This is a genomic window from Arthrobacter sp. Sr24 (assembly GCF_054511175.1).
This window is the reverse complement of sequence record NZ_JBTNDB010000018.1, coordinates 1-83,389: the sequence shown is the minus strand read 5'-3', so window position 1 is coordinate 83,389 and position 83,389 is coordinate 1. Positions and strand designations below refer to the sequence as shown.

General features: G+C 59.4%; 66 protein-coding genes and 2 pseudogenes. 25 read left to right on the top strand and 43 right to left on the bottom strand.

Translation table 11 applies throughout. The annotated features are described in order from the left end of the window. Nucleotides 1-113: 113 nt before the first annotated feature. Both ACX80D_RS12490 and istB read left to right on the top strand, forming a co-directional pair. Nucleotides 114-1,156 (top strand): annotated as a pseudogene (locus tag ACX80D_RS12490) (transposase); the annotation flags it as partial. Further along, entirely contained in the window at nt 1,153-1,932 is a 780-nt protein-coding gene (gene istB / locus ACX80D_RS12485; RefSeq protein WP_459323012.1) for an IS21-like element helper ATPase IstB, read from the top strand. The pseudogene ACX80D_RS12490 and the gene istB, both read left to right, overlap by 4 nt. A 513-nt stretch (nt 1,933-2,445) precedes the next feature. On the opposite strand, the gene ACX80D_RS12480 is transcribed toward istB, so the two are convergent. The 3 genes from ACX80D_RS12480 to ACX80D_RS12470 form a co-directional block, all read right to left on the bottom strand. Continuing rightward, nucleotides 2,446-2,724, bottom strand: coding sequence for a hypothetical protein (locus ACX80D_RS12480; RefSeq protein WP_459323011.1), 279 nt, complete (start codon nt 2,722-2,724; stop codon nt 2,446-2,448). A gap of 281 nt (nt 2,725-3,005) precedes the next feature. Next, complete coding sequence (locus tag ACX80D_RS12475; RefSeq protein ID WP_459323009.1) at nt 3,006-4,211, bottom strand: thiolase family protein; 1,206 nt, start codon at nt 4,209-4,211, stop codon at nt 3,006-3,008. A gap of 37 nt (nt 4,212-4,248) precedes the next feature. Next, complete coding sequence (locus ACX80D_RS12470) at nt 4,249-5,757, bottom strand: class I adenylate-forming enzyme family protein (protein ID WP_459323007.1); 1,509 nt, start codon at nt 5,755-5,757, stop codon at nt 4,249-4,251. 94 nt (nt 5,758-5,851) lie between these two features. Between ACX80D_RS12470 and ypfJ the strand changes: the two genes are divergently transcribed. Next, a complete protein-coding gene (ypfJ, locus tag ACX80D_RS12465; protein WP_459323005.1) occupies nt 5,852-6,757 on the top strand; it encodes a KPN_02809 family neutral zinc metallopeptidase in 906 nt (301 codons plus the stop codon). A gap of 164 nt (nt 6,758-6,921) precedes the next feature. Here the strand turns inward: ypfJ and ACX80D_RS12460 are convergent, their stop codons facing one another. The 6 genes from ACX80D_RS12460 to ACX80D_RS12435 are packed head-to-tail and all read right to left on the bottom strand — an operon-like array spanning nt 6,922 to nt 12,020. Continuing rightward, nucleotides 6,922-7,272 carry a metal-sulfur cluster assembly factor gene (locus ACX80D_RS12460; RefSeq protein WP_459323004.1) on the bottom strand — a complete coding sequence of 117 codons (351 nt, stop codon included), beginning with the start codon at nt 7,270-7,272 and terminating at the stop codon, nt 6,922-6,924. A gap of 19 nt (nt 7,273-7,291) precedes the next feature. Beyond that, nucleotides 7,292-8,059, bottom strand: coding sequence for a Fe-S cluster assembly ATPase SufC (gene sufC, locus ACX80D_RS12455; protein ID WP_459323003.1), 768 nt, complete (start codon nt 8,057-8,059; stop codon nt 7,292-7,294). Between the two features lie 42 nt (nt 8,060-8,101). Continuing rightward, nucleotides 8,102-8,458 (bottom strand): non-heme iron oxygenase ferredoxin subunit, encoded by a 357-nt coding sequence (locus tag ACX80D_RS12450; protein WP_459323001.1) that lies wholly within the window; start codon nt 8,456-8,458, stop codon nt 8,102-8,104. Next, nucleotides 8,455-9,771 (bottom strand): Fe-S cluster assembly protein SufD, encoded by a 1,317-nt coding sequence (sufD, locus tag ACX80D_RS12445; protein WP_459323000.1) that lies wholly within the window; start codon nt 9,769-9,771, stop codon nt 8,455-8,457. The genes ACX80D_RS12450 and sufD overlap by 4 nt, the downstream gene beginning before the upstream one ends. Beyond that, the gene (gene sufB, locus ACX80D_RS12440; RefSeq protein ID WP_459322998.1) at nt 9,772-11,247 is read right to left on the bottom strand and encodes a Fe-S cluster assembly protein SufB; all 1,476 of its coding nucleotides are present in this window, start codon (nt 11,245-11,247) and stop codon (nt 9,772-9,774) included. Continuing rightward, nucleotides 11,247-12,020: a helix-turn-helix transcriptional regulator gene (locus tag ACX80D_RS12435; protein WP_459322997.1), complete on the bottom strand. Its 774-nt coding sequence runs from the start codon at nt 12,018-12,020 to the stop codon at nt 11,247-11,249. Before ACX80D_RS12435 ends, sufB begins: the two co-directional genes overlap by 1 nt. Before the next feature lie 260 nt (nt 12,021-12,280). On the opposite strand from ACX80D_RS12435, the gene ACX80D_RS12430 reads away from it, so the two are divergent. Genes ACX80D_RS12430 through ACX80D_RS12420 form a run of 3 tightly spaced genes read left to right on the top strand, consistent with a single transcriptional unit; the run spans nt 12,281 to nt 15,056 of the window. Further along, entirely contained in the window at nt 12,281-13,288 is a 1,008-nt protein-coding gene (locus ACX80D_RS12430) for an ABC transporter ATP-binding protein (RefSeq protein WP_459322995.1), read from the top strand. Beyond that, nucleotides 13,285-14,055, top strand: coding sequence for an ABC transporter permease (locus ACX80D_RS12425; protein WP_459322993.1), 771 nt, complete (start codon nt 13,285-13,287; stop codon nt 14,053-14,055). The genes ACX80D_RS12430 and ACX80D_RS12425 overlap by 4 nt, the downstream gene beginning before the upstream one ends. After that, nucleotides 14,046-15,056 (top strand): COX15/CtaA family protein, encoded by a 1,011-nt coding sequence (locus ACX80D_RS12420; protein WP_459322991.1) that lies wholly within the window; start codon nt 14,046-14,048, stop codon nt 15,054-15,056. Before ACX80D_RS12425 ends, ACX80D_RS12420 begins: the two co-directional genes overlap by 10 nt. A gap of 522 nt (nt 15,057-15,578) precedes the next feature. Here ACX80D_RS12420 and ACX80D_RS12415 read toward each other — a convergent pair. Then, complete coding sequence (locus ACX80D_RS12415) at nt 15,579-16,550, bottom strand: heme o synthase (RefSeq protein ID WP_459323016.1); 972 nt, start codon at nt 16,548-16,550, stop codon at nt 15,579-15,581. 421 nt (nt 16,551-16,971) lie between these two features. Here ACX80D_RS12415 and tkt point away from each other — a divergent pair, with 421 nt between their 5' ends. From tkt to pgl, 6 genes are all read left to right on the top strand, one after another. After that, complete coding sequence (gene tkt, locus ACX80D_RS12410; protein ID WP_459322990.1) at nt 16,972-19,098, top strand: transketolase; 2,127 nt, start codon at nt 16,972-16,974, stop codon at nt 19,096-19,098. A gap of 130 nt (nt 19,099-19,228) precedes the next feature. After that, complete coding sequence (tal, locus tag ACX80D_RS12405; protein ID WP_459322989.1) at nt 19,229-20,350, top strand: transaldolase; 1,122 nt, start codon at nt 19,229-19,231, stop codon at nt 20,348-20,350. A gap of 4 nt (nt 20,351-20,354) precedes the next feature. Further along, a complete protein-coding gene (locus ACX80D_RS12400; RefSeq protein ID WP_459322988.1) occupies nt 20,355-21,992 on the top strand; it encodes a glucose-6-phosphate isomerase in 1,638 nt (545 codons plus the stop codon). Between the two features lie 16 nt (nt 21,993-22,008). Continuing rightward, nucleotides 22,009-23,553, top strand: a complete 1,545-nt coding sequence (zwf, locus tag ACX80D_RS12395; protein ID WP_459322986.1) for a glucose-6-phosphate dehydrogenase — start codon at nt 22,009-22,011, stop codon at nt 23,551-23,553. Beyond that, the gene (locus ACX80D_RS12390; protein WP_459322984.1) at nt 23,550-24,491 is read left to right on the top strand and encodes a glucose-6-phosphate dehydrogenase assembly protein OpcA; all 942 of its coding nucleotides are present in this window, start codon (nt 23,550-23,552) and stop codon (nt 24,489-24,491) included. Before zwf ends, ACX80D_RS12390 begins: the two co-directional genes overlap by 4 nt. Continuing rightward, nucleotides 24,488-25,297, top strand: coding sequence for a 6-phosphogluconolactonase (gene pgl / locus ACX80D_RS12385; RefSeq protein ID WP_459322983.1), 810 nt, complete (start codon nt 24,488-24,490; stop codon nt 25,295-25,297). Before ACX80D_RS12390 ends, pgl begins: the two co-directional genes overlap by 4 nt. A 131-nt stretch (nt 25,298-25,428) precedes the next feature. On the opposite strand, the gene secG is transcribed toward pgl, so the two are convergent. The 20 genes and pseudogenes from secG to acs all read right to left on the bottom strand — a co-directional run bounded on the left by secG (nt 25,429) and on the right by acs (nt 49,759). Next, nucleotides 25,429-25,701, bottom strand: a complete 273-nt coding sequence (secG, locus tag ACX80D_RS12380; RefSeq protein WP_459322981.1) for a preprotein translocase subunit SecG — start codon at nt 25,699-25,701, stop codon at nt 25,429-25,431. Between the two features lie 123 nt (nt 25,702-25,824). Further along, nucleotides 25,825-26,640: a triose-phosphate isomerase gene (tpiA, locus tag ACX80D_RS12375; RefSeq protein WP_459322980.1), complete on the bottom strand. Its 816-nt coding sequence runs from the start codon at nt 26,638-26,640 to the stop codon at nt 25,825-25,827. A gap of 111 nt (nt 26,641-26,751) precedes the next feature. Then, nucleotides 26,752-27,990: a phosphoglycerate kinase gene (locus tag ACX80D_RS12370; protein ID WP_459322978.1), complete on the bottom strand. Its 1,239-nt coding sequence runs from the start codon at nt 27,988-27,990 to the stop codon at nt 26,752-26,754. Between the two features lie 13 nt (nt 27,991-28,003). After that, complete coding sequence (gene gap / locus ACX80D_RS12365; RefSeq protein ID WP_459322977.1) at nt 28,004-29,011, bottom strand: type I glyceraldehyde-3-phosphate dehydrogenase; 1,008 nt, start codon at nt 29,009-29,011, stop codon at nt 28,004-28,006. 240 nt (nt 29,012-29,251) lie between these two features. Then, the gene (locus ACX80D_RS12360; protein ID WP_459322975.1) at nt 29,252-29,875 is read right to left on the bottom strand and encodes a superoxide dismutase; all 624 of its coding nucleotides are present in this window, start codon (nt 29,873-29,875) and stop codon (nt 29,252-29,254) included. Between the two features lie 108 nt (nt 29,876-29,983). After that, nucleotides 29,984-30,964, bottom strand: coding sequence for a DNA-binding protein WhiA (gene whiA / locus ACX80D_RS12355; RefSeq protein ID WP_363839529.1), 981 nt, complete (start codon nt 30,962-30,964; stop codon nt 29,984-29,986). 22 nt (nt 30,965-30,986) lie between these two features. After that, a complete protein-coding gene (locus ACX80D_RS12350; protein ID WP_459323014.1) occupies nt 30,987-31,991 on the bottom strand; it encodes a gluconeogenesis factor YvcK family protein in 1,005 nt (334 codons plus the stop codon). Then, nucleotides 31,988-32,911, bottom strand: coding sequence for an RNase adapter RapZ (gene rapZ, locus ACX80D_RS12345; protein ID WP_459322973.1), 924 nt, complete (start codon nt 32,909-32,911; stop codon nt 31,988-31,990). Before rapZ ends, ACX80D_RS12350 begins: the two co-directional genes overlap by 4 nt. Nucleotides 32,912-33,016: 105 nt before the next feature. Beyond that, nucleotides 33,017-33,409: pseudogene (locus ACX80D_RS12340) on the bottom strand (type I methionyl aminopeptidase); the annotation flags it as partial. Nucleotides 33,410-33,468: 59 nt separating this feature from the next. Then, entirely contained in the window at nt 33,469-35,469 is a 2,001-nt protein-coding gene (gene uvrC, locus ACX80D_RS12335) for an excinuclease ABC subunit UvrC (protein ID WP_459322972.1), read from the bottom strand. 2 nt (nt 35,470-35,471) lie between these two features. After that, on the bottom strand, nt 35,472-36,140 hold the full coding sequence (locus ACX80D_RS12330) for a lysophospholipid acyltransferase family protein (protein ID WP_459322970.1): 669 nt from the start codon (nt 36,138-36,140) through the stop codon (nt 35,472-35,474). Further along, on the bottom strand, nt 36,127-36,927 hold the full coding sequence (locus ACX80D_RS12325; protein WP_459322969.1) for an HAD hydrolase-like protein: 801 nt from the start codon (nt 36,925-36,927) through the stop codon (nt 36,127-36,129). The genes ACX80D_RS12330 and ACX80D_RS12325 overlap by 14 nt, the downstream gene beginning before the upstream one ends. A gap of 102 nt (nt 36,928-37,029) precedes the next feature. Continuing rightward, nucleotides 37,030-39,909 (bottom strand): excinuclease ABC subunit UvrA, encoded by a 2,880-nt coding sequence (uvrA, locus tag ACX80D_RS12320; RefSeq protein ID WP_459322968.1) that lies wholly within the window; start codon nt 39,907-39,909, stop codon nt 37,030-37,032. A 134-nt stretch (nt 39,910-40,043) separates the two neighbouring features. Continuing rightward, entirely contained in the window at nt 40,044-40,433 is a 390-nt protein-coding gene (locus ACX80D_RS12315; protein ID WP_459322967.1) for a GntR family transcriptional regulator, read from the bottom strand. Continuing rightward, complete coding sequence (locus ACX80D_RS12310) at nt 40,430-42,364, bottom strand: ABC transporter ATP-binding protein (protein WP_459322966.1); 1,935 nt, start codon at nt 42,362-42,364, stop codon at nt 40,430-40,432. Before ACX80D_RS12310 ends, ACX80D_RS12315 begins: the two co-directional genes overlap by 4 nt. Then, nucleotides 42,361-44,172 (bottom strand): ABC transporter ATP-binding protein, encoded by a 1,812-nt coding sequence (locus tag ACX80D_RS12305; RefSeq protein WP_459322965.1) that lies wholly within the window; start codon nt 44,170-44,172, stop codon nt 42,361-42,363. The genes ACX80D_RS12310 and ACX80D_RS12305 overlap by 4 nt, the downstream gene beginning before the upstream one ends. 577 nt (nt 44,173-44,749) lie before the next feature. Beyond that, nucleotides 44,750-45,253: a CoA-binding protein gene (locus ACX80D_RS12300; RefSeq protein ID WP_459322964.1), complete on the bottom strand. Its 504-nt coding sequence runs from the start codon at nt 45,251-45,253 to the stop codon at nt 44,750-44,752. Further along, on the bottom strand, nt 45,250-46,635 hold the full coding sequence (locus ACX80D_RS12295; protein ID WP_459322963.1) for an O-acetylhomoserine aminocarboxypropyltransferase/cysteine synthase family protein: 1,386 nt from the start codon (nt 46,633-46,635) through the stop codon (nt 45,250-45,252). The genes ACX80D_RS12300 and ACX80D_RS12295 overlap by 4 nt, the downstream gene beginning before the upstream one ends. Then, nucleotides 46,635-47,813 carry a dimethylsulfone monooxygenase SfnG gene (gene sfnG, locus ACX80D_RS12290; protein WP_459322962.1) on the bottom strand — a complete coding sequence of 393 codons (1,179 nt, stop codon included), beginning with the start codon at nt 47,811-47,813 and terminating at the stop codon, nt 46,635-46,637. The genes ACX80D_RS12295 and sfnG overlap by 1 nt, the downstream gene beginning before the upstream one ends. Further along, nucleotides 47,810-49,759: an acetate--CoA ligase gene (acs, locus tag ACX80D_RS12285; protein WP_459322960.1), complete on the bottom strand. Its 1,950-nt coding sequence runs from the start codon at nt 49,757-49,759 to the stop codon at nt 47,810-47,812. Before acs ends, sfnG begins: the two co-directional genes overlap by 4 nt. 268 nt (nt 49,760-50,027) lie before the next feature. On the opposite strand from acs, the gene ACX80D_RS12280 reads away from it, so the two are divergent. Continuing rightward, a complete protein-coding gene (locus ACX80D_RS12280; protein ID WP_459322958.1) occupies nt 50,028-50,600 on the top strand; it encodes a flavin reductase family protein in 573 nt (190 codons plus the stop codon). Nucleotides 50,601-50,651: 51 nt separating this feature from the next. Continuing rightward, the gene (locus ACX80D_RS12275; RefSeq protein WP_459322957.1) at nt 50,652-51,767 is read left to right on the top strand and encodes an FAD-dependent oxidoreductase; all 1,116 of its coding nucleotides are present in this window, start codon (nt 50,652-50,654) and stop codon (nt 51,765-51,767) included. A gap of 114 nt (nt 51,768-51,881) precedes the next feature. Here the strand turns inward: ACX80D_RS12275 and arfA are convergent, their stop codons facing one another. From arfA to ACX80D_RS12240, 7 genes are all read right to left on the bottom strand, one after another. Beyond that, entirely contained in the window at nt 51,882-53,420 is a 1,539-nt protein-coding gene (arfA, locus tag ACX80D_RS12270) for an arabinosylfuranosidase ArfA (protein ID WP_459322956.1), read from the bottom strand. Nucleotides 53,421-53,466: 46 nt separating this feature from the next. Then, complete coding sequence (locus tag ACX80D_RS12265) at nt 53,467-54,369, bottom strand: carbohydrate ABC transporter permease (RefSeq protein WP_459322954.1); 903 nt, start codon at nt 54,367-54,369, stop codon at nt 53,467-53,469. 3 nt (nt 54,370-54,372) lie between these two features. Then, nucleotides 54,373-55,311, bottom strand: a complete 939-nt coding sequence (locus ACX80D_RS12260) for a carbohydrate ABC transporter permease (protein WP_459322952.1) — start codon at nt 55,309-55,311, stop codon at nt 54,373-54,375. A gap of 99 nt (nt 55,312-55,410) precedes the next feature. Next, the gene (locus ACX80D_RS12255) at nt 55,411-56,733 is read right to left on the bottom strand and encodes an extracellular solute-binding protein (RefSeq protein WP_459322951.1); all 1,323 of its coding nucleotides are present in this window, start codon (nt 56,731-56,733) and stop codon (nt 55,411-55,413) included. A gap of 526 nt (nt 56,734-57,259) precedes the next feature. Further along, nucleotides 57,260-58,264 (bottom strand): LacI family DNA-binding transcriptional regulator, encoded by a 1,005-nt coding sequence (locus tag ACX80D_RS12250; protein ID WP_459322950.1) that lies wholly within the window; start codon nt 58,262-58,264, stop codon nt 57,260-57,262. A 232-nt stretch (nt 58,265-58,496) separates the two neighbouring features. Then, nucleotides 58,497-59,195: a PIG-L deacetylase family protein gene (locus tag ACX80D_RS12245; protein WP_459322949.1), complete on the bottom strand. Its 699-nt coding sequence runs from the start codon at nt 59,193-59,195 to the stop codon at nt 58,497-58,499. Beyond that, entirely contained in the window at nt 59,192-60,025 is an 834-nt protein-coding gene (locus ACX80D_RS12240) for a trans-aconitate 2-methyltransferase (protein ID WP_459322948.1), read from the bottom strand. The genes ACX80D_RS12245 and ACX80D_RS12240 overlap by 4 nt, the downstream gene beginning before the upstream one ends. Before the next feature lie 61 nt (nt 60,026-60,086). Here ACX80D_RS12240 and ACX80D_RS12235 point away from each other — a divergent pair, with 61 nt between their 5' ends. The 4 genes from ACX80D_RS12235 (at nt 60,087) to ACX80D_RS12220 (ending at nt 66,380) form a co-directional block, all read left to right on the top strand. Continuing rightward, nucleotides 60,087-62,630 (top strand): DEAD/DEAH box helicase, encoded by a 2,544-nt coding sequence (locus ACX80D_RS12235; RefSeq protein WP_459322947.1) that lies wholly within the window; start codon nt 60,087-60,089, stop codon nt 62,628-62,630. Nucleotides 62,631-62,652: 22 nt separating this feature from the next. Further along, complete coding sequence (locus ACX80D_RS12230) at nt 62,653-63,186, top strand: GNAT family N-acetyltransferase (protein WP_459322946.1); 534 nt, start codon at nt 62,653-62,655, stop codon at nt 63,184-63,186. Beyond that, on the top strand, nt 63,183-64,496 hold the full coding sequence (locus ACX80D_RS12225; RefSeq protein ID WP_459322945.1) for an alpha/beta fold hydrolase: 1,314 nt from the start codon (nt 63,183-63,185) through the stop codon (nt 64,494-64,496). The genes ACX80D_RS12230 and ACX80D_RS12225 overlap by 4 nt, the downstream gene beginning before the upstream one ends. 348 nt (nt 64,497-64,844) lie before the next feature. After that, nucleotides 64,845-66,380 (top strand): stealth family protein, encoded by a 1,536-nt coding sequence (locus ACX80D_RS12220; protein ID WP_459323013.1) that lies wholly within the window; start codon nt 64,845-64,847, stop codon nt 66,378-66,380. A 33-nt stretch (nt 66,381-66,413) separates the two neighbouring features. Here the strand turns inward: ACX80D_RS12220 and ACX80D_RS12215 are convergent, their stop codons facing one another. Next, nucleotides 66,414-67,355 (bottom strand): phosphodiesterase, encoded by a 942-nt coding sequence (locus tag ACX80D_RS12215; protein WP_459322944.1) that lies wholly within the window; start codon nt 67,353-67,355, stop codon nt 66,414-66,416. Nucleotides 67,356-67,840: 485 nt separating this feature from the next. Here ACX80D_RS12215 and glgX point away from each other — a divergent pair, with 485 nt between their 5' ends. The 3 genes from glgX to treZ all read left to right on the top strand — a co-directional run bounded on the left by glgX (nt 67,841) and on the right by treZ (nt 74,252). Next, the gene (gene glgX / locus ACX80D_RS12210; protein ID WP_459322943.1) at nt 67,841-70,051 is read left to right on the top strand and encodes a glycogen debranching protein GlgX; all 2,211 of its coding nucleotides are present in this window, start codon (nt 67,841-67,843) and stop codon (nt 70,049-70,051) included. After that, nucleotides 70,048-72,378 carry a malto-oligosyltrehalose synthase gene (treY, locus tag ACX80D_RS12205; RefSeq protein WP_459322942.1) on the top strand — a complete coding sequence of 777 codons (2,331 nt, stop codon included), beginning with the start codon at nt 70,048-70,050 and terminating at the stop codon, nt 72,376-72,378. Before glgX ends, treY begins: the two co-directional genes overlap by 4 nt. Nucleotides 72,379-72,458: 80 nt before the next feature. Further along, nucleotides 72,459-74,252: a malto-oligosyltrehalose trehalohydrolase gene (treZ, locus tag ACX80D_RS12200; protein ID WP_459322940.1), complete on the top strand. Its 1,794-nt coding sequence runs from the start codon at nt 72,459-72,461 to the stop codon at nt 74,250-74,252. Here the strand turns inward: treZ and ACX80D_RS12195 are convergent. After that, a complete protein-coding gene (locus tag ACX80D_RS12195; protein ID WP_459322939.1) occupies nt 74,236-74,361 on the bottom strand; it encodes a hypothetical protein in 126 nt (41 codons plus the stop codon). The two genes, treZ and ACX80D_RS12195, sit on opposite strands and share 17 nt — an antisense overlap. A 42-nt stretch (nt 74,362-74,403) precedes the next feature. Beyond that, the gene (locus ACX80D_RS12190; protein ID WP_459322937.1) at nt 74,404-75,660 is read right to left on the bottom strand and encodes a phospholipase D-like domain-containing protein; all 1,257 of its coding nucleotides are present in this window, start codon (nt 75,658-75,660) and stop codon (nt 74,404-74,406) included. 349 nt (nt 75,661-76,009) lie between these two features. Here ACX80D_RS12190 and ACX80D_RS12185 point away from each other — a divergent pair, with 349 nt between their 5' ends. The 3 genes from ACX80D_RS12185 (at nt 76,010) to ACX80D_RS12175 (ending at nt 79,360) form a co-directional block, all read left to right on the top strand. Beyond that, nucleotides 76,010-77,641: an NAD(P)/FAD-dependent oxidoreductase gene (locus ACX80D_RS12185; RefSeq protein WP_459322936.1), complete on the top strand. Its 1,632-nt coding sequence runs from the start codon at nt 76,010-76,012 to the stop codon at nt 77,639-77,641. 72 nt (nt 77,642-77,713) lie between these two features. Beyond that, a complete protein-coding gene (locus ACX80D_RS12180; protein ID WP_459322934.1) occupies nt 77,714-78,583 on the top strand; it encodes an aldo/keto reductase in 870 nt (289 codons plus the stop codon). Between the two features lie 75 nt (nt 78,584-78,658). After that, complete coding sequence (locus ACX80D_RS12175; protein ID WP_459322932.1) at nt 78,659-79,360, top strand: type 1 glutamine amidotransferase domain-containing protein; 702 nt, start codon at nt 78,659-78,661, stop codon at nt 79,358-79,360. On the opposite strand, the gene ACX80D_RS12170 is transcribed toward ACX80D_RS12175, so the two are convergent. From ACX80D_RS12170 to ACX80D_RS12160, 3 genes are all read right to left on the bottom strand, one after another. Continuing rightward, nucleotides 79,341-79,610 (bottom strand): hypothetical protein, encoded by a 270-nt coding sequence (locus ACX80D_RS12170; RefSeq protein WP_459322931.1) that lies wholly within the window; start codon nt 79,608-79,610, stop codon nt 79,341-79,343. The genes ACX80D_RS12175 and ACX80D_RS12170 overlap by 20 nt on opposite strands. Nucleotides 79,611-80,030: 420 nt before the next feature. Next, a complete protein-coding gene (locus ACX80D_RS12165) occupies nt 80,031-80,933 on the bottom strand; it encodes a hypothetical protein (protein ID WP_459322929.1) in 903 nt (300 codons plus the stop codon). Then, nucleotides 80,930-81,625, bottom strand: a complete 696-nt coding sequence (locus tag ACX80D_RS12160) for a helix-turn-helix domain-containing protein (RefSeq protein WP_459322927.1) — start codon at nt 81,623-81,625, stop codon at nt 80,930-80,932. The genes ACX80D_RS12165 and ACX80D_RS12160 overlap by 4 nt, the downstream gene beginning before the upstream one ends. A 689-nt stretch (nt 81,626-82,314) precedes the next feature. On the opposite strand from ACX80D_RS12160, the gene ACX80D_RS12155 reads away from it, so the two are divergent. Next, nucleotides 82,315-83,193 (top strand): hypothetical protein, encoded by an 879-nt coding sequence (locus ACX80D_RS12155; protein WP_459322926.1) that lies wholly within the window; start codon nt 82,315-82,317, stop codon nt 83,191-83,193. Nucleotides 83,194-83,389 lie beyond the last annotated feature (196 nt).

Genomic DNA, 83,389 nt, shown 5'->3' with positions numbered 1-83,389 from the left:
CACCTCAGCGCCACGAAAACCTGTTACCCCGGCACCACCCTGATCCTGCGCTACAAAATCAAAAACAGCGACTGACCCCACATCGATTACCTCACCATGTCAAGAGCCCTGGGGACAGGACAGCACCGAGTGTGTTCGCTGCCCTTGATCGATCCTTTAGGCTCATCGTGGGTGCCCCGACGTCTGTCCTGACCGATAACGAAAAGACCGTGACAGTGTCTCACGTGGCCGGGGTACCGGTGCGGAACTTGCAGACTGTTGATTTCGCCCGCTACTACGGGGTGACGGTGTTGACTTGTCAGCCAGCGGATCCTGCTTCCAAGGGTGGGGTGGAGAACGCGGTCAAGGTCGCTAAGGCTGACATCGTGCCTAAAGATACGAACCTGCGCGAGGAATACGCCTCTTTTGCCGAGGTTGAAAAGGCTTGTGCGGAATTCATGGCGCACATAAATGCCCGTGAACACCGGGCAACGAAACGTAAACCCGCAGCGATGCTTGCTGAGGAGGTTCTGCGTCTGCATCGGATACCCGATGCTGCCCATACGGTCTCTTTTGGCCTGTCTCGCACGGTGCCGCCGAATACGCCTATGGTCACGTTCAATAACGCCATGTACTCCGTCCCGTCGCACTTATTGGGGCAGAAAGTGTTCGTCCGTTCCCACGGCACTGGCCCGGATGAGAAAGTCATCGTCGTTCACCAGGCCCAGCCGGTTCGGTGGAAGTCGCCCGCCATGGGCGGGCACGGCCCGGGAGCCCGGCGATCAATGATGAGCATTTCCCTGGATATGTGGAGAAGATCCCTGGAGATTACACGCCTAGGGCACGCACCGGGGCCGAAGCCGAGTTCCTAGCGATCGGTAGCGGCGCTGTGACCTGGCTGAAAGAAGCCGCAGCCATCGGAACCGCCCGCATGAACCAGAAAATGGCTGAGGCAGTGTCTTTGGCGAAGATCGCCGGCGTCATAGACGTTGACCGGGCCCTGGGCACCGCGGCGATCCATGGCCGGTTCGCCCACGGGGATCTTTCCTCGATCCTGCAAGCAGGCAGGGCCAGCACCGCCACCCACTCGGCCAGCGAGGAAGCATCTCTGACGCAGGGCACCAGCGCTTGGGCCGCCCACACCACCACAACCATCGTTAGCGAGGAACAGCAGTGAACCCGTTCAACACCACAGCACCGGCACTGCCAGCAGACCTTGAAGCAATGATGCGTTCTTTGAAGATGCCCCACGCCCGCGCTCTCGCACCAGAACTCATCGCCACCGCCCGAGCTCAACGATGGGAGCCATCCGAGGTGATCAAGGCGCTCTTCACTGAGGAAATACGGGGCAGGGCCGCCTCGATGCTCGCCACCCGTCGCAAAGCTGCAGGGTTCCCGACCGGGAAGACCTTCGATGGCTGGGACCCGGCCGCTTCCTCGATCCCAGCCCCTACCCAACAAGCCTTGCGGACGTTGGAATGGATTAGGCGCGGGGAAAACCTCGTTCTCTGCGGACCCTCCGGCACCGGGAAAACATTCTTCCTCGAAGCCCTCGGCCAGCAAGCCGTCGAAGAAGGGCTACGAGTGGCTTGGTTCCGTCTCGAGGACATAGGCCAGCTCATCCGCGCCCATCGCACCGATGACAGCGTCACCAGAGCCATCACCCGAGTGCTACGCGCTGATTTGGTCGTGGTCGATGATATTGGGCTGTTACCTGTAGGGACCGATGCCGCCGAGGGACTCTACCGGGTCGTAGATGCGGCCTACGAGAAACGTTCCATCGCTATCTCCTCCAACCTGCACCCAGCCGGCTTCGACGAACTCATGCCTAAAACGCTGGCCACCGCGACCGTGGACCGGCTGCTACACCATGCTCATGTCTGCCAGACCAGCGGGGACTCCGTCAGACTGACACAGGCACTTGCAGGAAAAGGAGTGTCCCAACTGAGCTAAAAACCCGATCCATATGGCCAGCCACAAATCTACATCTGCGGGCAGATCTCATGGCCATACCCGGGCACTTTTGCTGGCCACCAGCGGGCAGATAACCTGGCCGCTGGTGGGCAGAAACTCATGGCCCTTGACAGTTGGCGGGATCTATATGCATACCGTATTAGTTCTGACCCTGCTTGGGGTGCTCCTTGGAGTACCTGAAACCCTCTACGCGCGCAAGCGCCCGCGGGCGAAAGGCACAGCGTTTGCTTCCAGATAGTCTCGAACTGGGCATGAGTAATGGATGCCTAGGTTAGGACCGGGATAACGTCACGGTGGATGAACCGACAAGATCGGCCATGGCTGCTTCGACTCTTTCATGTCTGGGCGGGACAAAGCGTGCAGAGTGTGGCGAATTTCCGCCGATCCATACGACCTGAGCACGCAGTCGACCGGCGATTTCGGGATGGGTCGCTTCCAGCAACACCCTGTGCATGGACAAGACATTATCTACGCTGATGTTCTCTGATAGAGCTAAGGTGCCCGCATCGCGGTGACATTGGAAGCAATCAGCGATGCGTTGGAGCTAGAGTGATCTCCAAGTTGAGCAAGCACAATTTTCTTAGTACCAGCGGTGAGGTTCTCAATTTCCGAGCTGGCAGCAGACTCGCTGCGCAGCAAGAGTGCGGCGAAGGGTGCCGCATCGTCACCTAGATCGCGGTCGAAGCGGACCATGCCGATAATTGCCTCTTCGGCAAGGGCTGCTACGGAATTGCTGATGAGTGGTTGGCAGCGGGCAATCGAAGGGACCACGGCAGCTTAGTATGGTCCGCGGGCCATCAGTCGTTGGCGTCTGGACGTGCTGGCATCCAAGACATGGTCCCATTGAACTTCTTTCAACGCTATGGCCGGCCACGGGTGATGAGCTCTGCCAGTTGATGTGGACGGTTGATTCATCTTGGCCTCCTTGTTGGAACCCACCAGCGCTGTTTTCCCAAAAATATCCGAGTCTGGGAAAACAGGTGCATTGTTTTCCCAGGGTCACCTGCAGCTAAGTCTTGTGGCGGTCGAACAATCCTAGGATCAAGTCCCACTTACAGCTCCAGCGCAACAAAGTGGGCGGCCAGCCCAATGCCCCCAGCCACACTGATCATGGCGAAAGCATCGTGGCCAGCAGCTACGTCAATGCCACCCTCCAACGTCTGGCGCTGAACTTGGGCGAGCAACCTCGTCACCAGCACAGCCCCGGAGGCGCCGTACGGGTGCCCCAACGCCAGCGCACCGCCGTCGTGGTTAAACAAAGCAGGATCAAGGCCCAAGATATCCGCCACAGCAAGCACTTGTGAGGCAAAAGCCTCGTTGAACTCGATGAGGGAATCCGCCAACTGGTCCAGGTGCATTTTAGTGCGGGCAAGCAACAATTCCATGGCGTGCGCTGCCCCCACTCCAAGAAGATTCGGATTGTTGCCAGCAACAGCACTGTCGCGAAAGGCCAGCACCGTTCCCGCTTCATCACCCAGATTCTGTGCCAGCGCCCTAGCCCGCGTCAGTGAGGTGACCACCGCCAACGCCGCACCATCGCTGAAGGGACATGAATTGCCAGCCGTCACGGTGCCACCCGGAACAAACGCGGGAGGGAAGCGTGCCATCAGGCTAGCGGTCAGCTTGGCCCGCGGACCTTGGTCATCACTGAGGCCGGCGAAGGTCACCAATTCCGAGGTGAATGCTCCGTTGTGCTGGGCGCTCACAGCTTTTTCATGGCTGGCCCGGGCGTAATCGTCCTGCCGAGCGCGCGTGATGCCATAATGGCGTGCCACGTTTTCAGCGGCAACCCCTGCGTCGGGATCCCCCGTTTCCAAGGGAGCGAATTGTGCCCGGTCAAAGAACTCCAGAGAACCATCGGCGGCCTTGTACGCCCGCGCGGGAGCGGTGCTGATGCTCTCCACTCCCCCGGCCAGGTAGAGATCACCGGCCCCAGCTTGGACCAGACGTGCGGCCAGAATGATGGCTTCCAGCCCCGATCCACACTGCCGATCCACACTCAGCCCTGGCACCCGGTCCGGCAAGCCAGCCGTCAACGCGGCAAGCCGTGCAACATTGCCGCCTCCCCCGGTGGCATTGCCCACGATGACGTCGTCGATCTCTGCCGGATTGATGCCCGAGGCCGCGACTAGATGCTCGATGACGGCGGCAGCCAGCTCATGCGCCCTGTAATTCTTATAGGCACCGCCTGCCTTCGCGGTGGGCAGCCGCTTGGCCATGAACACCACCGCGGTAGTGTCAGGGTTGCCGCTTTGCATTTGTGTACCTGCGTCTGTGGCTGTGGCATTTGGATGTTTAGGATCGGCGTTGGGCACGGGGGTCGGCCTCCACAATCCACTGGGTCAGCAGGGCTCTGCTAATTTTTCCGCTCCCCGTCAGAGGAAGTTCGCTCAGTTCGTAGTATTGCGAAGGCCGGTGGCTAGCTGGCAGATCTGCTGCGGCGGCTCGCATGAGTGTCAGAGCTTCGGTGCTCCTGCCGCTGAAGTGCGATCCCGAATTCTGAGCCACATTGTGGGTGGCCGAGTGAAACGCTGCAATGACTCGATGACCCCGCACCGGATCGGGCAGTCCGGCAACGATGACATCCTGCTCCGTGCCGGTATTGCTACCGGTCCTAGCGTTACTACTATTCCCGCTGTTCCTGCGGAGTGCCTGTTCGACGGCGTGCGGGTAAACGTTGGCGCCGGAGCACAGGATCATATCGCTTGCACGGCCCGCCAAATGGAGCTTGCCCTGCTGATCGAGGCTGCCTTGGTCACGCACCGTGTACCAGCCATCGATACCATTCGCCGAGAAGGCCAGTCCATCATCACCCCACGCGTAACCGCTGCACACATAGGGACTCTTGACGCAGACATTACCCAGTACCCCGGTGTCCACTTCCCTACCGTCTCCGTCCCGGATACTGAGCAGCACGCCGGGAAAGGCGAGGCCAACGCCGTCGGACTCTTCAAAAACAGAGCCGGGCTCCAGAGTTGCGGCGGCGACGAAACCCAATTCTGCGGCCCCGTAATACTGGTGGATCACGGCGTTAGGCGCCCACAACAGGACAAGCGCAGCCGTGGCAGCGGACAGCGCCGAACCAGCGCAGACCACACTGCTAATACCCGGGGCCAACTGGCCGGTTGCCATGCCGCGGCGGGCCAGCAGCTCCAGAACAGTGGGGACTAGCACGAGCCGATTTACAGAGCACGATGCCATGGCCGCCAGCGCCGCATCAGGGCTGAAATCTGGGAGTGCAACAAAGGTGCCACCGGCAAAAATAGACTCACCGAGCGCATAGAGATTCATGCTCGCGGCCATCGGGCCCGGAGCCAAGGTGACGGTCTCGGCAGTAAGCGCGAAATAGTCAGTACTGCTCTCAAAGGATTCACGCCAGGAAGTCGCACTGCGAGTGAAAGCCTTGGGCAGCCCACTAGTGCCAGAGGAAAGCCCCAGCAGAAACGGCGGATCGGTGAGGTCCTGCGTCGCGGCCCAACTTTGAGCGGCTCCCGACAGTTGTGTGCGCAGCTCCTGGGGCCAGCTCGCATCCACCACCATGGCCGTTTTGTGCTGGAGCAGGGCGGCGCAAAATTGGGCTGCCAAGTCCACACTTGGGGGTGCGTCAATGACAGCTACCGGGCTTCGTCTGGACCCAGCCTCCCCCATCGAGGCACCGTCACTGACCCAGGACTTGGCGATGGTTTCAGGCAAATTAGCGGCCGCCAGCAGGCCCGCGTAATCAAGGTGCTGGGCACCAACAATCACGGCGGGCCGTGACCCGGCGGCCTTGGCCCAGTGCTGGAGTTTCTCTATGAACGGCATTGTCTTCATCGTAGAGGAGAATCACATACACAGAAACGTGCCCGTTACATAGCGCCCTACGCTAGAGTCCCGGCAGTGGCGGTACCCTATAGCCATGACTTTCAATGAGGGTGCGCGGCTTGATCCGTCGCAAGCAGAAGACCGTAGAGGCCGTGGCAGTATGGGCCGCGGCGGCAAGATGGGGCTAGGAATCGGTGGCGGGATCGTGGTACTCATTGGCGCCATGCTGGGCATCGATCCACAACTGCTTGGTTCCATTTTGGGAGACACCGGCAACCAACCTGCCATTGAGCAGTCGGGCGGCTCGGCACTGGAGAACTGCCAAACGGGAGCGGACGCCAATGCCCGGCTGGACTGCCGCATCCTTGGTACGGCCAACTCGCTCAATAGTTTCTGGCCCGGTTACCTCAGTGACTACGGAGTAAAGTACTCAGTCCCGAAGACCGTGGTCTTTACCGGCAGCGTTGACACTGCCTGTGGGGCTGCCACCTCAGCCGTTGGCCCGTTTTACTGCCCAGGAGACAACAAGGCCTACTTTGACCCCGACTTCTTTGCACAATTGGAAACCCAGTTCGGTTCCTCCGGTGGTCCGCTAGCCCAAGAGTATGTGGTGGCCCACGAGTTTGGCCACCATGTGCAAAACCTCACCGGAACCATCGGCAAAGCTCAACAAGACCCCAAGGGAGCACAATCAGCGGCAGTTCGCACCGAGCTGCAGGCCGACTGCTATGCGGGAATCTGGATGCGGCACGCTTCCAGTCAGCCAGCGCCTGGAAGCGACCAGCCCTTCTTGAAGGAGCTGCAGCAAAAGGACCTCAATGATGCGCTGTCTGCGGCATCATCCGTAGGTGACGATAGGATCCAAAAAGCCGCCACGGGCCGCACTAACCCCGAATCGTGGAGCCATGGCTCGAGCGAACAGCGCCAACAGTGGCTGTACAAGGGCTATCAAAGTGCCGATCTGGCCGCGTGCGACACGTTCTCGGTACCCACGGTCTAAAGGAACTCCTGGGTCTTGACAAGCTCGACCAGCGGTAGAGCCGGAATAGACGGAAAATAAACAAGCGCCGCGGTTCCCGGAGCGGGGATGGATTTCAAGGTCGCTCAACGACCGAAGAAATCTTACTGCCCGCGAGGGAACCGAGGCGCTTGTCTCATCAGAGACTAGATGTTGAAGCCGAGGGCACGCATCTGGTCGCGACCGTCGTCTGTGATCCGCTCGGGACCCCACGGCGGCATCCACACCCAGTTGATGCGCCATTCGTCAACGATCGGGCCCAGTGAGTTTTCCACCTGCTCCTCGATGACGTCCTGCAGAGGACAGGCTGCCGTGGTGAGTGTCATGTCCAACAACAGGGCACCGTCCTCGCCGTAGCGCATGCCGTACAGCAGACCCAGATCGACGATGTTGACGCCAAGTTCCGGGTCAATGACGTCCTTGAGAGCTTCCTCAACGTCTTCGAGATCAGTTTGGCCTGCCACAAGGGCTGGGCTTGATTCGCTGATGTCAGTCATGATTCCTTCCTAGCGTTGCTTAGGCCGTGGCCGACTCGGCTACCAGGTAGCGGTCGTAGCCTTCTTCTTCCAAGCGGTCGGCGAGTTCCGGGCCGCCCTGTTCAGCAATGGCACCGTCAACGAACACGTGCACAAACTGCGGTTTGATGTAGCGCAGAATGCGAGTGTAGTGGGTGATCAGTACTGTGCCCAAGCCGCCGGCGTCGATGGCACGGTTGACACCTTCGGAAACAACCTTCAACGCGTCAACGTCAAGGCCCGAGTCGGTCTCATCCAGGATGGCGAACTTGGGACGCAGCAGCTCCAACTGGAGGATCTCATGGCGCTTCTTCTCGCCACCGGAGAAACCTTCGTTTACGTTACGCTCTGCGAACTCCGGCTCGATGCGCAGTTGCGCCATGGCAGCCTTGACGTCCTTGGTCCAGGTACGCAGCTTGGGGGCTTCGCCGTCGATCGCGGTCTTGGCGGTGCGCAAGAAGTTGGTCATGGTGACACCGGGGATTTCTACCGGGTACTGCATGGCCAAGAACAGGCCTGCGCGGGCACGCTGATCAACGGTCATCTCCAAGACGTCTTCGCCGTCGAGGGTGATGGATCCGCTGTCAACGGTGTAGCGCGGGTGACCGGCAATGGTGGCAGCCAGGGTGGACTTGCCCGAGCCGTTAGGGCCCATGATGGCGTGGGTCTCACCGGTGTTGATGGTCAAGCTAACACCCTTGAGGATGGGCTTGATGCCCTGCTCCGTCTCGATGCTGACGTGTAGGTCCTTGATTTCCAGAGTAGACATACTCTATTTTCTCCTAAAAAAGTTTGTGTGCGGGCCGCGGCGCTACTGCGCGCTGACACCGTTAAGAATGTTGGTGACGTCCACATAGACGTCGCTGCCGTGAACGCTCAAGGCAAAGACGGGCACGGGTTCGAATGCGGGCAATGTCAGCGGTTGGCCTGACTTCAGGTCAAAGGAGCTGCCATGTGCCCAGCATTCGATGGTGCCATCCTCCACGTCGCCCTCGCTGAGGGAGATTTCTGCGTGAGAGCAGGTATCTCCGATAGCGTGAAGCTCCCCGTAGGAATCCCTGACAATGGCGATGGGGTAATCATCAACCTCAACGAGTAAGGATGATTTCACCTGTACGTCGTCGGCTTGGCAGACAATGACTCCGGCGGGCGTGGAGGAATCAATCACTGTGGGGTCGCCGCCAATTCGCGTTCCACGGACTCGCGCAGACGCTCTTCGAGGGCAGGTACCTGGATGTGCTGGATGACCTCGTTCAGGAAGCCACGCACCACCAGACGGCGGGCAACGCTTTCTTCAATACCGCGTGCCTGCAGGTAGAACAGCTGCTCATCATCGAAGCGGCCAGTGGCGCTTGCGTGCCCGGCCCCTTCAATCATGCCTGTCTCAATTTCCAGGTTCGGCACCGAATCGGCGCGTGCTCCCTGAGTCAGGATGAGGTTGCGGTTCAGCTCGTAGGTGTCAGTACCTTCAGCCTGCTTCCGGATCAGCACATCGCCAATCCAAACGGCGTGAGCGTTTTCGCCCTGCAGTGCACCCTTGTAGGTGACGCGGGACTTGCAATTCTTCGTGGAGTGATCCACGAACAAGCGCTGCTCTAGGTGCTGACCGGCATCGGCGAAGTACAGGCCATACATTTCAACTTCAGCACCCGTGCCGCCGTAACGCGCGGCCGGGGTGGTACGCAGCAAATCGCCACCGAGGTTGATGACAACATGCTTGACCTTGGCGTCTCGGCCCACCTTGATGTGCTGGGCGCTGGCGTGCACAGCGTCATCATTCCAGTCCTGGATGCTGACAACGGTCAAGTTGGCACCATCTTCAACGAGGATTTCGACGTTTTCGCTCAACACGGCGGTGCCGCGGTGATCCAAGACAACAACGCCCGTGGCGAACTTCTTGGCAATGACGACGACGTGCGCGGCTGCGGGGGCATCGCCCTGACCGGTGAGGGTCAAGGTGGTGAGGTTGTCAGCGTTGCCAGCGAATTCTGCCGGCAAGGTGACCACAGTAGCTTCGGTGAAGCTGGCCCATGCCCCGGCGGCCACACGGTCTTCGGGGATACCTGCGGAACCGATGCGTGCGTCGTCGCGACCCACGGTCTCAACGGTGACGCCGTCGGGCGCGGAGACCTCAACCAACGGTGCAGGACCGTTGAGCTCTACGCCCTTGATGCCAACGCGGTCTAGTCCGCGCAGACGCTTCAGGGGGGTGAAGCGCCATTCTTCTTCACGGCCGGTGATGGCCGGGAAGTCGGCAAGGTTGTAGGAGGTCAAGCGGCCGGCGCGTGAGCTGTCCGGGACGCCAACTCCGCCACCGTGGCTGTCGCCTCCGTGGCTATGGGCCTTTGCAGCGCTGCCGCCAAGGGGACCTGACTCTGGGTTGATCTCGGAGAGGCTTTCGCCTTCTTCGGTCATGCCCTTGATGAAGCCCTGTGACCAGACCTTTGAATCTGTTGCGTGTTCTTGCGTGAGCTCGGTCATTTAGCCGACGGCCCCTTCCATCTGCAGTTCGATCAGGCGGTTCAATTCGAGCGCGTATTCCATGGGCAATTCCTTGGCGATGGGCTCGATGAAGCCACGCACAATCATGGCCATGGCCTCGTCCTCGGGCATGCCACGGGACTGCAGGTAGAACAGCTGCTCTTCGCTGACCTTAGAAACTGTGGCCTCGTGGCCCATGGAGACATCGTCTTCACGAACGTCAACGTAGGGGTAGGTGTCCGAGCGGGAAATGTTGTCCACCAGCAGGGCGTCACAGCGGACTGTGTTCGCCGAGTGCGTAGCACCCTCACGGATCTGTACCAGGCCTCGGTAAGCGGCACGTCCACCACCACGGGCAACGGACTTGGAGATGATGGAGGACTGCGTGTTGGGCGCAATGTGAACCATCTTCGAACCAGTGTCCTGGTGCTGACCTTCGCCGGCAAAAGCAACCGAGAGGGTTTCACCCTTGGCGTGCTCGCCCACGAGGTAAACGGCCGGGTACTTCATGGTGACCTTGGAACCGATGTTGCCATCGACCCACTCCATGGTGGCGCCTTCGTGTGCAATGGCACGCTTGGTGACCAGGTTGTACACGTTGTTGGACCAGTTCTGGATGGTGGTGTAACGAACGCGGGCGTTCTTCTTGACCACAATTTCCACAACAGCCGAGTGCAATGAATCTGAGGTGTAGATCGGAGCCGTGCAACCCTCGATGTAGTGCACGTAGCTGCCTTCATCGGCAATGATGAGCGTGCGCTCAAACTGGCCCATGTTTTCGGTGTTAATACGGAAGTAGGCCTGCAACGGGATTTCCACGTGGACGCCCTTGGGGACGTAGACGAAGGATCCACCGGACCAGACGGCCGTGTTCAAGGAAGCGAACTTGTTATCGCCCACCGGGATCATGGTGCCGAAATATTCCTGGAAGATCTCCGGGTATTCGCGCATGGCGGTGTCGGTGTCTGTGAAGATGACACCCTGCTCTTCCAAGTCCTCGCGGATCTGGTGGTAGACAACCTCGGACTCGTACTGGGCGGTGACGCCACCGACCAGACGGTTACGCTCAGCTTCGGGGATACCGAGCTTCTCGTACGTGTTGCGAATGTCCTCGGGGAGTTCTTCCCAGGATCCGGCTTGCTTCTCCGTGGAACGCACAAAGTACTTGATGTTATCGAAGTCGATGCCGGAGAGGTCTGCACCCCAGGTGGGCATGGGCTTGCGGTCAAAGTACTTCAGGCCCTTCAGGCGCATGTCCAGCATCCACTGGGGCTCGCCCTTCTTGGCAGAGATGTCCCGAACGACCTCTTCGCTCAGACCACGGCGGGCATTGTCGCTGGCCGTGTTTTTATCTGACCAGCCGAAGGCATAGTTGCCTAGGCCCTCCAGCTCGGGGTTCCTCTCGAGGATGTCGTGGTTGGTGGCGTCTGCCACGTCACCATTGGCGCTAACATCCTGCGCTAATTGATCCGTCATCACGGCCTTTCTTGCTGATGGTTGGAAATTGAGTCCACGGGGCTTGCTGTGTTGGTCTGCGCCGTTGCCAGCTTGCGGACCACCGCCCGCCCTGTTGGTACATGTGTGGTGCACACGTGCCCGCCACTTGCCATGGTGGAGAGCCTGCGCACGTCGACGCCAATCAACCGGGAAAAAACCTCGGTCTCGGCATCGCAGAATTGGGGAAAGGAACTGGCAAGTTCCTGGATGGGACAGTGCCCTTGGCACAACTGCTCAGCTGCCATGGGTGTTCCACTGTTGAGTGAATTGGAGGTCGCAACAAAGTTGTCGGCGTTCAGCGCTTGGGCCAAGGCTTTGGAGCGGGCAGCTACATTCTCGCCTGCGGCGTCCACCACAGGCTGGTATTTGGCTTCCATCCGGGCAAATCGGCGCTGTGCGAACTCCACAACTCCTGACTCTCCGCGGATCTGGGAAATTTCAGTGAGCGCCTGCGTAGCGATCTGCAGGTAATCGTCACCGATTTCAGTCTGGCCACGTCGGGACACCACATATCTACGGGCCGGACGCCCCGCGCCACTTTTGGCGTTGCTGACCAGCTTGACTTCAATGAGTCCCTCTTTGGTCAAGGTGTCAAGGTGTCGGCGCACAGCTGCCGGCGTCAGCCCTAGCAGCACACCTAACTGGGCGGCGCTGATCGGGCCTTGCTCCAAAACGGCCGTCAAGACTCGGTCTCGGGTACGTTCATCAGGCTCGACGCCGGTCACCGGCACGGACGTTATTTGCTGACTCATTAACACCTCCACACAGTCAAAAATAGGCACAACATTAGACAACACAAGTATGTCGTAATTGCGGGCGGCACGCCACTAAGGCGAGCCTACCCACAGATCCACTGACTGATGAGTCCACTTACCGGCGTCCGGCGAGACCGCAGAAAATCATCAGGACCAGTGCTCTCGAGAGGTGCTGTGCCCCACTTAGAGAGCACCACAGCGTCTTCTCGATGGCCGAACGCGGCAGAACTCCCACTTGCTTCGCGTACAATGGCCGCGTGACAAAGACACTTTCCCCTGCTCTGGAGATCTCCGAGCTCATCAAGGACGTGGGGCCCCTTCCGGCATTGGATGGCCGGATGAAACGCGTTGTTTCCAATATTAGTCTCACGGCCCACTTTGGTCAGGTAACTGCACTTTTGGGAGCCAATGGTGCCGGTAAAACCACCACCATTGAATGCGCCCAAGGCCTACAATCGCGCACCGGCGGCCGTATCTCCCTCCTAGGCCAGGACCCGGAAAAGGCCGACGCCGGTTTGCGCGCCAGGGTGGGTGTCATGCTGCAAGACGGCGGCCTGCCCCCAGCTGCCCGACCCATCGCACTGCTCCGACATGTTGCTGGTCTTTATCAAAACCCGCTTTCAGTGGACGCTCTAGTGGCGCGCCTGGGCATCAATGAGTTTTCCGACACAAATATCCGTCGCCTCTCCGGTGGTCAAAAGCAACGTGTGGCATTGGCTGCAAGTCTTTTGGGCAACCCAGAAGTGCTGTTCCTGGATGAGCCCAGCGCTGGCTTGGATCCCCAGTCGCGGATCATGGTTTTTGAACTGATCCGGGAATTACGCGACGCCGGCAAGGCAATCGTCCTGACAACCCATCTACTCGATGACGCCCAACGACTCGCTGACTACGTCTACATCGTGGACAAGGGCGCATCAGTAGCCCAAGGCACTGTGCAAGAGCTTCTAGAGACCTCCACCGCTGCCATGGAACACCGGACCATGACGTTTGAAGCAGCACCTGCACTGGATGTGTCAACGCTGCTGCGCCCAGGACTTGACTGCAGCGAAACTCGCCCCGGTAGCTATGTCCTGACGGGTCCCTTGGAGCCGGCCGACCTCACCCGCTTTGGTTCTTGGTGTGAACGCATGCACGTTATGCCCACCTCCGTTCACCTGGCCTCCAAATCACTAGAGGATGTGTTCTTGGCAATTTCCGACGGCGGCGCCGAGACGGCTACCCCGACTAAGGTCAGCAGCACCTCACAGATCTTGGGGAAGTCATGAGCACCCTATTCAGCAATGCCGCACCAACACAGCCAGCAACGCTCAGCCGACGAATCCTCAACCAGGGCAAGTATGAAGCCGCAACCATGCTGCGCAACGGCGAGCAGTTGGTGCTCATGGTGGTCATGCCGCTACTGGGATTGATTGCCCTCGTGGCCACTCCCCTCCTCGATGACATGGGCCACTCGCGTGTGGCCATTGCAACTCCTGGAATCCTTGCTCTTTGTGCACTTTCGACGGCGTTCACTGGTCAAGGTATCGCCACCGGCTTCGACCGGCGGTACGGGGTGCTGCGCTTTATGTCCACCACGCCGCTGGGCAAGGGTGGACTGATTGCTGGCAAGGTCATTGCAGTTCTGGTTGCCTTGGCGTTGCAAGTAGTGCTGATCTCCACTGTGGCCGCGTTCATGGGCTGGCGCCCGCCGATTGGTGGTGTGCTCATAGGTGTTCCCCTGCTGATTTTGGGTGCTGCAGCTTTCACGGCCATCGGCCTGCTCATTGCGGGAACCGTTCGGCCAGAAGCAACATTGGCGATCACTAACCTTGGCTGGATCCTCTTTGCCGCGGTGGGTGGAATCGTTCTGCCCGCCGGAAAGTTCTCTAGTTCCCTCGAGGGCTTTGTTCAGTGGCTGCCGTCAGGGGCGCTAGGAAACTTGATGCGCGCGGCACTCTTGGAAAGCCGTCTCGATGTATGGGGTCTGGTTATTTTGCTGGCGTGGGGTGTGGCTGCCGCCATTGCCGCCGTCAAATGGTTCAAATGGAATTGAAAGGCGTCACTGAAGTGAGTCAAAGCAGCACCGCAACAGCCCTGCGCAACTTTGCCGAAAAGTTGCCCTCCTCTATCACTCCCGCGATTCGGCGTTTGAGCGTGGCCTCCCTGATTGGTCAGGGAGTCCTGATTGTCTCAGGCGGCGTGGTTCGGGTGACTGGTTCTGGGCTGGGTTGCCCGACCTGGCCCAAGTGCACTGAGGACTCCCTCACCAACACCGCCGAAATGGGCATTCATGGTGTCATCGAGTTCGTCAACCGGACCCTGACGTTTGCCTTGGCTGCCATCGCGCTGGTCTTGCTGGTGATGTTGTGGAATCTGCGTAAGGAAAGAAAGGACTTGTTCTGGCTAGCCTTCGGTCTCCTGGCTGCCATTCCAGCTCAAGCTGTCATTGGTGGCATCACGGTCCTGACCGGTTTGAACCCTTATGTAGTGAGCTTGCACTTCTTGGTTTCGGCCGCATTAGTGGTGGTCTCCATGCTGTTGGTCAATAGGACGTACGGCCGTACAGGTCTGACGGGTCCCAATGATGTTCAACGCGCACGTCCCTTGATCCGTCAGCTGAGTATCATCGCCGCTGTGACGAGCTACCTCGCCGTGGTGCTCGGCACCCTGGTCACAGGCTCTGGACCACACTCGGGCGATTCTACCTCCCCTCGCATGGAACTAGATGGCTACTTCGTCACCCGCCTACACGTGGTCCCGGTGTACGTTCTCGTGGCGGCGTCCTTACTTTTGGTCATCTTGCTGTGGCGCAACGGCAGCGGCACCGGCACCGGCACCGGCACCGGCACCATCGTACGTAACGCAGCTTCGTTCCTCTTCGTAGCAGTGCTTTTCCAAGGCTTCATTGGTTACTGGCAGTATTTCACCGGCATCCCAATCCTGCTGGTGATAGTGCACATGCTCGGCGCATCGCTCATGCTGACGGTGGCCACCAACATGATCGATGTCGCATTGAACCGCGGCAAGGACCACCCAGCGGCCGTTAGTCGCTAAGCCGTTATCCAGTAGCCTGCCGTCCCGACCGGCCGCACCGGCAACTTCCGCGCCCGTCTCCCACATCCGCCCCCGATCTACGGGCCGCGGATGTGGGGGCCGGGCGCGTTTTTGTTGGTGCTGGGCACTACCGGCAGCGACCAACCAGGGCCGAATGTACAGATAACGTACGCTTTCAGGCCGACAACCGCTGCGAGCGTACGTTATGTGCGCACTCGAGGGCACGATCAGCCTGAATAGAACGGATTGGGCCGCGGATATTGGGGCCGGGCGCGTTTTTGTTGGTGCCGGGCACTACCGGCACCGACCAACCAGGGCCGAATGTGCAGATAACGTACGCTTTCAGGCCGACAACCGCTGGGAGCGTACGTTATGTGCGCACTCGAGGGCACGATCAAGAGGGCACGATCAGCCTGAATAGAACGGACAGGGCCGCCAGAGCTCAACGCTCGGGCTTAACCAACAGCGGCCGGCGCCTTCCGCGGGGAAGGTGCCGGCCGGCGTCGTACTTTAGTGCCTTGATCAGCCCATCAATGCGGAGCCAACAAAGGGATCCACGGCCAATGAGAGGAATACCAGCGTCAGGTAGCTGATGGAAACATGAAAAACCTTCATGGCGTTCTTCTTGGTAACCAGGTCCTTCTTGGAGTTGTTGTAGAGAACGTGAGCCTCATACAAGAACCAAGCGCCGGATGCCGCAGCTACCACGGTGTAAACGATCCCGGCTCCGCCAAGGGGAATCATGAGCAACGAGCAAGCCACCATGGCCCACGTGTACAGGACCACCTGAACGGCAACCGTGCGTGAACCTGCCACGGCACCGAGCATGGGCACGTTGACGGCGTTGTAGTCGTCGCTGTAGCGCATGGACAGCGGCCAGTAGTGTGGCGGCGTCCAGAGGAAGATGACCATGAAGAGGATGATGGCTGGCCACTGCACGCTGTTAGTGACAGCTGCCCATGCGATCAGGACCGGGAAGCAGCCGGCGGCGCCGCCCCAGACAATGTTCTGCGAGGTGCGGCGCTTGAGGATGATGGAGTACACCACCACATAGACAAATATTGCCCCGATGCCGAGCATTCCTGTGAGCGGATTCACACTCCAGAGCAGCGCAACAGCAAGGACTGTCAGGACCCAGGAGAAAATCAGAGCCTCGCGTGGAGTGATGACGCCGGTCACCAACGGGCGCTTCGAGGTGCGGTTCATGATCTTGTCGATGTCGCGGTCAATGTAGCAGTTGAAGGAACCCGCAGCGCCAGCGGCCAGCGCTCCGCCCACCATTGTGGCGAACATGAGCCACAGGCTAGGCACGCCGCCCTGTCCGGAAAAACCTTGGGCGTAAAACATGGTGGGCAAGGTGGTGACCAAGAGAAGCTCTATAACCCGGGGCTTTGTCAGCGCCACGTAACCTTTGGCTTTGTCCGAAAAACTCACCGGAGCTTTGGCCGAAGCCCCAGTTAGCGGCGTATGTGTCGCACTCACGTGTAATGTCACCATGTTTTCATTGTTGTAGCTGTGCCGCTTGCATCCGGGCTGGCAATGATTGCTCCGGATGCCTGCCTTACGCCAGCGCTGGGCCAGCGTTCGGGCGCGACACAAGCGCGTTAAGCCTCTAGATATCATAGCCGCTTTCAGCATGGAAGGACGAAAACTGCCGTTGTCAAGATTGCCTCCAACTATTCGCAACATGTGAAAACTAATCACGTTCCGAGTGCGACATCGTGTAACTTTAGAAGCACCCAACGGCGTGGAAATTTACTGGTGTCCAGCACCCGTGGGACTAAGCTTGCAATTGCTGAAAGTACCACCGCAGGGCGTACCAGCCACTGTTTGCCGGCAAAAGCTACACATTCTCGGCTGCACCTGGGTTGTCCGCACCTGCACTATTTATGCACATAACGAGAGGGACCTGTCAGTGTCACATCAGGATTTGCCAACGTTCACCTGGACCGCCAACGACAAGCGAGCGGTCGATACAGCTCGCATTTTGGCCGCTGACGCCGTCGAGAAGGTCGGCAACGGCCACCCCGGAACAGCTATGTCGCTGGCCCCGGCAGCATACTTGCTGTTCCAGAAGGTCATGCGCATTGACCCGAAGAACCCGGACTGGATTGGCCGCGACCGCTTCATCCTCTCCCCCGGCCACACCTCGCTGACACTGTACGTGCAGCTGTTCCTCTCCGGTTACGGCCTGGAACTTTCCGATCTTGAAGCTCTGCGCACTTGGGGTTCATTGACCCCGGGCCACCCCGAATACAAGCACACTGCCGGTGTGGAAATCACCACCGGTCCGCTGGGCCAGGGCCTGGCATCGGCTGTTGGCTTCGCGTACTCACAACGCCGTATGCGCGGCATGCTCGATCCCGAAGCAGCTCCGGGCACCAGCCCGTTCGATCACACTGTCTGGGTTATTGCCTCTGACGGCGATCTCCAGGAAGGCGTCACCAGCGAGGCTTCCAGCCTGGCCGGCCACCAGGAGCTCGGCAACATGGTTGTGGTCTACGACTCCAACCACATCTCCATTGAAGATGACACCAACATCGCCTACTCCGAAGACGTGCTCAAGCGTTACGAGGCGTACGGCTGGCACGTACAGCGCGTTGACTGGACCAAGACGGGCGAATACGTCGAAGACGTCGCCGAACTCCACGCAGCACTGGCGGCCGCCAAGGCTGAGACCAGCAAGCCTTCGCTGATCTCCCTGCGCACCATCATTGGCTTCCCGGCTCCCCAGAAGCAGAACACTGGTGCCATCCACGGCTCTGCTCTGGGCGCAGCTGAAGTTGCTGCCGTCAAGGAAGTTCTGGGCTTTGACCCCGAGAAGAGCTTCGAGGTGGAGCCGGCCGTTCTGGATCACGCCCGCCAGCTGGTAGAACGTGGTGCCGCTGCTCACGAAGAGTGGAACACCTCTTTCAACGCCTGGGCTGCTGCCAACCCGGAAAACGCTGCATTGCTCGAGCGCATCCAGAAGAAGGAACTGCCGGCTGGCTGGGAAGAAAACCTCCCCGTCTTCGAAGGCGGCAAGGATGTCTCCACCCGCGTAGCATCCGGCAAGGTGCTGAACTCCATCGGCGCCGTTCTGCCTGAACTCTGGGGCGGTTCTTGCGACCTCGCCGGATCCAACAACACCACACTTGAAGGCACCGGATCGTTCGTGCCTGCTTCTAAGCAGACCGAAACCTGGTCAGGTGGCCCCTACGGCCGTGTCCTGCACTTCGGTATCCGCGAGCACGCCGCCGCCTCCATTGTGAACGGCATCCACCTCAGTGGCCCCACCCGCGCCTTCTCCGGCACGTTCTTGATCTTCAGCGACTACCAGCGCCCGGCCATCCGCCTCTCGGCACTGATGGGCGTACCGTCCATCTATGTCTGGACTCACGACTCCATCGGCTTGGGCGAAGACGGTCCCACGCACCAGCCGGTCGAGCAGCTCTCGAGCCTGCGCGCCATTCCGGGCTTGGACGTTGTTCGCCCCGGTGACTCCAACGAGGTTGCTGCTTCGTGGAAGAAGATCCTGGAAACCACTGATAACCCGGCCGGTATTGTGCTGACACGTCAGAACATCCCGACCTACAACCGTGGTGCAGGAGCTGCTACCGCTACCGAGTTCGCTTCGGCTGATTTGGTTGCCAATGGTGGCTACGTCTTGGCAGAGGCCGTGTCCGACGGCGCAGTGGTCACCCCCGCTGTCATCCTGATCGCCACCGGCTCCGAGGTTCATCTGGCCGTTGAGGCCCGCGAAGCTCTCGCTGCCGAAGGCATCGCCGCCCGCGTTGTGTCCATGCCGTGTGTTGAGTGGTTCAACGCTCAGAGCCCGGAATACCGCGAATCGGTATTACCTGCTGGTATCAAGGCTCGCGTTTCAGTTGAAGCCGGATTGGCTCTGGGCTGGCGCGAGTTCGTTGGAGATGCAGGCCGTTCCATTTCGCTGGAGCACTTCGGCGCTTCCGCTGACTACAAGATCCTGTTCGAGAAGTTCGGCATCACCACAGAGGCAGTTACAGCAGCAGCCAAGGACTCCATCGCTACGGTGAACTCCTAAGCGTTCCTCTCACACCTCAGTAGACCCAAAGGCTGGCGCCCTGCAACGCTCGGCGCTGGCCTTTGGGACTACAACACCTTCCCTGCAACGCTATTTCGTGCAGGGCCTTAATCCACAAGGAAGTAGCACCATGACTAACTCAACACCCACCGCCGCACTCTCAGCCGCTGGAGTTTCCATCTGGCTTGACGATCTTTCGCGCAACCGAATCAGCAGCGGCAACCTCTCCACACTCATCGCAGAGAAGAACGTTGTTGGCGTCACTACAAACCCCAGCATTTTCGAAGCCGCCATCACCAAGAGCGATGACTACAAGGCGGAGCTGAAGAAGTTCTCGGCCGCTGGCATCAACGCAGAGGATGCTGTTTTTGAACTCACCACAGCAGATGTTGCTGACGGTTGCGATATCTTCGCTCCCATCTATGACGCTACCGCCGGTGTTGATGGCCGTGTCTCCATTGAAGTTGACCCCCGCAAGGCTTGGGACACAGCAGGTACCTTCGAAGAGGCCAAGCGCCTCTACGCCAAGGTGAACAAGAAGAACGTTCTGATCAAGATCCCGGCAACGCTTGAAGGCATCGAAGCCATCACCTCTACCCTGGGTGAAGGCATCAGCGTCAACGTCACGTTGATCTTCTCCCTGGAGCGCTACCGCGCCGTCATGAACGCCTTCCTTAGCGGCCTGGAGCTCGCTAAGGCCAACGGTCACAACCTAGCCGAGATCCACTCAGTAGCCTCGTTCTTCGTTTCCCGCGTTGACTTGGAGATTGACAACCGTTTGGACGCCATTGGTACCGAAGAAGCTGCTGCACTGAAGGGCAAGGCTGGTCTGGCTAACGCTCGCCTTGCCTACCAGGCTTTCGAAGAGGTCTTCTCCTCCGAGCGTTGGGCTGTTCTGGCCGAAGCTGGCGCACTTCCCCAGCGTCCACTGTGGGCCTCCACCGGCGTCAAGAACCCGGCCTACCCGGACACCTTGTACGTAACCGAATTGGTTGCCGCCCACGTGGTAAACACCATGCCGGAGAAGACCCTGGATGCAACGTTCGATCACGGCGTGGTCACCGGTGACACCATCACCGGCGGTTACGAAGAAGCCAACGAGCTCTTGAACACGCTCGAGGGTCTGGGCATCTCCTACAACGACGTTGTGGGAGTTTTGGAAACCGAAGGCTTGGATAAGTTTGTTGCTAGCTGGAAGGATCTCCTCAACCACGTTCAGGACGCTCTCGACGCTGCTGGCGCGGAAGGCTGATCCCATGACATCACTGGCATTTGCCGCCACCGGGGCCGCTAAGGCCGCCGGTGAGGCTCAGTTGTTGACGCTGGTGGCCGATCAGGTCGCCTCACGCATCTTTGCCAAAGACGCCACACTCTGGGGTGCCGAAGCAGAAGCCGAGTCCGCTATCCGACTCGGCTGGGTTGAGGCTCCTGAGGTCTCGGCCCCCTTGGTTGCACAGATCACCGCCTTGCGCGATGAACTCCGCGCCGAAGGCATCAACCACATTGTGTTGTGCGGCATGGGTGGCTCATCATTGGCCCCCGAGGTCATCACGGCAACTGCCGGTGTTGAGCTCAGCGTATTGGACAGCACCGATCCTGATCAGGTGCGGGCAGCTGTCGGCGACCGACTGGCAACCACCGCCATTGTGGTCTCCTCCAAGTCCGGTTCCACGTTGGAAACGGATTCCCAGCGCCGCATCTTTGAACACGAGTTCACGGCTGCGGGCATCGACGCCAAGTCACGGATCATCATCGTCACCGATCCAGGCTCCCCCCTGGACGGTGCTGCTCGTGAAGCCGGCTACCGCAAGGTCTTCAACGCAGACCCCAACGTGGGTGGGCGCTACTCCGGCCTGACCGCATTTGGTCTGGTTCCCTCAGGACTGGCCGGTGTGGATATTGCTGCACTGCTGGATTCTGCCGAGGAAGCCGGTGAGATGCTGCGCGATGACGACGTAGACAACGTTGGTCTGCGCCTCGCCGCGGCTCTCGGTGGCACGTCGCCGCTGCGTGACAAAATCGTCATCGTCGATGAGGGTTCGGGCATTGTGGGCTTCGCCGATTGGGCCGAACAGCTCATCGCCGAATCCACGGGCAAGCTTGGCACCGGTGTTCTGCCGGTCGTGGCCGATCCCAACTCTCCCGAGGTGACCAGCGGTGCTGCTGACGTTCTGGTGGTGCGGCTGGTAGCCGGGGACTCCGACGTCGAACTTCGTGAGAACGAGGTCAGCATTGCTGGCGAACTGGGCGCGCAGATGATGGTGTGGGAGTTTGCCACCGCCGTCGCCGGGCGCCTCCTGGGCATCAACCCCTTTGATCAGCCTGATGTTGAGGCGGCCAAGGTGGCTGCTCGCGGCCTGCTGGATGCCACCCCGGAGACCACTGCTGCACTGTTCACGGACGGTGCTGTGGAGGTGCGCACTGCCAATAACGACGCCGGATGGCTGGCTGGGGCACAGACCCTTCCCCAGGCGCTGGCTGCTTTGGCAGGGACACTGGGTGCCGATGGCTACCTGAGCCTTCAGGTTTATCTGGACCGCTTGGCTCACGCGCCGCTGGAGTCCATACGCAATGAACTTGCCGCGTACACATCCCGCCCAGTCACCTTTGGTTGGGGACCGCGGTTCCTGCACTCAACCGGCCAGTTCCACAAGGGCGGCCCTGCCGTCGGCGTGTTCTTGCAGGTAACAGGTGCCGCTACTGCTGATGTAGCCATTCCGGACCGTCCCTTCAGCTTCGGCGAGCTCATTGCGGCTCAGGCCGCAGGCGACGCTGCCGTGTTGGCAGATCATGGACGGCCCGTGTTGCGCCTGCATCTGACTGATGTGGCTGCTGGTGTGACACAACTAAAAAATGCGGTTGCCGAACTCGCTGGCCGCCACCTCGACGCATAGGGCTCACTCTTTCAAGATGCCATTCTCTGCCACAACACCTAATGAAAACCCGCTCCGGGACAGTCGCGATCGGCGACTGTCCCGGGTCGCGGGACCGTCATCGCTGGTACTCTTCGGGGTCACCGGCGATTTGTCACGTAAAAAGCTGATGCCAGCTGTCTACGACCTGGCTAACCGCGGTTTGTTGCCGCCGAGTTTTGCCTTGGTTGGTTTTGGCCGCCGTTCTTGGTCAGACGCCGAGTTTGCAGCGCAGGTGAGGGAGTCCGTTGAGGCCCATTGCCGGACACCATTTGATGAAACTGTCTGGAGCCAGCTCAGCGAAGGAATTCGCTTTGTGCAGGGTGAGTTTGATGAGGACGCCGCCTTTGAACGCCTCAAGGCCACCCTTTCTGAGCTGGATGAAACTCGTGGCACGCGCGGCAACCACGCCTTCTACCTTTCCATCCCTCCCAAGGCCTTCGAACTGGTATGCCGGCAGCTTTCCCAGCACGGCCTTGCGCAGGGACCCTCTGATACCTGGCGCAGGGTTGTCATTGAGAAGCCGTTCGGGCACAACCTCAAGTCAGCCCGCGCTCTGAACGACATTGTGGAATCCGTCTTCCCGGCAGATGCCGTGTTCCGGATTGACCACTATCTGGGCAAGGAAACTGTTCAGAACATTCTTGCTTTACGTTTTGCCAACCAGCTCTTTGAGCCACTGTGGAACGCCAACTATGTTGACCACGTTCAAATCACCATGGCTGAAGACATTGGTACCGGAGGACGTGCAGGTTATTACGACGGCGTGGGTGCAGCTCGCGATGTTATCCAAAACCACTTGCTGCAGCTGCTGGCCTTGACGGCCATGGAGGAGCCCATTTCCTTCAACGCGGATCATCTGCGGGCTGAGAAGGAAAAAGTTCTTGCTGCTGTGAAGCTGCCCGAGGATCTTTCGGCACACTCTGCACGCGGCCAGTTCGCCGGTGGCTGGCAGGGCGGCGAGCAGGTCTTGGGTTATCTGGAAGAGGAAGGCATTCCCGCCGATTCAACGACAGAGACCTTTGCAGCGATTCGTCTGGACATCAACACCCGCCGTTGGGCGGGAGCTCCGTTCTACCTGCGCGCTGGCAAGCGTCTGGGGCGTCGTGTCACCGAAATTGCGGTCGTCTTTAAGCGCGCGCCGAATCTGTTGTTCACCGATCATGCAGAGGATGATTTCGGTCAAAACGCCGTGGTCATCCGGGTTCAGCCTGATGAGGGTGTAACCATTCGTTTCGGCTCCAAGGTTCCTGGCACTCAGATGGAAGTCCGGGATGTCACGATGGACTTTGGCTATGGCCATGCGTTCACCGAGTCCAGCCCTGAGGCGTATGAGCGTTTAATTCTTGATGTGTTGCTAGGTGAACCGCCGTTGTTCCCGCGCCACGAAGAAGTTGAACTTTCTTGGAAGATTCTGGATCCCTTCGAGGAATACTGGGCCGCTGAAGGCATTCAGCCCGAAGCCTATGAACCAGGCAGCTGGGGCCCGTCCTCCGCTGATGAACTCTTGAAGCGAGATGGAAGGACGTGGCGCCGGCCATGATTGTAGAACTCCCAGATACAACTACCTCCAAGATCACCAAGATGATCGTAAAGATGCGTGAGCAAGGCGGCGTGGTCGCCTTGGGCCGGGTTTTGACGCTCGTGGTCATCACCAAAGCTGGCCGTGAAGAGGAAGCCATCGAGGCTGCGAATTTGGCCAGCCGTGAGCATCCCTGTCGCATCATCGTTCTGGCAGCAGGATCACCAGCTGATCCCACCTGCTTGAATGCTGAGATTCGGGTGGGGGGCGACGCCGGCGCTTCAGAGGTGATTGTGCTGCGCGGTTCAGGTGAACTTGCTGCGGAAAGCGAATCTATCATCTCGGCACTGCTCTTGCCCGACGCTCCGATCGTCGCCTGGTGGCATACCGATGCTCCTGATTCACCGAGCAAATCTTCGCTAGGCCGGATCGCACACCGGCGCATCACGGATTCTGCCAATACTGCAGACCCCCGCGAGGCGCTCGCTCACATTGCCACGACCTACGCTGACGGTGATACGGATCTGGCGTGGACACGTTTGACCAACTGGCGTGTGCAATTGGCAGCGGCTCTGGATCAATCAGACAGCTCGGATCCCATCACAGGTCTGCAGGTAGAGGGTGCCAGCGACTCCCCCAGCACACTGCTGCTGGCCGCGTGGTTACACCGAGCCTTGGATGTCCCCATCACGGTCACCGAGGATCCCCGCGGAACCGGTATCCGCACGGTTGTCATTGAACGTAAAAAGGGAAATGTGCAATTGATCCGTCCGGGCGCTTTGGAGGCAACTCTGAGCCAACCCGGGCAGCCGGACCAGAAGATTTCCTTGCCGCGCCGTTCTTTGCAGGACTGTTTGGCAGAAGAATTGCGTCGACTGGATCCGGACTTGGTCTTTGGTGAAGTTGTCACCTTGGGCCTGAGCAAGATGTTGGCTGAAGAGAAGGTAGTGAAGGCATGACCAGGAACGTCCGCGTCACCGAGCACCCGTCCTTTGATGTGCTGGCTGCCACCACGGCAGCTAGACTCATCACCAGATTGCTGGATGTTCAAAGCGAACGCGGTGAGGCTACCGTGGTACTCACCGGCGGCAGTGTTGGCATCGCCACCTTGCGTGAAATTGCTGCGTCTCCTGCGCATTTGGCGGTTGACTGGAGCAAGGTGAACTTTTGGTTTGGTGATGAGAGGTTCGTTGAGGCTGATTCGCCCGACCGTAACTATGGTCAGGCTGCCGAGGCCCTCCTTAATCAAATTCCAGTCGATCCGGCCCGTGTTCATATCATGGCCGCCTCTGACACAGTTGCCGACCTCGACGAGGCTGTATCGCAGTATGCTGCCGAATTGGCGGCTGCGGCTCAGGCCGAATGGCGTAACAATGATGATGCCGACCATGCCCTAGCAGCTCCTGTGGTCCCCCGTTTTGACGTGCTGCTGTTGGGTCTGGGACCGGATGCGCACATTGCATCCTTGTTCCCGGACATGGCTGGCATTCGTACCAAGGGTGTGCCGGTGGTTGGCGTGCGCAACTCTCCCAAGCCGCCGCCCACCCGGGTTTCCTTGACATTGGAAACCATTAACTCCGCCCAGGAAATTTGGATTGTGGCGGCAGGTGCGGACAAGGCTGCCGCTGTGGGCCTCGGCCTGGCCGGCGCCAATGCAGGTCAGGTACCGGCTTCCGGCGCCTGCGGCAAGCAGAAGACGCTGTGGCTTCTTGATCAGGCGGCCGCTGCGAAGGTGCCCGGATTGCTCACACACCGAGACTCCTAGCAGTCTCAGGCTAAGCACCGTGAGACTGGCAGCGATAGTTTAGCCGCTCCAGGCGCTAAGCATTATCGAACAAAAAAGGTCCCCTCCGGCACATCGCCGGAGGGGACCTCTTTAGTTACTGCTAGCGGGAACTAAACGCCAATGTTCCCGTAGGACATGATCAGGCCTAGGCCAATGATGACGATGCCCCAGACAATGCCCAAGACCACGGTGAAGCGGTTCAGGTTACGCTCTGCCACACCGGAGGAACCCAAGTTTGAGCTCATGCCACCGCCGAACATATCGGACAGACCGCCGCCACGGCCCTTGTGAAGCAAGATCAACAGGGTCAGCAGCAAGCTGGTGACACCCAAGACGATCTGCAGGGCAATTTGTAGAGCTTCCACGTGTGGCCTTTCGAACATGGTGATGATGAATCAAGTAGTTGGTGAAGTAGGAGATTTGCGCATCACTGCGCAGGAGAGCCTAGGTCCGCGATCAAGTCTAACCGTGTCCGCCCACACATGGCGAATGGACACGGTTAGTAGCTACTTGGTGACGAGGTGGTTTTCAAAACGTGCGATGTTGGCGAATTCGCCGGCGTCCAAGCTGGCCCCGCCAACTAGAACACCATCAACGTCACGCTCAGCCATGATGGCACCCACGTTATTGGCCTTGACCGAGCCGCCGTAGAGCAGACGGGTCTTGGCGGCCGTCTCAGCATCGAAGAGTTCTACGAGCTCGGCGCGGATGGCGGCACACATTTCCTGTGCATCTTCCGGTCCTGCAACCTCGCCAGTTCCAATGGCCCAGACGGGCTCGTAAGCAATCACGAGCTGTGCGGCCTGCTCGGCGGTAAGGCCGGCGACTCCACCGCGTACCTGTGAAAGCGTGTGTTCTACGTGGGTCCCAGCCTTACGGACTTCAAGGCCTTCTCCTGCACACAGCACGGGGGTCACTTCATTGCGGAAAGCAGCCTTGACCTTGGCATTGAGCAAGTCATCGCTCTCAGCATGGATTTCGCGGCGTTCGCTGTGCCCAACCAAGACGTAGGCGCAGCCAAGCTTGTTCAAGAAGGCGCCGGAGATGTCACCGGTGTAGGCCCCTGAATCCTTATCGGAGAGGTCCTGTCCGCCGTAGACCAGCTTGAGCTTGTCGCCCTGAACCAAGGTCTGGACACCGCGCAGGTCGGTGAAGGGAGGGAAGACTGCAACTTCCACTCGGTCAAAATCGTGGCGGGCGTCGGACAGGGTCCAGGCCAGCTTCTGCAGGAGGGTGATGCCCTGGACGTGGTCCATGTTCATCTTCCAGTTACCTGCGATCAGCGGCGTCCGGTCAAAATTGCCGTTCGTTGAAGTAGTCATCGCTTCTCTCGTTTCTTGCGTTACTTAGAGTAAAACTTTTTTCACAACAGTGCCGATAGGGAAATCGGCAAAAAGTGGCGGCGGGGAGACCCCGCCGCCACTGTGGTTCTTTTAGCGGTCTAGTGCGCTCAGGCCCGGGAGTTCCTTACCTTCAAGGAATTCCAGGCTGGCGCCGCCACCGGTAGAGATATGACCAAACGCGTCATCAGCAAACCCCAATGACCGAACGGCCGACGCGGAGTCGCCACCGCCAACCACGTTGAAGCCACCCTTGGACGTGTTAGCAGCAAGGGCACCAGCGACTGCCAGAGTTCCACCAGCGAACGCCGGGAACTCAAAGACACCCATCGGGCCATTCCAGAACACAGTCTTGGCATCGGAGATCGCTGCCGCGAACGCTGCACCGGAGTCTGGGCCAATATCCAAGCCCAGTCCGGCTGCACCAAACGTGCTGCTTTCAATGGATTGTGCAGCAACTACTTCATGTGCCGCATCTGCGGAAAAACCTGCAGCTACAACCACGTCGGTGGGCAACACGAACGTGGTGCCGGCAGCTTCTGCACGGGCCAGGTAATCCTGAACAACGGGGATCTGGTCAACTTCCAGCAAGGAAGAACCTACCTTGTGGCCCTGGGCAGCGAGGAAGGTGAACAACATGCCGCCGCCGACCAAGATGGAGTCGGCCTTGCCAATCAGGTTGTCAATGACAGCCAACTTGTCCGAAACCTTGGACCCACCCAGAACAACCACATATGGTCGCTCGGACTCGGTGGTCAGCTTACGCAGAACCTCCAATTCCGTGCGCACCAGATCGCCTTGGTAAGACGGGAGCACTTTGGCAATGTCATAGACACTGGCGTGCTTGCGGTGAACGGCACCAAAGGCATCGTCCACATAAGCGCCATTAGTTCCGGTCAAGGAGGCGAGCTCAGCAGCGAAAGCCGCACGTTCGCCGTCGTCCTTGGAAGTTTCGCGAGCATCGAAGCGCACGTTTTCCAGGACCAGAACCGAGCCGTCAGCCAAGTCGACCGCTGCCGCCTGGGCAGCAGGACCGGTGGTGTCGGCAGCCAAGGTGGCGTTGAGTTCCGGTGCCAGTTCGGCCAAGCGTGCCACGGCAGGAGCCAAGGAGTACTTGGCTTCGGCGGCACCCTTGGGTCGGCCCAAGTGGGCGCTGACCAGAACACGGGCACCGGCGTTGGCCAGTGCCGTGATGACAGGGATTGACGCCTTGATGCGTCCATCGTCACTGACGTTAGAGCCGTCGAGCGGCACGTTCAGGTCACTTCTGACCAGTACGTACCGCCCGCGGACACCTTCATCGATGAGTTCGTTGAGGGTGTGAAGAGTCATTCGCGTTTTTACCTTAGAGCTTGGAAGCTACGAGTTCGGTCAAGTCGACCAGGCGGTTGGAGTAGCCCCACTCGTTGTCGTACCAGGAAACAACCTTGACCTGGTTGCCGATGACCTTGGTCAGGCCCGAGTCAAAGATGGACGACGCCGGGTCGCCAACGATGTCCGAGGACACGATCGGGTCTTCCGTGTACGTCAGGTAGCCGGCGAGCTTGCCTTCAGCAGCGGCAGCCTTGTAAGCAGCGTTGACTTCTTCAACGGTGACCTCGCGGCTCACAGTTGCGGTCAAATCCGTTGCTGAGCCTGTGGGAACGGGTACGCGGATGGCGTAACCATCGAGCTTGCCCTTGAGCTCCGGCAGAACCAGGCCAATAGCCTTGGCGGCACCCGTGGAAGTCGGGATCATGTTGATGGCTGCACCACGTGCACGGCGGAGGTCGCTGTGCGGGCCGTCCTGCAGGTTCTGATCTGCTGTGTAAGCGTGGATGGTGGTCATCAGGCCACGCTCCAGACCGAAGTTGTCGTTCAGGACCTTGGCTAGCGGGCCCAGGCAGTTGGTGGTGCACGATGCGTTGGAGATGATGTGGTGGGTAGCCGGGTCGTACAGCTCGTCGTTGACACCCAAAACAATGGTGATGTCTTCATCGGATGCCGGAGCGGAGATGAGGACCTTCTTGGCGCCTGCATCAATGTGCTTCTGTGCAGCAGCAGCCTTGGTGAAGAAACCGGTGGATTCGATGACGATGTCTACGCCCAACTCGCCCCAAGGCAGGTTGGCGGGATCGCGCTCAGCCAAAACGGTGATGGTCTTGCCATCAACAACGAGGTGGCCGTCGACGACCTCAACGGAAACGGACAGGCGGCCGTTGACGGAGTCGTACTTGAGCAGGTGGGCCAGCGCTTCGGGGCTGGTGAGGTCGTTGACTGCAACGATCTCAATGTCTGCACCCTGAGCCAAAGCGGCGCGGAAGTAGTTGCGGCCAATGCGGCCGAACCCGTTAATACCAATACGAGTAGTCACTGTTTTTCTCTCCTTCGGTGCTCTATTGAACACACGTAGCCAGGCTGAAGGTCACCTTCAGCCAATGTTTCCCGCACGCCGTTGGGCAGAGATTTCTTACTGATGCGCAGGGTTAGATGCGCACCGTGATCTATATTACGTTCTATGGTGCCCGTCCCGTTAATCATACGGGACGGGCGTCCATATATTGGTCATGCCCTCAGGCCGTTGAACGGCTCGACACTGACCGGGTGGAGCGGGTTACGGCAGGATCAGGCCAGTCGCGTTCTTGCGGGCAGCCTCAAAGCGCTTGGCTACATCGGCCCAGTTCACAATGTTCCAGAATGCCTTGACGTAGTCAGCCTTGACGTTGACGTAGTCCAGGTAGAAGGCGTGCTCCCACATATCCAGCATCAACAGCGGTGTGGTAGCAACGGGGACGTTGCCCTGCTGATCGAAGAGCTGCTCGATGATCATGTTGCCGCCGAGGCCTTCGAAGGACAGCAGTGCCCAACCGGAGCCCTGGATGCCCATGGCTGCTGCGGTGAAGTGTGCGCGGAACGCATCGAAGGAGCCAAAGGCATCATCGATTGCAGCGGCCAGCTCGCCCTCGGGCTTGTCGCCACCCTCGGGTGAGAGGTTGTTCCAGAAGATCGAGTGGTTGGTGTGGCCACCGAGGTGGAACGCCAAGTCCTTGGAGAACTTGTTGACGTTGGCGAAGTTGTTGCTTTCGCGTGCTTCGGCAAGCTGCTCCAGAGCCTGGTTCGCGCCGGCGACGTATGCCGCGTGGTGCTTGCTGTGGTGCAGTTCCATGATGCGGGCGGAAATATTTGGTTCCAAAGCAGCGTAGTCATAGCTGAGTTCTGGAAGTGAGTACTGAGTCACGGTTCCTCCATTGCGATTCTTCGAAAGTGTTGCCGTCGAAAACGACCGGCCGGGTAAAGGCGCCCACAATGGGCCGCGCTTCATCTCTACTCTTCCATACTAAAGCTCTCAGCCATCGAGCATGTCGAAGGTGACATTAGACTCAGTGCCGGGGATACCTAAATCCTTCGCCTTTTTATCGGCCATGGCCAGTAAACGGCGGATGCGTCCGGCGATCGCGTCCTTGGTTAACGGTGGATCTGCCAAACGTCCCAGTTCATCCAGACTGGCCTGTTTATGGGCCACGCGAAGTTCCCCGGCGTACTTGAGATGATCGGGAACGTCATCGCCTAAAATTTCCAGGGCGCGTTCCACCCTGGCGCCTGCGGCAACCGCGGCCTGTGCTGAGCGACGCAGATTAGCATCGTCAAAGTTCGCTAGACGGTTGGCCGTTGCCCGGACTTCCTTGCGCATGCGCCGTTCCTCCCACACGAGGAACGTGTCATGGGCGCCCATACGGACCAGTAGCGCACCGATGGTGTCGCCGTCACGAATGACTACGCGGTCAATCCCACGGACATCGCGCGCCTTGGCTGCAATGTCCAATCGACGGGCGGCACCTACCAGGGCCAGAGCCGCTTCCGGACCGGGGCAGGTGATCTCCAACGACGAGGACCTACCAGGTTCCGTCAGAGAACCGTGGGCCAGAAAGGCCCCACGCCATACGGCCTCAGCATCGGCCGTGGAACCATTGACGACGGCGGACGGCAGCCCGCGCACGGGCCGTCCCCGGCCGTCGAGGAGACCACTTTGGCGGGCTAAAGCCTCACCGTCACGCACCACACGCACCACATAGCGGCTGCCACGGCGCAGTCCCCCGCCAGAGACCACCACTATCTCGCTTTGATGCCCGTACATTTCAGCAATGGCCTGACGTAGGCGCCGTGCAGTTGCTGCCGTGTCAACTTCGGCCTCAATGACGATCTTGCCGGCGATGATGTGCAGGCCTCCGGCAAACCGGAGCAACGCTGAGACCTCAGCCTTGCGCACCGATGACTTTTTTACGTCAAGCCGTGACAATTCCTCTTTGACCGCAGCGGTTAACGCCATGGTTCACCTCCACTGTTCACGTTCATTTTTGACCACCAAAGATATCCCGGTAGGCCGCTGCCAACCGCAACGGGTCATGAACCGCATCGCCTACCGAGCTTCCCACCTTACCGAACACAACCTCTGCACCAATCATTGCCGCTGCTTCCTTAAACTGCGCGGCATCACCAATAGAGCTTGGATCTGCTAGGACCACATCGACGGTGAATTCTGGCGCATATCGGGAGATGACGCGCAAATGATCGGCCGCATCCATCCCGGTTGCTTCCAGATCGTTGATGTCTAGGTTCATGGTGATGAGCCTCTTGGCCTTAGTGGTGCACAGCGCCTGACGCATTTCGGGCAGGAGCAGGTGCGGCAGCACGGAGGTGTACCAGGACCCTGGCCCCAAGACCACCCAGTCGGCACCGTGAATTGCCGTGACAGCTTCGGGGCAAGCCGGGGCATCCTCTGGAAGCAGCCGCACGTTTTCCACCTCACCGGCCTTGGCGAGGTGGGACTGTCCGCGGATGATGGTTCCGGGCGTACCGTTCATGCGCACTTGGCCCTCAATAGTGAGCGGGACACTCGCCATGGGCAGTACTTCCCCGCGCGCACCGAGCAGAGCACCGGCCCATCGCAGCCCCGCCACCGGGTCTCCGAGCAATTCCCACAAGGTGACAATGAGCAGGTTCCCCAGCGCATGGTTGTCGAGGGAGCCGGTTGCGCCTTCACGGGAGGTGAAACGGTGCTGCATGACATCACGCCAAGTGCGTCCCCAGTCGGTGTCATCGCACAGAGCAGACAGCGCCATCCGTAAATCTCCGGGCGGCAGGACACCCAACTCTTCGCGGAGACGGCCGGAGGAACCGCCGTCGTCCGCTACGGTCACCACTGCGGTGACATTCCCGGTCACCAAACGCAGCGCTGAGAGCGACGCTGCCAGACCGTGACCGCCACCCAGAGCCGCAATTTTGACGCCGGAATCCGGGACCGGCAGTTTGCTGGCGGACGGAATGATCGGCAAAATCCCCGTGTACACCGCTATTCCCGACCCAGATCGCGGTGGCGGATGCTGGTGGTTACACGCGGGAGTTGGCTCAGGCGTTTAGCGAGCTCAATCGCGACGGCCACCGAGCGGTGCTTGCCCCCGGTGCAGCCCACGGCAATGGTGGCGTAGTGCTTGTTCTCGCGGCGGTAACCATCAAAAACCGGCTCCAACATGTGCACATACCGGTCCACGAAATCGTTGGCGCCGTTGTCATTGAGGACAAAGTTGCTCACCACCTCGTCTTCTCCGGTGAAGGGGCGCAGTTGCGGAATCCAGTGCGGGTTGGGGATGAAGCGGACATCGGCAACGTAGTTCGCGTCGACCGGCAGGCCGTATTTGAAGCCGAAGCTCATGATGGTCAGGCTCAGGACCACGGGACCCGATTCGGAGAAAAGCTCTGTTACGGCGGTGCCCAGCTGGTGCACGTTCATGACGGAGGTGTCCAGGATCATTTCGGCCTGATCCTTCATCTCGGCCAGTAGGAGGCGCTCAGCGGCGATGCCATCGGTGATGCGCCCATCCTCCTGCAAAGGATGCGGGCGTCGACCCTGTTCGAAGCGACGGACCAATGTGTCGTCGCTGGCGTCAAGGAACAGGACCCGGTAGGAGACACCGGAGGCGGAAAGCGCGTTGAGGGATTCCCTGATATCGGCAAAGAGAGCCTTGCCGCGAACATCGACCACGACGGCCAACTTGGGCAGCGCAGCGGGCATACGCGAGACCAGCTCCGCCAGCGCAGCCAGCATTTGGGGAGGCAGGTTTTCAATGACGAACCAGCCGTGGTCTTCAAGCGCATTGGCGGCCGTACTACGCCCGGCACCGGACATGCCGGTGACCACGAGAAGTTCAGATTCGACGGGCTTGACTTGGGTCAGCTCACCGTCTGTGGCGGCAGTTGGTTCTTGCTGTTGGGTCATTGATCTTCCCTGTCGGTAGTTGTCGTGCACATGAATCATGCAGCAGCTGCTGAGCTAAGCCTACTGGGCGCGGGACCCGATTTTTAGCGGAGCGAAAATTGCCGAGGCCAGAAGTAGGCCGGGGCGCAGCCTATAGTCGCGTCCAGGCTCACCGACGTTGGTATGTGCGGTTCTTGATGCATGGTTGTGCCAATGCCATGAGAGATATCACCAATTTTCGCTCCGGGGATCGCTGCGAGGTCGAGGGTGAGTAGGTCCCCGCCTTTGAGAGCGTAACCGTGAGGCATACCGTGCAGCACAGCGTCGTTGACGGATGTGCAAATACAGTGACCGGGGGGCCCGTCACAAAACCTAGGGTCATAGTCGACAGAGCACATGGTCGACGTAGCACGCGATGGCACCTGCATCAGCAATCTTCTCAGCTGCCCACTGATCGATTTCTAGTAGGTTTGTGCCAACTTTGGCCCGCTCTTTCAAACTTTTCAGGACCGAGCCAATAAATCCTAGCTCTCTTTGGCACGCGGCTTATCAGCCCTTCGAGAGCTGGCCCACCACCCCTACTCCAGGATTTCACCCGTGGTCATATTGACCGTTGGTGCTGGCGGCTGTTGTTGCTCCTGTGTATTCAAGGTGTCATAAATAGCTTGGGCGAGGACGGGCCCAATACCCTTGGTCTCCCCCAACTCCTCTAAAGTCGCGGCCCGGACCTTCTTCAAGGAACCAAAATGGGCCAGCAGATTTTTCTGTTTGGCAGCACCCATCCCCGGAACCGTATCCAGGATCGAAGCGGTCATGGCCTTTCCGCGCTTGGCTCGGTGGAAGCTAATGGCGAAGCGGTGCGCCTCGTCGCGGATGCGCTGGAGCAGGTACAGCCCTTCCGAGGAGCGCGGGAGGATCACCGGGAAATCACTCTCAGGGATCCAGACCTCTTCGAGTCTCTTGGCGAGTCCGACGACGGCCACATCAGTGATCCCCAGATCCGCCAGTGCGCGCGAGGCAGCGTTGACCTGAGGAATGCCGCCGTCGACCACCACCAAGTTTGGCGGGTAAGCGAACTTGGACTTGGTCGTCTCAGCAAGAGTTTCTTCTCCGTCAACGGCCAGCGCACGTTCGGTTCCAAGCTCACCGCTAGCACCAACGCTCTGGGCACGCAGCTCTTTCTCGGCCAAGTAGTTGCGGAAGCGGCGGGTGATGACGTCATACATCGAAGCAGTGTCATCGATAGCGGCCTCACCCGTGATGGCAAATTTGCGGTACTCGCTCTTCTTGGTTAACCCGTCTTCAACCACTACCATGGAGGCCACCACATTGGTGCCCTGGACGTGGGAGATGTCGTAGCACTCGATACGCAACAGCGGCATCGGTAAGTCAAGCGCTTCTTGCAGCTCCTGCAGGGCCAGCGAGCGGGTGGTGAGATCGCCGGCACGGCGCGACTTGTGCAAGATCATGGCCTGACGAGCGTTGGCCTGGACGGTGTCCATCAGCGCGGCCTTTTCACCGCGTTGGGGCACCTTGATGGAGACCTTGCCCTGGCGCAACGTCCCCAACCAAACAGACAGCTCTTCATGGTTGCTCGGCAACTCAGGGACAAGAATGTTCCGCGGGATGGAGTCTTGCTCCGAGTCCTCGCTACCGTACACCTGCTGCATGAGGTGCTCCCAGAGCTCGGCGTCAGTGGCGTCCTCTACCTTCTCCACGATCCAACCACGCTGCCCACGAATTCGCCCGCCGCGGACGTAAAAGACCTGCACGGCAGCTTCGAGGTCATCTTGTTCGACGGCGAAGATGTCTGCGTTGGTGTCTTCAGTCAGCACTACGGCATTGCGCTCAAAGACCTTCTTTAAGGCAATGATGTCATCGCGGAGCCGTGCGGCCTGCTCGTAATCGAGTTCAGCCACGGCAGCAGTCATCTTCTTTTCCAACGTGCCGATGAAGCGTTTGGCCTCGCCGCCCATGAAGTCGCAGAAATCCTGGGCCAGGTCCTTGTGTTCCTCAACGCTGATGCGGCCCACGCAGGGTGCGGCACACTTGTCGATGTAGCCGAGCAGGCAGGGACGCCCACTGCGTTCGGCGCGCCGCAGCACCCCAACGCTACAGCTGCGCACAGGGAAGACACGCAGCAGCGTGTCCATGGTTTCACGAATGGCTCCTGCGGTGTACGGCCCGAAATAGCGGGTGCCCTTGCGCCGCTCGCCACGCATGACCTGTACCCGCGGGTACTTCTCGCTCATGGAGACAGCAAGGTACGGGTAGGTTTTATCATCCCGGAACGCCAAGTTGTAGCGCGGGGTAAATTCCTTGATCCACGTGTATTCCAGCTGCAGGGCTTCGAGTTCACTGCCGACGATGGTCCACTGCACGCTCGCGGCGTGGTGGACCATGGCGTGGGTTTTGGGCAGCAGCGTGGCCGGATTGGCGAAGTAGGAATTCAGACGCGAGCGAAGGTTTTTAGCCTTGCCCACATAAATGATGCGCCCATGCTCATCACGGAACCGGTACACGCCGGGATCTGTAGGAATTTCGCCCGGTTTCGGCCGGTAAGAGGAGGGGTTGGCCATGGTTATTCGACGACGGGGCTCTGGTTGTATTTGCTGCTACGTTCCTGAGCGCTGAGCTCGGCAATGGCGTCCATAATGGTGTCCGTGACCAGGCGACGAGCCGGCAGCGAGTGGTCCGGACCGGTTTTATCGAAGTACAGCGGCTTGCCAAAGCGCAGCGTAAACCGCGCAGGTCGGAAGCCTTTGCTCCCGGCGGGCTGTAGTTTTTCGGTTCCGATGATACCCACGGGCACCACGGGAGCGCCGGTGGTCAGCGCCAGCCAACCCACACCGGTGCGGCCACGGTACAAAATGCCGTCGCGGGAACGCGTGCCTTCGGGGTAGATGCCCACGCCTTCATTGCGGCCCAAAATATCCAGCAACGTCTTGAGTGCCTGCACGCTCGCCGCCTGTTCACCGCGTTCCACGGGAATGGAATTCACGGACTCGAAGAACGATTTCATGAGCTTGCCCTTGACACCCTTCCCCGTGAAATACTCCGCCTTCGCAAAGAAGGAAACGGGCCGCGGAGTTAGCGCCTGAACAATCACGGAGTCGAAGAAGGAAAGGTGGTTGGGCGCAACAATGAACGGCCCGTCCGTGGGCACATTCTCCAGCCCCTCAACGGTGGGCCGGCAGACGGTGGCAATGGTCCCGCGGGTCAGCATGCGCGTTGCGTCATACAGCGCCATGTCCGGCCTCCCCTGCTGCTGTTTCGATTCCCATACCAGCGGAATTTCCCGCAAGTACGGCGGCCAATTCCTGTGTTGAATTCACGACGGCGGTAGCTCCTGCCGCGGCCAACTCACCTTCGGCAGCAAATCCCCAAGACACCCCGATGCACCCGAGTCCATTGCTCGCAGCACCGTTGACATCTTGGTACCGATCCCCCACCATAACGGCGGTGAGCTTGGCGCCGGGGCTGGCAACGAGCGCGGCCATAGCGCAGGTTTGGGCCAATGCCGCAGCAATAATCTCGGTCTTGCCGGGGCGGTAGTCAGCATCGCCGGGCTTGAGTGTTTCATCGGCGTGGGAGCCGCAAATGGTGTGAAACAAGGTGTCGATGCCGTGGTGGGCCAGCAGTTTCTTGGCAAGCGGTTCGGGCTTTTGCGTGGCGACGCCGAGGTACACGCCACTGCCCTTCAGCTCCTCCAACAACTCACGGACACCCGGGTAAACCTTCGACATCGCCATGCCGTGTTCGGTGTACCAGGCACGGTAGGCGGCGATGACAGCATCCACCTGAGCTTCGGGAACGCCGGCGATGTTGACCAGTGCGTCAGCCAACTTGGGCCCGATCATCGTATTCAGCACGCTGGCCTCCGGAACGGGCAGCCCCAAGGAACGTAGTGCGTATTCCACGCCGCCGGTAATGCCACCGGCCGGGTCAACGAGCGTCCCGTCGAGGTCGAAGAGAAGCACCCAAGGCAGGCTGTCGCGTTTTTTGCCCGCAGTCATGGCAGGAATCACTGTAGTCACGTCCATCAGTTTCTCACGGGCCAGACCTCACCACGCCCATCCATGCAGTAAGTGGCATACATGAGATGGGCGTAGCGGCGGAGCTGGCGGGAGCGCTTGGGGTCACAACACTTCGCGCAGGAACGTGGCCGTGTGGCTTTCCGTGTTCTTGGCGAGCTTCTCCGGAGTGCCGGTGGCCACCACGCGTCCGCCGCCGGTGCCGCCGTCGGGCCCTAGATCCACGATCCAGTCCGCGCTCTTGATGACATCGAGGTTGTGTTCAATGACAATGACTGTATTGCCCTTGTCCACGAGTCCCTGCAGCACCAGCAGTAGCTTGCGAATGTCCTCAAAGTGCAGGCCTGTGGTGGGCTCATCGAGGACGTAGATGCTGCGGCCGTTGGAGCGCTTCTGCAATTCTGCAGCGAGCTTGACGCGCTGCGCCTCGCCGCCGGAGAGCGTGGTGGAGGCTTGCCCCAGGCGAACGTAACCAAGTCCGACGTCGACCAGCGTGCGCAGGTGCCGGGCAATGGGGGTGAAGGCGGCGAAGAAATCGGCACCTTCTTCAATGGGCATGTTCAAGACGTCGGCAATGGACTTGCCCTTGTAATGCACTTCAAGGGTTTCGCGGTTGTAACGGGCACCGTGGCAAACCTCGCAGGGGACATAGACGTCCGGCAGGAAGTTCATCTCGATCTTCAGTGTGCCGTCACCGGTGCACGCTTCGCAGCGCCCACCCTTGACGTTGAAGGAGAAGCGGCCCGGCTGGTAGCCGCGCATCTTGGACTCGTTGGTCTCAGCGAAGAGCTTACGAATGTTGTCAAAAACGCCCGTGTAGGTGGCCGGGTTGGAGCGCGGGGTGCGGCCGATGGGGCTCTGGTCAACGTGCACCACCTTGTCCAGGTGCTCCAGACCGTCGATCCGCAGGTGGCGCCCGGCAACCTGCTTGGCGCCGTTGAGCTTATTGGCCAACACCTTGTACAGGATCTCGTTGACCAGCGTTGACTTACCGGAGCCGCTGACGCCAGTGACGGCAGTCAGCACACCCAAGGGGAATTTCACGTCAATGTTGAGCAAGTTATTTTCGCGCGCGCCCACCACAGCCAGTTCCCGCGACTTGTCATACTTGCGGCGCTTGGCCGGCAACGCAATGGACTTACGGCCGGAGAGGTAATCACCGGTCAACGAGCGAGTGTTCGCCAACAGATCCGGCAAGGAACCGGAGTGGACTACCTCGCCGCCGTGCTCACCGGCGCCGGGACCAATGTCAACAATCCAGTCGGCTTCTTTAATGGTGTCCTCATCGTGCTCCACCACAATGAGCGTGTTGCCGAGGTCTCGCAGACGCGTCAGGGTGCCAATGAGACGGCGGTTATCGCGTTGGTGCAAACCAATAGAGGGCTCATCGAGCACGTACAGCACACCCACCAAGCCAGAACCGATCTGGGTGGCCAGACGGATACGCTGCGCCTCACCACCGGAGAGCGTGGCGGAGGCGCGTTCCAGATTCAGGTATTCCAAGCCAACATCAAGCAGGAACTTCAGGCGGGCCTGAATCTCCTTCAGGACCTGGCTGGCGATCTGCGCTTCGCGTCCTGTCAAGACCAGGTTGGAGAGGAAGTCAAAGCAGTCGCGCATGGATAGGGCGCAGACTTCGGCGATGGATCTGCCATTGATCAATACCGAGAGGGAGGCCGGGTTCAGCCGCGCACCACCGCAGGCGGGGCACGGAATCTGGCGCATGTACTCTTCGTAGCGGTCACGGGCGGAATCGGATTCCGTCTCTCCATGCTTGCGGTGAATGTACTGAATGGCACCTTCAAAGCCGGTGCTGTATTTGCGTTCACGGCCAAAGCGGTTCTTGTACTGCACCACGACCTTGTGGTCCTTGCCGTACAAGATGGCAGTGCGTGAATCGGTGTCCAACTTATTCCACGGGGTCTCCATCTTGAAGTCCAGCTCCGTGGACAGACCCTCAAGGAGCCTGTTCCAGTACTCGGTGGTGGCGGTCCCCAGCGACCACGGCGCAATGGCGCCTTCGCGCAAGGACAGGAACGGGTTGGGAACAACTAGTTCCTCATCAACTTCCAGCTTGGTGCCAATACCGCTACAGGCGCTGCAGGCCCCGAAGGGGTTGTTGAAGGAGAAAGAACGCGGTTCAATCTCATCGATGGCCAGAGGGTGCTCGTTGGGGCAGGCCAGGTTCTCGGAGAAGGAGCGGATGCGCCCGGCGTCATCAGATTCTAGGTCCACGAGTTCCACCAGCACCCGGCCATCGGCCAAGCCCAAAGCGGTTTCCACGGAGTCGGTGAGGCGCTGTTGAATGCCATCCTTGACTACCAAACGGTCCACCACCACCTCGATGGTGTGCTTGAAGGTCTTCTTCAGCTTGGGCGGATCGCTGAGCTGAACTTGCTCACCATCTACCTTGGCGCGTGAGTAACCCTTGGCCGTGAGCTCCTTGAACAGCTCAACGAACTCGCCCTTGCGGTCACGCACCACGGGTGCCAGGACCTGGAAGCGAGTGCCTTCAGGCATCTCCAGCAGCTGGTCCACAATTTGCTGCGGGGTCTGCTTGGCAATGGGCTCACCACACACGGGACAGTGCGCCGTGCCCACACGAGCCCAGAGCAGGCGCATGTAATCGTAAATCTCGGTGATGGTGCCCACCGTGGAACGCGGGTTCTTCGACGTCGACTTTTGATCGATGGACACAGCTGGCGACAGACCCTCAATGAAGTCAACATCCGGTTTGTCCACCTGGCCCAAGAACTGCCGCGCGTAGGCGGAGAGCGATTCCACGTAGCGGCGCTGACCTTCGGCAAAAATAGTGTCGAAGGCGAGCGAGGACTTGCCTGAGCCGGACAGTCCTGTGAAGACGATCATGGAGTCGCGGGGCAGGTCAAGGTCAACATTGCGCAGATTATTTTCCCGGGCACCCTTGACAATCAGGCGTGACAGATCCGGGCGGGCGTCATTCACAGGTGTTGCTGGCTGGGCCATTATTTCCTTCGCATAGCAGTCCGCGGCAAAGCCGCTGCACGTGGCGAGCGTCCGCCACGCAAGAGTTCCTACATCAGTATAATCGAAAGTTCGTTCGAACGCCGGTCCACAGGCCGGCTCCCACGGTCGTCGAACTAGCCGTTGTTTCGTTCTAGAGCGGCGGAGACAATGCGCAGAGCCTGCGCTCGCGGCATCCCCAATTCACGCACGACGGCGGCAAAAGAGTCCGCGGCCGCAGCTACCTGAGCGGCGATCTTGTCACCGCCGGAAGCAATGGCCGTGCCGCTGCGTCCTGCTGTGATCACAATGCCGGCCTGCTCCAATTCCCGGTAGGCACGGGCCACAGTGTTAGCCGCCACCCCTAGATCCGTGGCCAGAGCCCGGACCGAGGGCAGTTTAGTCCCCACGGCCAACTCCCCTGAGGAGGCCAAGTCCAGAATCCGCAGCCGCACCTGCTCAAACGGTGGCACCGTCGATTCCAGGTCCAATCGCCACCTGCGCATCAATACATCCATGGAGTTCATGCTCGGCTCACCTCTTCCACCATTGGATCGCCAAATTGGCTCATATACAGATCGTAATAGAAACCTCTGCTAGCGAGCAGCACCTCGTGGCTGCCCTGCTCAACAATGCGACCACTATCCATCACCAGTATGAGGTCAGCGTCGCGAATAGTGGAGAGTCTGTGAGCAATAACAAAGCTGGTCCGGTTTGCGCGCAGTTTGTTCATGGCCGTACGGATCATGACTTCGGTGCGGGTATCGACGCTACTGGTGGCCTCATCCAGAATCAGAATGCCCGGATTGGCGATCCAGGCCCTGGCAATAGTCATGAGCTGACGTTGCCCCTGACTCAGCCCGCCGCCGTCGTCCGTCAGGACCGTGTCATAACCATCCGGGAGCGAACGGACAAAGTGATCCACATGTGTTGCCACGGCCGCGTCCACTATTTCCTCCTCGGTGGCACCCAGCTTGCCGTACGCCAGGTTCTCCCTGATGGTCCCACCGAACAGCCACGCATCCTGAAGGACCATGCCGAACTGGCTGCGGAGGTCATCGCGGGTGAGGTGGGCGGTGTTGACGCCATCCACCGTGATGGTGCCCGAATCAATCTCGTAGAAGCGCATGAGCAGGTTCACCAAGGTGGTCTTTCCTGCACCGGTGGGACCCACAATGGCCACAGTCTCCCCCGGTTCGGCTACCAGAGAAAGATCCTTGATGAGCGGCTCCCCCGGCTTGTAGCCAAAGTTGACGTGGTCAAAGATCACCCGGCCCGCAGGTGGGGCTAGTTTGGCGGCAGGGATGTGATCAGGTGTCTGCTCGGTGGCGTCGAGTAGTTCAAAGACACGCTCAGCGGACGCTACCCCGGATTGGAGCAAGTTGATCATGCTGGCAATCTGAGCCATGGGCTGGCTGAACTGCCGCGAGTACTGAATGAACGCCTGAACGCTACCAATGGTCAGAGCACCCTGGGCCACTTGAATACCGCCAAGCACCGCCACCACCACGTAGTTGAGGTTGGAGATGAAGTTGGTGCTGGGCATGATGATGCCGGAGATGAACTGTGCCTTGGCGCTTGATTCGTACAGGGAATCGTTGGAGAGGCGGAACTTCTCAATGGCTTGCTTCTGCTGGCCAAAGGCCTTGATGATCTCGTGGCCCGTGAACATTTCCTCCACATGACCGTTGAGATCGCCAGTGCTGCGCCATTGAGCCGCAAACTCCACCTGCGAGCGCTTAGCGATCATGATGGTGATGACGGCGATGATGGGAACTGTCACGAGGGAGATGCCGGCCAGTAGGGGCGAGATGGAGAACATCATGCCGAGTACTCCGCATACTGTCAGGAGTGCAATGAGGATCTGCGTGAGTGTCTGGTTCAGGGTTTGGGAGAAGTTGTCAATGTCATTGGTGACACGTGAAAGAACGTCGCCGCGGGATTCTTGCTGGAAGTGAGACATGGGTAGGCGGTCCAGCTTTGCCTCAATGTCTCGGCGCAGTCGGTACATGGCTCGCTGGACAATACCTGTGGTGACGAAGCCTTGACCCCAGTTGAAGAAGAAGGCCGCGACATACAGGCTCAGGACAATCATGAGAACCTGACCGAGGGCGGCTAGGTCCATACCTTGGCCGGGCACCACGTTCATGGCGTTGAGCATGTCCGCCAGTTGTCCCTGCCCCTTGGCCTGTAGCTCAGCCACAGCTTGGGCCTTGGTGGTGCCAGCCGGGAATTGGCTGAGCATCTTGCCCACCACACCGTCGAAGATGATGTCGGTGGCGTTACCGAGGATCTTCGGAGCAACCACTGACAGTCCTACCGAGATGGCTGCCATGATCACCACCAGGGTGATGCGGAGCTTGTCCGGGGCCATGAGACCTAGGATTCGTTTCAGACTGGGACCGAAGGCCATTGCTTTTTGGGGTGGGCCGCCACGGCCTCCTCGCATCATGCTCATGAGAGGCCCCCTTCACGGGTGGTGCCGCTAGTGGTTGTCGTGGTGGAGCCAGCGCCGCTGTCCAATGCGTCTGTGCCGGGTTCATCATCTGCCCCCAGCTGGGAGTTGACGATCTCCTGGTATGTGGGGCTGCTTTCGAGTAACTGCTCGTGTGTGCCCTGAGCTACCAAGCGCCCTTCATCCAAAACAAGGATGTTGTCCGCATCCCGAATGGTGCCTACCCGTTGGGCCACCACCAATACCGCCGCATCGCGAGTGACCGGTTTCAGGGCAGCCCTGAGCTTAGCGTCCGTTGCGTAGTCCAGTGCGGAGAAGCTGTCATCGAAAAGGTACACAGAGGGTGAGGCTGCAATTGCCCGGGCAATACACAGCCGTTGGCGCTGTCCACCGGAGACGTTGGAGCCGCCCTGTTCTATAGTGGCCTCTAAGCCTTCGGGCATGTCCCGGACAAAGTCTGCGGCCTGCGCTGTTTCAAGTGCGTGCCATAGCTGCTCATCGGTAGCCTCGGGGTTACCCATGCGGATATTGCTCGCCACCGTACCGGTGAACAAGTACGCCTTTTGCGGTACCAGCCCAATAGAGCCACGCAACGCTTCCAAGGTGACATCCTTGATGTTGAACCCGCCCAACTCGATGCCACCCTCGGTGGCATCCAGAAGCCTTGGTATGAGGTTCACCAGCGTGGACTTGCCGCTACCGGTGGAGCCGATGATCGCCGTCGTACTTCCTGGGGAGGCGGTGAAGCTGACTCCGGAGAGGACAGGGGCCTGGGCGCCGGGGTAAGTGAAGCTGGCATTCGTGACGTTGAGGCGGCCATCGAGGCGGCTGATGTTCACGGCGTCGGGGCCATCCACCACGCTGGCTTCGGTATCCAGGACTTCGGTGATGCGTTCGGCGCTGACGGCCGCGCGCGGGATCATCATGAACATTAACATGGCCATCATGACGGACATGAGGATTTGCATGATGTAGCTGAGGAACGCGGTGAGGGCGCCAATCTGCATGTCGCCGGCGTCAATGCGCTGCCCGCCGAACCAGAGAACGCCCACGCTGGTGACGTTGACCACGAAGAAGATGGTGGGGAACATGAGCGCCATGAGCCGCCCTGTCCGTAACTGGGAGGAGGTGAGTGCGCCGTTGGCGGTGGCGAAGCGGTCGGCCTCGTAATCGCGGCGGCCAAAGGCGCGGATGACGCTGATGCCGGTGATTTGTTCGCGCAGGACCCCGTTGATGTCATCGAGTTGGCGCTGGACTTTGCGGAAGGTGGGAACCAGGACCCGCACGATCAAACCGATGGCGATGAGCAGCACGGGCAAGATCACCAGCAACAGCCCGGAGAGTGGAACGTCCTGGGACATGGCCAGCACAATACCGCCGACACACATGATGGGCGCCGTCACCATCATGGTGAAGGACATCAGCGTCAGCATCTGTACCTGCTGGACATCATTGGTGGTGCGGGTGATTAGGGACGGGGCGCCAATGATGCCGACTTCTTGGGAGGAAAACGTCTCCACCTTCTCGAAGAGGTCTCGGCGGATCTGCCGTCCCACGCCCATGGCAAGCTTGGCACTCAAATAGGTGGCTGCGATGGCGCACACCACCTGGCCGGCGGTAATGAGCAGCATCCACAGGCCCAGATTCATAATGACGTCGATCTGGCCCGTGACCACGCCGTCGTCAATGATGTCGGCGTTGAGCGTGGGCAGATACAAGGTGGCGAGGGTGGAGAGGAATTGCAGCACCACAATCGCAATCAATGACGCCTTATGCGGCGCCAGATTGCGGGCAATCAAGCGAAACAGCACCTATCCTCCTGATGGTCTCGGCGAGCATGTTCATAGTCCAGCTATCAAGCTACTCCTTGCCGAGGGAATGTCAGTTATCTGGTGCCTGTGAGTTTGCCGTGACTGGGGAGTTTGGCGGGCGGGGCGGGGCTCGTCGGTGCGAGGCGGGGGCGTTTACGGGGGCCGTGGGGCGCTCGCAGAGGGCGAGACACCGTGTCCCCCATCGACCCGTCACGTAATGACGCTTTCCCCGGTCTAAGCGTCATTACCTGACGGGTGGATATTCGGTGGGGCGGGATGTATCTACCTCGAGCCACTACTTGACTCCGTTTCCCGCAATCAGGAGAAGCTAGCTGCTCGAGTGTGCAGTTGATGAACGCTTCCGGCCACTTTCAAACCGAAACCGTACAAGAAATGCGCACTCGAGGGCAGATCGGAACCGTTCCCGCGGCCCGGGACGGCCCCGACGTAAATAGGACGGCGCTCGCGGGATAGGACGGCCGTATAAGACCATCCCATCGCGCAAGCGCCATCCCTTTTACGGTACTAATCCAATGATCAGACAACCCGGTGACCGGACGAAGACTAACGCAATACCTTAGGCGACTACCTGCCGCTTGGAGGAAATGACTCCGGTATCGAAGCCAGCAAGGTGCAGACCGCCGTGGAAGCGGGCGTGTTCAATCTTCACGCAGCGGTCCATGACCACTTCCAGCCCCGCAGCTTCAGCCTTTGCGGCAACTTCCTCGTGCCAGGATCCCAGCTGCAGCCAGAGCGACTTCGCCCCCACGGCAATAGCCTCGTCCAAGACGGTGGGCAGGTCATCATGGCGGCGGAAAACCTCCACCATGTCAGGAACCTCAGGCAGATCAGCCAATGACTTGTACACGGGCTGACCTAAGATCTCCGTGGCCACCGGGTTCACGAAATAGACACGATAGCTACTGGAGGAGAGCAGGTAGGTAGCTACGAAGTAGCTGGCACGGGACGGCTTATCCGAAGCGCCCACAATGGCAATGGATTTGGTCTTGCGCAGAAGCGCCAAGCGTTCGGGTGCTGAGGGCCCAACCCACGTACGTTCTGGAGTGGTACCGGTACTCATGCGTTTGCTCCGATCGTGCAGGATGGTGCGGCGGCAGAGTCCGCGACGCCGGAGGAGTCAGCATCGCGAGAAGCCTCAGCAGCACTACTCGCGATGAACTCTTGGGCTATGGTCAGTGCTTGATCCAGGTCCCATAAGATGTCCTCGACGTCTTCCAGACCAATGGAAATGCGTATCAAGTCTTCGGGAACTCCGGCCGCCTCAAGCTGCTCAGCGGAGAGCTGCTGGTGGGTGGTGGATCCAGGGTGCAACACCAAGGTGCGGGAATCGCCAATGTTGGCCAAGTGGCTGGCCAGCTGCAGGGAGTCGATGAACTTCTTCCCGGCAGCACGTCCCCCGCGGACACCAAAAGCGAAGACGGAGCCAACACCCTTGGGTAAGTAATGCTGCCCACGCTCAAAGTGCGGGTGGCTGGGCAATCCGGCGAACTGAACCCAAGAGACGCGCTCGTCGGCTTCCAACCAGCGCGCCACGGCATCAGCGTTGCGCAAGTGCTCATCCATGCGCTGCGGCAACGTCTCAACGCCCTGCAATAACTGGAAAGCCGACTGGGCCGAAAGCGAGGGTCCAATGTCGCGCAACTGCTCGGAGCGCAGCTTGGTCAGGAAACCATACTCGCCAAAATTGCCCCACCAGGACACGTTGCCATAGGAGGCTACGGGCTCGGTCATGGACGGGAACTTGCCGTTGCCCCAGTTGAAACGGCCGGATTCCACCACCACACCACCCAAAGTGGTTCCGTGCCCACCAAGGAACTTGGTTGCCGAGTGGATCACAATATCGGCACCGAACTCGATGGGTCGGATCAGGTACGGGGTGCTCAACGTAGCATCAACCACCAGTGGCACTCCGGCTGCGTGTGCTACCTCGGCCAGTCCTTCAAGATCGGCGATGTCGCCAGAAGGATTGGCCACGATCTCCGTGTACACGGCCTTGGTGTTTTCCTTGATCGCTGCCGCAAAATCAGCCGGATCTGAGGAATCCACGAACGTGGTCTCCACCCCGAAGCGGCGCAGCGTCACATCGAGTTGCGTGATGGTGCCGCCGTACAGCTTGGAGGAGGCCACAATGTGGTCGCCCGCCCCTGCCAGCGCTGCGAAGGTGATGAATTCCGCCGCCATGCCCGACGACGTTGCAACAGCACCGATGCCACCCTCCAGAGAAGCAATGCGCTCCTCAAAGGCTGCCACCGTCGGGTTACCAATACGTGAGTAAATGTTGCCGTACTTTTGCAGCGCAAAGAGGTTGGCGGCGTCGTCGGTGTCCTTGAACACGAACGAGGTGGTCTGGTAGATCGGCACTGCGCGGGCGCCATGCTCGGAATCGGGCGTGCCGCCAGCGTGCAGGGCACGGGTGCGGAAACCGAAAGAATGCTCAGTCATTAGACGCTTACCTTGTCAAAGTTGGTGATGGGCAGCAAGGAGGTGTCCAGCTCGGTGCCGTGCTTGCGGGCCAGGTCTGCTTCGAGTTCACGCACAATGGGCATGACGTCGCGGCCAAATGCGGCCGTCTCTTCCTGGAAATGTAGGTAAGCGGTCAGCAGCAAGTTCACGCCGCGCTTCTTGTACTCCACGATGCGGGTAGCGATCTGCTCGGGGGTGCCGATCAGTTCGGTCTTGAAGCCGTCGTTGTACTGGATGAGATCCTCGTAGGAGGAATCTGCCCACATGCCCTTGCCATCCTTGGTGGAGGCTCCGGCTTCCTTGACGGCGGCGGCGAATCCTTCCACAGCGGGGCGGTGCGCCTTCGCGACAATCTCGCGCAGGGTCTCGCGAGCTTCCTTCTCGGTGTCGCGGGCGATGACGAAGCCATTGAGGCCAAAGCGTGGCTTGCGGCCAGCCTCGGCAGCTGCGGCCAATACGCCGTTCACATTTTCGCTATAACCCTCCAACGTGCGGCCGTTGGAGAAGTACCAGTCAGCTGTGCGGCCAGCTGCAGCCTGGGCAGCGGTGGAGTTTCCGCCGAAGAAGATCTCCGGGTGCGGGCGGCCAGGCACGTCAACGGGCGCCGGGTTCAGTGTGAAGTTATTGATGTTGTAGTACTTGCCGGCCTGCGAGTATTCCTTTTCGGTCCAGAGCCCGCGCAGTACACGGATGAACTCTTCGGTGCGCACATAACGTTCGTCATGCTCCAGCCAGTCGAGACCGAAGTTCACGAACTCGTCCTTGAGCCAGCCGGAGACAATGTTGACGGCAGCGCGGCCATTGGAGAGGTGATCGGCGGTGATGATGAACTTGGCCAGCACACCGGGGTGCCACATGCCCGGGTGGACTGCAGCGATGACCTTCAAGCGTTCCGTCGCACCAAGTAGCGCCAGGGAGAAGCTCGTTGCTTCATGCTGCTGGTCTGCACCGTAGGAAGCGGCGTAGCGGGTCTGCGTCAGCGCGTATTCGAAGCCGCTGTTCTCAGCGATTTGAGCCAGCTTCTTGTTGTAGTCAAAGCTCCAATCGGTGCGCTGCTCAATGGTGCTCACCACGAGTCCACCGGAAACGTTGGGCACCCAATAAGCAAATTTGAGCGGGGTGGCGAGGTCTGCAATGTTTTCTGGGGCGATACTCATGAGTGATCCTTCTTTTTGTACTGGGTAACGGCGACAATAATTCCGGCCATTGATTCTTCGTTTTGGAGCGAGGTGGTGTCGCCCAGAGGCGTCCCCTCAAACATTTGGGTCAGCAGCCGGCGCATGATCTTCCCAGAACGGGTCTTGGGAACATCGGGAACCACGACGACGGCGCTTGGCTTGGCGATGGGCCCAATCTTGTGTGCCACGTGGGCACGCAGTTGATTCTGGACTTCCGCGGCAGAGTGACTTTCGCTGTCCGCCAGGACGACGAAGGCCACCACAGCATGCCCGGTCAAGGCATCCGTCACCGGGGTGACACCAGCTTCGATGACGTTGGGGTGAGTGACCAGTGCCGATTCAATCTCGATCGTGGAGAGTCTGTGTCCGGAGATGTTGATGACGTCATCAATGCGTCCCAAGATCCAGATATGACCCTCAGCGTCATACTTGGCACCGTCGCCTGCCAGGAAATAGCCCTGCTTGGCGAACTTGCGCCAGTAGGAATCTAGGTAGCGCTGGGGGTTTCCCCACACGGTCCGAGCCATTGCCGGGCCAATCCCGTCCACCACAATCAGACCCTGGACATCGCGCTCAACGTCAGTTCCGGCGTCGTCCACGATACGAACGCTCACACCCGGCATGGCACGCGAGGCGCAACCCGGTTTGAAATCGGTATCGCCGGGGCGCGGGGACAGAATCGTGGCGCCAGTTTCGGACTGCCACCAGGTATCCACCATGGGCAGCGTGCCGCCGCCGAGTTCATCGCGCAGCCAGTTCCAGGCTTGCGGGTTGACGGCTTCGCCAACGGTTCCGAGCAAGCGCAGGGAGGAGAGATCGTGGTGGGCCGGGACGCCGTCGGGGAACCAGCCCATGAGTGAGCGGACCAGCGTGGGTGCCGTGTAGTAGCTGGTGACACCGTAGCGTTCGATGATCTCAAAGTGGCGGCCGGGGTGCGGGGTGTTCGGGGTGCCTTCGAAGATGACCTGGGTGACGCCGTTGGAGAGCGGTCCGTAAATTTCGTAGGTGTGCGCCGTGACCCAGGCAAGATCGGCCGTGCACCAGTGAACATCGTTCTCGCGCAAGGCAGGATCAGGGTTGCTAAAGAGCAATTCGTGGCTGTAGGAGGCCTGAGTGAGGTAGCCGCCGGTGGTGTGCACCAGGCCCTTGGGCTGGCCGGTGGTGCCGGAGGTGTACATGATGAACAGCGGCGTTTCGGCGTCAAAGTAGTCGGCGGTGTGCTCCGTGCTGGCTGCACCGAGCGCGTCATGCCACCAAATGTCTCGGCCCTCGGTCCATTCAATGTCGGAGCCCGTGCGGCGCACCACCAGAACATGTTCGATCGAGTTTTCCCCGGCCACTGCGGCATCCGCGTTCGCCTTGACGGGAACAGCCTTGCCGCGGCGGAATTGGCCGTCGGTGGTGACAAGCAGTTTGGCGCCGGTGTCCTCGACACGGAACTGCAATGCTTCAGCGGAAAAGCCGCCAAAGACGAGTGAGTGGACGGCACCAATCCGGGCCACTGCCAATGTGATGATGACGGTTTCGGCGATGACGGGCAGGTAAATGACCACACGGTCGCCCTCGCCAATGCCCAAGGCCTCAAGCGCGTTAGCGGCTTGGCACACCTGATCTTGGAGTTCCTTGTACGTAATGGCGCGCCGATCCCCGGGCTCACCTTCGCAGAACAGGGCCACTTTGTTGCCGTTGCCAGCATCTACGTGCCTGTCCACGCAGTTGACCGCTGCGTTGAGCTTGCCACCTGAGAACCACTCGATCTTCGGAACCTGAAGATCGCCGGTGACGGCGTTCATAGCAGCGTCAAAGCTATGGTCGGTGTGCCAAGGCTCCGCCCAATCAAGCCGTTTGGCTTGCTCAGCCCAAAAATTCACCCTGCTGGACTCTTCGGCCGTCCGCGTGGAGGGGGCAAAACTGGTGGTACTCATCAAAAAACTCCATCAATCCTGGTGGTCGCATCCGCAGCCCCACTGAGCCAGGTCTTTTGACCGCAAGAAATATTTCTTCACAACTAGACCCCATAAGTACGTCTCGTACCAAATTATCGGGTAATAAATGGTCACTATCTGGAATGAATGCAGTAAAGCGACGCATTTCCTCCCCTCGAATCGTCCATAAGTTCGTTGAGGTGATACTTTTTCATCTATGACAGCAGCCGCAGTCCAGGCCGATTCTGGCCGCAGTGAAGGAGAGTCCATGTCGCAGTCCACCGTTTTCGCAGAGCCACAGCCGGTCACTCATCCCGGTTTTTCTGACATGCTCAGTGCCGACGATTTCAAAGCTGCGTTCCGGAACCATCCCGCCGGTGTTGCCGTGATCACTGCAGATATTGGGCAGGGACCTGTTGGGCTAACAGCAACCTCCGTCATTTCTGTTTCCGCCAACCCGCCACTTGTGGTCTTTTCCTTGTCGTCTGCATCATCGTCCACTCCGACGGTTAAGCAGGCCGAGACTGTTGTCATCCACCTTTTGGGTGCTGATCAGATTGACTTGGCCAAGAACTTCGCCACCAGCGGCATTGATCGCTTTGCTGATACCTCCATCTGGTCACGCCTCGTCACGGGAGAACCAGTTCTTCCCTCCGCCAACGCCTGGATGCGTGGACGGATTGTCAATCAAATGGATGCCGGCGATTCAACGGTGGTTGCCGTGCAGATTCTGCAGGTGAACCTGCCCGGAGAATCCAGCCGCACAGCAGAGCAAGCCCGTCCGCTGGTTTACCACGACCGCACCTGGCATTCCCTCAGCGAAACTTCGGTAGTGAAGTAGCCCCGTAGCCCAAACTGCGGCAAAACCCTGTCCGGCCTTAAAGTAAAACCCATGAGTATTCAGACAGATGTGGTTGTTATTGGCGCGGGCGCCATGGGTTGTGCAGCAGCACTCGCCGTTGCACGGAGCGGAAAATCCGTGGTCGTGTTGGAGCAGTTCCCGCAGGGGCACACGCTCGGGGCTTCCCACGGAACCACCCGCAACTTCAACACCGCCTACCAGCAGCCGGAGTATCTTCAGCTGGTAAGCGAGGCCCACCGGCTGTGGGATGAGCTAGCGGATGAAACCGGTGTGCAGCTGCTGGATCTAGTGGGACTCGTCAACCACGGACATGACAATGCTCTAGAAATGACGTGGCGGGCGCAGCAGCAAGCCGGCATCAAAAGCTCGTTCATAGCGCCGCAAGAAGCCATGGAGCGTTGGGCGGGTATGCGTTTTCGCGGAAAAGTCCTTTATGTGCCGGAGGCCGGCAGGGTGCGCGCAGCCGATGCACTGACTGCGTTACAAACCGCCGCCCAGTCTCGCGGAGCGCAATTCCTATATGAGCAACCCGTCCGTGCCGTGTCGGTGCTCGGCGATGACCTCGTATCCATCTCTACCGACAGCACTGACTACCGGGCCGCCCGCGTCATTGTGACTGCCGGCGCATGGACTCAAAAACTCTTGGGCGGACTCCTCCCTCTCCCCCGCCTTGTGGTGACGCAGGAACAACCAGCACACTTCCAGGCTGCCAGTGATGGCCTGGAATGGCCCAGCTTCAATCACAACCCTGAGCCCGGGGTGCCAGAAGACGACTTTTGGTACAGCCCCACGTACGGGATGCTGACCCCAGGGGAAGGCCTCAAAGTTGGTTGGCATGGCGTGGGGGCCGTTGTTGATCCGGATGCCCGTGACTTCACAGCGGAGACACACCAGATGGATGCACTCCGACGCTATGTGCGGCAGTGGTTCCCCGGGTTGGACCCCGAGCAGTTCGCTCCGATCAGCTGCACGTACACCTCAACCGATTCGGGAGACTTCCTCCTTGATCGGTTCGGCCCGGTCGTGGTTGGCGCAGGGTTTTCCGGACACGGCTTCAAGTTCACCCCGGCCATTGGCCGTATTCTCGCCGATCTCGCTGATGGCATAGCGGCCCCTGCTCTCTTTCGAGGTTCTCGTTCCGTTTGAGCCTCGCCACAGATGAACGGTATTAAAGGAGAGGGCACCCACTGCTGATAAAAGTGGGCGCCCTCAAGGGTGCGGTCGGGGATTCTCCCGAAAGATTGCTTGGTGTGAAGCCGCCTAGTTCTTGGTGACTTCCAGCTCAACTACCGCCCACGAAAGCGCCGGCAGACTTAGTCGAAGTTCAGCGCCAGCTGCCTTGACACCGGCCAACGCCGTCATGCCGATGCGATCTTGCCCGTCGACACTGTTTTTGGTGAAGCGATCCGCACCCTCGGGCGCTTCCAGCACCTCAGCCCTGGTGATCCTGCCAGCGTCGAAGCCACGCAGCGCCACCTCTACCTCTGCGGCTTCCTCGAGCCCGCGGTTGGCAAAGAAGAGTGCCACCCGTCCGTTCTCCTCATCCCACGTAGCACTGACATCCACCAGATCCGCATCGCCAAACTTTGCCGTTTCAACTTTGTCGGAGTCGACCTGAGTGCGGAGGATCTGTCCTTTGGCGAGTTCCGCCATGCGCGAGAACGGGTAGAAGATGCTCTGGCGCCAAGCATCTCCGTTGGGCTCTGCGAGAATCGGGGCAATGACGTTGACCAGCTGTGCCTGGTTGGCGATTTTGACCCTGTCGCCATGCCGGAGCAGCGAGTTCAAAAGCGTACCGACGACGACGGCGTCGGTCACGTTGTATTTGTCCTCGATGACCCGGGGGTGTTCGCGCCACCCTGAAGCGTTGACACGGTGCGGCTGGTCTTCGGTGTCCAGTCCGCTCTGGTACCAGACGTTCCATTCGTCGAAGGAAAGGTTAATGCTCTTCTTGTGCTTGCCCTTGGCCTTGACCGAGTCAGCGGTGGCGACCACAGACTCAATGAAGTAGTCCATGTCAACGGCACTGGCCAGGAAACTGGCCGCATCGCCGTCGTGCTCCTGGTAGTAGGCGTGCAGCGAGACGTAATCAACCTCGTCATAGGCATGAGTCAAAACGGTCTGCTCCCAGGAGCCGAACGTGGGCATGGCCGAACTAGAACTGCCACAGGCCACCAGCTCGATGCTCGGATCCACCAGGCGCATGGCTTTGCCGGCCTCCTGGGCCAGACGGCCATACTCCTCGGCCGTCTTATGACCGATCTGCCACGGGCCATCCATCTCGTTTCCGAGGCACCAGAGTTTGATATCGAAGGGGTCCTTATGACCGTTCTTGGCGCGCAGGTCAGAAAGGTAGGTGCCGCCAGGATGGTTGGCGTACTCAACGATCTCCCGGGCGGCATTCACGCCCCGGGTGCCAAGGTTGATGGCCTCCATGATCTCGGTGCCAGCTTTGCGTGACCAGTCCACAAACTCGTGGAGACCAAAAGCGTTAGTTTCCAGGGTGTGCCAGGCCCCATCGAGGCGGCGCGGGCGGTTGGCCACCGGGCCGATCCCGTCTTCCCAGTTGTAGCCCGAGACGAAGTTTCCGCCGGGATACCGGATAACGGTGGCGCCGAGTTCCTTGGTCAGGGCAAGGACGTCCTTGCGGAAGCCCTGATCGTCGGCCTGTGCGTGGCCTGGTTCGTAGATGCCGGTGTACACGCAACGGCCCATGTGTTCGACAAAGGAGCCAAAGAGGCGGTGCGGTACTTCTGAGATGGTGAATTCGCGGTCAATACTGATCCGTGCACGGGACATGGTGCGTTTCTCCTATAGGGGTAGTGGTGATGAGGTGTGGGGAAATTTAGGTGCCGGCTAAGCCGGTGGTGGAAATGCCCTTGATGATCTGGCGTTGAAAGAAGAGGAACACCACGATCAGAGGCAGGGCGGCCAACAGCGCGGACGCCATGTTCTGGGCATATTGGATGCCATAGGCGCTCTTGATGGTTTGCAAACCTACTGGCAGAGTCAGCATGGAGCTTTCGTTGGTGACGATGAAGGGCCAGAGGAAGTTGTTCCAAGCGCCGATGAAGACAAAGATGGCGACGGCGGCCAGAATGGGCCGCGAGAGCGGCAGGACCACCTGCCAGAAGATGCGGATCCTGCCAGCACCGTCAACGAGTGCGGCATCTTCCAGCTCACGGGGAATCTGGTCAAAGAATTTCTTGAGCACAAACACCATGGCCGGGGCGATGACCTGCGGGAGAATGATCCCCCAATAGGTGTCGATCATGCGGAAAGAGACCATCTGGTAGAACAAGGGGATGATCAGCACCGGTGGCGGAACGATGAGCGAGGCTACGATGATGGTCATCATGACTTTGCGGCCCTTGAAGTCGATGCGAGAGAGCGCATACGCCGCCAGCGTTGAGATGGCCAAGGTAATGATGGTGATGGCCGCCGCGGTAAAGAGCGAATTCAACGTCCACTGCGGAATGTCTCCACCTTGCAGTACCTTCTTGAAGGCGTCCAAGGTGAATCCCGAAGCAGGCACCAAGGTTATGGGCGTGGCGGCCGCTTCCGTCTCAGACTTGAGCGCTGTGATGGTGGCCCAAGCGAAAGGGACCAGCCAGGTCACTGCAAGGATAGCGACGATCACGGTGGCCAGAATGCGTCCAGGCTGGCGACGCTTCTTGCGGCGTCGAGGCTCCGGAGAGTGGGCGCCTGTTGCCGCTTTACTAGTGTGGGTAAGTGTCGAAACAGCCATGGGTTATGCGCTCCTCTTACGGGTCACAAAGAACTGTGAAATCGAAACGATGACAATGATGATGAAGAAGATGTAGGAGATCGCAGCCGAATAGCCAAGCCGGTAACCGGTGAATCCGGTCTCGAAGATGTACTGAACAATGCTTCGGGTGGATCCCGCCGGGCCACCGGCCGTCATCTGGTACACCTGATCAAAGATTTTCAGTGACGCGAGCACCTGCAGGATGACGATCATGAGCGTGGTGCCCTTGATCTGCGGCAAGGTGATGGAGAAGAATTGCCGCCATCCGCCTGCTCCGTCCAATTGTGCGGCTTCGAAGTGAGCCTGCGGGATGTTGCCCATGGCCGCCAGGTACAGCAGGAAGTTGAAGCCCACAGTCCACCAGAGCGTGGCAATAACGATTGACCACATCGCCACATCAGGGTTGTTCAGCCAGTCAATGGGGGCAATTCCAATCCTTCCTAGAAGCTCGTTGATCAGGCCTAGCTGCGGGTTGTACATCCAGACAAAGAACAGGGACACGACGGTCGAGGCCAAGAGGTATGGGGCAAAGAAGGCCAGACGCCAGAGCCATTGGGCCGGTAATCCCATGTTGACCAGGGCTGCCATGGCCAAAGCCACGAGGACCAGGGGGATAGTGCTGATGACCGTGAAGTAGAGGGTGTTGCCCATGGAATGCCACATATCGGAGTCCATCAGGGCCTCCGTATAGTTGGCCAGGCCAACAAAGTTAGTATTTGCTCCCGTGAGTGATCTGCCGGTGAAGCTCATGTAAAGCCCGTAGATCAAAGGCCACAGGAGGAAAACTGCGAAGAACGCCAAAAATGGCGCCATGAACGACCAGCCGTGCCGGCGGTCTCTGCGCACTCTGGCGGCGTAATTGTTTTCCAGCGGCTGTTGAGCCGATCTATCGGTAGTACTCGAAACGGTGGTCGTGCTCATTGCCTTGGCTCCCTTGCCGCAAAAATGAATCTCCCAAAGATGACTTGCCTTGCTTTTTTGCTAAATCGTGACGTACTGCACGTCATTGAACTAGAGTGCCTAAACCGGATTGGGTCTTGACAATAGAGTGTCTATTCGCTTAACGAATCCATCCCAGCCATCTTTGGCTTGGGTGCGGCCGAGCAGGACGTTCTGGATATTCTCGGCGAAGTAATTCTGAAAGTCTGATCCCGACCCGGTGAACCAAGCCCGCGGGTCATAGTTGATAGTGTCCGCCGCACCGGCGTAGTGCGCCTGCGGCAGGAGCGCCTTGTACTCAGCGGAGTTGACCACCGGCAGAAAGCCCGGAATGTGGCCAGCCTTGGCCCAATTGAGTGAGCCCTTCAAGAGGTGTGCCACGAAGGAGTACACCAACTCCCGTCTGCGCGGATCGAGATTGAGTTGGTTCGGCAGCACAAAGGCATGTGAATCAGCAAAGGCCGCTGGCGTTCCAAACAGTGTGGGAATCGGCATAGCATCTAAAGGAACTTTCGCCGTCTGCATGGTGGGCAATTCCCAGACACCACTCATGAAAAGTCCCGACTGCTGCCCGGCAAACTCTGCAATGGCGGTTCCGCCGTCGCCGCTAGAAGTTGCAATGGTGTCATCGAGAAGTGAATGCATATATTCCAAAACATCGATGGCCACGTCGCGATCAACCCCGGTCTTCTGGCCCTGAACAAGTTCCATAGAAGCCCCATGCTGCTTATAGAGCGTGTAGAACAAGCGCCACATCTGAGCACCATCGCCTAGGTAGCCATAGGAGAGGCCGTGCTTTCCGGTCACCTTCGCCATCTCCTTGGCCATTTCCTTGAACCCAGCGGCGCTATCAATGGTGACAAGCTGCCCGTTGTTTCCGAGATATCCGGCCTTCTTGGCTACCTCAGTGTTGTACATCAGGATGAAGGGGTGTGAGTCGAGCGCAATGGAGAACAACTTCCCATCCTGCAGGCTGTTCTCCCAGATACGGGGGGCGAAGTCCTGTTTTGTCACGCCGTACTTGGCGAGCGTGTCAAGGTCCCACGGATCCAGCAGGCCCCCAGGCGCATAGCCCGCCACGCGGGTGGCGTGCATGATTGCCAGCTCGGGCGGTCTGCCGCCGGCTGAGGCCATGGAGAGTTTGGTGTAATACGGGGCTCCCCACGCTAGGACGGTTCCGGTGACGTTGTAGTCCTGCTGAGATGCATTGGCGGCCTCAATCATGGTCTGCATCTTGATGCCATCACCACCGGAGAGCAGGTGCCAAAATCTCAGCTGCTCCCTTTCGGCAGCGCTTGCGGAACCTCCGCAGGCCGAAAGTAGTCCACCGACGCCGATGGCCGACAATGCCAGTCCCCCACCGCGCAGCAATTGCCGCCGTGACACGTTCTTGAGTTGATTCATCGCTCACTCCTTTGGATGCGATTACAGTGCAAAACCAAATTTGAGCAGTTGCACCCCGGTTGGTGGTGCCACTAAATCCCGTCATGATTTTGTGATCTGATGACGAGATTACATCGTTGTAATGTGACGCACAAGACATTTTTGTTAGCGCGCACAATATTTCTTTTTTGGACGGAGTGGGGACGACAGTGCAGACACGGCCAGAGAAGACCAGAGAAGACCAGGGAGGCTCAAGCTAGGCACAGGGACCTCCAGGCGAGGAGCACAAAGTACAGGACACAAGGAGATCCGACGTCAGACTGACGCCTATCCAGGAAAGTGAACCCGGCATAGTTACTGGCGTCAGGACAGCCACTCGTTTGGATCATGAGCCGTACTTTCGACACCATCCAAGAGGGTTCCCGCCACCACTTTCAGCCCGTCGACCAGCACACACTGATACTTGAGATCTTGCGGGACGGTTCGCAGATAGATCGCTCCAGCGGGTCAATGCCTTCCGGGCATTCCCATGAAAACTGCCGGCGGGCTAGTCGGGGCCCGTACTTGCCCGCGAAACCAAGACGTACGGCAGTACGACATCCACGGGGGCTTGCTGCCGATCATCGATCCGCCTCATCAACAGCCTGAGGACTTCCTTAGCCAGGGCCCGTTTGTCGAACGAGATCGTGGTGAGTGCAGGGACGGCGAACCGAGCAGGGTCAATATCATCGAATCCCGCAACAAGAACATCCTCTGGCACGCGATGACCCTCCTCAGCCAAAACACTGAGCGCTCCGATAGCCAAGGAATCGGTAAAGCAGAAGATGGATTCTGGAACTTGATTGTCTTGCAGAAAGTGCCGCAAAGCCCTTGCACTGCCGCCGGGTGTCCAATCATCACAGGGAATTTCCAAGGTCGAGTCATGAGCAATACCAAGTTCGGTCAACGCTTGACGATAACCCTGTGTTCGAATACTGGCGGTATCTGCACGCCGTTTATCGGTGGCACCGAGAATGGCAATACGACGCCGGCCTCCCTTCGCCAGCTCTAGGGTCATCTCCCGCGCTGCAGCGAGGTTATCGAGTCCAACGTGGTCCACGAGCCGTTGCACCACCTCACCAATCATGACCAGGGGCGGCAAGTTTTCCGCAACGCCTATGGACGTGTCATCGAGAGCGATCGGGTTGAGGATCAGACCATCAATGAGCCGGGTCCGGGCTCTGGAGATGAGGTCAATCTCGCGTTGCTGATCGTGCCCAGTCTCTTCGAGTTGGACACTCCAGCCGAGTTCATGAGCCACCTCCACAATATGGTGGGTCACTTCTGCTGAATAGGGTGTGCCCAGATCTGGAAGCGCCAAAGCGATCACGCCTGAACGACCATTGCGCAGCCCTCGGGCCGAAAGATTTGGAATATAGTCAAGCTCAGCGATGGCACTTTCGACCTTTGCCCGGGTGCTCTCACTGACCGGAACCAGACCATTCACTACATTTGAGACCGTTTTGGGAGACACTCCCGCACGGGCGGCAACATCCTTGACCGTGGCCCGCATAAATCCGCCTCCTTGGCACTTCACTCTTCGCCGATCGATAGCCTGATTCAATCACCTCAGCTGATATCCACCATCACATTACCCCGAGCCCGTTCATGATGTGCTCGGGCAGCTGCCCGCTAGATCCAGAGAAGACCGAGCCAGGAGGACTGCTGCGCCGCTACTGCCGTGGTGGAGGGAACTGGTGCCCCCACTGCCACAACAACCCCAAACCTGACTAGATAGCACAGATTCAGCCGTACAGCTCAAACCCGACGACGCCGCCGGCCGTCACCATCTCAGTTTGCTTGCGGGCCTGATCTGCTACAGGTGCATCGCTGAGGGCTCGGAGGTATTCGCGGTGTTCAGCCAAGGACGCTATGGCCTTCTCGATGCTGGCGGCCGATACTTTTTGGGCGTGGGTGGCCCGTGGAGAACTGATGGCAACCCACCGTACTTTGTGGCGCATCAAACCTTCCTCCGCCAGCTCGGGGAAGATCCACTCATTGTCTGCGTCGCCCACAGCATCCAGTACGGCACGGCCTACAGCCCGGTGGTCGGCGGAATTCCAAAGTCCAGGACCCCACTCATCCCGGTGGTTCAGTGTGAGCACCACGTCAGGGCGTGCACGGCGGATCTCCCGCGCGAAGTCTCGACGCAACGCCAACCCCTCCTCAATCCGTCCGTCTGGATGATCGAGAAATACCAAGTCCGTGACGCCCACCCGGGCACAAGCATTTTGCTGTTCCATGGACCTCAGCGGACCCGATTCCCCTGGCGCTAGGCCCGCAATTCCGGCCTCACCGCGAGTAGCCAGAACGTAACTGACGTCTTTGCCCTCCGCCGTCCATTGCGCCACCGCAGCCCCCATCCCGTATTCCGGGTCATCCGGGTGTGCAACCAACACCAGCGCCCGCTGCCAGTCCTGCGGAAACTGTTCTAGCTCACTCATTGCTTCTCTCCCACCATGAAAATTCGCCGGAACTCAAAGTTGGTGCCATGCTCTCCGCGTGGATATGCCTCATCCACCAACGAGGCATACTGACCCTCAAACTCGGCAGCTTCGCTAGGAGATAGAGTCCCCAAAACGGGTCTCAGTGCCGTCCCTCGAACCCACTCAAGGACAGGGTTTTCGCCCTGTAGAAGTTGGCTGTACGTTGTCTCCCACACGTCAACCAAGGCCCCGCCACTGAGAAACAGATCCTGATAGACGGCAGGTTCCGCCACCGCATCTTCATGCTGCAGGACTCCACTAAGCTGCTTTCGCCACCGCGAACTTTGGGCCAGTTCTCGCATTAACACGTGCGACGGCGCCCCAAAGTTTCCGGGGACCTGCACTCCCAGCCACGCACCAGGGTGCATGGTAACCAACCAGCCAGCCATGAGTTCGCGATGCCCCGGCACCCATTGCAGGGCAGCGTTAGAAACAACCACATCAGTGTCCGGATCCGGCACCCAACGGGCTATGTCGCCTTGGACAAAAGCCAGCCCCGGCGTGGGGCGGGGGCCGCTGGCCAAGGAGGCGCCGCCGTCGTCCGCGGGCGCCATGAGCCCCTGCGCCTGCGCCACCATGGCGGGGGAACTGTCCAGACCCAGCACAGAGGCTTGCGGCCAGCGCTGCGCCAAGGTGGCCGTGAGATTGCCCGGCCCGCAGCCAAGATCGACCACCCGCGCCGGCGCCGTAGCCCCAATCCGGGAGATCAGATCGAAGAAGGGCCTGTCGCGGAAATCACCAAACTTAAGGTACTGAGTTGGTTCCCACACAAATGGTTGATCCGTCATGGCGTTATCCTGCCACAGCCTGTCCCCCGCCGCACACGAGAACGCCTAAGCTGGGATGACCATGAATCTTCTTGAACAGCTTGCCACCCTGAATCCGCAGACCTCCACCGACGACGACGTACTGGACGCGTTTTTGGAGTGGACTTTAGACCGGGGGTTGGAGCTGTACCCCGCTCAGGAAGAGGCCGCGCTGGAGTTGGTTAGCGGTAACAACGTGATTTTGTCGACGCCCACGGGTTCTGGGAAGTCAATGGTGGCCATTGCCGCGCACTTCAACGCCATGGCCCGCGGTGCCGCCAGCTACTACACGGCTCCCATTAAGGCGCTGGTCTCTGAGAAGTTCTTCGCTCTGTGCGAGATCTTTGGTGCCGAGAACGTTGGCATGATCACCGGTGATTCCTCCGTGAACCAGGACGCGCCGATCATCTGCTGCACGGCCGAGATCTTGGCGAATATTGCGCTGCGCGAGGGCGAAGATGCCGATGTGGGCGTGGTCATCATGGACGAGTTCCACTACTACTCAGACCCGCAGCGCGGTTGGGCGTGGCAGTTGCCGTTGTTGGAACTGCCGCAGTCGCAATTCCTGCTCATGAGCGCCACCTTGGGCGATGTCAGCCGTTTTGAAACAGAACTCACCGAACTGACCAACCGCGAGACCACCACCGTTTCCTCGGGCGAGCGTCCTATCCCGCTGCATTACTACTACGTGCAGACCGGCGTCCACGAGACTCTCGAGGAACTACTCGCCACCAAGCAGGTCCCTGTTTATGTTGTTCACTTCAGCCAGGCCGAGGCCATCGACCGCGCCCAGACGCTCATGAGCATTAACGTGTGCACTCGTGAAGAGAAGGACAAGATCGCCGATCTCATAGCCGGCTTCCGCTTCTCCGCAGGCTTCGGCAAAACCCTGAACCGCTTGGTCCGCCACGGCATTGGCGTCCACCACGCTGGCATGCTGCCCAAGTACCGCCGTCTCGTGGAGCAGCTGGCCCAAGCTGGTCTGATGAAGGTCATCTGCGGCACCGACACCCTGGGCGTGGGCATTAACGTCCCCATCCGCACCGTACTTCTCACCGCCTTGAGCAAGTACGACGGCGTCCGCACTCGCGTTTTGCAGGTGCGTGAGTTCCAACAGATCGCGGGCCGCGCAGGCCGCGCCGGCTATGACACCGCCGGCACCGTCATTGTCCAGGCCCCCGATCACGTCATTGAGAACACCAAGGCCATGGCGAAGGCCGTTGCCAAGTTCGGCGACGATCAGAAGAAGCTGCGCCAAGTGGTTAAGAAGAAGCCGCAGCAGGGTTTTGTCAGCTGGGGTGAGCCCACATTCACACGTCTGGCCGAATCCGTGCCGGAGCCGCTGACCTCCAGCTTCACCATCACGCACGCCATGCTGCTGAACTTGCTGGAACGCCCCGGTGATCCGTTCCAAGCGGCCAAGGCGTTGCTCACCGACAACCACGAATCACCGTCCAAGCAGCGAGTGCTGATGCGCAAGGCCATCGGCATGTATCGCGAACTCCTTGGCGCCGGGGTGGTAGAGCGCATCCCCGAGGATGAACTTGAATCAGATGGCCGCACGGTGCGCCTCACCGTGCACCTGCAGATGAACTTCGCCCTCAACCAGCCACTCTCCCCCTTCGCTTTGGCTGCCCTGGACTTGCTGGATCAGGAATCGCCCAGCTACGCCCTAGATGTCATTTCCGTCATTGAGTCCACGCTGGAGAAGCCGCGCCAAATCCTCTCGGCCCAACTCAAGCGTGAGCGCACCGAGCGGGTCGCAGCCATGAAGAGTGAGGGCATCGAGTACGACGAGCGCATGGCCATCCTCGACGAGGTTACCTACCCCATGCCGCTTTCGGAGCTGCTTTTTGGCGCTTTTGATGTCTACCGCAAGGCATCTCCGTGGATGGGCGACTTCGAGCTGAGCCCGAAATCGATCATTCGCGACATGTATGAACGCGCCATGAACTTCGGCGAATACGTCCAGTACTATTCGCTGGCCCGGTCCGAGGGCATCGTACTGCGCTACCTCACGGACGCCTACAAGGCCCTGCGCCAGACCGTCCCGCAGGATGCGCTGCGCGAAGATCTCGAGGACATCATCTCCTGGCTGGGCGAGCTGGTCCGCCAGGTTGACTCCAGCCTCTTGGATGAGTGGGAGAAGATGACCAGCGGCGATTCTACCGATGGAGCCACGCTGGCGGAAACCGCACTGCCGCCTGCCCCGCCGAACCTGACAGATAACGCCCGTGCCTTTAGGGTCATGGTCCGCAACGAGATGTTCCGCCGCGTGGAACTCGCTGCCGATGATGACTATGAGACCTTGGGGAAGCTCGACGGCGAACACGGCTGGGATGCGGACCGCTGGGCCGACGCTCTCGATGAGTACTGGGACGAACACGAGTACCTTGAGTCCGGCCCGGCCGCCCGCGGACCCGCGTTGTTACACATCGCCCCATCCGCCGAAACCTGGGAAGTGCGCCAAACCATTGTTGACCCGGCAGGCAACCACGATTGGTTTATGAATGCCACAGTGGATCTGGACGCATCGAATGAGGCAGGTGCCGCCGTCGTACTCTTCAAGGGATTCAGCCGGATGTAGAGGCGCGCGATAAGCTCAAGGCATGACTTTGCTTCGCACTGCTGTGCCCTCAGATGTCCCCGCAATCCTTGGCATGATCCATGATCTGGCTGTCTATGAGAAAGAGCCAGACGCCGTGAAGAACACGCCTGAGATGCTCCACGCCAGCTTGTTTGGCGAGAATCCGCAGGTGTTTGCGCACGTGGTGGACTCCCCCGTTGCCGGCGAGCCCATTGTGGGTTTTGCGCTGTGGTTCCTGAACTATTCAACGTGGGAGGGCACGCACGGGATCCATCTCGAGGACCTGTATGTGCGGCCCGAGGCGCGTGGCGGCGGATACGGAAAGATGCTCCTCAAGCACCTTGCGCAGATCACGGTTGAACGTGGGTACGCGCGCATGGAGTGGAGCGTGCTGGACTGGAATGAGCCGTCCATCAACTTCTATAAGTCGTTCGGGGCGGCCCCCATGGACGGGTGGTCGGTGTTCCGTTTGGACGGTGAGGCGCTGGCTGACTTTGGCGCTCCGGCGTCCGCTGGCGTTTCCGCTTCAGTCGAAACCGCTGGGGCCCACTCATGAGCGATTCCTTTACTGTCCTGTCCGAAATGGCCAGCTCCGAGGCGTACACCATCCGCGGCGTGCGCATGCGCGATCATTTCTTCACGGTTCCGTTGGATCATGCTCAGCCTGAAGGTCCCACTATCGAGGTGTTTGCGCGCGAACTCAGTGATGCTCGCATTGAAGCCGACGACCTTCCCTGGTTGCTGTTCTTGCAGGGAGGACCGGGCGGTCGAGGCAGCCGCCCCGCCGGTTTGAACGGCTGGCTCGCCGAGGCCACCCGGCATTTCCGCGTGCTGATGCTCGACCAGCGCGGCACCGGACTGTCCACGCCCGCCACACGCCAAACCCTGCCACTCGAGGGCGATGTGGCGGCTCAGGCTGACTACCTCTCGCATTTTAGAGCCACGGATATTGTGGCCGATGCCGAGCTCATCCGAGCCACATTGGGCTCCGTACCGTGGACTATTTTTGGCCAAAGCTATGGCGGCTTTTGCGCCTTGACGTACCTCTCCTTCGCACCGTTGGGCGTCCGTGAGGCGCTCATCACCGGCGGTCTGGGACCGCTGACGGGCCCGGCGGATCAAGTTTATGAGGCAACGTTCGGCCGGCTGCGGACCCGCAACGCCGAGTACTTTGCCAAATACCCGGAAGACCGCGAACTGCTGACCCGCATCATGCGGCACACCGCCGAAGTCCAGGAGCTGTTGCCCACGGGTGAGCGTCTCACACCCGAGCGTGTGCAAATGTTAGGCAGCTATCTGGGCGGCAATACCCGCTTTGATGCCCTGCACTTCGTGCTTGAGGATGCGTTCACGCCCGCTGTCGACGGCGTCCGGCTCTCGGACACGTTCTTGAGCACCGTCTCGGCCTATGTGAGCCGTGCAGCGAATCCGTTGTACGCGCTGATGCATGAGTCCATTTATGTGCAGGACTCCCCCAGTAACTGGGCGGCCGCCCGTGTGCTTGCTGCGAATCCGGACTTCCTGCCCGATGCGCCGGAGCCGCTACTCACCGGTGAAGCCATCTTCCCGTGGTACTTCGAACAGGACCCGGCGCTAGTCCCCTTGAAGGAGCTGGCAGATGCGCTGGCCGTCCGTACCGAGGGTTGGGGGCCGCTGTACAACGTTGCACAATTGGCCAAGAACACCGTGCCCGTAGCCGCCGCCGTCTATAGCGACGATATTTTCGTGGATCGCGAGATCTCCATGGCCACCGCCGCAGCCGTCAACTGTCTCCAGGTCTGGGAAACCGCCGACTTCCACCACGACGGTATTGCCGACGACGGTGAAGGGATCTTCGCCAGGCTCCTAGGCATGGTCCGGGCGTAGCCCCAGCCCCCGGCCCCGCCCCCGGCTGAGGCTGTCTACCCTAGGTAAAGACCGGGCGCGGGTTGGGCGTGGCCGGGATCGCAAAACTGCTCACGTACCTAGACGCTTCGCTTCGGATTGTCTCGGATGTCTCGAGAATATTCCTCGCACTAGGTGGCGAGGAATAGAGATACCACTTGCGCGCCCGCGTCCCGAAAGTCGTTGAGGCCGCCCGTGGCATCCAGGGATTATCATTCAAAGAGACGCCTCTTTCGGCACTGTAAGTTTCTACACAGAATTGGAGTTCCCATTACAGACGTGAATGCCGCGCATGATGTTTATTACGGCAACCCTGCATCCGACGACGACCTGGACCTCCTTGAGGAAACCCCGCCGTCAGCCGTCGACCGCTTCAAGGATAGGGCCGACGTCGTCCAGCACCGTGGCCGTTACGTCCTGATCAACCACAACCGCACACCCAACGAAGCCATGGTGGAAGACCTGCTGTTCATTCGAGTCGCCTTAGAAGCGGCCGGGCTGGACTATCTGCTGGTGCGCGGCAACGATGAACGGCCTGTTATCTCCGTGGACTGGCAGCACCGGGCCGCGCTGCGCGATGCCCTTGTTGCGGCATGCGCCCGCGAACCGTTCTATGCGATGACCGTTGACGCCCGGAAGAAGACCGCACTGCTGGTAGCCGATGGGAGGCTGGCCAAAAACCGCCAATCCCGGATCTTGCGATTGTACCGACCCAGATGGGAGCCCGAGGGCGGACTGAGCTATGGAGCGTCTCTGGGGGTCCAGATTGAACTGTGGAGTTATGAAGGGGACCAGCTGGTGCTGCCCATCGAGAACTCCTTGACCCGGCGCACATTGTTGGCACAGGACGCCATGCGCGGCACGGTGGAACGCTATGGCCACGTCTGGCCAACCATTGAAAACATGTTTGCCGATCATGCCGCCGACATAGGCTTTGACATTGACCTTGTTTTCTCTTGGGTGGACGGCAGTTCGCCGGAATACATAGCCGCACGGCGCTCCCAGATGAAGGGCGTCGTGCTGGGTGAGGGCGACGACCACGAGGCTAGGTTCCGGCAGATCGACGAGCTCAAGTATGCCCTGCGCTCTGTCTACATGTTCGCGCCGTGGATTCGCCGCATCTTTATCGCCACGGACTCTCCGACCCCGTCGTGGCTGACCGAGCACCCGTCGGTGACGGTGGTTCGCAGTGAAGAGTTCTTCGCCGACCCGTCGGTGCTGCCCACACACAATTCGCAGGCCGTGGAGTGCCAACTGCACCACATCGACGGCCTGTCCGAACACTTCCTGTACTCCAATGACGACATGTTCTTCGGCCGTCCTGTCAGCCCTGAGATGTTCTACACACCCGGCGGGATCACGAAGTTCATTGAAGCTGAGACTAGGATCGGCCTGGGCGAGAACGACGACCAGCGTAGCGGCTTCGAGAACGCGGCCCGGGTGAACCGGAAGCTACTCTGGGACCGGTTTGGGCGTATAACTACCCGGCACCTAGAACATGCCGCCACACCGCTGCGACGCAGTGTCATGGCGGAGATGGAGCAAGAATTCCCTAAGGAATTCAGGGCCACCGCGGCCAGCAGATTCCGGGCGGCGGAGAATATTTCCGTCACCAATTCGCTGTACCACTACTACGGGCTGCTCACAGGCAAGGCAACCGTTCAAACGGACGCGAAGGTGAAATATGTCGACACGACGGTGCGAGCAGGGCTCAAGTACCTGCCCAAGCTACTGGCCAAACGCAACACAGACTTCTTTTGCCTCAACGACGGCAGCTTTCCAGAGGTCCCTGCCGACGAACGCGCCGAACTCGTCACGGACTTCCTGCAGAAGTACTTCCCCATTGTGGCACCTTGGGAGAAATAGTGCGCCGGCCACTGCCGGGATATTCCACCACGTTTAGCGCGGCGCCAGACCCCGCCGTTGCGCCTGGATAGGGATGTCTGTGGTGCGCTGCGCGGGGTCAGGGATTCTCACACCGGCCGCAGCCAAGCGGCTTTGTGTTTCCTCGGCGCTAACACGCTGACCGACTGTCTGGCCGGATCCCAGCGGCACAGTTGAGTGAACAATGGTGTGTTCGTACACATGGACTAAATTGAAGGACTGCCCGCCATCACGGCCGCGGATGCCTCCGACAGGTACGTTGAGGTCTTGGGTGTAGCAGGTGGACGAGGCGACGGAGACCGGGATCCCGGCAAACATGGCGGTCGTCGAGTAATGCATATGGCCCGCCAGGATGGTGCGTACGTCCGAGCCGCGCAGCACTGCGGCCAACTCTGACTGTCGGCGCAGCTCCACCAGCACGGAGAGGTCCAGAACGCTGGGCACAGGCGGGTGATGGAGGGCCAGGATCGTTCCGTCAGGGGCTGGCGTGGAAAGTTCGCCGGCCAGCCACTCCAGCTGGTCCGCGTCAAGTTCACCGTGGTGGAATCCAGGCACCGACGTGTCCAAGGTGATGACCCGCAGCCCGTTCAAAGAGTAGCTGTGGTCCACGGGCGCGTCATGTGCGGGTTCCGCCAACAGGCCCGTCCGGAAGTTTCCACGGTGGTCATGATTCCCCATCGCCCAGATCACCTGGGCACCTAAGGCTTGGCAGGCGGGCTCCACGATCCGGCGCAGTTTGGCGTACGCCTCCGGCTCGCCTTTATCGGCAAGGTCGCCCGTAAAGACCAGCGCGTCCGGGCGGATCCCCGACGCAGCGATCTCAGCGAAAGTTTGGCGCAATAGTTCCTCGCTGTCCACCGCCCCGTACAACAGGTCCGGACCACCCAGCAAGTGAGTGTCACTCATGTGAAGCAGGAAGTGACGCGGTCGAGGATGCTCCGCCTCGATGAAATCCATGACTACCTTAATGGTCGGGTGGATGCGGCGTTTGCCGTGTCCCTCTCATGAAACTCCATCCAATCACTTCCCGCGTGAATTCTGGGTTAAGGGAGCAGGAAAGGTTCGTGAATGTCAGAATTGCGCGCCCCTTGGTCATTGATGGAGTACTGGGAGTCCCCGTCCCAAGACGTGCCGTGAGCGCGCAAGTCCGTCGTGGAACGTAACAGAGGCTCGGGTGACGTCACCCGAACCGTGTCCGCGTCGCTGAGGTAAATAGCAGCGACTGCGACTATTCCCCGCACCGGGGTAACAGAGCCCAGTTAGCGCTAACCGACGCCTCGGTGTGCCGCCTTGCCTTTAAGGCATCAGTCCTAGCAGGCGCCGACCCACAAATTTCCCTTATCAATCTCACAAATTACCCCTATCGATCAGGTATGGTGACGTGGACGATCTGAAATCGCCTGTGAAACCACACAACACTGATCTGTTTCTTTGGAGGACGCATGGAAGTTTGGCCTGGAAATGCCTACCCATTGGGAGCCACCTTTGATGGAACGGGCACCAACTTTTCACTCTTCAGCGAACGTGCCGAGAAAGTGATGTTGTGCCTTCTCGCCGAAGATTATTCCGAAACCGTCATCGAGATGGAGGAAGTGGATGGCCATGTTTGGCACTGTTATCTTCCTGAAGTTCAACCCGGCCAGCAATATGGCTACCGTGTTCATGGACCGTATGACCCCGCGCAGGGTCTGCGTTTCGACCCTAACAAACTACTCATGGACCCGTACGCAAAGTCCATCCACGGCCAGATCGACTGGGATCCGGCCCTGTTTTCCTACCAGTTCGATCAACCAGACGAGCGGCAGGAAGAAGATTCAGCACCGCATGCCATGTATAGCGTGGTCATCAACCCGTTCTTCAGTTGGGACGGAGATCGCCAGCCACGCATCCCCTACCATGAGTCCGTTATTTATGAGGCTCACGTCAAGGGACTTACTGCGCTCCAGACTGAAATACCGGAAGAGCAACGCGGCACCTATGCCGGCGTCGCCCATCCGGTGATGCTGGATCATTTCAAAAAACTTGGCATCACCGCCATCGAGCTCATGCCTGTCCACCAATTTGTCAACGATGGCACGTTGGTAGAGAAGGGGCTCAGTAACTATTGGGGCTACAACAGCATCGGCTTTTTCGCGCCTCAGAACACCTACAGCTCCTCCGGTGACCATGGCGGCCAAGTCCAAGAATTCAAGGCCATGGTCCGTGATCTGCACAGGGCTGGGATCGAAGTCATCCTCGATGTGGTCTATAACCACACCGCCGAAGGTAACCATATGGGACCTACCTTGTCCTTCAAGGGCATCGACAACCCCGCATATTACCGACTGGTCGAAGATGACCCTCAGTACTACATGGACTACACAGGTACCGGAAATTCGCTGAACGTCCGCCACCCTCACTCCATGCAACTCATCATGGACTCCCTGCGCTACTGGGTGCTGGAAATGCACGTTGACGGCTTCCGCTTCGATTTGGCGTCCACCCTAGCGAGAGAATTCTACGACGTGGACAAGCTCTCCACCTTCTTTGAGATGATCCAGCAGGATCCGGTCATTTCCCAGGTGAAACTCATTGCTGAACCTTGGGACGTGGGACCAGGCGGTTACCAGGTGGGCAACTTCCCTCCCCAGTGGACCGAGTGGAACGGCAAGTATCGGGACACCGTACGGGATTTCTGGCGCGGAGAACCGGCAACACTCGCCGAGTTCGCGTCCCGGCTGACCGGCTCCGCGGACTTGTATGAAAATTCCGGACGACGGCCAGTGGCCTCCATTAACTTCGTCACGGCCCACGACGGATTCACCCTACGTGACTTGGTCTCTTACAACGAGAAGCACAACGAGGCCAATGGCGAAGACAACAACGACGGGGAGTCGCACAACCGCTCCTGGAACTGTGGAGTGGAAGGTCCTACCGACGACCCCTCTGTGCTGACTTTGCGCGCGCGCCAGCAACGCAACATCATCACTACCTTGCTGCTCTCCCAAGGCGTTCCCATGCTTGTACACGGCGATGAACTGGGCCGCACCCAGCAAGGCAACAACAACACCTACTGTCAAGATTCTGAGCTCAGCTGGGTGCATTGGGACGCTGTGGACCAGCCCCTGGTGGAGTTCACGGCCAAAGTAAACCAGATCCGAAGAGACCACCCCGTTTTCAGGCGTCGCGGGTTCTTCGACGGCCGCCCGGTTCTGCGCGGAGAAGGCGAAGCTCTCCCTGATATTGGCTGGATCAGGCCAGACGGCGCTGACATGCGACCCGAAGACTGGGACAGCGGATTTGGCCGCTCCATTGGCGTCTTCTATAACGGAGAAGGCATCAGGGAAAAAGACAGCCGGGGACGTCGCATCGCAGACAAGAGCTTCCTGATGTTGTTCAATGCCGACGATCAGGCTCTGAATTTCACGCTCCCCGCGAAGGAATACTCGCCGTCGTGGGAGATTCTGGTGGACACCGCCGGTGACGCCGATGCAGAGGTGTCCGACGCTGGCGCCACGGTTGAACTGGCCGGAAAGTCCACGATGGTTCTCCGCGCTTATTCCGGACCTGAGGAACTAGTTGACTACTCGGCCGCTGCGTCCCTGGCTGCCATGACGACCGATAGCGAGAACCAGCCCCCAAGCGACTCAGCACCGCAAGGAGACTCCTCATGAGAACCCCAACATCCACGTACCGGCTGCAGCTGAACGCGGACTTCACGTTGTACGATGCCGCCAATACCGTGCCATACCTAAAGCTGCTGGGCGTGGACTGGGTGTACCTGTCCCCCATCCTGACGGCGGAGAAAGGCTCAACACACGGTTACGACGTCACCGACACCTCCACCATAGATGCGGAGCGGGGAGGCCCCGGAGGCCTGGCTGCGCTTTCGCAGGCGGCGCGCGAGGCCGGCCTAGGCGTTCTGGTGGACATTGTGCCCAATCACATGGGCGTAGCCACACCCCATCAGAACCCGTGGTGGTGGTCCCTCCTGAAAGAGGGTCAGGACTCGCCGTGGGCCAAGGCATTCGACGTCGATTGGGCTGCCGGGGCGGGGCGCATCCGAATCCCTGTCTTGGCAGATGACCAAGATGTGGCTGCCCTAGACATCAAAGATGGCGAGCTCTGCTATTACGAGAACCGATTCCCTCTGGCGGAGGGAACGTTCTCGGCGGGTGAAACCGCCGCCGAGATCCATGCCAAGCAGCACTACGAACTGATTGGGTGGCGTCGGGCAGACTCAGACTTGAACTACCGCAGATTCTTCGCTGTGAACTCGTTGGCCGGCCTGCGTGTGGAGGACCCCGAAGTTTTCGCTCAGTCCCATCAGGAAATTCTGCGGTGGTTCGATGAGGATCTTGTTGACGGGCTGCGCATCGATCACCCCGACGGCCTAGCCGATCCAGAAGGCTACCTGCACAGACTCAGGGAGGGCATCGACGGCAAGTATGTGCTGGTGGAGAAGATCCTTGAACCGGGAGAGGATCTTCCCCAAAGTTTCCAGTGCGAGGGTACAACAGGTTATGACGCGCTGGCGGACATAGACCGGGTTTTTATTGATAAGACCGGACAGCCGGGTATAGATGCTGTCAGCGCTAGTCTGCGCGGCGCTCCAATACCTGATTATGAAGAGACCATCCACGGCACTAAGCGACGCGTCACGGATGGAATATTGCATTCTGAAATGCTGCGACTGGCCCGTCTGGTGCCTGAGAACGCCAAACTGGGCGTTGAACACTGGGCCGACGCGCTCTCTGAAATCATCGCCTGCTTCCCCGTCTACCGGACATATCTGCCCGAGGGCGCCGATATTTTGCGGTCGGCATGCGAAGAGGCTGCCCGCCGTCGCCCCGACATGCAGGACGCCGTGGAGACTCTTCTGCCGCTGCTGCTAGAGGTGGGCCCGGGCGACGGCGCAGAGCTGGGCCGCCGCTTCCAGCAAACTTCTGGCATGGTCATGGCCAAGGGAGTGGAAGACACGGCGTTCTTCCGCCACAACCGCCTTGGTACGTTGACGGAGGTGGGTGCGGACCCCACGGAGTTTGCCATCGCGCCTGCAGAATTCCACGCTCGGATGCGCCGCCGGCTGGAACAGATCCCGCTTTCCATGACAACTTTGAGTACCCACGACACCAAACGAAGTGAGGACACCAGAGCCCGAATCTCTGTTCTGGCGGAACTGCCTGCAGTATGGGGTCAGTTTGTGCATCGCATGCAAGCCTTGGCGCCGCTGCCCGATGGACCGTTAGCTAACTTGCTGTGGCAGGCCATTGCCGGTGTCTGGCCGGCGGACCGCGACAGGCTTCACGCCTACGCTGAAAAGGCAGCCCGGGAAGCGGGAAAATCAACCGATTGGGCCCACCCGCAGGAGCGCTTCGAGGAGCGATTAGCGAAGGTGGTCGATGCCGCGTTCGACAACCCTGAGGCACACCAGGAGCTGGAGGCGCTGGTTGCCTTGTTGGAACCCTACGGGGCTTCCAATTCCTTGGGCGCCAAAATCGTTCAACTGACCATGCCCGGCGTGCCGGACGTCTACCAAGGCACCGAATTGTGGGACCGCTCCCTGACAGATCCGGATAATCGCCGGCCCGTCGATTTCTCTGTGCGCCAGCGGATGCTGGTGTCGTTGGACGACGGTGAGCTCCCGGCGTCGGCCATGAAGGAGGAAACAAAACTGCTGGTGACCTCGCGGAGCCTGCGCCTGCGCCGTACGCGCCCGGAACTATTCCGCGGCTACAATCCCGTGCACGCCGAGGGCCCGGCAGCTAAACACCTGCTCGCCTTCAATCGCGACGGCGACGACGGCGGTCGTGGTGTGATGACACTGGCAACCAGGCTCCCCTATGGGCTGGAACAGAGCGGCGGCTGGCAGGGGACGCATATCCGGCTGGCCGGCGACATGTCTGATGAGCTGACATGCCGCAGCTTCGAAGCTGGCGAGGTCCCGGTCGGAGAGATTCTTTCCCGCTACCCCGTAGCGCTGCTGAAACCCGAGGCCTAACCCTAACCTGAACCCTAGCCAGCTGATCGACCCCCGGCAGCCACCCCGGTGGACAGGTCGACGACGACAAGGAGAGTGTAGTGACCCATCAAACACCACGGCGAGGACGCTTCGATGTGTGGGCCCCGGCAGCAGAAACAGTGACTCTGCTGGCCGGTGGGACCGAATATGCCATGACCCGGCGGCTCGACGGGGCACCCGGGGATGAGGGCTGGTGGGCCGCCACTAGTGCCCCGGTGGACGAGGAAGTGGACTACGGCTATTTGCTGGATGGCGATACTGCTCCCCTGCCGGATCCTGTCTCACGCCGCCAACCCCACGGGGTCCACTCGCTCTCGCGCACTTTCGATCCCACCGCCCACGACTGGCAGGACGCGGCGTGGCAGGGGCGGGAGCTTAGCGGTGCGGTGATTTATGAGCTGCACGTGGGCACTTTCACCGAGGTTGGCACCTTGGATGCGGCGGCCATGAAACTGGACTATTTAGTAGAGCTCGGCATTGACTTCATCGAGCTGCTCCCCGTCAATGGTTTCAACGGCACCCACAACTGGGGATACGACGGGGTGCTTTGGTACGCGGTCCATGAGGGGTATGGCGGCCCAGCAGCCTACCAGCGCTTTGTTGACGCCGCCCACAGGGCCGGGATCGGAGTCATCCAAGACGTGGTGTACAACCATCTGGGCCCTAGTGGGAACTACCTTCCCCGCTTTGGCCCATACCTCAAGGATGGTAGCGGCAATACGTGGGGAGATTCGCTAAATTTGGACGGCCCCGGTTCAGATACCGTCCGAGGCTACATTCTACAGAACGCTGATATGTGGCTGAGGGACTACCATGTGGACGGACTTCGGCTGGACGCCGTTCACGCATTGCAGGATGAACGGGCCCTGCCGCTTTTAGAAGAGCTGGCAGAGATGGCCCAGGCCGTCTCTGTTGAGACCGGGCGCCCTATAACCATGATCGCGGAATCGGATCTCAATGATCCGCGGCTGCTGTACTCGCAGTCGGAGAACGGCTACGGGCTTCGAGCGCAATGGAGTGATGACTTCCATCATGCTCTGCATGTCAATGTTAGCGGCGAAACTGCAGGTTACTACGCTGATTTTGATTCAGTGGCGGCGTTGGCCAAGGTAGTCCAATACGGGTTCTTCCACGACGGGAGCTACTCCAGTTTCCGGGGCCGCCATCACGGCCGCCCGATCAGGAAAGCAGCCGTGCATCCCTCAGCATTGGTGGTCTTCAACCAGAACCATGACCAGATCGGTAACCGTGCTGCCGGTGATCGCCTGTCACAGACACTAGGCTACGGGCAGCTGGCCGTAACTGCCGTAGCCACACTGACGTCCCCCTTCACCCCCATGTTGTTTATGGGAGAGGAATACGGGGCCAGCACACCTTGGCAATTCTTTACCTCACATCCCGAGCCAGAGCTGGCTGAAGCCACAGCAACGGGCCGGTTGGAAGAGTTTGCGGCCATGGGATGGGACCCAGAGGTGGTCCCGAACCCGCAGGATCTTGAGACGTTCGCCCGGTCCAAACTCAACTGGTCAGAAATGTTCGACGGCGATCATGCTCGCCTTTTGGACTTGTATCGACGGCTTATTTCGCTGCGACGGACCACACCCGAACTCAGCCAGCCAGGCTTCGAAACCACGTCGGTTGTCTTTGATGAAGATGCGAAGTGGCTGGTAGTGCGCAGGGGCGGGCTCGATATAGCCCTGAACTTCTCCCCCAGGACAGCACACCTGCCGGTGCGAGGACAGCATGTGCGCCTTGTTACAGATGACGGGACCCTGCTAACAGCTGTCGGCGCTGAGCCGCGGCTTGAACTGCCAGGCCACAGCGCGGCCATCGTGGCTAAGAATCGTAGCTAAGAGCTGAGGTATCCGCGGTGGCAGTGGATGCCACCGCGGCGCTGCTGTCGGTGAGCTTCTGGACCTCCGTCACCGGCTCGGTCGTGCTGTGAGTGGGCTGCTTGGTCACGGTGCGTCCACACCCGCCTTGGCACCCACAGCCAGACAGCTCTTAGAGAAGAGGGCGCAGAGGAATCAGAACGGTTTCGCTGAACCGGGCCAGCGGGGAGCGATGGTGCCAATCCGACATGGTCAATTCCTTGCAATTCCGGCTGTCGATTTCAAATATTTCCTGCATGTCCTCGGCGAAATCTTCATCGTGAATTTCTAGGTTGATCTCATAGTTCCCGGTCAAGCTCAGCCTGTCGATGTTGGCGCTGCCCACGGTTGACCAGCTGCCGTCGATGGTGGCCGTTTTAGCGTGGATCATCGCGTCGCGGTAGAGCAGGATGGTCACCCCGTCCTCGAGCAGGGACCGGTAGAACCCCCGTGATAGCCAGTCGGAGAGCACGTGGTTGGAGTCCTTGGGCAGGATGATCCGCACGTCCACCCCGCGCCGACTGGCAGCCTGTAAGGCCCGCAGGATCTGCTGATCCGGGATGAAGTAGGCCATGGTGACGTAGATATGGTCATTGGCGCGGGTGATTGCGTCCAAGTAGACGCCGCGGATCGGGTAGACAAGATTAGCCGGGATGTTGTTGACCGCGCGGATCCGTGGTTCCCACACATCCGGGCTGGTATGGGGAATTTCCGGGGTGGATCCTGTTGCCATTTCGTTCCAGACGTTCACGAAGGCCTGACGCAGATCCCAGACGGACGGGCCCACCAGACGCAGATGGGTGTCCCGCCATTCCGTGGCGTACAGGGACCCGATGTTGTAGCCGCCCACGAACCCTATCTGCTCGTCAACGATCAGGAGTTTGCGATGATCCAGTCCGGTGCTACGCAGAGTCTTGGTAAGCATGGAGGTGCGCAGCACGGGGAATCGGTGGACGTAGACATCCGGGTGGAACTGAAAAAATGAGGGCGGAACGACCAAGTTCGCGAAACCGTCGTAGATGACGTAGACCTTAATGCCCCGACCAGCCGCCTCATTGATGGCGTCTTTGAATTGCTGACCCGTTTCATCATTTTTCCAGATAAACGTCTCGATCAGAATGCTATCTTTTGCGTCGCGGATCGCCTGCAGCATGTCTCGGTACAGGTCCGCGCCGAAGGTGTACGTCGTAATATCGGAATCGGCGATGCTCGTGTTAAAAATGCCCGGGTGGGGAAAGCCCTTGCGCTTGCTACGGCCCTTCTTTTTGACCATGTCAAGGACAACGAGTCCGCCGATAACTGCGCCCTGGACGGCGGCGAACGCCATGAGTGAGCGGGCCACTGTCTTCTTGACGACAACGGCAACGGGCTCCAACGAAGAATCATTCATCTGCCGATTCTATAACCGTAGTGAGGCCCTTCAGTGAATCAAGCGGAACACGCCTGTGCGCAAAGCGGCGATATTTGGCCTTTAGGAGAGGGATTGCCGCAAACACCCTAGTTAAATCCGCACACAGAAATAGACGGTGAGAAACCTGCATCCACCATGTGCCTCTTATTATTGGAAAAATTGTTATACAGTAAGTTGAATTTTCCGAGGCAAGGGAGGTTTGATGGTGAAAAATGTCGATCTTTTCAGACTTTCCGCAGTCGATCGAAGCTCAGCTCTGCCAACGGCAGTTAGCTTTGGTAGTGACACGAAATAAGACGATGACTCCTGACCGAAGTAGGAGAACGCTGTGAAGGTAATTGTGATTGGCGCGGGGCTAGCGGGGCTGCGTGCTGCGGCACTGGCCGTCGGGCAAGGGCATGAGGTCACGGTCTTGGAGGCATCCTCTAGAGTCGGGGGCCGTGTCGACACAGAAATCATTGACGGGTTCCTGTGCGACCGAGGGTTTCAGCTCATCAACCCGGCTTACCCAAACGCTCGGCGGGCGCTGAACCTCAAAGACCTTGACCTTCATCCATCAGGACGCGGCGTTGCAGTCCGCGATGAGTCTGGGTTACAGATAGTGGCAGATCCCATCCGGCATCCGTCCCATCTGAAAGGCTTATTCAGCGGTACGGCCAAACTCAGCGATGTTGGTGCGTTACTCCGCTGGAATCACCTAGCAGGCGAAGAATCACTGACACTGCAGCAAACCATTGACCGTGCTGGTTTCTCAGTGCCCTTACACAAGGTCATTCAAAGATTCTTCGCGGGTGTGGTGGCAGACCGTGATCTAAAAACCGCGGCTTCTTCGGCTCGAACACTGGCCTGGTATTTCGTCAAAGGAATCCCGTCCTTACCGGCACAAGGAATGTCGGCAGTGGCACATCAACTGGCCCAGCCCGTCATGGAACGGATCAGATTTTCAACGGCTGTAGAATCACTGAGCAGCCAGGACGGCCACGTGAGAGTACGCTGTACCTCCGGCGAGGAGCTGCTAGCGGACCAGGTGGTGGTGGCCGCCGGCCCCCGGGATAGTGCCCGACTCACTGGACAGCCAGAACCGAGAATGAATTCTCTGACCACGTGGTGGTTCGATGCGCCAGCGCGTCCCAGTAAGTTACCTTTCCTCTTCCTTGATCTCCGAGAAGATTCCCGGTTGGCCCACACTTCTGTGATCTCCAATGTGTGCCCGTCCTACGCACCTGCCGGACGCCATCTGGTGCAAGCCACCGCTGTGGGTGTGCATAATCTCGATGACAGCGAAGCTATGGCCCAAGCTGCCAGCATCATGGGAGTCAAAGATCCCAGCTGGAGGTTACTGGTCAGGCACCACATCCCGGATGCCCTGCCCTCTATTGAGCCCGGGCATCGGCCCTTAGTGAGTGGGATCGACGGCGTGATCATCGCCGGAGATACCGCAGAACCCTCCATCCAGGGTGCCTTGGCCAGTGGAGCTGCTGCCGCACGGGCACTTGACGCAACCCTCGGAAAGGGCAAGGCACGTGAGCCTTCCAGCGGTACGTTCACGATTCAGATTAGGCGGACCGGAGAGGCTCAAGATGTCTGGGACAAGTTGACCGATCTGGATGGCCACACTCGAGCCATTCCCTTCACCGTCGTCTCGCCGGCACAAAGCCGAATGCATAATGGTCTGGAATTTGTTGGACTCACGTCCCTGGGGCCAGTGAAAATGGCTGACCGCATGCTGGTACGCCGCGCCGAGGCGCCTAGTGCTGGAAATCCGGGACGTCTAGTGGTGTCGAAGTTTGGTCCGGTGGCAGGCGAGGTCCAAGCCAGAGTGGAGCAGGACGGCGAAGACGTGGTGGTCACCTGGACCCAAAGCCTGCGGCCAGCGTGGCTGCCGCGCTGGCTGCGACCCCTTGGAGCTGTTGTGGCACGAGCAGGCTACGGTATTGGACTACGCAAACTGCTGAGTTAAAAGAGCCCCCACCGAGCTGACCCGCCACAGCCATGAAGGAATACTCGGCAAGTGAACGGGGTTGTGCCCCCTATGGAACATGAGAACTCACAGCATCTGAAACTATCGCCCACCATCGATCTCTTGGATCTGGGAACGGTCCATCGTTTAGGGTTCGGTGCCATGCGCATTGTCGGAGACGGTGTCTGGGGTGAGCCCGCGGACAGGAATGCCGCGATCGCCGTCGTCCGACGTGCCGTGGAACTCGGAGTCGACTTCATTGACACCGCCGATTCATACGGACCTAACATCAGTGAAGAAATCCTGGCCGAGGCACTGCACCCTTATAAGGATGGCCTGAAGATCGCCACCAAGGTCGGCTTCACCCGCACGGGCCCCGACGCATGGATTCCCGTGGGCCGAGCCGAATACCTTCGCCAGCAAACCGAGCTGAGCCTGCGAAAGCTCAAAGTGGACTCCTTGGATCTGCTCCAGCTGCACCGGATCGATCCCAAAGTGGACCCGGAAGAGCAATTCACGGTCCTGCGTGAGCTGCAGCAAGAGGGCAAAGTCAGAGCGATTGGCCTGTCACAGGTCAGTGTGGCCGAACTTGAGGAAGCCGGGAAGTACTTCACCGTCTCTACCGTGCAGAACCGCTACAACCTTACCGACCGCAGCTCCGAGGACGTACTGAACTACGCCGAGCAAAACGGTATTGGCTTCATCCCCTGGGCACCCATTTCCGCTGGGGAACTGGCACAGCCCGGTGGGCCCCTCGATCAGGCTGCCAAACGCCTCGGCGCCACCACCTCGCAGGTCGCCCTGGCGTGGCTGTTGCGCCGCTCGCCGGTGATGATGCCCATTCCCGGCACCGGGTCGCTCAAGCACCTCGAAGAAAATATGGGCGCGGCCGGTGTCGTCCTTGATGACGCAACGTACGCAGAGCTCGAAGCAGCACGCTAACAGCCTTCTACCACGTCAATGACTACACACGAACATCAGCTGGGCCGCACGGCCCGGCAGAACAGGAGCACAAACATGGCTAACGTACTGATGGTTGTTTCCGGCGCTGATTCCCTCACAATGCGGGATGGCACCGAACACCCCACCGGTTATTGGGCAGAAGAGCTTGTGGTTTCCCACAAAACCCTGCTCGACGCCGGACATACCGTTCACATTGCAACTCCCGGAGGCGTGAAGCCCACCGTGGATCAGGTGAGTTTGGCGCCGGATTCGGCTGGGGGCCAGGAAAGAGCCGATGGTTTCCGCGCGTACATCGCCTCCATCGACGCGCAGCTGACTGAGCCTCTGGTGTTAGCGGAGGTAAACGTGGAACTCTACGACGCGGTGGTTCTGCCCGGTGGGCACGGCCCTATGACCGATCTCTACCAGGACAAAGACTTGGGCCGTCTACTGATCGCAGCAGATATGGGCGGCAAAATTATTGCCCCGTTCTGCCATGGTCCGGCGGCCCTTCTCAGCGCTGTGGATGATGAGGGCAAGTTCGCCTTCGAGGGCCGCCACCTGACCGTTTTCACCAATGAAGAAGAGCTCAGTGGTGGGACCGGGCCAAACACTCCTTGGTTCGTTGAGGATGCCTTGAAGGATAAAGGCGCCATCATCGAAAATGGCGCCGCCTGGAGTGCCCATGTAGTCCGCAGCGGCAACCTCATCACTGGGCAAAACCCCCAGTCCAGCGAGGACGTGGCCAAGGAAGTCATCAAGGCACTCCTGAAATAACGACGTGCCTCAGCAGGTCCGGCCCGGCAGTCCAGACCGAACCGGACCTGCTGAGGCTGCCACCATCAAGGTTGACGACGGATAAACGGCTCGAAGGCCCTGCGTGGACGGACAACGGATCCACAATCCCCACGGTCGCTGCGCAGAATCCGACCATCACAATGACGGAAGCGCCGCCGTCGGAGTTCTTCCACGCACGGCCTTCAAGCGTGGATGCGTTACCGACCCCGCGGATGACAGGCTCTTTCATGTCCAGGCGGGCGGCGTCCGGATGAAGGGGTAAGAACCGCCCCGTCACGCCCATCCCGCCGAGCCATTCCAACCGACGACCCCCGCTGTCGCCTCTATCGTCAATTGCGACTAGTCAAAAGTCGTTCCTGGCCTTTGTTGGTGCGAAAGGCGCGCAACAATGGATGGTACTGAAGAGCCATCAGTTGTCGTCCAATTTAATGTGTTTCTAATGAGTCGGTTACATTCATCCACTGTTTCAGACCAATGCATAACCATCCCAAAATATTCGATGCCGCATCGGTGACTTCTGAGCGAGATCCCATGCAGGCCAGTCGACGGCTTCAGCATCACATGCGTCCAGTCAGGGTCTTGGACAAGCCTGGCCATTTACCGTATGTAGCGCCTACGGCAGAGCCCGACGTGCCCACGTCTGGCCCGCCTAGCTACCTTCGATTATTTGGAATCTGGCGGAGAATGCGGCCAGCCAAGTGTCGACGTCAGCGAGCAAACCCTGTTCTTGAAAGCGTGTGGCCAAGCTGTCGACCATATGCTCACGAACAAGAGTGGCGTTCTGTGCGGAGTACATGGCTATGAGGTGACTTGCTCCCTCGTTGACGACGTTGCTGATCTCGGCGTGTGCTCGTGCATGGAACATCATAGTCTCGGCAACTTCAGCGCCGTCGGTGACCATCATCAGCAGGGCGATATCCCCGGAGTCCTTCGGTCGTAGCCTGTCCGGACGCCGATCCGCCTCAGCCAGCCGTTCGTGGACTTTATGGGCCTTGGCAATCAGGAGCGCCGCGGGACCTGCCACATAGGCTTTGCCGGAAATTGTGGGCTCTGCGTCAATCGTGGATATTTCTGTGAGGACTCGGTCGCGGACTGCCAGTTCCAACCCGTAAGCCCGGGTCGTTGCCTTGTCCTGTCCTACAATCCTTGCTGTTCGGCCCTTCTTGCCGGCATACCCTTCGGGCACCAGAAGATCCACGGTGGTGCGTTGTTCCCACGGCAGTCCCCGTTCGCTGGAATACCCGTAGATCCCTGGACGCTCCTCCCGTGCAGGCTCCAAGCCAATTGAAGCCATGAGATCTAGTATTTTGGGGTCTTCCGCGACAAAGACCGGATCGATGACAAGATCGCCGTCTCGTGTCGATTCCATGTCAATGGGCCCCCACTTCTTTTGGACCCAAACATGAACCGCATGGGCACCGACAATGGTTAGTGCCTCTGCATACGGACCCAACGCAATAATGGTCGTGATCAGCAGCCGTCTCGAGCGTTCAGCCCCATACCTAGCATCTTCCATGCGCGGCTGTCGAAGAATCCCTGAACTATCGTTCATGCTGCTTGAGCAAACGCTGGCAGGAAGCTGAGCGCAACATCGGCCTGGCGCCCCGGAGAAGCCAGAGCGTCAAGCATCCCCCACTCCGCACTCAACATGGCTGTCCCCTCCACCTTGCGCATGAACCGGCGCGCGCTCTCCGTCGACGGCAAGACCACAACACTTGCCTTCGCAGAAGGCGACATTGCCGGCAAACCTATTAGCTTTTCAGGATTATCGACATACACGACGGGAGTGAAGGAACTGGTCTGGGAAACGTCCCCCGAGACAGCCTCCAATGACGAAACAACGGGATTCGCCCCCTGCTCTTCAAGCCGCCGGACGAACTCTGTGAGGGAAGAATCAAGGGCGAAGATGCGCACACCTGGCCTCTTTACAATAGGAGCCAGATTCGCAGTCTGAGCCAGTTTCCCAAGGAGCCGTCGCCGCTCTGCACCAGTGGCATTTTGGATACGATCCAAGGCCACCGCATAGGGCAAGTCGCTGCCCGAGTCAGACAGAGTTTCCGTCAGTTGAAATCCAGCTCCTGAAGCGATCCGCTGCAACATCGCATATGTCGGCTCAACCAATCCCGACTCAATCCTGGTGATCGTTGAAGCAGGCAGGCCAATAAGCTCAGCAAATGCCGTCTTACTGAGCTGCCGCTTGAGGCGCATTCGAGTAACGATAGACGCCGCCGTGGGAGTAACCATACAACCAAGCCTACGGTCGGTCTTGCATATATGCAATATCAGGTTCAGGCTCATCTAAAGCGCTCGGGCAATGAGGTCAGGCACTTCATTGCCCGAGCATTTTCGATGGCCCTCTTCAGAGGGTGGCGCGACGAAAATTGCTCGAGGATGATGGGATGATGTCAGAAAAGTTCGTTTCGCTGAATTCGCCTCAGCTGCAGGTATTGTCATGGGTTAGCGACGGCTGCCCAGGTGGGGTCTACTACGACTGGTCCCACCGAATCTCAGCACGCACGCTTCACAACAGGGGTCTCGTAGTCGTCAAAGGGCGCGGCGCTTCTTGGTCCGCGACGATAACGGATCTTGGCGTCCATTATCTGGATCACCGAACGTACCAGTCCGACGACCTGAGCCTAGCGGAAATTATCATTGAAGAAGGCCACGAAGCTTCCGCGGCAATTCCGCTAACTCCGCCCCCGACGTTACAAGTTTCGGCTACCCCGAAGAAAAGCATCGCGCCAAAGCCGAAGATGCCCGGACCGATGGATCAGATGATGTCCGCCCTCCATGAAGCCGATGGCCATCGGCTACTCGTATCAAGCGCCCAGGAGAGCAGATACCGGCAACTTGCGGCTGCAGCAAAACGATTTGGCCGCATCCCTGACGGCCTGCAGATAACATTCACTTTTGCTGAGGACAGACAACGCACTGTGACACTTGAACAGCTCCCGGCCTGGCAGACCAAGACACTCGAGTCTCTACCGGTACCTCACCACTTATATGACCCCAGTAGCGTCGTCGTAGCGTTGACAGATAGCGAAACTTTCCAAGTGAGCGGGGAACCACGGAAACGTGCCCTGAGACTTGCTGAAGCCGTAGTGACGCATGCCAGAGAACATGGCATGGAACTGCAGGCCCTATTGAATCAGCCGGTCAATCGTGACAACTACCGAAGAGACAACGCGAGGCACGACGAGATCGAACTGCGGATGGGGCAGGACCATTTTCGGTTGTGGTTCACTCAGGCAACCCTGCAGCAGCCGCATCAGCCTACACAGCGCGAGATCTCACGCGTGCAGCGCGGCTATCTATTCCCAGACTTCGACGATGTACCAGACGAGAAACTGGGACTAGTTCTCGATGGCAAGGGCGGACAGTTTTGGGCGAGCTCATGGAAGGACACGGAGGACCATCGCCTTGAAGGTGACCTTGCCCAGATCTTGGAGGAGATCCTGCTCCGCCATCATCAGTTGGTCGAGCAACGCCGAGCTGAACAAGGGAGACTTGAGGCCAGGCAACGAAGGCTCGAGGACGACCGAGCACGAGCAGTGGTCCAGTACCGCAAGCACTTCCTCATCGAGATGATGAAGAATCAGGCGGACCGCTGGGAACGAGCAATCCTGCTACGGAGATACGCTGATGCAGTACGTGCCGAAACCGGGAGTCTGGAAGGTGCCGAGCTCGAGCAAGCACTGTCGTGGGCATTGCAGATCGAAGCTCAGGCAGCAATCTACGATCCTCTACCTGACGCGGCCAGGGTTCCGGAAATTCCGGAGCCGTCTCGCAGTGATCTTGAGAAGTTTATATAACCCAGAGGTGCGTTTTGTCAAGCCCCGGGTTTGGTGGAGGGTTTATTAGACCCGTTCCATCGTTTTGATGGCGGGCAGGTTTGAGTTGGGGTTCCCCGCAAGTTGTAGACACGTGTTCTGCATCACGCGGCTTGCGTGAGTACTTCTTCTTTCATTGCGGCCGGCTCTTTTTGAGTGCGTAGGCTCAGTTCATGCT

Coding starts and splice junctions, on each gene's coding strand:
- ACX80D_RS12475 (WP_459323009.1), bottom strand. CDS start 4,211: ATGCAAAGCGGCAACCCTGACACTACCGCGGTGGTGTTCATGGCCAAG.
- ACX80D_RS12470 (WP_459323007.1), bottom strand. CDS start 5,757: ATGCCGTTCATAGAGAAACTCCAGCACTGGGCCAAGGCCGCCGGGTCA.
- ypfJ (WP_459323005.1), top strand. CDS start 5,852: ATGACTTTCAATGAGGGTGCGCGGCTTGATCCGTCGCAAGCAGAAGAC.
- ACX80D_RS12460 (WP_459323004.1), bottom strand. CDS start 7,272: ATGACTGACATCAGCGAATCAAGCCCAGCCCTTGTGGCAGGCCAAACT.
- sufC (WP_459323003.1), bottom strand. CDS start 8,059: ATGTCTACTCTGGAAATCAAGGACCTACACGTCAGCATCGAGACGGAG.
- sufD (WP_459323000.1), bottom strand. CDS start 9,771: ATGACCGAGCTCACGCAAGAACACGCAACAGATTCAAAGGTCTGGTCA.
- sufB (WP_459322998.1), bottom strand. CDS start 11,247: ATGACGGATCAATTAGCGCAGGATGTTAGCGCCAATGGTGACGTGGCA.
- ACX80D_RS12435 (WP_459322997.1), bottom strand. CDS start 12,020: ATGAGTCAGCAAATAACGTCCGTGCCGGTGACCGGCGTCGAGCCTGAT.
- ACX80D_RS12425 (WP_459322993.1), top strand. CDS start 13,285: ATGAGCACCCTATTCAGCAATGCCGCACCAACACAGCCAGCAACGCTC.
- ACX80D_RS12420 (WP_459322991.1), top strand. CDS start 14,046: ATGGAATTGAAAGGCGTCACTGAAGTGAGTCAAAGCAGCACCGCAACA.
- tal (WP_459322989.1), top strand. CDS start 19,229: ATGACTAACTCAACACCCACCGCCGCACTCTCAGCCGCTGGAGTTTCC.
- ACX80D_RS12400 (WP_459322988.1), top strand. CDS start 20,355: ATGACATCACTGGCATTTGCCGCCACCGGGGCCGCTAAGGCCGCCGGT.
- zwf (WP_459322986.1), top strand. CDS start 22,009: ATGCCATTCTCTGCCACAACACCTAATGAAAACCCGCTCCGGGACAGT.
- ACX80D_RS12390 (WP_459322984.1), top strand. CDS start 23,550: ATGATTGTAGAACTCCCAGATACAACTACCTCCAAGATCACCAAGATG.
- pgl (WP_459322983.1), top strand. CDS start 24,488: ATGACCAGGAACGTCCGCGTCACCGAGCACCCGTCCTTTGATGTGCTG.
- secG (WP_459322981.1), bottom strand. CDS start 25,701: ATGTTCGAAAGGCCACACGTGGAAGCTCTACAAATTGCCCTGCAGATC.
- tpiA (WP_459322980.1), bottom strand. CDS start 26,640: ATGACTACTTCAACGAACGGCAATTTTGACCGGACGCCGCTGATCGCA.
- ACX80D_RS12370 (WP_459322978.1), bottom strand. CDS start 27,990: ATGACTCTTCACACCCTCAACGAACTCATCGATGAAGGTGTCCGCGGG.
- whiA (WP_363839529.1), bottom strand. CDS start 30,964: ATGGCGTTAACCGCTGCGGTCAAAGAGGAATTGTCACGGCTTGACGTA.
- rapZ (WP_459322973.1), bottom strand. CDS start 32,911: ATGACCCAACAGCAAGAACCAACTGCCGCCACAGACGGTGAGCTGACC.
- uvrC (WP_459322972.1), bottom strand. CDS start 35,469: ATGGCCAACCCCTCCTCTTACCGGCCGAAACCGGGCGAAATTCCTACA.
- ACX80D_RS12330 (WP_459322970.1), bottom strand. CDS start 36,140: ATGGCGCTGTATGACGCAACGCGCATGCTGACCCGCGGGACCATTGCC.
- uvrA (WP_459322968.1), bottom strand. CDS start 39,909: ATGGCCCAGCCAGCAACACCTGTGAATGACGCCCGCCCGGATCTGTCA.
- ACX80D_RS12315 (WP_459322967.1), bottom strand. CDS start 40,433: ATGAACTCCATGGATGTATTGATGCGCAGGTGGCGATTGGACCTGGAA.
- ACX80D_RS12310 (WP_459322966.1), bottom strand. CDS start 42,364: ATGAGCATGATGCGAGGAGGCCGTGGCGGCCCACCCCAAAAAGCAATG.
- ACX80D_RS12300 (WP_459322964.1), bottom strand. CDS start 45,253: ATGAGTACCGGTACCACTCCAGAACGTACGTGGGTTGGGCCCTCAGCA.
- ACX80D_RS12295 (WP_459322963.1), bottom strand. CDS start 46,635: ATGACTGAGCATTCTTTCGGTTTCCGCACCCGTGCCCTGCACGCTGGC.
- sfnG (WP_459322962.1), bottom strand. CDS start 47,813: ATGAGTATCGCCCCAGAAAACATTGCAGACCTCGCCACCCCGCTCAAA.
- acs (WP_459322960.1), bottom strand. CDS start 49,759: ATGAGTACCACCAGTTTTGCCCCCTCCACGCGGACGGCCGAAGAGTCC.
- ACX80D_RS12280 (WP_459322958.1), top strand. CDS start 50,028: ATGTCGCAGTCCACCGTTTTCGCAGAGCCACAGCCGGTCACTCATCCC.
- ACX80D_RS12275 (WP_459322957.1), top strand. CDS start 50,652: ATGAGTATTCAGACAGATGTGGTTGTTATTGGCGCGGGCGCCATGGGT.
- arfA (WP_459322956.1), bottom strand. CDS start 53,420: ATGTCCCGTGCACGGATCAGTATTGACCGCGAATTCACCATCTCAGAA.
- ACX80D_RS12265 (WP_459322954.1), bottom strand. CDS start 54,369: ATGGCTGTTTCGACACTTACCCACACTAGTAAAGCGGCAACAGGCGCC.
- ACX80D_RS12260 (WP_459322952.1), bottom strand. CDS start 55,311: ATGAGCACGACCACCGTTTCGAGTACTACCGATAGATCGGCTCAACAG.
- ACX80D_RS12255 (WP_459322951.1), bottom strand. CDS start 56,733: ATGAATCAACTCAAGAACGTGTCACGGCGGCAATTGCTGCGCGGTGGG.
- ACX80D_RS12250 (WP_459322950.1), bottom strand. CDS start 58,264: ATGCGGGCCACGGTCAAGGATGTTGCCGCCCGTGCGGGAGTGTCTCCC.
- ACX80D_RS12245 (WP_459322949.1), bottom strand. CDS start 59,195: ATGAGTGAGCTAGAACAGTTTCCGCAGGACTGGCAGCGGGCGCTGGTG.
- ACX80D_RS12240 (WP_459322948.1), bottom strand. CDS start 60,025: ATGACGGATCAACCATTTGTGTGGGAACCAACTCAGTACCTTAAGTTT.
- ACX80D_RS12235 (WP_459322947.1), top strand. CDS start 60,087: ATGAATCTTCTTGAACAGCTTGCCACCCTGAATCCGCAGACCTCCACC.
- ACX80D_RS12230 (WP_459322946.1), top strand. CDS start 62,653: ATGACTTTGCTTCGCACTGCTGTGCCCTCAGATGTCCCCGCAATCCTT.
- ACX80D_RS12225 (WP_459322945.1), top strand. CDS start 63,183: ATGAGCGATTCCTTTACTGTCCTGTCCGAAATGGCCAGCTCCGAGGCG.
- ACX80D_RS12215 (WP_459322944.1), bottom strand. CDS start 67,355: ATGGATTTCATCGAGGCGGAGCATCCTCGACCGCGTCACTTCCTGCTT.
- glgX (WP_459322943.1), top strand. CDS start 67,841: ATGGAAGTTTGGCCTGGAAATGCCTACCCATTGGGAGCCACCTTTGAT.
- treY (WP_459322942.1), top strand. CDS start 70,048: ATGAGAACCCCAACATCCACGTACCGGCTGCAGCTGAACGCGGACTTC.
- ACX80D_RS12190 (WP_459322937.1), bottom strand. CDS start 75,660: ATGAATGATTCTTCGTTGGAGCCCGTTGCCGTTGTCGTCAAGAAGACA.
- ACX80D_RS12180 (WP_459322934.1), top strand. CDS start 77,714: ATGGAACATGAGAACTCACAGCATCTGAAACTATCGCCCACCATCGAT.
- ACX80D_RS12175 (WP_459322932.1), top strand. CDS start 78,659: ATGGCTAACGTACTGATGGTTGTTTCCGGCGCTGATTCCCTCACAATG.
- ACX80D_RS12170 (WP_459322931.1), bottom strand. CDS start 79,610: ATGAAAGAGCCTGTCATCCGCGGGGTCGGTAACGCATCCACGCTTGAA.
- ACX80D_RS12165 (WP_459322929.1), bottom strand. CDS start 80,933: ATGAACGATAGTTCAGGGATTCTTCGACAGCCGCGCATGGAAGATGCT.
- ACX80D_RS12160 (WP_459322927.1), bottom strand. CDS start 81,625: ATGGTTACTCCCACGGCGGCGTCTATCGTTACTCGAATGCGCCTCAAG.